Source organism: Aeromonas sp. s10 (genome assembly GCF_040907975.1).
Taxonomy (GTDB): Bacteria; Pseudomonadota; Gammaproteobacteria; order Enterobacterales; family Aeromonadaceae; genus Aeromonas; species Aeromonas caviae.
Map to the genome: position 1 here is coordinate 170,197 of NZ_JBFOCV010000006.1, position 115,343 is coordinate 285,539.

The window sequence follows — 115,343 nt, forward strand, 5'->3', positions numbered from 1 at the left end:
CACAACGACGTGGAGAGCATCGAGAAGTGCGCCGCCGATCTTGCCGAGCTGGTGCCGGAGGCGCGCATCGGCATCGCCCACGGGCAGATGCGCGAGCGGGAGCTCGAGCGGGTGATGTCGGACTTCTACCACCAGCGCTTCAACCTGCTGGTCTGCACCACCATCATCGAGACCGGCATCGACGTGCCGAGCGCCAACACCATCATCATGGACCGGGCGGATCACCTTGGCCTGGCCCAGCTGCACCAGCTGCGGGGCCGGGTCGGGCGCTCCCACCACCAGGCCTATGCCTACCTGCTCACCCCCCATCCCAAGCTGATGACCAAGGATGCGGCCAAGCGGCTGGAGGCCATCGCGTCCCTCGAAGATCTCGGTGCCGGCTTTGCGCTCGCCACCCACGATCTGGAGATCCGGGGCGCCGGCGAGCTCTTGGGGGATGATCAGAGCGGCCAGATCGAATCGGTGGGCTTTACCCTCTACATGGAGATGCTGGAGCAAGCGGTGGAGGCGCTCAAACATGGCAAGGAACCGTCGCTGGAGCAGCTCATGAGCCAGCATACCGAGGTGGAGCTGCGCCTGCCCGCCTTGCTCCCGGACGACTACATCCCGGACGTCAACATGCGCCTCTCCATGTACAAGCGCATCGCCAGTGCCGCCGACGAACAGGAGCTGCGGGAGCTCAAAGTGGAGCTCATCGATCGCTTCGGCCTCTTGCCGGAGCCGACCAAGACGCTGATGGAGCTGGCCGCCTTCCGCCAGCGCGCCACGGCGCTGGGCATTCGCCGGGTGGAGATGAGCGAGCGCGGCGGCTATCTGGACTTTACCCAGGAAACCCGCGTCAACCCGGCCTATCTGGTCAAGCTGCTCTCGGAGCAGCCGCGCATCTACAAGATGGACGGGCCGACCCGGCTGCGCTTCCAGGTACCGACCCAGGACAGGGCCATGCGCCTCAAACTGGTGGACGGCCTGCTGGCGGATCTCGCCCGCCATGCCACCCCCTGAGGGGAAGCATGACGTCAGCAGGGCGCGACCTGCCGCCTACAACAACGGGAGCCCCAGGGCTCCCGTTTCGTTGCTGGCAAGGGGCGGCATCTCGCCCCCGGCCCGCCTTCTTGCCTCCCGATGCCTCGGTTCGCCCTCCTGGCAGCACCATTTTGCCGCCGAATCCATCTGTTTATACGATGCATTGAGTCATAACCCATCTGAAAAACAGATGGATGTGGGGATGATCGTGGGCAAAAAACGGGTTCAACGCGCCTCGATAGCCCCGCAGATGGCCCGTGCCGTATTTATCCCGCCCAGGTATCCAGACCAGGTATCCCGGCCAGGGGCCACCAGCCATTGCACCGCGACCGCCGAGGCGCCGCGTCGGTCCGTCAGTCCGTCAGTCCGTCAGTCCGTCAGTCCGTCAGTCCGTCAGTCCGTCAGCATATCAACCTGGCTACATCCGCCTGCACGCCAATAAAAACGGGAGCCTTGACGGCTCCCGTGACGAAGGGACGCTGGCCCGGGCTTAGCCCTGGTTGGCCGGATCCTCGTGGGCGGAGAACTCCCGCATGAAGGCCTCGGCCCGCTCCACCATCCTGGTGGACCCGACGAAGTAGGGAGTGCGCTGGTGCAGAGCGGTAGGTTGGATGTCCATGATGCGGCCAAAGCCATCGGACGCCTTGCCACCGGCCTGCTCCACCAGGAAGGCCATGGGGTTGCACTCATAGAGCAGGCGCAGCTTGCCGTTCGGGGAGTTGGTGCCGGACGGGTAGATGTAGATGCCCCCCTTGAGCAGGTTGCGGTGGAAATCCGACACCAGGGAGCCGATGTAGCGGGAGGTATAGGGCCTGTGAGTCGCCTCGTCACGCTCCTGGCAGTATTTCAGGTACTTTTTCACCCCGTCCGGGAACTTGATGTAGTTGCCCTCGTTGATGGAGTAGATCTTGCCCTCCTCCGGAATGCGGATGTTCTCGTGGGAGAGGCAGAAGCAGCCGATGGAGGGGTCATAGGTGAAGCCGTTGACCCCAAAGCCGGTGGTGTAGACCAGCATGGTGGAGGAGCCGTAGACCACGTAGCCCGCCGCGACCTGACGGTGACCCGGCTGCAGGAAGTCCTCCAGAGTGACCCCGGCGCCCGGTTTGCTGACCCGGCGGTAGATGGAGAAGATGGTCCCGACCGAGACGTTGACGTCGATGTTGGAGGAGCCGTCGAGGGGGTCTATCAGCACCACGTACTTGGAGTGACGAGAGAGCTCGGAATCGAAGGAGACGAAGTCCTCCTCCTCCTCAGAGGCCATGCCGCACACCTCGCCACGGGCCTCCAGCGCCGCCTTGAAGCGCTCGTTGGCATAGACGTCCAGCTTCTGCTGCACCTCGCCCTGCACGTTTTCGGCACCGATGGAGCCGATGATGTCCGCCAGACCCGCCTTGTTGATCTCCCGGTTCACCACCTTGGCGGCCAGGCGGATGGAGCTGAGCAAGGAGGTCAGCTCGCCGGTCGCGGTCGGGTAGTCCGCCTGCTTTTTGACGATGAACTCGCCCATGGTGATCATGTTTCGCATTCTTGTTCCTTTAAGATCGTTTCCGTTGGCCGTTGAAAACGTTTGCAAGTGTCGGCAAAAAAAGTGCCGATCCCCGGCAGCGTTGTTTTGTAACCCAATGTAACGCCTGTTTTTTGTTTTTGCAGCGAATTAAGCCGTTCTTTAAATCGCCAGAAAACCGCGCCACCACGGGCTTTCGCCGTGAAACAAGGGTGCCATCCGGCATCTTTTGGGGGGTTAATTCGTGACAAGAATGCATCCGGGCCGACGCAGCTGCCCGCCCTGCTCCCCCTGGCGCCCGGCAATGTTGCGCCAGAGGCGTCCCTCTTGAGATCTGCCCCCCAATCCCGCACACTGGCTGCGCTTTGGAAGCAAAAAAACATAAGGATATTCAATGAAAAAGTCGCTTATCGCCGGGGCGGTTGCCGCTCTGCTCACCCTCCCCGTCCTCGCCGCCCAGGTGCCTGAAGGCACCCAGCTTCTGCCAGCCGCCCAGCAAGTGTTCGTGCGCAACATCGGCACCGAGCCTGCCTCCATCGATCCCCAGATGGTGGAAGAGAGCGCGGGCAGCGACGTCGTCAACGATCTGTTCGAGGGGCTCTATACCCTGGATGGCAACGGCAAGCTGCAGGCGGCGGGCGCCCTTGGCTACGAGCTCGATGCCACGGGCACCGTCTACACCTTCAAGCTCAGACCCGATGCCAAATGGTCCAACGGCGAGCCGGTGACGGCGGCGGACTACGTCTATGGCTGGCAGCGGGCGGCGGACCCCAAGAACGCCTCCAACTACGCCTGGTTCATCGAGCTGACCGGCGTCGCCAATGCCAGCGACGTGGTGCAGGGCAAGCAGAGCCCGGATGCCCTGGGGATCAAGGCGCTCGATGACTACACCCTGCAGATCACCCTGAAAAACCCGGTCCCCTTCTTCCTCAAGACCCTCTCCCACTACACCACCTTCCCGGCGCCCAAGGCCACCATCGAGAAGTTCGGTCATGAGTGGGTCAAACCGGCCAACATCGTCTCCAACGGCGCCTTCGCCCTCAAGGAGTGGACCCCGAACGAGCGCCTCATCGCCGAGCGCAACCCCCACTACTGGGACAACGAGCACACCGTGCTGAACAAGGTGATCTATCTGGAGATCGTCTCCGATACCGCGGCCTACAACCGCTATCGTGCGAGCGAGCTGCACTACACCACCTATCCCCTGGAGCAGTATCAGCAGATCAAGCGCCAGAGCCCGGAGGAGCTGGTGAGCGCCCCCATGCTCGCCACCTACTACTACGTGTTCAACACCCAGCGCAAACCCTTTGACGACGTCAGGGTGCGCAAGGCACTCTCTCTTGCCATCGACCGGGACACCATCACGGAGAAGATCCTGGGACAGGGGCAGCTCTCCGCCTTCAGCCTGACCCCGCCGAGCGTGGACGGCTTCGAGCTCAAACGCCCCGCCAGCGAGCTGATGAGCAAGGAAGAGCGCATCAAGCAGGCCAAGGCGCTGCTTGGCGAGGCGGGTTACGGCCCTGACAAGCCGCTGACGGTGGACATCCTCTACAACACCAACGAGGGGCACAAGAAGATAGCGCTCGCCATCTCCTCCATGTGGAAGCACAACCTGGGGGTCAAGGCGGAGCTCAACAACATGGAGTGGAAGACCATGGTGTCGGCCCTGAACGAGGGTGACTTCGGGGTGAGCCGCTACTCCTGGAACGGAGACTACAACGATGCCTCCACCTTCCTCGACATCATGACCTCCAGCAGCAGCGCCAACAGCGGCAAGTGGTTCAACAAGGAGTACGACGCCCTCCTGGCCAAGGCCCATGACGCCAAGGACCCCGCCGAGCGCAACCGCCTCTATCAGCAGGCCGAGGTGCTGATCGACGAGGAGGCCCCCATCGCGCCTGTCTACTTCTACGTGAAATCACGGCTGCTCAAACCCAGCGTCAAGGGCTACCCCTACCAGAACCCGCAAGACCTGGTCTATGCCAAGGATCTCTATCTGACGGCGCAGTGACGCTGGGCACCGAACCAAAAAGACCGCCTCGAGGGCGGTCTTTTTTTATCCTACTTTTCCTGACAGCCCGCCACTGCGAGCCGGGCGCGTCTTCGCACCGTCACGGGCCTGACCAGCAACTGCGCCAGCAGCACCCCCATCAGGGTCATGCCGCCACCGATGAGGTGATAGCTGGTGAGCCGCTCCCCGAGCCAGCTGATGGCAAGGGCGGCCGTCATGACCGGCAACAGATTCATGAAGATGGCGGTGCGGCTAGCCCCGAGCAGGGCAATACCCTGCATCCAGAGCCAGGGCGAGAGGGCCGAGGTCGGGATCCCCGCATAGAGGATGAGCCAGAGGGCGCTGCCATCGGGCCAGTGCCCGTCCACCAGCAGATAGAAGGGGGTGAGGAACAGGAGGCTGCACAGCACCTGACCGTAGAGCATGGACCAGTTGTCCAGCCCCAGATCCCAGCGCTTGAGCAGCACGCTGTAGAGCGCATAGGTGGCCGCCGAGAGCAGCATGTAGACGGAACCGATATGGATGCCCTGGGTCAGCAGCCGGGCCGGATCCCCCTGCCCCAACAAAATCGCCAGCCCCAGAATGGAGATGGCGCCTCCCAGCAGCGCCCCCCAGGTGGGCCGCTCGCGCAGCAACCAGATGCTGAGCAGCACCGTCATCAAGGGGGTCAGTCCCATCATCAGGCCAATCTCGGTGGCCCCCAGGGTCTGGGCCGCGTAATAGCCAAAGGTCTGGTTCAAGACCATCCCGAGCAGGGCCAGCACCGCCAGCTTCGAGAAACCGGCCCGCAGCTTGCGGCGCTCGCGCCAGGCCCGGTGAGCCAGAAACGGGGTCAGCACCAGGGCCGCCACCATCCAGCGCGACCAGGCGAGCGCCGCAGGAGACAACACCCCGACCGCCAGCTTGCTGACGATGCCATTGCCAGCCCAGATGGCCATGCAGGAGAAGGGAAACAGGAAGGCAAGGGGCATTGCGATATCCAGAATAAAAAGGCGGGTATTGCGCGCGAGTATAGAGAGGCAATCAGGATAAGCAAGCCTGCCAACGCAGGAAGAAGCGCCATGACGCGAACGGTTGGCGCCGCGCCCAGGCGCCATCAACAATCATGCCCGCACAGGGGCGGGCATGAGGGGGACCAGGGTCAGCCTGAGGCGCCTCAGGCGGCATCCATGTGGAGCCTTGAAATCAGTTCATTGACCTCGAGCACCGTCTGGCGATGGGGAATGTCGGCTTGCAATGGCATCATCAGCAAGCCCGACTGGAAATCGAAGCGCCCCCTGCCGTGGATGTAAATCCGCCCCTTGAAGAAGGTTTTGACATGTTTTGCCACCATCAGTGGCAGGTACTTCTTGAACACTCTCATCGTTTGCAACCTCTTGAAGTTGTATCCGTATGACAGCAGCTTATGCGAAATAATTCCGTTAAATTTATATAAAAAACCGGAAAATTCGACTCTCTCTTCCCCAAAAAACCAAACTGTAACTTATTATTAACTTTTACCGTATTGTATGCGGTCCTTCCAGCCAGAGCAAGACTCCTTTGCCATCTTGCCATTCGATGCAGGCCAGCCCGGACGTCGCGAACATGGGGGCCCCTGCCGCCGGGCAGAGACTCTGGACCAGATACCCCACCAGCGGCAGGTGGCTGACCATCAGGATGTTGTCATGCTCCGCCGCCAGCGCAGTGAGGTAGCTCGCCACGAAAGCCGGATCCCCGTAGGGGGTGATGTCGCCGCTCTCCTCGACCTTGAGGGCCTTGGGCAACACGGGGGCGATGGCCTGCCAGGTCTGTCTGGCTCGCAGGTAGTTGCTGTGGATCACCAGGTTCAGGGAGCCTGCCAATTGGGGAGCCAGCCAGCCCGCCATGTGGATGGACTCTTCGATGCCTTGCTCGGTCAGTGGACGCTGTTCATCAGTCTTTGCGTTCATGCCAGCCTGGCCATGACGCATGATGTAGATTTTCATTACAACCTCGCCCAGGGGGCCTGTTTAAATAGCGGGGGAATCTTACCCCGCCATGCCGGGGGAAACAATTGCGCCACCTCTCAGAAAAGGGTTTGCCTCGCAAGATAGCGGGGTCGATAATCATGTTTAAATTCAAATAAATTCATCGCGAGCCCCTCCCCAATGAGCCCATATGCCAGTCCCAATGACCATCGGCGGTATCACTATCTGGAGCTGGCAAACCGGCTCAGGGTCTTGCTGATCTGTGATCCCGAGACCGACAAATCCGCCGCCTCCCTGGCGGTGAATACCGGCCACTTCGACGATCCTGCGGATCGCCAGGGCATGGCTCATTTCCTCGAGCATATGCTGTTTCTCGGTACCCGCACCTACCCCAAACCCGGTGAATACCAGCAATTCATGAGCCGTCACGGGGGCAGCAACAACGCCTGGACCGGTACCGAGTTCACCAACTTCTTCTTCGACATCGACAACGGCTTCTTCGAGGCGGGGCTCGACCGGTTCTCCCAGTTCTTCATCTGCCCCACCTTTGCACCGGAGTGGGTCGACAAGGAGCGCAACGCGGTGGACTCCGAGTACCGCCTCAAGCTGCAGGACGACGTGCGCCGCAGCTACCAGGTGCACAAGGAGACGGTCAATCCGGACCACCCCTTCTCCAAATTCTCGGTGGGCAACCTCGACACCTTGGCAGATCTCCCCGGCCGGGATCTGCGCTCGGACCTCATTGCGTTCTACGAAACCCACTACAGTGCGGATCGCATGGCGCTGGTCATGCTTTCACCGGCACCCATCGAGACCCAGCTGGCCTGGTGTGATCGCTTCTTTGGTGCCATTCCGGATCGCCGCCTCGGCCCGCCGGTCCTGAACCATCCTCTCTACCGGCTCGATGATCTCGGCATTCGCATCCAGCTGACCCCGGTCAAGGAGACCCGCAAGCTGGCGCTGACCTTCCCGCTGCCGTGCGTGGATGAGTATTACGACAAAAAACCCCTCACCTTCCTGAGCCACCTCATCGGCTATGAGGGGGAAGGCAGCCTGCTCTCCCTGCTCAAGGGGCGGGGCTGGGTCAATCAGCTCGCCGCCGGCGGCGGCATCAGCGGCGCCAACTTCAAGGACTTTGGCGTGAGCTTTGGCCTCACCCCCCTTGGGCTTGAGCATGTGGACGAGATCATCGCCGCCCTGTTTGGCTATCTGAAGCTCATCGAGCGGGGTGGGGTGCAGGCCTGGCGCTATGAGGAGAAGCGCAGCGTGCTAGAATCCGCCTTCCGCTTCCAGGAGCGGGGACGGGCCCTCGACACCGTCTCCGGCCTCGTGCTCAACCTGTTCAGCTACGGGCCGGACGATCTGCTCTACGGCGACTACATGATGCGCGAGTTCGATGAGCCGCTGATCCGGCGCTTCCTCGCCAAGCTGACCCCCCACAATCTGCGGGTGACCATCCAGGCCCCGGAAGCGAGTACGGATCGCCTCGCCCGCTGGTACCAGACACCCTACAGCGTCCAGAGCATCAGCGAGGCCGAGAAGATCCGCTGGCAGCAGAGTGAACCGGATCCCGCCCTGCACCTGCCGGCGCCCAACCCCTTCATCAGCACCCGCCTCGACGCCCGTCTGCCGGCGCTGCCCGCCGACATGCCGTCCTGCCTCATCGACAGGCCCGGTTTCCGGCTCTGGCACCTGCACGAGCATCAGTTCAGCGTGCCCAAGGGCAGCCTTTACATCTCCGTCGACAGCGAACATGCGGTCAAGAGCCCGCGTCACATCGCCATGGCGCGTCTGGCCGTGGAACTGCTCACGGATCACCTCAACGCCCTCACCTACCCGGCGGAGCTCGCAGGCCTTGGCTACCAGATTTATGCCCATCAGGGGGGCTTTACCATCAACCTCAGCGGCTTTGCCGACAAGCAACCGCTGCTGCTCGACATGATCCTCGGCAACCGCACCCTGGGGTATCCGGATCCGGCACGCTTTAGCGAGATCAAGGAGCAGCTTATCCGCAACTGGGAGAACCAGTCCAAGACCCGCCCCATCTCCCAGTTGTTCAACCAGCTCACCAGTTTGCTGCAACCCAACAACCCGCCCTTCGAGCAGCTGTTGCGCCACCTGCGCACCGTCGAACTCGGGGAGATGCCCGGCTTCGTCTCCGAGCTCTTTGCCAGGGTGCATCTGGAGGCCCTGGTACACGGAGACTGGACGGCCGCCGAGGCCCTCGAACTCGCGGCCCTGCTGGAGCGCCACCTCGGTGCCAACAGCCAGCCCAGCGCCGAGACCCGCCGCCCCCTCATCTCCATCCAGGACAGAGGCACCCTCATTCGGGAGCAGGGGTGCGATCACGAGGACTCGGCGCTGCTGGTCTACTACCAGTCGCGCACCACCCGGGCGCGGGATCTCGCCTGCTTCACCCTGGCCAACCACATCATGTCATCCACCTTCTTCCACGAGCTGCGCACACGCCAGCAGCTCGGTTACGTTGTGGGAGCCGGCAACCTGCCCCTCAACCGCCATCCCGGTCTCATCTTCTATATCCAGTCGCCGGTAGCGGGGCCGCAGATCCTGCTGGATGCGGTGGAGGAGTTCATCGATCTCTTCCCGCTGGCCATGCTGGAGTTCACCGAGCAGCAGTGGCAGGAGAGCAAGGCGGGGTTGCAGGCCCAGCTCAGCGAGCGGGATGCCAACCTGCGCAGCCGCGGCCAGCGGCTCTGGGTCAGCATCGGCAACAAGGATCTGGGTTTTGATCAGCGCGAACGGGTACGCGAGGAGGTGGGCAGGCTCAGCCGTGCCGATCTGGTGCGCTTCATCACCCAGCTGAGATCCCGCACCTCGGATCGCCTCATCCTCTGCAGTTATGGCCTGGGCCACGAGCACGACGAGCGGATCACCGGCCAGTTTGTCGACGATCCCAGGGCATTTCGGCTCAACGCCGCCACCTTCGAAGGCTGACCTCCCCTGTTGGCAACGCGCAGGCAATAAAAAGCCGACCCCGTGGGGTCGGCTGGAAAAACCATAATCAATTGCGACCAGAGCCGCCAAAAGTGAACATGAGCGTGAAAATCAGACACTGGGTTGATGTTCGACCGGCGTTCAAACCAGAGCTCATCGGTCGGCACCAGCAGTGATTGAGAAACAGCCTCATCTTAGGCATTTCCCTGATTTTCCACGTTGATCTATGTCAAAGGAGGTAAAACAAGCGCCACTTCCATCCTTGGCATCGGCCTCGCGTCCTCTCAACCCCGGCGGATCAGCCGGTAAGCCACCTCATCGAAATAGGAGAGCTGCCCCGAGAGCACCCTGGGGTGATCCAGCTCCGCCCCCCGGCCCAGCACCTCGACACCAAAGTCGCGCTCAAACAGGGTGCGCACCTCCATCTCCCCCACCGAGAACGGCGGCTGTTGCTGCTGCTCGGGCTGATACTCGAGGGTCACCAGCAACACCTGCCCCCCCGCCTCCACCAGGCGGCTCATCAGGGCGGCATACTGGCGGCGCATGGCGCCCGGCAAGGCGATGAGGGCCGCCCTGTCATAGACCAGGCGATAACGCTGACCAAGCTCCGGAGCGGCGAAGAAGTCCCCCTGATAGATGCGCAGATCGGCGTGCCGGTGGCACTGATAGGGACCCACCTCGCTTCTCTCTGCACTCAGGTTGTTCTCGTCAAAAAACTGGGTAATGGCGAGCTCGGAGAGCTCGAAGCCATCCACTGGATGCCCCTGCTCACGCAGCCAGAGCATGTCCCGGGACTTGCCGCAAAGGGGCACCAGCACAGGGTCGCTCCCTTGCTGGGCTGACCACCAGGATTGCAGCCAGCGGTTGAAATCTGCCTGATGAAAGCCAATCCGGTTCTCTTTCCACTTCTGGTGCCAAAATGCCGCTTCCATCATCTTCCTCTCGTCATCTGCAATGGTGCATCACTATCACAACTTCACCGAAGTGGCGCAAGCCCCATGATCCCGCCCCAGTGCACGAGAAGGCCCACGATGGGCAGGCCTCAGGCCACAACCCCAGGCAGGCTTGTCGCCATCGCTGCCAGCCGGGTCAGGATCTGCGCGAAGGTGGGTCGCCGGGAAGGCACCTCAAAGCCGCACTCTCTGGCCAGTCGATGAAGGGGGTCAAGGTCCGCGTCCCTCCCATTACAGCGCGCCAGCAGCTCGGCCAGCAGGCAGCCAAAGGCCCGCACTTCCAGGCGCTCCAGCCGCCCGGCCAGCACCTCATCGGCGCGGTCGTAACAGGAGGCGGCACCAAAGTCACCGAGCAGCACCCGGCCCGGCGCCTCCTGCGACGAGTGAGGCATCGCGGGCTGCAAGGAGTACAGCAGGTTGTGTGCGTAGAGATCGCCGTGGAGGATGCCCCGCTCGTGCAGGTGTCGGGCGGCCGCAGCCACCCCCTGCACCATGGCCATCACCTGGGCCGGGGTGAAGTTCAGATCCTCCCCATAGACATCCCGGGTACAGGAGTCCAGGCTCGGGGGCCCCGCCAGGGTGGCGAAGGCGGGGTCTATCAGGGGCATCACCAGTGCCGGGATGCCGGAGGGATGATCGCTCACCCTGCCCATCACACCGACCTGGTTTGGATGACGACCGGCGGCCAGGGACGCCCCCATCTCGCTCAGGGGCAAGCCGTCGCTGGTGACGGCCCCCTTGAAGAGCTTGACCGCCACCGCCCCGGGCCCTTCGGCACCCGCCCACTCGGCGCGATAGATGACGCCGGATGCCCCCTCCCCGAGCACATCCCCCAGTGAGAGCGCCTGCCAGGGGATCTCGGTAGTGAACTCCGATGTGCCGTTCAGACACGCCTGCTCATCACAGAAAGGGTTGCCCGCAAAGGCCAGCCAGGACAGGCGCGGCATCGAGGGCAACCAACTCGGCAGCGCTGGCAGGCGGTTGGCGGCGATGCGCAAAAGCTCCAAACGGTGACAACCGGCAAGCGTCTCGGGAAGCTCATGTAGCCGGTTGCCAGAGAGCATCAGCTTTTGCAGGTCAATGCAGCGCCCCAATTCTCCGGGCAGTGTCTCTATCTCGTTGTCGGTCAGGATCAACCAGCGCAATCTGGCGGGCAGGGAGGCGGCCGGGACGGTCGCGATGCGGTTGGCCTTGAAGCCCACCATGGTGAGCGCAGGGCAGCGCCCCAGCACCTCGGGCAGTTCGGTGAAGTTGTTCTCGGAGCAGAAGAGGATGCGCAGCTTCCTGCATTCGGCCAACTCGTCAGGCAACTCGCTCAGCTGGTTGCCGGTGAGATCCAGCACCTCCAGGGTCTCCTTGAGGCTCAGGATCTCGGGAGGGAACACCGCGAGGTTTTCAGCAAGTTTGAGGTGGCGGGCGCCGCAGAGTTCGCCTGCGCGAAGCTGTTCCAGGGTATGCATGGGATCGTCTCTATCAACATTCGGGCTTGCGGTGGCTCACTGCGGGCACTCCCCCCAGACCACAAAGGAGGGGCATTATAGGGAATGACGGCCAAAGATGGCCGATTTTCTTCAACGCCTTCTCTTGCAAAGGCCCCCCATCGCCACACTCCCGCTCTCCGTTGCCATGAACCATTCCGGTCGCGCGCTTGGGTGGTTGATCATTTGGTTGGCGCCATATAGTATGGCGCCATACAAAGTCATTCGAGACTCACCATCATGATCACGCTGGAACAGAAACACCTCGCCCTGCTCGAGGATGCAGAGCGCCGCAGACACGCAGACACCCAAAACATGCGCGTCTGCTTTGAGGTGTTGACCCTCGCCGCTGCCATCGATCAGGCGTGCGCGGCGCGCCTGGCTCCCCACCGCCTCTCCGAAGGCAAGTTCGTGCTGCTGTTTTTGCTGCGCGACCTGCCAGAAGGGTTGGCTCCCCACGAGCTTGCCGACAAGGCGGGGGTCACACGGGCCACCATCACCGGCCTGCTTGACGGGCTGCAACGGGACGGCCTGTTGGCTCGCCACAGCGACAGCCAGGACAGGCGAAAGATCTCGGTGCGCCTGACAGAGCAGGGCCAGGCCCTGGCGCAGCACCTGCTCGATGAGCACAGCCAGTGGATAGGCTCCCTGTTTGCCGGGTTCGATCAGGCAGAGCGAGAGACCCTGAGCGCCCTGCTCAAGCGGGCCTGGCTCAATGTCTTCTCATCCCGGGCAGGCTGCACTGAGGCCGCCACAGAGGAGCACCCATGACACGCAGCCGCATCACGGATATCGCCCCCTCCCGCCTCGCCCAGCTCAACCGGGGAGAGGCTGAGGCAAGCAACCTGACCGAATGTCTGGCGGTGGATTTTGCCGCCCTGATGCAGTGTACCCTGCCTTCGCTCGGGCCCCAGGCGCTGGCGTCGATGCACGCCGCATCCGGGGAGGGCATTACCCGGCGCATGGCCCTGGCCGCCAGGCTGCTCCTGACCGAGAGCGGCACGAGGGATCTTGCGGCGCTCAGCCGTCATCCCTCCGATACCGTGCGGGGCTGGGCCTGTTTCATGGTGGGCGCGAGCGAGGGGCTGTCGCTCAGCGACCGCCTGGCCCTCATTCGCCCCCTCGCCGATGACCCTCACTTTGGGGTACGCGAGTGGGCCTGGCTCGCAATGCGAACGACCATTGCTGCGCAGCTCGAGGTGGCCATTGCCGCCCTGGTGCCCTGGACGGCGGAGCCGTCCGAGCGGCTGCGACGCTTTGCCAGCGAAGCGACCCGGCCCCGCGGCGTCTGGTGTACCCATCTTGCGTCCCTGCGACAAGCGCCGGAGCAGGCCCTGATGCTGCTTGAGCCCCTCAAGGCCGATCCCGCCCCCTATGTGCAGGACTCCGTAGCCAACTGGCTGAACGATGCGAGCAAAGACAGGCCACAGTGGGTCACTGACCTCTGCGCGCGCTGGTCTCGCGAAAGCCCCTGCCCCGCGACAACCCGGATTTGTCAACGCGCCTTGCGCACCTTGCGCAAGGGCCAACTCCCGAAGGAACCCCTATGACCCACTATCTGGCAGAGCTCTACACCCCCACTCCCGCCTGGCTGGCACTGAGCCAGACGGCTCGTCAGCAGTTCTTCGAGGCCATTGGCACAGGCATGGCCAACCTCGCCGCCCTCGGGGTGGAGCCCATCGCCCTGGGCGAGACCGATGCTACCACCCTCCATGGTGCGCCCCACCCCTTCTTCGCCATCTGGCGCGGGCCGGATGCCGCAGCCATCGAGGCCCTCGTCCAGGGAATAGCCGCATCGGGCTGGCACGACTACTTCGAGACGGTCAACGCCACCGGCGCCGGGGTCTCCCTGGGCGAGCACCTTGCACAGTTGGCCGCCCTGCCCTGCGCCGCCACATCCAGCCCCGCCCTGGCCTGATAACCCCTAAAAGAGCGTTATCCCACCAGGCCTTGCGTCAGTGCCGCCGACACCGGTGGCACTGTTTTCCATGCCCTGCCCTTGCAAACCCAGGTCACCACCACCTGGGAAAGCGGCGCCACAGCCCCGCTCCCTTCCCACTCCCTTCATAAAACGCGGATATCTCCTGATGCCGTGATGAGCCATCGCCGATTGCACAAGTGAGCAAGATCCGGGTCGTCGTGACAAAGGTTCGCCGCCATAGTGCTTTCAAACCAACTGTGCTTTCGACCCCCAAGGGGTTGAACCAAAAGAGGTTTGAACCAGGAGGGGGTTGAACCCATCCACTTGTCTGCCAACCCTGCATGAGCGTCGCCACCTGGCGCCATGCACATCTCGCGAGGGAACTGCCATGTCATTACTGTCCAACAAGGTCGCCATCATCACCGGCGCCAGCTCCGGTATCGGTCGCGCCAGCGCCATCCTGTTTGCAAGGGAGGGGGCCAGCGTCGTCCTGGGTGCCCGCCGCCAGCCCGAGCTGGATCTGCTGGTGGAGGAGATCAGGGAATTAGGGGGCCAGGCGGTGAGCCTTGCAGGGGATGTGAAAAGCGAAACCTATGCCCGCGCCCTGGTGGATCTCGCGCTGACCCGTTTCGGCGGACTCGATATCGCCTTCAACAACGCCGGCACCACGGGGACACCGGGCAGCGTGCCGGGGCTTGAACTGGCGCAGTGGCAGGAGACCCTGGATACCAACCTCACCAGCGCCTTTATGGGGGCCAAGTACCAGATCCCCGCCATGCAGGCACGCGGCGGCGGCTCGCTGATCTTTACCTCCACCTTCGTCGGCCATACTCTGGGGCTGCCCGGTATGGCGGCCTATGCCGCGAGCAAAGCAGGCCTCATCGGCCTGACCCAGGTGCTCGCCGCCGAATATGGGGCACAAGGGGTGCGGGTCAACGCCCTGCTGCCGGGGGGCACCGACACCCCCATGGGACGGGCCTTTACCGATACGCCGGAGAGCCTCGCCTTTGTGCAGCGTATGCATGCCCTCAAACGGCTGGCCCAACCGGAAGAGATTGCCCGCTCGGCCCTTTATCTGGCGTCCGATGCATCCAGCTTTACCACCGGCATTGCTCTGCTGGCCGATGGTGGGGTATCTATTTGTCGCACATGACCTTGTCGCACCCAAGATCCTGCAGCTGCAAACCTATCGTGAGAGCGTCCTATGTCTGATTACGCCCGCATCGCCGATGCCATCCGTTTTATCGCAAGCCAGGTGGCGCGCCAGCCCACCCTGGACGAGATAGCGGCGCACGTTCACTTAAGCCCCTTTCACTTCCAGCGGCTGTTCAGCCGCTGGGCCGGGGTGACGCCCAAACGCTATCTACAAGTGCTGACCCTGGAGCGGGCCAAGGCGCTGTTGCAGGAGTCGCGCCCGCTGCTGGAGGTGGCCGATACCCTGGGCCTGAGCAGCGGCTCGCGGCTCTACGATCACTTCGTGCAGCTCGAAGCGGTGACGCCGGGTGAATACAAGCAGCGCGGGGCCGGGCTGGTGATCGATCACGGGGTGCACGACACCCCCTTCGGCCAGGCGTTCGTCGCCCTGACCCCGCGGGGAGTGTGCAACTTCTCGTTTCTCGATGACCAGGCCCCACAGACGCCGCTGAGTGCCCTCGCCCAGCGTTGGCCTGAGGCAGAACTGCGAGAAGCACCCTCACGCACCCAAAGCGTCATCCACACCATGTTCGATGGCAGCAAGGCGCCGGATCGCCCCCTCTCCTTGCACGTGAGCGGCACCAACTTTCAGATCAGCGTTTGGCGGGCGCTGCTGCAGATCCCGCCCGCCAAAGTGGTGAGCTACGCCCAGGTGGCAAGCGCCGTCGGCAACCCCAAAGCTGCCCGCGCCGTGGGGCTGGCGGTGGGGGCCAACCCCGTCGCCTTGATGATCCCCTGCCACAGAGTCATCCAGCAAAACGGCAAACTCGGCGGCTATCACTGGGGTGAAACCCGCAAACAGGCGATACATGCCTGGGAAGCGGCGAGGTATGAATGAGGTAGGGCCGTGATGCTCGGTCTGATGGGAGAAAATAGGGCTAACCTAGCCGTGAGACAATAGACAATCAGATATCGCCAGACACTCGTCCGACGATATCTAAAGGGGGTTCATTAGAAGTATCAGGGGCAAAGCTTGCCCCTTTTGTGGCTTTGGTGACTGGGAATAATGGTCAACTACGCGACAGCCCAATCCCAAAGAACAATAAGCGCAGCGGATTGCATCTTATAATGCTTACTATAGGGCCGCAACAGAGTGACCGCGTCATAGAAGAGCCAATCACTTTAACCGTAAACACCCCAATTTTTATTAGCTAAATAGTGCATTAGGAAAATTTTTCCTAGCTATTGTTAGCTTCTTGCCAGCAAAATGCCCTCTTCTTCCGGCAGCATTAACGTACGCCCGGAAACTTGCACCAGATTGCATTGTAATGAGTATTGCATAGCTAGACTCGTCAGACTTTGCTGAACTCTTTCTGTACTCTATTAGCTGGTGAAATTGCTCTATGCTGAGACAGCAAATCTCTCCATCTTCAACACAAACAAGCGAGAAATATACTTTTCCGTATTGGCCAGAAATATTACATATATTTTCCATATGCTCTTCATTGAATGTAAATACATACTCACCAATACTATTTGGTTCCGATGAATATTTACAGAGCACAGCAGTGTCATGGTTCACAAGAAATGCGTTAGAAATACTTTTTCCGTGAACCTTAAGGGAATTGATCGCCGTAAACTGTTCATGCTCAGCAATCTGCATTACAGCGGCACCTATATTTTGCTGTTCTAGTCTTATTTTCATATTGCATTCCCTTTTAAATATATAGCGCTACAAACACTAGTTAAGAGGTGAGCTTTAGCTCGACCCAGAGATCGGAGTGAGTAATTTGAACAAGGTTTTACTCACTACGGATTATCTTCGGCCCATTATTTTGTTTGAGCTATAAGCTCATGTAAGGTGATATGCGATTTTTGCTAAGCTTACATAATAAGAACTTCCCGATATTTTCTGCACAAGGTGAACAGTATTTCTGTTTACCCTTATGGAATGCAAATGTGTTGCCAGTACAGTAGATTATGATTTTCAAGTCGAAGTATTTTTAATTATGCCTTTGCTATATGCCTGCAATATTATATCTGCTAGCAAGGTTTCATATACAGAAGTGTAATCAATCGCTTGCGTCCGTATCCGTATGAGTGCAGCTTGTTCTAAGATGGAGATTAGTAGCGCCAGTCCAATTTTGTATAACTACCTAGCTCCATATAAAATTTCATATAATGCCTTCTGTAGATCCTGATTTTTTACATGGGCGAAGTCAGTTACTGAAATTTAGTCTGGAGTTTAAATTTCATTAAAAGCGAAGCTTAAAATAGCATCAACAATATCTCACCCGAACATTATTTTAATTTGTATCCGTGAAATTAATTCTGTTTGCTGTATAGCTCTCGACTATTACAAGCCTAGTTTCAGTGTCTTGTGCTTTATTTTATAGAACTAAGAAGTTTTGCCATTATTTCTTTTTGTATGTCAGGGTGGAATTCTTCATACATTGTATTAGAGCGTACATTGTTTTTCTCTTGAGGCCTTGGGATTGTAAATTTCTCTGTATTTATCCAGTTTATTCTACGCCCAGCACTTACGATATTACCAGTATCCTTGATTTCTGTTAAAAGTTTACTGTTTGCAATGAAGCCTATAGCTTTTACATGAATGTCTTTGCTACTTGGGGGACATGACTTGAGATATACAATGTCACCTACTTTTAGTGAAGCTACATATTGAAATAGCTCTGGCGCGCTAAATTCATCCCAGCCTGGACCTGCAATAGAATTTTCTATAAACTTTTGACTCATGTCTTCATCGTAATATGCACCAATTCCAAAGATTGCCATTCGCCCCCCTAGCTTAATTAAATACATAAAAGTTATTAGATGGACGGTAGTACTAATCAGATAGCAGAACTTTCCATACAACGCCGCTATATCTTCATAGCAACCACAAAAACCAATGTTAAATTATAATATTATCAACCAATTTCTAGCAGCCGAGCGTATTGGTCTCAACTCCTCTTTTCCCTCTATAACCTGAGCAGTACGAAACACAGAGAAAATCAGCCATAGAAAGCGCAACCAAACCTCACTAGGGTGAACAAATCTGGACTGTGGCCTACTTGCATCACTACTGCATCCGTACAGAAAAGTCCTGTTAGAACTGGATCCACAATTTCATGTCCTTCCATGTATTACGACTCCCACTGGCATTCGGTCCGCCCATGCCATTGCTAAATTACACCCAAGCTACCGCACAACAGCCTCCAGTTTGCTGCCAGTGACCAAGCTGTGTATCTGGCCTGGTTCATCGGTGACTCCAAAGAGGCCATATCCAGACGACTATCCTAGCGAGCGAGAGAGACAAGAAAAAGAGAAAGGTGGGCGTTTCCCAAGCCAGATCAAGAAATTACTCCATCTTGGGGGGCAGCAGCGGCTCGCGTTACCCTCTTGCATCAAGATGGGGCATCGAAACGGCGGGTATCCGGCTCCATTGCACGTATCGTTCCTGACGAACAGGGTATGCTCCCCCTCCCCTGCCCGGAGAAACCACAGCCTGCGGCCCTATGTAGACGCGATGGATGGCGTTCTGTCGCTCAACCCAGGCACTCACCACGACAACATTGGCAACAGGGCCTCTATCCCCTTCGCCAGGAGCAAAATTTTCTCGCAAACGATTGGAAAAAGAAAAGGCGCCTCAAGGGCGCCTTTTTGACAGTTTCGCGTGATCGCAGGGAGAGGCGTTAACCGCTTATTCCCATTCGATGGTTGCGGGCGGCTTGCCGGAGACGTCGTACACCACGCGGGAGATGCCGTTGATCTCGTTGATGATGCGATTCGACACGTGGCCGAGGAAGTCGTACGGCAGGTGGGCCCAGTGGGCGGTCATGAAGTCGATGGTCTCGACGGCGCGCAGCGCAATGACCCAGTCGTACTTGCGGCCATCGCCCATCACGCCGACGGAGCGCACCGGCAGGAAGACGGCGAACGCCTGGCTGACCTGGTTGTAGAGGTCGGCCTTGCGCAGCTCTTCGATGAAGATGGCGTCAGCCTTGCGCAGCAGGTCGCAGTACTCTTTCTTCACTTCGCCAAGCACGCGCACGCCCAGGCCCGGACCCGGGAAGGGGTGACGGTAGAGCATGTCGTAGGGCAGGCCGAGTTCGAGGCCGACGCGGCGCACTTCGTCCTTGAACAGCTCGCGCAGCGGCTCCACCAGACCCATCTTCATCTCTTCCGGCAGGCCGCCGACGTTGTGGTGAGACTTGATGACGTGGGCCTTGCCGGTCTTGCTGGCAGCGGATTCGATGACATCCGGGTAGATGGTGCCCTGGGCCAGCCACTTGGCGTTCTTGAGCTTCTTGGACTCGTCGTCGAACACGTCCACGAAGACGCGGCCGATGGTCTTGCGCTTGGCTTCCGGCTCGTCGATCCCCGCGAGGGCGGAGAGGAAGCGCTCTTCGGCATCGACCTTGATGATGTTCAGGCCGAAGTGATCGCCGAACATGTCCATCACCTGCTGGCCTTCATTCAGACGCAGCAGGCCGTTGTCGACGAAGACGCAGGTGAGGCGATCGCCGATGGCGCGGTGCACCAGCATGGCGACCACGGAGGAGTCCACGCCGCCGGAGAGGCCCAGGATCACTTCGTCGTCACCCACCTGCTCGCGGATGCGGGCAACGGCGTCGTCGATGATGGTGGCCGGGGTCCAGAGGCACTCGCAGCCGCAGATGTCCTTGACGAAGTGCTCCAGCATGCGGGCACCCTGACGGGTGTGGGTTACTTCCGGGTGGAACTGCACGCCGTAGAAGCGCTTGGCTTCGTCGGCCATGGCGGCATGGGGGCAGGTCGCGGTCTGGGCGATGGTGGTGAAGCCGGCCGGGATCTCGGTGACCTTGTCGCCGTGGCTCATCCAGACATCCAGCAGGGCATTGCCGTTGTCGGCAATGGCGTCTTCGATGTTGCGCAAGAGAGCGCTGGTCTTGCCGGACTGGCCCAGCACTTCGACCTGGGCATAGCCGAATTCACGCAGGTTGGAGGACTGCACCTTGCCGCCGAGCTGCTCGGACATGGTCTGCATGCCGTAGCAGATACCGAACACCGGCACACCGGCGTTGAACACGTACTCGGGGGCGCGCGGGCTGCCCGCCTCGGTCACGGATTCCGGGCCGCCGGAGAGGATGATGCCGCTCGGGTTGAACTCGCGGATCTGCTCTTCGGTTACGTCCCAGGCCCACAGCTCGCAGTAGACGCCGATTTCACGGACGCGACGGGCGATGAGCTGGGTGTACTGGGAACCGAAATCCAGGATAAGGATACGGTGGGCGTGAATGTCTTTAGTCATTTTATTCCTGCATCAGGCTGATGTTGTCACAAAAAGCACGGGATAAAAAAAGGGTGGAAAAACGGGGCGCAGAGCCCCGTTTCATCAGCCCATCCGGTAGTTGGGGGCTTCTTTGGTAATGGTCACGTCGTGAACGTGGGACTCTTTCATCCCGGCGCCCGAGATGCGCACGAACTCGGCCTTGGTGCGCATGTCGTCGATGGTCGCGCTGCCGGTCAGACCCATGGAGGAGCGCAGGCCGCCCATCTGCTGGTGGATGATCTCTTTGAGGCGGCCCTTGTACGGCACGCGCCCTTCGATCCCTTCCGGCACCAGCTTGTCGGCGGCGTTGTCGGTCTGGAAGTAACGGTCGCTGGAGCCCTTGGACATGGCACCCAGAGAGCCCATGCCGCGGTAGGACTTGAAGGAGCGGCCCTGATAGAGCTCGATCTCGCCCGGCGCCTCTTCGGTACCGGCAAACATGGAGCCCACCATGACGCAGCTTGCGCCCGCGGCGATGGCCTTGGCCACGTCGCCGGAGAAGCGGATGCCGCCATCGGCAATCACCGGCACGCCGGTGCCTTCCAGGGCGTCGACGGCGTCGGAGATGGCGGTGATCTGGGGCACGCCCACGCCGGTCACGATACGGGTAGTACAGATGGAGCCCGGGCCGATACCGACCTTGACGGCGTTGACACCCGCTTCCACCAGCGCCTTGGCGCCAGCGGCGGTGGCGACGTTGCCGCCGATGATTTGCAGGTCAGGATAGGCTTCACGGGTCGCCTTGATGCGATCCAGCACGCCCTGGGAGTGGCCGTGGGAGGAGTCAATCAGCAGCACGTCCACACCGGCTTCCACCAGGGCGGCGACGCGCTCTTCGTTGCCGGCACCGGCACCGACGGCGGCACCGACCCGCAGACGGCCACGCTCGTCTTTACAGGCGTTGGGCTTGCGCTCGGCTTTCTGGAAGTCCTTCACAGTGATCATGCCCTTGAGCTTGAAGTCGCCGTTGACCACCAGCACCTTCTCGATGCGGTGTTTTTGCATCAGGGCCACCACCTCTTCACGAGGGGCCCCTTCACGCACGGTCACCAGACGATCTTTCTGGGTCATGATCTGTTCGACGGTCTGGGAGAGATCGATGACGAAGCGCACGTCACGGCCGGTGATGATGCCCACCAGCTGGTTGCCGTCAGTCACCACGGGGTAACCGGCGAAACCGTTCTTGTGGCTCAGCTCCTTGATCTGGGCGATGGTCATGTCAGGGCGCACGGTAACGGGGTCGCTGACCACGCCGCTCTCGTACTTCTTGACCTTGCGCACTTCGGCAGCCTGCTGCTCGATGGACATGTTCTTGTGAATGAAGCCGATGCCGCCTTCCTGGGCCAGTGCGATAGCCAGACGGGCTTCGGTCACTGTGTCCATGGCAGCGGAGATCATCGGAATATTCAGCGTGATCGCAGACGTGAGCTTGGTACGCAGGTCGGCGGTATTGGGGAGAACAGTGGAGTGGGCTGGAACCAACAGTACATCGTCGAAGGTCAGCGCTTCTTTGGCAATCCTGAGCATGGCAATATCTCACCGTTGAGGAGTGGGGGTGTAAAATATTGCCGACAAATTTTACTCATGCATTGGGCAGTGGTAAAGAAGTTTTTTGAATTTTTTATGGCGTAGCCCGATTTAACGCCACCAACAGGGCAAAAAACCAATAAATTCAGCCGTAACCATGCCGTTTTTCCCGACAAGATGATCTTTTTTGCCGTTGAGCCACTTTCTGCCGCCAGTCTCCCGGAACGGCCTTTTTCCCCTCGCAACGGTCAGCCAGACCGGCGGTCAGTTCCCCTGATAGCGGCCCGGCTTGTGCCAGTTCATCAGCATGGCGTTCATGGCCAGCGCACTCAGGGTTGACCAGAGCAGCAGGGGAAGCGGCAGGGTGAGCAGAGAGAGCGCAAACACCAGCACATCCAGCACCATCTGACTCTTTCCTGCATTGATGCCGGTGCGCCGTTGCAGCCAGAGCGTCACCACGCCGGTGCCCCCCACGGAGGCATTGTGGCGCGCCAGAGACAAGACCCCCATGCCGAGGAAGGTTCCCCCCACCAGGGCGGCAAACAGGGGATGGACATAGCTCACCGTCAGCAGCAGCGGCACCGCCTGGGTGGCCGCCGAGAGGGCGACGTTGACGATCAGCGTCTTGAGGGTGAAGGCGCGCCCCATGGTGACGTAGCAGAACACCATGAAGGGCAGGTTCACCAGGAAGAAGAGCACGCCGATGGGCAGGGTGCTGACATGGGCGATCAGCAGGGCGATGCCCGCGATGCCACCGGTGATCATGCCGGAACACTTGAGCAGATTGAGCCCCACGGCGATAAACATGACCCCGAGCACCATGCCGTAGACATCGTCCTTGAGGGTATGGGCCAGCCCCCTGCCCGCGGCCGCTGGCTGCATGGTCATTTCACCTTCCATATGACTCCTTAGATCCGATTTGATGGTGGCATCCGTTGCCCGACAACCAGGCCGCATTGGGGCTGATGGCGGCGGCCCGTTCACCTTGCCGTCCCCCCCAATCTTGCGTCCCCCGCCCCCTTATGTCGCCATCGTGGGGATGACAAGGCACAGCAAAAAGAGCGCCAATCAAAACAAGAGTCCGCGATACCATAAATAATCGGATTTAAATTCTGATAAATACGCAATGTGTAGATTGAATGCACCACTTCAGTGATCGGTCATCACGGTGGCGCAGCATGTTCACCCGAGTCACCGAGAAAGGCCTCGTGGTATCCCCTTCACAGCCCGGTTTTTCGGCAGATCATGTCGATAGGATGCCGCTTTTCAGCATGGATGATGCCTGTCATGGGGGAAGCCCGAGGGCCATACGGCGTGTTTCTTCGGGGCGGGCTCCAGGGGCGGATGTGGATGGAGCGCACCAATAAAGTGCAATTGCACCAATATAGATCAACCGAGTGGCACAGTTTGCCTTGCACCGCGGCGCAAAGGCGACATGGGCACCGCTTTGCTCACTGCCATGAGCACTGCAATATGCAGAGCATGGAGTGACTCGGGCGGCGGATGCACCACTTCCCTTCCCTCTAGCCCCCTTCCCATGAGCGTGCTGGTCGCGAGGCCACAGGTCTGCCCATCCACCAGCCCCTCCGCAGCCAGAGTCCCATCAGGATGGGGCATCCATTCAGGCATAGGCAGAAGGCAGAAGGCAGAATAAAAAAGTCGGCCCGAAGGCCGACTCGCTGCACCCTGTGACAGGGCTTCCTTACTTGAGGTATTTGCCGTCAGCGCCCACCTTGCCCGGGCCGTTCAGTACCCAGACCCGCGCCGAATAGGCGGGCACTGCAAAGCTCAGGCTGCCGTTGCTGACGCTCTGGCTCGCACCGGTTACCGCGTCCGTGTAGGTGCCGTTCTTCAGGCCACTCAGGTTTATCTGCTGGGCCGAGTTGGCCGCAAGGCCCACGGCAGCGTAGCTCCCTTGGGCGCTCAGATCACGCACGAAGCTGATGCCGCTCCCCCACTCGTTCACCTGGCTCATGGGCGCTTTTTGCAGGGCGGGCACCGCCTTGCGGATCTGGTTCAGGCGCTTGATGTGCTGATAGAGCGGGTGGCTCGGGGTGGCGGGGTTGTCCAGCACCTCCCCGTAGTAGGCACGACCGGTCTGATCCACCGTCATGGTGGCCCCGTCGATGTCCTGGGGCTTGCCCGCCTGGAACATCACCTCCTCCCCGTAGTAGAGGGTCGGGATCCCCCGCGCCGTCCAGAGCAGGTTGTAGGTCATGGCCGCATTCCCCTCTTCCCCGCCGTAGCGGTACTTGAAGTCGTTGTCCGGCCCCACGTCATGGTTCTGGAAGAAGGTGATGAGCTTGGTGGCATCCCCATAGACCCAGTCCATGGCGAAGATTCCCCCTACCCCGCCAAAGTTCCCCCGGGTGACGTTGTCACGGAAGGTGGAGAACAGCGAGAAGTCCAGCACCGAGAGACCCGAATCGCCCCCTGCACGGGGATCGGCCGGGTTCGGCGTGGTGCGGGTGTACCACCAGGGGCGGATCACCGCCGAGGCATTGTCGTTGGCCAGCTCAGAGCCCCAGCCGGTGCCCTTGACCAGGTTTTCGCCAAAGACGAACAGCCCCGGCTTGTGGGCCTGCCAGTCATGGACATAGGTCAGCAGTTCGTCCCGCTCGATGTGTTTCAAGGTATCGATGCGAATCGCATCCACCCCCATGTCGAGGTACTGACGAATGGCGCCGTTGAGGTAGTCCTTGACGTTCTGGTTACCGGTGGCCAAGTCGATGCAGTCCCCCGCCATGTGCTTGCGCTGCAGGGCGAGCGGGCTCTCCCAGTCACCACCGGACATGAAACCGTCCAGGTGATACCAGGCGGGATCCAGGGTCTGGGCGTCGATGCCGAAGAAGCGGTTGGGGTTGTAGCCTGCGCTCGGCACGGTGGCGCCGGTCTTGGGATCTACCAGGGGCTGGGTGCCCGCCGGATCGGACTGGCAGCGGGCCTTGTACCAGTCGGGAGCCGCCGGGTTGTCGTCGTCACAGCGGTTCGCGCTGGCGTAATCCCCTAGGTTGCCCTGATAGGGGCCATTGTTGATGAGCCCCTGGCTCGACCCCGCCGGCACGTAGTACTTGACGGGCAGGCGATCGATCCAGGTCTTGCCGCGCAGGCCGTACTGGCTTGAGTGGTTGAGCACCACGTCCTGGATCACCTTGAGCCCCTTGGCGTGAGCCGCCTGGATGAACTCCCGGTAACCCGCCCCCGGCGACTCCAGACGGGGATCGACCCGGTAGAAGTCGTAGGCATGGTAGCCGTGGTAGTCGAGGCCGGAGCGGTTCTCCACCGGCGGCGTCACCCAGATGGCGGTGAAGCCGAGATCCTTGATGTAGTCGAGCTTGGCGATCAAACCCTTGAAGTCGCCACGCCACTGGGGATCCCCCGCCTTGTAGCGATCCCGGTTGTAGTAGTTGTTGCTGGCATCGCCATCATAGAAGCGGGCAGTCAGCAGGAAGTAGATGCTCTCGGCACGAAAATCGCCGCTCGCCACCCCCTGCTCGCCGATGCGGTACTCGAAGCGCTGCTCGCGCTGATTACCGCTGGCGTCGATGGCAAGGGTGCGGATCACCAGATCGGTGCCACTCCCCTTGTCACTCGCCACCAGGGGCTGACCTGCATAGCGGGCCGATGCCGTGGTGGGCTGGCTGCCGTCCGTCGTGAAATGCACGGCGGGGGCGCTGTCCTGATCGTCGCTCACTCCCAAGGTGATGGACTGACTGTCCACATAACTCCCCGGGGACGGGGTGGCCGTCACCGTGGGGGCCTGCAGATCGGCCCCGGCCAGCGTCTCCACCTCGATGGCCTTGCGCAAGCTGTCAAAGCAGATGCGATAACTGGTGTTGGCGCTGACCAGGTAATCCTGGGCCGGATACGCCTCGGTCCAGTCCCCCTTGTGGTCAATCTTGAAGCGGGGGTTGTTGCTGCCAAAGGCCTGCTCGGTGCAGAAGGTGGTGCCATCCTCGCTGGTCATGGGGGTGAGCCCCCAGTTGTTGGCCGTGCCCCGGAAGTACCAGCTGTCGCTGCTCTGTCCTGCCCCGACCACCACGCTCACGCTGCTGCTGCCCTTGGCGCCCTGATCGTCGGTGACCGTGAGGCCATAGGTGAAGGTGCCGGTCTGGGTGGTGTTGACAACGATGCTCTCCGTGGTCTCGCCGCTGCTCCACAGATAGCTCGCGATCTGGCCGTCGGGATCCGTGGAGTCGCTGCCGCTCAAGGTGAGCGACGCCCCCTGGGTCACGTTCACCGTCCCCCCCGGGGTGATGACCGCGAGCGGCGGCTGGTTGTCATCCCCAAGAGGGGTGATGCTGTAGGCCAGGGTCTGGTCGTTGACCTGGATGCGCACCGTGCCCACGGCGCTCCAGAAGATGTCGCCGCCACTTTTCTCCAGCACGCCGTCGCCGTTGCTGTCGCCAAAGTTGACGGCCCAGTCGCCAGCCTGATCAAACTTGAGGCGCTGGCTCGCCTTGCCATCCAGGTAGGCGTCCACCTGCCACAGATGATCCCCTACCAGGGTCATGGGGAGGCTGGCCCAGCCGTTGAAGGTGCCGCGCACGTTGAGCTGCGGCAAGGTGCTGGCAAACCCCGAGGCCTCGCAACTGGCCACCGCCGTCGCGCTCACCGCCTGGGTGCTCGCGTTGATGCGGATCTGGTACGCCGTGTTGGCATTGACCCCGTAGTCGGCCGCCGGGTAGCTCTGCTGCCAGTTGCCGTACCTGTCTATCTTGAAGCGCGGGCCGCCGCTGGCATCCCCGCTCACGAAGCGCTGGCAGGTATCAAAATTGACGCCGTCCGTCGACGTCATGGCGGTCGCCGCCCATCCATTCGCGGTGCCCCGGAAGAACCACTCCGCCGCCGTGCTCGGCGCCGTGATCAGGGTTCCCAACAATCCGGCCGCGAGTATCCATCTAGCCATTGATAGTCCTTTATTTTCATTGTTTGTGTGTGATGCCGGTGTGTCCCGGCATTCCCCCATCCGCAACGTCCCGCCTTCAGATGAGCCCGACCAGTCTAGAGTCCCCCATGGCCAATTCATGGCCAACACGCGCAAAATGTGACCACTGTCGACCTCATCATGGGCTGTATGTGATTGATAGCGCTTTCATTTCCTGGCGCAGAAGTGAGGGGCGCCCTCATCGGGGAGAGCAAGATGGCCGCCCTCCGCGACCACCTCGGGCACAGGGTCAGCCCCTGCCTCCTGCACGGCGCCGTTGCCATCGGGGACACTTGCCCCCATGATGCAATCCCCCTTGCCATCTCGGGCAACAGGGCGGTTCATTCAGGGAGAAACGATGAGACCATCGGATTACGGGAGATTGCTCGCGCTGGCAGCCATCTGGGGTGCCAGCTTCTTGTTCATGCGCATCGCGGCGCCGGCGTTCGGCTCGGTCAACACCACCTTCCTGCGGGTCTTCTTCGCCCTCGTCGGGCTCGCCGCCATGCTCCTGCTGCTGCGCACCCCCATGCAGTTTCAGGGCAAGCTCAAATCCATCATGGTGCTTGGCATCATCAACTCCGGCGTCCCCTTCCTGATGTATGCCGTGGCGGCCCTCTGGCTGCCCGCAGGGTATTCCGCCATCCTCAACGCCACCACGCCCCTGATGGGCGCCCTCATCGGCTTCTCCTTCTTTCACGAGACGCTGACCTTGCGAAAGTGGGCCGGGGTCATGCTGGGGCTGGTGGGCATCGGGCTCATCACCACCACCGGGGAGGTCGACCTGAGCGGCCAACTGGCCATCGGGGTGCTGGCCTGCCTCATCGCCACCGCCTGCTATGGCTGCGCCGGCTTCCTGACGAGGCGCTGGGTCACCGAGCGGGGAGGCCTGGACGCCAAACTGGTGGCCTTTGGCAGCCAGATAGGGGCCGTCCTCTTCCTGCTTCCCTTCTTCGGCTACACCCTGGCGACCGGCCCCGCCGTCGACTGGGCCCAGCCTGGGGTCTGGGCCAGCGTGCTGGCGGTCGGCTTCCTCTGCACCGCCTTCGCCTATCTGCTCTATTTCAGGCTGATCGCCGACATCGGCCCCCTGCGAAGTCTCACTGTCACCTTCCTCATTCCGCCCTTCGGCATCCTGTGGGGCTATCTGGTGCTGGGGGAAACCCTCACCGGCGGCTTCGTGTTCGGCGGCGCCGTGGTCTGCCTCGCGGTCTGGCTGGTGACCAGCCCCGCCAAAGCCGTCAAGCCGGCCAAGGCACAAGCCTAGGCTCCGCGTCATCTGCCGGACCCATGGCTCGGCAGATGGGCGCAACTGGGGTAAGATGACCCCCATCGTTTCTCCCGCCCCGGCGGACACCACAGCAGGGCCAGCCTTGAATCACCTCGAACCCGCCAGTCAGAGCAGACAACAGCAGATCTTCACCGTCACCCGTCTCAACAGCGCCGTGCGCATGATCCTGGAGCAGGATCTGGGGCTGGTGTGGCTCACCGGCGAGCTCTCGAACCTCGCGATGCCAAGTTCCGGCCACTGGTATTTCTCCCTCAAGGACATGTCGGCCCAGGTGCGCTGCGCCATGTTCAAGGGCAACAACCGCCGGGTGCCGTTCCGTCCCCAGGATGGCATGCAGGTGCTGGTGCAGGCGCGAGTCTCCCTCTATGAACCCCGGGGCGACTACCAGCTCATCATCGAGTCCATGCAGCCCGCCGGGGATGGCATGCTGGCCCTGCGCTTCGAGGAGCTCAAGCGCCGCCTCGGGGCCGAAGGGCTCTTTGACGAAGGGCGCAAGCGCCCCTTGCCCCGGGAACCCCGCGCCGTCGGGCTGGTCACCTCCGCCACCGGCGCCGCCCTGCACGACATGCTGACGGTGCTTGAACGCCGCGCCCCGGACTTGCCCGTTTTCATCTACCCGACCCAGGTGCAGGGGAGCGCCGCCACCGCCCAGATCGTCTCGGCCATCATGCTTGCCAACCGCCGCGCCGAGGTGGATGTGCTCATCGTCGGACGCGGCGGCGGCTCCCTTGAAGATCTCTGGTGCTTCAACGAAGAGGCGGTGGCACGGGCCATCGCAGGCTCCGCCATCCCCGTGGTGAGTGCCGTAGGACACGAGGTGGACGTCACCATCAGCGACTTTGCCGCCGACCTTCGTGCCCCCACCCCCTCTGCCGCCGCCGAGTTGGTGGCGCCGGACAGGCGCACCCGCGCCCAGCGCCTCGTGCACCTGCGCCAGCGGCTCACCCAGGCCATGAGTCGCCACCAGGTCGCCGCCCGCCATGGCTTCGTCCTGCTGCAGAAGCGGCTCGATCATCAGGATCCCAAGCGACGGCTGGAGCAGCAGTCCCAGCGCCTCGACGAGCTCGACCGCCGCTTGCAGCAGCACCTGCGTGATCGCCTGCACCAGGGGGAGCGGCGCCTCGCGGGCCTCGTCATGCGCCTGCAGGCCAGAAGCCCCGAAAAGCGGCTGGCCATCGGCAAACGTCGTCACCAGCTTGCCGAGGAGCGCCTCCATGCCCTCATCGCAAAACGCCAGGATCTCGCCCGCCACCGCCTCGCCATGCTGGGAGCCCGCCTCGACGGCATCAGCCCGCTGGCCACCCTGGGGCGCGGTTACGCCATCGTGCGCACCCCCTCCGGGGAGGTGATCCGCCGCGCATCCCAGGTCAATGCAGGCCAGACCCTGATCACCACCCTCGCAGAGGGATTGCTGCGGGTACGGGTGGACGAGGTCGACAACCGCTGACAAAAAGCGGGGGCCCGCACCAGTCCCCCGCCTCCTTTCTGTGCTCCGATAGCCCGTTATACCAGGGCATGATCGGCCATCTTGCCCGGGTGGCCGGATGGTTTCGCGCCCTCCTTGCTCCCCCCCGGTGGATTGCACCTCAGATACTCGAACAACCCGGCCTGCAAATTCACGTTCCAGAAACGCCCCGCCAGGGTGAGGGCGAGACGCTCGGCCGAAAGCCGTGCCAGCCCGTGTCGCAGCCAGGCCTCAAAGAGCGGCATCAGGTGGGAGACCAGCCCCTGTGGCAATTGCGACAACGCCAGCCATCCGGTATCGAGCCCCCCTCGCAGCAGCCCGTCGAGACGGGCATCGGGATTGGGCCTCATCACCATGCCGGGAGCACGCACGCCCTTCGCCTGCGCCTCATGCCAGGGCGCCAGATCCCGGCCATACATGAGGCCGTGGCCGTGAATGTTGCCCCCCGCCCCTGCGCCGAAGGGCAGGATCTCGGCGCCCCACTTGGCCATCTGGTTGTAGCGGCTCTGCTCGGCATCGATGCGCCGCCAGTGGCTGCAGGAGAGCCGCTCCCAGCCCCCCGCCTCCAGCGTCCGTGCCCCGTCGGCATACATGACTGCCCGCTGCTGGCCATCGGCGGCCCAGCCCAGGGAGCCTTTCTCGTCGGCGCGCGCCAGGTTGGTGCCCGCCATGGAGATGAGTTGATAGAGATCCACCCCGTGCACCCCGCTCGCCATCACATCCGCGATATCCTGGCGCCACACGGCCTCATCCTGCCCCGGCAGACCGAAGATGAGATCCGCCACGATCACCGCCTCGTTGTGGCGGGTCAGCGCCGCCAGCCGGGACAGCAAGGTCTCCCTGTCATCGAAGCGGGCCGCCTGCTGGCGCACGCGGGTATCAAAACTCTGCACGCCGAACGAGAAGCGGTTGAAACCGCCCGCCAGGGCCGTCTGCCACTTCTCGTCATCAAAGCCGTTGAGCCGCCCCTCCAGGGTCAGCTCCGCATCCACGGTCAGGGGAAAACGGCGGATGGCGCTGGCCAGGCGGGCGAGATCGCCCGCCGCCATGTCGGTTGGCGTGCCGCCCCCCACATAGACCGCCGAGAAAGGCCGGCTCTGGACGAGCGGCGTCTCGGCTGCCTGGTGCAGCGACCCGCAGAGTGCCTCCATGTAGCGGCTCATGCGCGCCGGATTGGCGCCGTTTTCGAAGAAGTTGCAAAAACTGCAGCGCTTGCGGCAAAACGGGATATGGATATAGAGCGCTCGGGCCTTGGCCTCGCTCTCCTGCTGCCACCAGGCTTGCCAGCCGGCATCGTCCAGCATCAGGGGGGCGGCCCCTCCCCGGCTGGCATGGGCCGACGTCTTGGCGGTGAAGGCGAATTTGAGGGGATCCGGGGTGCAAAGCCCCGTCATGGTCGAAGAAAGCTGGAGAGTCGTCACTGGGGTTACCCTGCGTAAATAACACAAATGATAACGAATATCAGTTGCAGGTATTTGTGCTGGATCAAGCCGGGAAGGATTGAGCCGTCACTCTGTCCCCATCAGGGCAGCGCGCGTCAGGCAAGAAAAGCGTGAAACAACAAGGGAAGAGAGCCACTCTCCCACTGGAGAGTGGTGGCACACACAGGATCAGGCGGTTGATTCAAGGCTCCTGACGGGAGCGCCGCGCCGATACCAGCTGACGGGGGTCAGCCATTGCCGATGATGATGGCAACCCGGCGATTTTCCGCTCGCCCGGCAGCGGTCGCGTTGTCGGCGATGGGCGCCTCTTCTCCGCGGCCGCGGATATCCAGGTTCCCCTGGGGCATACCCACCGACACCAGGACATCGGCCACCGACCGTGCCCGCTTGAGGGAGAGTTGCTGGTTGTAGGCCTCATCACCGTTGGAGTCGGTATGACCGTCCACCCGGGCCCGGTTCAGTCCTACCTCAATCAGGGCCTTGCCGAGTTTCTCCACCACCTGGCGGGTCTCGGGGTTGAGGGCCCCCACATTGTTGGCGAACAGCACCTTGTTGGAGATATCCAGGGTCCATCCCTCGTCGGTCAGGTGAAATCCCTGCTCCTTCAAGGCGGCGATCTGCTCCGCCGTGAGCCCCTGGGGAGGGCTCTGGCACGCCGCCAGCACACTCAGCAACAGTGCCACCAGGCCCGCTTTGATCGGGTTCAACATGCGCATTCTTATCATCCTTTCACTATTTCCGGTTCAACTTCACGTGCTCGTTTTTCGTGTTTCTCTCTCCTCCCTGCGTTGTCGTTTGGCTTGATACATGGCGTCGTCTGCCCATTGCAGCAGGGCATCCGCCGTCTTCCCCTGCTCAGGATAGCGGGCAGAGCCGATGCTGATCCCCACCCCGAGATGGCGACCGTCACTCAATACCACGGGGGTGTTCATGGCCTGCTGCACTCGCCCTATCACCTCGCGTACCTCGTCCTCCCCCTGGATCGGGGTCAGGAGGATGACGAACTCATCTCCCCCCAGCCGGCAGACCAGATCCAGGGGCCTGAGCTGATGCTGCACCCGCCGCGCCACTGCGATCAGCACTTCGTCGCCGATGCCGTGGCCCAGGTTGTCATTGATCTGCTTGAAACGATCGCAATCCAGATAGAGCAGGGCAAAACCTTCATGCCCCTTGTTGCCTGCCAGGATGGCCTGCTCCATGCGAGCCTCGAACAGAGCGCGGTTGGGCAGACCAGTCAGGGGATCATGGGTTGCCTGATGCAGCAGGCTGGCGTTCTCCCGCTTCTGGTGGGCCTGCCAGGCTTCCAGCTCATCGAGCAGCGAATTGAAATCCTCACCCAGCTCGTGCAGCTCGGCGATATTGGCCGCCGGCACCCGCTCCTTGAGGGCCCGCTGGCGGCTGACGTTGTAAGCCACCTCGGTCAGGGCCTTGAGGGGTGCCGTGATGGAGCGCTGCATCCGGCGCGCCACATGGAGTGCCCCGAGAATACTGATGAGCAGGCACACCAGGGTAGCCAGCAAGGTCTGCAACAGGAATCGCAGCAGGTACTGGCCGTGACCGACCAGATGCACCCTGGCTATCTCCTTGTGCTCGCGCACCATGGGGAGCGCCACGGGCCCCGGCAGGATCAGGCGGGCCAGGTGCTGCTCCAGGGTGGTCCAGGGGGTAGTGATGTCCCGGCGCCAGCTCGCCAGCACCTGGCCGTCCGGCAGTACTATGCTGGCGCTGGCTATGTCTTCCCGGGAGGTGATGGTCTCCAGGGCATCCAGTGCCGCCTCCTTGTCATGGAAGACCACGGCCGCCTCAGTGGTGTAGCTGATGGCCCGCGCCACCAGCTTGAGGTTGTGATCCGCATAAAGGCGCAGCGCCAGCAGCGCCGTGACGGTCAGAAACAGCCCGGCCATGCAGACGGCAGTCAGGGAGATCATCATGTGGGTGCGCCCCAGACTCTGTCGCAGGGTAAGCCGGGGAGTGGCGTGATGGACCGTCATCGCTCCTCCTCATCGGCTCGCGCGAGCTTGAGCACGGCCGGGTGCACTCGCACGCCGCTGCGGGCCAGCGCATCCAGATTGACCCGAAAACGCACCCTCTCCTCCCCGGCCTGCAGACAGAAGACCGCATCGGCGATGCATTCGCGGCTCTGCTCACTGATGCTGAGGATGGCGTGACCGCGCAGGCGCTCGAACAGGGAGAGGCGCTGTGCCGGTGCCAGCACCCCCAGATAGATGACATCGCAGCGCTGGATCAGCGCCTCATCGTCCATGTCGTAGCGATGGACCTCCACCGGTCGGCCATTGGCCTGCCGTTCGATGGTCAGAAGGGATGACGCATATTCCGTGGGCGCCGTGATGCAGAGCCGAAGTCTGGCGGGCTCGCTGGGCCAGCGGGTGTAACTGAGGATATCGAGCACGGTCTGGCGCACCATGTCGCTGCGCGCCTCGGCGGAGGTCGCCGCCATGGCCTGGTTTGCCAGCATCAGCATGCAGCACAGTGGCGCCAGCCACATCAGTAACCGGAGGTAACAAAACATCTGCATGGTGCCCGCGAGAGTGTCCAGGTCGGCGCCGGGGTAACCCGACGCCCATGATGAGAGTGCCTGCATGGCACCGCACCGAGCTTACCAGCCGGGTGGCCAGCCCCCAGAGGCAAGTGGCACGGTTGCGTCACCGGATGTCGCAGCCATGCTTGCAAGGCGCTCAATGCCCCAGGCAGACACCGTCCATCGACACTACTTCTTGCCAATCCCATATTCGCGCAGCTTGTTGGCGATGGCGGTATGGGAGACACCGAGCCGCTTGGCCAGTTGGCGGGTAGAGGGGAACGCCGGGTAGAGCCGCTCCAGCAGGCGGCTCTCGAAACGCTTCACCGCCTCGTCAAGCCCCCCTTCGAACCACTCGTCGATGAGCGGCATGGCATCGGCCGCCACCGGCAAGTCCACGTGCTCGGGTCCGATCTCGTCCCCTTCCAGCAGGGTCATGGCCCGATAGAGGCAGTTGCGCAACTGGCGCACGTTGCCGGGCCAGCGGTAGGCGGTGAGGTACTCGGCCATGTTGCGGGTAAAGCGCGGACGCGGGCGCTGCAGTTCGCTCGCAAAGCGCGACACGAACTGCTGGGCCAGGGCCATGATGTCCGCCTTGCGCTCGCGCAGCGGCGGCAGATTGAGGCTAAGCACATTGAGGCGGTAGTAGAGATCTTCGCGAAACTTCCCTTCATGGACCAGATCCAGCAACTGCTTCTGGGTGGTGCAGATGAAGCGCACGTTGACCCTCACTTCCTGCTCGTCACCGACCCGGCGAAACACGCCATCTTGCAGCACCCGCAGGAACTTGGTCTGCAGATGGGGGGACATGTCGCCGATCTCGTCCAGCATCAGGGTGCCGCCGCTGGCCAGCTCCAGCACCCCGCGCTTGCCCTCGGTGTTGTTGCCAAAGGCGCCGGGGGCATAGCCGAACAGCTCGCTCTCGGCCACGTTGTCCGGCATGGCCGCGCAGTTGAGCGCCATGAAGGGGTGGCTGGAGCGCAGGCTGGCGCCGTGGCAGGCCCGGGCCAGCAATTCTTTGCCGGTGCCGGTCTCTCCCACGATGAGCAAGGGGGCGTCCTGCATCGCGAGCTTGGCAGCCTGGGCCAGCACCTCTTTCATCTTCTGGCTCTCGGCCTGGAGGTGCTCAAAGCCCCCCACTTCCACCGCGTGCAGGGCACTGAAGTGCATGCCGACCCGGCGGGCGGATTTGAGCACCACCACGGCGCCGGCCAGAGCCTGCTTGCCCTTCTCTTCGGCCACGAACAGCGGCATCAGATCGCCCAGGTACTCTTCGCCACCGAGGCTCAGCTTGCAGGTCTGGGGCTTGATCTCCCCCGACTCCAGCCAGCGGCCAAACGAGAAGCCCTTGACCAGGGAGGCGATCGCCACGCCGCGCACCTCGTCCGGTGGCAACGCCAGGGTGGTGAGGGCGGCCTGGTTGGCCTGGGTCACCCGCCCCTTGCTGTCGAGGGAGAAGACCAGGTCCGGCAGCGCCTTGAGCAGGGCCTCTATCTCGTGGTGCTCCCGCTCGGAGGGCATGTAGGGGATGGTCTTGACGTCATAGACGCCGGGAATGCGGCGAATTTCCGGCATCAGATGCTGAAAGTCACGGAACTCCAGCTCGGGGAAATTGAGATAGATGATGCCTGAGGTATCGATTTCGATGCCGCGCAGATCGATGTTGTGCTCCACCAGTCGGTCGAGCAATTCCCGGGTCAGGCCCAGACGGTCTTCACAGCTGACTTCAAGACGCATTCGGCACACACTTCCTAGCTAACATTCTGAATAACGGGATAATACAGACTCGATCCCGCCAGTGCGAGCGCTCCCCCACAAAAATGCGGGCCTGCCCCGCTTTCACCGGGCAGGCCCTGTCTGCGTTGGCGCCAGGCGGCGGTTACTTCATCAGCCCGTCGGTGCGGGCTGCCATGATGAAGTCGTTGCGATGCAAGCCGCCTATCTTGTGGGTCCACCAGCTCACGGTCACCTTGCCCCATTCGAGCAAGATCGCCGGATGATGGAACTCCGCCTCCGCCAGTTCCCCGAGGCGGTTGGTGAACGCCAGCCCCTCCTTGAAGTTGCGAAACACAAATTCACGACGCAGTTGCAGCTCGCCGTTGACCACCAGGGGCTGCCAGTCGGGGATGAGGTGCATCAGCTCCCCCAGCTCCTGATCGCTCACCCTGGGGGCATCGGCGCGGCACGCCTCGCATCTTTGACTCGCCAGTTCAGTCATTCGGGACTCCTTTCATGAAACATCGTGGGAATGAATTCGGGTCAGCTCGCCTGCTTGCCGGCAACGGGGGCAAAGCGGGGTGGACGCAGGCCAAGACGACGGGCCTCGGCCACGGCCGCCATGATCCCCGGCCCCTCCAGACCATAGAGGGTATCGAGACGAGGCAGCACGAAATAGGTCGGCTGCATGATGTCGATGCGATAGGGGGTACGCAGGATCTCCAGCAGATCGAAGGGTTGCAGCTCAGGCTTGCCCGAGAGGGCATAAGCGGTCTCGCCGATGGAGGAGAGAATGCCGCCGCCGTAGATGCGCAGCCCCTCCCCCCCCTGCAGGAGACCGAACTCCACCGTGAACCAGTAGAGCCTCGCCAGATAGACCCGCTCCTCCTTGCTCGCCTGGAGTCCGAGCCGACCATACAGGTGGGTGAAGTGGGCAAAGGCCGGGTTGGTCAGCATGGCGCAGTGGCCGAAGATCTCGTGGAAGATGTCGGGCTCTTGCAGGTAGTCGAGCTCGTCCCGGCGGCGAATGAAGGTGGCGACGGGAAAACGGCGATCAGCGAGCAGCGCGAAGAAGTGATCAAAGGAGATGAGGGCCGGCACCGCCGCCACCGACCAGCCGGTGGCGGGCATCAGGGCGGCGTTGATCTCGCCCAGCTGGGGGATGCGGTCCAGAGGCAGGTCGAGGCGTGCCAACCCGGCCTGGTATTCGTCGCAGGCCTTGCCATCGAGCGCCGCAAGCTGGCGTGCAATCAGGATCCGCCAGGTGCCGTGCTCCTCGTCCGTGTAGTGGATCCTGCCCTGCCCATCCGGTTGGCGGGCCGTGTAGAGACTTGCCATGAATGCTCCCATCCTTCGGGTGCCAGCCGCCATCCGGGCGGTCACTGGCCGTTGAGTCATGGGATCACTGTAACGGTTTGCCCCTCAAAAAAGCAGCCGACCCCGGGGTCGGCTGCTTTTGACAATTGTAAATAATTTGTGACATCCATGTCGGGTGCCAGCCACCTCACGACTTGTTGAGATAACCCGCCAACTGGCCGATCAGCCGCTTGCGCAGCTCGCCCAGTTTCGGCTTCTCGTCGGCACACCAGGGGAGCGGACGACAGGCTTCCATGGTACGCATCCCGAGGCGCGCGGTGAGCAACCCGGCCCCGACCCCTTGGGCGGCGCGGGCGGAGAGCTTGGCGGTCAGCTCGGCGCCCAGCAGATCCATCCCTACCTCGGTCACCAGCTCGGTGGCCCCCGCATAGAGCATGTTGCGAAACACCTGACGAATGAGGCGGATGCGGCTCCAGTAGCCGAGCTCGATGGCGTAGACATCGGCGATGTCCTCGATCATCCGCAGGTTGCGCCAGAGCATCAGCATCATGTCGACGGTGGCGAGCGGGCTCAGGGCCACCAGCACGGCGGCCTCCCCCGACCATTTGGCGACGCGGGCCTGGGCCAGCTTGTCCCGCTCGGTGAGCACCAGCTGGCTGTAGAGGGTCAGCACTTCCCGATCGCTGTGGCTCTCGTCAAGCTGGGATAACCAGGTGCGATACCCTTCCCGCCCCTTGTCACCGCTCTTCTCGGCCAGGGCCTCGCAGAAGGCCTGCCCCTGACCGACCCCCTGATGGGCCAGCAGATCCTCGGCTCTTGAGCGCACATCCTGGCGCCGCTTCAAGGTGCGCAGCCGCAGCCATTCGCGCCCCGCCACCCCGGCGGTGCCCACCGCCACCAGGCCGGAGGCGAGCAGCCAGGCCCCGCCCCAGAAGGGGGAGGCGGCAAACTGATCCACCAGAAAAGCGCCAAACTGGCCAAGCGACAGCAGCCCCACCCCGCCCAGCCCCCAGGCCAGCAGACGATGACGGCGCCGAGGCCTGACGTGAAGCGCGGGTTCCACCTCGGTGAGCTCGTCCAGCGCGTCCAGAGGCTCGAAGCTCTCCTCTTCCAGCCGCCGGGCCGGGGCCGGTGGCTGCGCTTCGCTTGCCACCGAGGGCGCGGGCTCCAGCGTCACCTTGCCTTGCAGGGGAGCGGCGTCATCGGTGCGCCATCTTGTCTGATCGTTCATCGCATTCTCTCCTGTGGGCGCCCCTCGAGCACAGCGGGCCACCCACCCGTTATTCGAGGTGATCCCCGAGCAGGAATTCCAGCGCCGCATCGAGCCGGATATGGGGGAGCGCCTGATGGGCGCTCATGGGCAGCGGGCGAAAGGCCTGAAAATCAAACCCTTGAGTTTTCCACCACTGCGCAGGCGGGATCTGGGCAGGCACCTCCCCCGGGAAGAGCAGCAAGGGCTCGCCCGAGAGGGTAGTGCCACGAATGGCGGGAAATTCCCGTCCGTCTGCCACCCCCTTGCCCACCTCCGTGGCCTTGATGGCGGCCAGCGCCAGGCATTCGGTCTCTATCCCCTCAAAGCGGGCCTGACCCCGGCCACGGCTCACTAGGTGCTGCAGGAGCGACACCAGAGGCCCGTGCTGCTCCGGCGTGACGTGATCGGCCTTGCTCGCCACAAACAGCAGCTTGTCGATGCGCGGGGCGAACAGACGGCGCCACCAGTTGCTCTTGCCGTAGGCGAAGCTTTCCATGATGCGGGCGATGGCCTGCTGCATGTCACCAAAGCTCGCGGCACCGGCATTGAGGGGCGCCAGGCAGTCCACCAGCACGATCTGGCGATCAAAGCCTGCAAAGTGCTGCTCATAGAAGCCCTGTACCAGATGCTGCTTGTACTGCTCGAAGCGCTGCTTGAAGGTGGCGTAGAGAGTGCCGTCTTCGGGGGTGTGCGTGGGCATCTCCCACACCCAGGGCACGAATTGCAACAGCGGCGCACCGGCATACTCGCCGGGCAACACGAAACGCCCGGGCTGGATGAGGTGAAGCCCGAGCGCCTGCTTGCAGGCGTGCAGATATTCGGTGTAGCGGGCGGCCAGTTCGCTGGCGGCACGCTCCTCGAAGGCTTGATCTGCCTGCCAGAGCGGCGTCAGCCAGCCTGCCGCCAGGGCTTGCAGCTCGGGGCGGCACAGTTGCTCCCGCACCTGCTCGCTCCACTGCTCGTAGTTCAGATCCAGCAGCGGCAAATCCAGCAGCCACTCCCCGGGATAATCCACCAGATCCACATAGAGGGTGGAGATCTCCCCCAGGTGCCGACGCAGCGGATGGCGGGTGCGATAGCGGATCTCGAGGCGTACCTCGGCCACCCCCCGGGTCGGCGCGGGCCAGGCGGGCGGATCGCCAAACAGGGCATCGAGGCCCCGTTCGTAGGGAAAGGTGGGAATGTGGGCGTTTTGCTGGGGCACTCGGCGAGCACCGAGGATGCGTCCCTGGCGCTGGGCGTCCCAGAGCGGCAGACGACCATCGATGGCCGCGTGCTCCAGTTGATTGACCAGCGCCGTGATAAAGGCGGTCTTGCCACTGCGAGAGAGGCCGGTGACCGCCAGCCGGATGTGGCGATCCCGGGCCCGGTTCACCGCGTCAACGGCCTTGTGCTGGAGCACAGACCAGGAGTGTTCGAGTTTGTTGCGTATCAAGGCGGGTCTTCTTCTCCTTGTGATCACATCAGAGAGACGGCCGCGAGGCAGTATCCTCGCGGCCCGGCACGATTAGAGCTTGCTGAACTCCCGTTGCAGGGTGAACTCCTTGGAGGTCACCAGCTTCTCGATGCGCTGCACCCTGGGCTCCAGTGCATCCAGCTCCTGGCCGATGCGGGCAAGGGCCTGATGAGGTGTGACGCCTGCCTGCCAGCTGCGCGCCTTCATCCGCACCTCGGCGAACTCGGCATCTTCCTGGGAGTAGAGGGTGACCGGCTTCTTGTCGAGCAAGAACCAGGCGGCAATATAGGCGGTGAAGGTGATGAAACCGGCAAAGATGAGACCACTGATGGCCAGCAGCCGCACGATCCAGGTCTCCACCCCGAAGTACTCTGCCAGACCGGCACAGACCCCGGCAATCTTGCCCCGCTGGGGATCCCGGTACAAGTTGCGCCCTTCACGACTGACACTGTTCATACCTTGTTTCTCCAACCAGGAACCTCGGCATCCAGAATCGACTCCAGGGCGCCGACCCGTTCCTGCATCTTCTCGGCACGCACCAGCAAGCCCTGCAGCTGTTCACGCTCACCATCGGCAAGGCCGGCGCCAATGCGTCCCTTGGCGCGGTAGTGCAGCACCAGCCAGATGGGGGCCACCACCACCATGAAGACCACCATGGGAACCATCAATACACCCAGCAGATCTTCCATCTGTTACTCTCCCTGTTTCGGTGCCGGATTGTGCTGGCCCAGCTTCTGGCGCATGGCTTCCAGCTCGCGGCTGATCTGGTCGTCCGCTTCCAGCTCGGCAAACTGCTGGGCGAGCGCCTTGTCGGACTGCCCCAGATCGGCGCGGGCTTCCATCTCGTCGATGCGGCGCTCCATGCGCTCGAACTTGCTCACCACGGCCTGGCTGTCGCCACGGGCCACCTGGCTTTGCACGTTGAGACGGCTGCTGGCGGCTTCGCTGCGAATGGCCATCGCCTTCTGGCGGGCACGGGCGTCTTCCAGCTTGGCTTCCAGCTGACGGATCTCCTCCCCCAGCTTCTCGATGCCGCTGTCCACCGCCTGCTGTTCACGAGACAGGGCGTCGGCAAGCTCCGCCTGCTTGCTCTTCTCGATGAGGGCAGCCCGGGCCAGATCTTCGCGCCCCTTGGTCAGGGCCAGCTCGGCCTTGCCCTGCCACTCGGCGACCCGCTCCTGATGGCGGCTCACCTGACGGCCGATCTCTTTTTGATTCGCGAGGAAGCGGGCCAGATTGGAGCGCTCCTTCACCAGTTCATCTTCCATCTCCTGGATGATCAGACGCACCATCTTCTGGGGATCTTCCGCCTTGTCGAGCAGGGCCGTCAGATTGGAATTGATGATGTCGGCCAGGCGAGAAAAAATGCTCATGATTGTACTCCTGTGATAGGCATCGGGTTGTGTCTCCATTGACAATGGCAACTTGTGTGCCAATCTGGAACAATATTTAACTTGTTGATTTATATGGGCACTCAGAATGCAGTTCAAGTCCCGGGGAAACAAGTGATGATTAAAATAACCAACTTTTGGTAAGATTAACCAGATTTTTCAACTCACAGGGGCAGGGATGACCACGGCCACGGAAAGTCTGTTGGGTGAATCCAACGCATTTCTAGAAATCATCGAGCAGGCATCGCGCCTCGCGCCGCTGCGCAAGCCCGTGCTCATCATCGGCGAGCGTGGGACCGGCAAGGAGCTCATCGCCCACCGCCTACATTATCTCTCGGATCGCTGGGATCAAAGCTTTGTCACCATCAACTGCGCCACCTTGAGCGAGAGCCTGCTGGAGACCGAGCTGTTCGGCCACGAGGCGGGCTCTTTCACTGGCGCCGCCAAGCGTCATCAGGGGCGCTTCGAGCGGGCCGACGGCGGCACCCTGTTCCTCGACGAACTGGCCACCACCAGCGCCCGGGTGCAGGAAAAACTGCTGCGGGTCATCGAGTACGGGGAGTTCGAACGGGTGGGCGGTGCCAAGCCCCTCAAGGTGGATGTGCGGCTGGTGTGCGCCACCAACGAGGATCTGCCTGCACTGGCAGAGAAAGGACGGTTTCGTCACGACCTGCTGGACCGGCTCGCCTTCGACGTCATCACCCTGCCCCCCCTGCGGGAGCGGCGCGAGGACATCCTGATGCTGGCGGAGCACTTCGCCCACGGCATGACCCGGGAGCTGGGGTATCCGCTCTTTGCCGGCTTCTCGCGCAAGGCGACCCAGCTGCTGCAAGATTACCCCTGGCCGGGCAACGTGCGGGAGCTCAAGAACGTGGTGGAGCGCAGTCTCTATCGCCAGGGCAACCCCCAGTTGCCGCTGGCGGATCTGGTGCTCAATCCCTTTGACTCCCCCTGGCGCCCCCATGCCCGAGGTGACGCCGCCCCTTCCTCCGACGCGCCGACCTCGGCAGAGACGGCCCCGACCCCGACCCTGCCGCTGGATCTCAAAGGGGCGGTGGCGGAGTACGAGATTAATTTACTCAAGCAAGCGATGCAGCAATCCCAGTATAATCAGCGCAAAGCAGCCCAGTTGCTGGCCCTGAGCTATCACCAGTTCCGGGGGATGCTGCGCAAATATCAATTGCTGGACGGGGATGACAACAGTGGCAACCAGGAGGCGGGCTGATGCCTGGCACCGGGTCTGTGCGCGCGGATAACGCGGCGCACGTCACCCCCGACGGGAGCGCCTGCCCGGCCGCCCCCCGCAACGCGCCCGCCCCCTGGCGGGCAACTCTGTCTGAAAACATGGTTCCAACATGAGAATGCTCACCCCCCTGCTGCTTGGTCTCCTGGTCCTGGTCAGCGGCTGTCAGAAACGCGATGAAGCCTCCAAAACCGGGCTCATCTATTGTGCCGAAGGGGCACCCCGAACCTTCAACCCGCAGCTTGCCAATTCGGATGCGACCCTGGATGCCAGTGCCCGTCCCATTTACGATCGCCTGCTCGAGGTCAATGCCAACACCCTCGGCATCGAAGGGGGGCTCGCCACCCGCTGGCAAAGCAGCGAGGACGGCCTCTCCTATACCCTGACCCTGCGCAAGGGAGTGACCTTCCACCGTACCCCCTGGTTCAGTCCGACCCGTCACTTCAATGCCGACGACGTCCTGTTCACCTGGCAGCGTCTGCTGGACGAACACCACCCCTTCCACGCCGTCTCCGGCGGCGAGTACCCCTATTTTTACAGCCTGGGGCTCGGCAACCTCATCAAGCGGGTCTACAAGAAGGGGCCCTATGAGGTGGTGTTCGAGCTGAACCGCCCCGATGCCTCCTTCCTCGCCACCCTGGCCAGCGACTACGCCATCGTGCTCTCCGCCGAGTACGGGGAGCAGATGCTAAAGGCCGGCACCCCGGCGCTGCTGGACAGCCGCCCCATCGGCACCGGCCCCTTCAGCTTCAAGGAGTATCGCCACAACGAGTTCGTGCGATACCTGCGCCACCCCGGCTACTGGGGCGGCGAGGCCAGAATGGAGCAGCTCATCTACGACATCACCCCCAAGTCTTCCAAGCGCTTGGCCAAGCTGCTGACCGGTGAGTGCGACGTGATGAGCACTCCCTCTGCCAGCCAGCTGTCGGTGATAGACAAGGACTCCCACCTGGATCTGTCGGTGCAGTCGGGGATGAACGTCGCCTTCCTCGCCCTCAATACCCGCAAGGCCCCGTTCAACAAGGTGCAGGTGCGCCAGGCCCTCGCCAGCGCCATCAATGTGCAGAATCTGCTGCAGGCGGTCTATTTCGAGACCGGCCAGAGTGCCGCCAGCCTGCTGCCGCCCCTCTCATGGGGCTACAACCCCTCCCTGCCCCAGCGCAAGCCGGATCTCAAGCTCGCTCGCCAGTTGCTCAAGGACGCGGGCTACCCCAACGGCTTCGAGATGCAGGTGCTGGTGCAACCCGGCGCCCGTCCCTACAACCCGGACGGCCTCAAAACGGCGCAACTGATGCGCAGCGATTTCGCCAAGATTGGGGTGAGCCTCAAGATAGTGCAGCAGGCCTGGCCGGTCATCGAAACCCGGCTCGCCCATGGACAATATGACAGCCTGCTCTCGGGCTGGATCGCCGACAACGCGGATCCGGACAACTTCTTCCGCCAGTTGCTGAGCTGCGCCGCCGTCGAGCGGGGCAACAACTACAGCCGCTGGTGCAGCCCGGCGTTTGATCAGCTGCTGGACGATGCGGTGACCACCCCGCAGCTCGCCTTCCGCCTGCGCAACTATTACTATGCCCAGTCCCTGCTCAACGAGCAGTTGCCGCTCATTCCTCTGGCCCATGCCCTGAGAACCCAGGTGAGTCGCAGCGACATTCAGGGGCTGACCCTGATGCCCTTTGGCGGCACCACCTTCAACCAGGCCCATCGGGAGTGACCATGACAGATAACCACTCCATCGTCGGGCCATCGGCGCACCGCCCCCAGGAGGCATAAGCATGTTTTTCTATATCCTGCGCCGCATCACCCTGCTGGTGATCACCCTCCTGGTGCTGACTCTGGGGGCCTACCTCCTGGAGTTTCGCCTCATCACCCAGGTGCTGGATTTCTGGCACGGCTATCCTGACTTCCTCCAGCGCATCGCCGCCGGGGATTTCGGGCTCTCCAGCGTCTCCGGCCAGCCGGTCCTCGACGAGATCCGTCACTACTTCCCGGCGACCCTGACCCTCTGCCTCGCCGCCTTCGCCATCTCGCTGCTGGTGGGTATCCCCCTGGGCACCCTCGCGGCCCTCTATCAGGGGCGCAGCCCGGACCTCTCCATCATGGCCGCCGGCCTCGTCGGCTATGCCATCCCGGTCTTCTGGCTGGGGCTGCTGATGGTGATGTTCTTCTCCCTGGATCTTGGCTGGCTCCCCTCATCTGGCCAGATCAGCCTGCTCTACGACGTGCCCTCCATCACCGGGATCGCCATCGTCGATGTGCTGATGAGCCAGGAGCCCTGGCGGGAAGCGGCCCTGCACGACGCCCTGCGCCATCTGGTACTGCCTTCCCTGGTGCTGGCCGTGGTGCCCACCACCGAGGTGATCCGCCACGTGCGCAGCTCCCTCATCGACGTGATGAAACAGAACTACATCAAGGCCGCCGCCAGCCGCGGACTCTCCCGCCGCCAGATCGTCTGGCGTCACGGGCTCAAGAACGCCCTGCCCCCGGTGTTGCCGCTGCTGGGGCTGCAACTTGGCAGCGTGCTCACCTCCGCCATGATCACCGAGGTGGTGTTCGACTGGCCCGGCATCGGCCGCTGGCTGGTGAGCAGCATCGCGCTGCAGGACTATGCCGCCATCCGCGGCGCCTTCCTGGTGGTGGCGAGCTTCGTCATCTTCATCAGCGTCAGCACCGATCTGCTGACCACCATCATGTATCCGGCACGGCGTAAAGAACTCTATGCAAGACAAGATTGATTGCGGTCTGTGGATGAACCACGGCGGCCCATGGGCCACCGGCGCACAGGCGTGCCCATCCCCTTGCGACCAGCACGGGAGCCTGCATCATGCACGATAAATCGAACATCTATCCGGAGCTCAAGATCCTCTCCCCCCTGGAGCAGACCTGGGCCTCCTACCGGCGCAACCCGCTGGCCATGGCGGGGCTCTGGTGCTTCGGGCTGCTGCTGCTGGTGACCCTCATCGGCCCCCTGGTGATCCCCTACGGCATCGACGATCAGCACAGCAACCACCTGCTGCTCGCCCCCTCCTGGGCCAACAGCGGCAACATCGATTACTTCCTGGGGACCGACGATCTGGGGCGCGACATCCTCTCCCGTCTGGTGGCCGGGGCCAGGCTCACCTTCGGCAACGCCCTGCTGGTGGTGCTCATCGCGCTGGTCATCGGCTCGGCCATCGGCATCCTCGGCGGCATGAGCAAGGGGGTGAAGTCGAGCGTGCTCCATCACCTGCTCGATACCCTGCTCTCCATCCCGTCCCTGCTGCTGGCCATCATCGTCGTGGCCATCCTGGGGCCGGGTCTGTTCAACACCCTGATCGCCATCACGCTCGCGTTGATACCGCCTTTCATCCGGGCCACCTACAACGCGGTCCACGCCGAGATGCAGAAGGAGTACATCATCGCAAGCCGCCTCGACGGCTCTCCGCCCCAGCGGATCATGCGTCTGGCCATCTTGCCAAACATCGTCGAGACCCTGGTGACCCAGACCACCCGCACCCTCTCCGCCGCCATCCTGGACATCTCGGCGGTGGGCTTCCTCGGTCTCGGGGCCCAGTCTCCCCAGCCGGAGTGGGGTGCCATGCTGGCCGATTCGAGCGATCTTATCTATCTGGCCCCCTGGACGGTGACCCTGCCCGGGATGGCCATCCTGTTCAGCGTGCTGGTGACCAACCTGGTGGGCGAAGGCATTCGCGAAGCACTCAAAGAGGGGAACGACTGATGTTGCCAGCCTTGTTATCTATCCCCGCCCCCGGACGCCCTGAGCGACCCGACTGCGCCCTGAACGGGAGACATTGCTGATGCCCCTGCTCGACATACGCAACCTCACCATCGAAATCGACACCCCCCAGGGCAAGGTCAAGGCGGTGGACAGAGTCAGCCTGACCCTGAACGAGGGGGAGATCCGCGGGCTGGTGGGGGAATCCGGCTCGGGCAAGAGCCTGGTGGCCAAGGTGATCGTCGGCATCCAGAAGGACAACTGGACGGTGCGCGCCGACCGGATGCGCTTCAACGACATGGACCTGCTGACCATGGCGCCCAAGGAACGGCGCCGCATCATGGGGCGGGAGATAGCGATGATCTTCCAGGACCCCATCAGCTGCCTCGACCCCTCGGAGGAGATAGGCACCCAGCTCGAAGAGGCCATCCCCACCAGCGCCTTCACCGGCAAGTTCTGGCAGCGCTTCCAGTGGCGCAAGAAGCGGGCCATCGCCCTGCTGCACCGGGTCGGGGTCAAGGATCACCGCAAGGTCATGCGGGCCTATCCCCACGAGCTGTCAGACGGCATGTGCCAGAAGGTGATGATCGCCATGGCCATCGCCAACCAGCCGCGCCTGCTGGTGGCGGACGAACCCACCAGCGCCATGGAGTCCACCACCCACTCCCAGATCCTGCGGTTGCTGGACAAGATGAACAAGCTGGGCAATACCACCATCCTCATCATCAGCAACGACATCGCCGCCATCGCGAACCTGACCGACACCCTCAACATCATGTATTGCGGCCAGATGGTTGAAGTAGGGACCCGGGACCAGATCCTGGAATCCCCTCACCACCCCTATACGGATGCCCTGCTCAAGTCCATCCCGGACTTTGACAAACTGGTGCGCCACAAGTCCCGGCTCGAGACCCTGCCCGGGGTGATACCGCCGCTGCAGCATCTGCCCATCGGCTGCCGCCTCGGCCCACGCTGCCCCTACGCCCAGAAGCAGTGCGTGCAGACACCGCTGATGAGCAAGGTCAAGGGGCATCAGTTCAGTTGCCACTTCCCGCTCAACATGGAAGAACCGAAGAAATGAACCGGCACCAGACCCTGATCCGGGGCAACTGCCCGCCCCGTCAGCCCCTCTATCCGGCGAGCGCACCCAAGGAGACCACGTCGTGACCGAACCTTCCCTGTTGCAGGTCAGGGGCCTGTGCAAGACCTACCAGAACCGCACCGGCCTGTTCAGGCGCCGCGCGGTGGAGGCGATAAAGCCCCTCTCGTTCGATCTCGAGGTGGGCCAGACCCTGGCCATCGTCGGGGAGGCGGGCTCGGGCAAGAGCACCCTGGCCCGCATTCTGGCGGGCATGATTGAACCGAGCGGCGGGGAGATCGCCATCGAGGGGCAACCCATGGTCCACGGCGATTACCAGACCCGCTGCAAGCTGCTGCGGATGATCTTCCAGGACCCCAACACCTCCCTTAACCGGAAAATCCGGGTCGGCCAGATCCTGGAGACCCCCCTTCGCCTCAACACGGCCCTGAGCGAGGAGGAGCGCCGGGAGAAGGTGATCCAGACCCTGCGCATGGTGGGCATGCTGCCCGACCACGCCCTCTTCTATCCCCAGATGCTCTCCGCCGGCCAGCAGCAGCGAGTGGGGCTGGCACGGGCGCTCATCCTCAATCCCAAGATAGTGGTGGCGGACGAGGCGCTCTCGACCCTGGATATTTCGGTACGCTCCCAGATCATCAACCTGCTGCTGGAGATGCAGGAGACCATGGGGCTGAGCTATGTGCTGGTGGCCAACGATCTGGGGATCGTCAGCCACATCAGCGACGAGGTGCTGGTGATGCACGAAGGCCGTGTGGTGGAGCGCGGCAAGACCTTGCGGGTCTTCGCCGATCCCCAGCACGACGTCACCCGCCGCCTCATTCAGAACTACAACAACGAATACCGCCGCTGATCCCGCGGCGCGTTTCCCCTTGCGCCAGACATAAAAAAACCCGGCCTGATGTCTCATCAGTCGCCGGGGGATTGCGCTCAAAAAAGTGATTGCGTCGCTCGTAGTAGGAACAGGGGAATGGTAGGCAGCCCCCGTCACCTCAACAACTGTCAGATCTGACAGGCAGTCCGCTATGGAACCGGAATTGCGGATCCGGCGAACAGATGAGCTCGGCCTCCAGGCGACCGAAGAAGGCCACCCGCTCGCTGATGTCTTCGTCTGCGAACGTCTGTGCCAGGGCCAGGTAGTCCTGATAGTGACGCGCCTCCGAGCGCAGCAGGGAGACATAGAAGCGGCCAAGCTCCTCGTCCAGATGAGGGGCCAGCCTGGCAAAACGCTCGCAGGATCGCGCTTCGATATAGGCACCGATGATCATCTTGTCCACCACGGCCGCCGGCTCGTAGGTGCGCACATGGGTCAGCAGGCTGCAGGCATAGCGGGAGGCGGTGACGGGACCATAGGGGATGCCCCGTGCGGCCATGATCTCCAGCACCTGCTCGAAGTGGTGCAGCTCCTCCTGGATGAGGCGCACCATGGGGAACAGCAGGGGATTGCGCTCCAGCTCGGCAAACACGCTCCTGTCTGATTCGCCCATGGTGCGCTTGCCGAGGATCTCCGCCTTCTCCGGCAAGGCATCGAGCTCCCGGTAGAAGGTCAGCTTGGGCAGCAGGTGACGCTTCTCCTTGGGCAGGCAGTAGCGGCGCACCAGGCTGTGGGCGGTGAGTGCCGCCTTGTTCTCGCAGTTGGCGTGATCGATAAGCAGGGTCGGCAACTGGGCGGGATCCCGCGCCATTTCCACCCACTCATCCGGGGTCTCGCAATGCAGGAACTGGCGAACGGGGGCTAACAGGTCATCCATCTGAACTCTCATCTGTTGATACGACACGCGGCGCCTGGCGCCGGGGGGCCTATGCTAACGGATCCCGCCCGGCCTGCCCACCGCCATCATGGCTCAGCCCGTCAGACGCCTGAGGGAGTCGCGGCGGATCAGGGTGCCGCTGAAGGCGGGCAGTGCGTCCCGGCTCCCCTCCTCCACCATGGTGATCAGGCGGTTGATGGTCTCCTGGATCATCCCGTTCACCGGCATCTTGACGCTCGACAGCGCGGGAATGACGTAAGGGGCCAGGGGAATGTCGTCAAACCCCACCACCGAAACCTCGTCAGGCACCATCACACCGGCTTCGTGCAGCCGTTTGATGGCCCCGATCGCCATGTCATCGTTGCTGGCCACCAGGGCGCTGAAGCGAGCGCCTCGCGCCAGCAGGGTCGAGACGGCGGCCGCGCCACAGGCGGGGGTCCATTTGCCGGGGGCGATCAAGGTCTCCTGCACCGGGATGCCGTGCCGGATCAGCGCCTGCCGGTAGCCGGCCAGGCGCTCGGCGCCGGTGGGGGAATCCGCAGAGCCTGCGATGAAGGCGATCTCCCTGTGCCCCATGGCCACCAGCTTGTCCACCACCGCCTCCGCCGCCGCCTGCTGATCCGCATAGACGCAGTGGGCCGGATGGCGGCTCAGACGCCGGTTGAGCACCATGATGGGCTGCTCATGCTGCTCGATGATCTCGTCCATCTCCTCCACCCCAAGAAAACGTGGATAGATGATGACGCCATCGCAACGGGAATCGAGCAGATACTGGATGGCCTGGCGCTCCTCGTCGGCGCTGTGCTTGCCGTCCGCCAGTATGAGCTGGCGCCCCCGATCCTCGGTCATCCGCGCCACCTGGGAGAGCAGCTCGCCGAAGTAGACGCCGTGGTAGAGGGTGTTGGTGACCACCAGTCCCAGGGTCCGGGTGTGCCTGGTCGCCAGCTGCCTCGCCACCAGGTTGGGGCGATAACCGCACTCCTCGATGGCCTGCTGCACCCGGTCCCGGGTCTCCTGGCTGGTGTAACCATTGCCCGACAACACCCGGGAGACCGTCGCCTTCGACACCCCTGCCCGCCTTGCCACCTCCAGCATCGTCGTCATTGTGTTCTCCCTTGCTCGTAACGGGGCGCAGTGTACTGCACCGCCCCCGGCTTGTCGTCGCACGAATGGTGTGCTGGCCCGGGTTCAGTGATCCCATTCACGGATCCGGACGCTCGCTGCACAAGGTGCTTGTCTCCCGCACTCAGGCCGCGCACTCTATGTGGAACCGGTTCCACATTCAGTTTCATGCGCGTTCCCGCCCTTCGCGGCGGCGGGGGCGAGCAGGCCCACTTGGTGAAAAGGATCTACCTCGATGTCAAAAAACTATGCGGCTCTGGCCGGTACCGTCATCACCGCACTCGGCGGCGCCGACAACGTCGTCGCCGTGACCCACTGCATGACGCGGCTGCGCTTTGTGCTCAGCGATCCCGCCCGGGTCAATGGCCCTGCCCTCAAGGCGATCACGGGCGTGCTCGGGGTGGTGCAGGCGGACAACCAGTGTCAGGTGATCATCGGCAACACCGTCTCCCACGCCTATCGCGAAGTGCTGGCCCTGCTGCCCCAGGGCGGCGGGCAGACTCCGCTTGCGGAGGCTTCCGCTGGCTGGAGCCTGCGCCGCATGGGCGCCGCCATCCTCGACGCCCTGATCGGCACCATGTCCCCCCTCATCCCGGCCATCATCGGCGGCTCCATGCTCAAGCTGCTGGCCATGGTGCTGGAGATGACCGGCGTGCTGGAGAAAGGCTCCTCGACCCTCACCATCCTCACGGTGGCCGGGGATGGGGCCTTCTTCTTCCTGCCCCTGATGGTGGCCGCCTCCGCCGCCGTCAAGTTCAAGACCAACATGTCCCTGGCCATCGCCATTGCCGGGGTGCTGGTACACCCCAGCTTCATCGAGCTGATGGCCAGAGCCGCCGAAGGGGAGCAGGTGACCTTCGCCCTGGTCCCGGTGACCGCGGTCAAATACACCTACACCGTCATTCCGGCGCTGGTGATGACCTGGTGCCTCTCCTACATCGAGGGCTGGGTCGACCGCATCACCCCGGCGGTCACCAAGAACTTCCTCAAACCCATGCTGATCGTGCTGATCGCGGCGCCGCTGGCCATCCTCTTCATCGGCCCCGTCGGCATCTGGATTGGCACCGCCATCTCCGGCCTGGTCTACACGGTCCACGACTACCTGGGCTGGCTGTCGGTGGCCATCATGGGGGCGCTCTGGCCCCTGCTGGTGATGACCGGCATGCACCGCGTTTTCACCCCGACCATCATCCAGACCATCGCCGAGACCGGCAAGGAAGGCATGGTGATGCCCTCCGAAATCGGCGCCAATCTCTCTCTTGGCGGCTCGTCCCTGGCAGTGGCCTGGCGCACCCGAAACCCGGAACTGCGCCAGACGGCGCTCGCGGCGGCCGCCTCCGCCATCATGGCGGGGATCTCCGAACCCGCGCTCTACGGTGTGGCCCTGCGCCTCAAGCGTCCGCTCATCGCGAGCCTCATCAGCGGCTTTGTCTGCGGCGCCGTCGCCGGCATGGCGGGGCTCGCCAGCCACTCCATGGCCGCCCCCGGGCTCTTTACCAGCGTGCAGTTCTTCGATCCGGCCAACCCCATGACCATCGCCTGGGTGTTCGGCGTGATGGCCCTCTCGGTGGTGCTCTCCTTCGTGCTGACCCTGGTGATGGGGTTCGAGGACATCCCGGTCGAGAGCCCGGCCCCCCGCGCCGAGCCCGTGCAACCCGTCGCCACCAGCAAGGCGCAGGCCGGGCTGTGACACCCCATTCAGACATGACAAGAGGTAACAGATGTCGTTAACAAGATTTCCCGAGGGCTTTCTCTGGGGCGGTGCCCTGGCCGCCAATCAGGCGGAGGGCGGCTATCTCGAGGGGGGCAAGGGGCTGACCACGGTGGACATGATCCCCCATGGCCCGCGCCGCATGGCGGTCAAACTCGGCCAGGAGAAGCGCATCACCCTGCAAGATGACGAGTTCTACCCAAGCCACGGGGCTATCGATTTCTATCACCGCTATCGGGAGGACATCGCCCTGATGGCCGAGATGGGCTTCACCGTGTTTCGCACCTCCATCGCCTGGGCCCGTCTCTACCCCAGGGGGGACGAGCGCGAGCCCAGTGCCGAGGGCATCGCCTTCTACCGGGCAGTGTTCGAGGAGTGCAGAAAGTACAACATCGAGCCCCTGGTGACCCTGTGCCACTTCGATGTGCCCATGCACCTGGTGACCGAGTACGGCTCCTGGCGCAACCGCCAGATGGTGGAGTTTTTCACCCGCTACGCCCGCACCTGCTTCGAGCAGTTCGACGGCCTGGTGAAGTACTGGCTCACCTTCAACGAGATCAACATCCTGCTGCACAGCCCCTTCTCCGGGGCGGGGCTGGTGTTCGAGGAAGGGGAGCACCAGGATCAGGTGAAGTATCAGGCCGCCCACCACGAGCTGGTGGCCAGCGCCCTGGCGACCCGGATCGCCCACGAGGTGAACCCGGCCAACCAGGTGGGCTGCATGCTGGCGGGGGGCAACTTCTACCCCTACTCCTGCAAGCCCGCCGACGTCTGGACCGCCCTCCAGAAAGATCGGGAGAACCTCCTCTTCATCGACGTACAGGCCAGGGGCGCCTATCCGGCCTATGCGCAGAGGGTGTTTCGTGACAAGGGGGTCACCCTGGTGAAGGGGCCGGAAGATGACGAGATCCTCAGGCACACCGTGGATTTCGTCTCCTTCAGCTACTACGCCTCCCGCTGCGCCGCCGCCGACATGAATGCGGGCAACACCAGCGAGGCCAACGTGGTCAAGTCCCTGCGCAATCCCCACATCGAGGTGAGCGAGTGGGGCTGGGGCATCGACCCCCTTGGCCTTCGCATCACCCTCAACACCTTGCACGATCGCTACCAGAAGCCGCTCTTCCTGGTGGAAAACGGCCTGGGGGCAGTGGACGAAGTGAACGAGCAAGGGGAGATAGAGGACAACTACCGCATCGACTACCTGCGCGCCCACATCGAGGCCATGGGGGACGCCATCGAGGACGGCGTGCCCCTGATGGGGTACACCAGCTGGGGCTGCATCGATCTCGTCTCCGCCTCCACCGGCGAGATGAGCAAGCGCTACGGCTTCGTCCATGTGGACAGGGACGACGCCGGCCATGGCACCCTGGCCCGCCGGCGCAAGAAGTCGTTCTGGTGGTACAAGAAGGTGATCGCGAGCAACGGGGAGGATCTGGCCTGAGCCCCCCTCAGTTTCGCCGCAAGGCGCATCCATGCAACAGGGGGGCCGAGGCCCCCCTGTTGTTCATCACGCTGGCAATCTGAAAACGTTTAACTGCCTTCGTTGAAGATCTCGAGGTTGCTGGTCCCTTCCTGCCACTCGCGCACGGCCTTGTTGTCGTCGCTGCGCAGGGCATTGAGGTGGTCCAGATAACCCTGATCCACGTCGGAGGTCACATAGTGACCGTTGAAGACCGAGGTCTCGAAGTGGCGCAGCTCGGGGTTGATCTCCCGCACCGCCTCTTCCAGATCTTCCAGATCCTGGAAGATGAGGCCGTCGGCACCGATAAGCTTGCACACCTCTTCCACTTCACGGCCATGGGCAATGAGCTCGTTGGCGGTGGGCATGTCGATGCCGTAGACGTTGGGGAAGCGAATTTCCGGCGCGGCCGAGGCGAAGTAGACCTTGGCGGCCCCCGCTTCACGGGCCATCTGGATGATCTGCTCGGAGGTGGTGCCCCGCACGATGGAGTCGTCCACCAGCAACACCTTCTTGCCCTTGAATTCGGAGCTGATGGCGTTGAGCTTGCGGCGCACCGACTTCTTGCGCTGGGTCTGGCCCGGCATGATGAAGGTACGGCCGATGTAGCGGTTCTTCACGAAGCCCTGACGGTACGGCAGGCCCAGGGTGTGGGCGATTTCCAGCGCCACGTCGCAGGAGGTCTCGGGGATGGGGATGACCACGTCCACGTCGAGATCGTCCCACTCCCGTGCGATCTTCTGGCCCAGCTTGCGACCCATGTTGAGGCGGGCGGCATAAACGGAGACCTTGTCGATGAAGGAGTCGGGACGGGCGAAGTAGACGTATTCGAAGATGCAGGGGTTCATCTGCGGGCTTTCCGCACACTGCTCGGAGAAGAGCTGGCCCTGCTCGGTGATGTAGATGGCCTCGCCCGGGGCGACGTCACGCACCGTCTCGAAGCCGATGGCGTCGAGGGCCACGCTCTCGGAGGCGAGCATGTACTCCACCTGCCCCTGCTCGTCGACCCGGCGACCCAGGATCAGCGGGCGAATGCCGTTCGGGTCACGGAACCCGATGAGGCCGTGGCCGATCACCAGAGAGACCACGGCATAGGCGCCGCGGATCTGCTGGTGCACCTTGCGCACCGCCGAGAAGATATCTTCCGGGCGCAGCGCCATCTTGTCGCACAAGTCCAACTCGTGGGCCAGCACGTTCAACAGCACTTCGGAGTCCGAGGTGGTGTTGATGTGGCGGCGGGCCACCTTGAACTGCTGCTCCTTGAGCTCCTTGGCGTTGGTGAGGTTGCCGTTGTGGGCCAGCACCATGCCGTAGGGGGAGTTCACGTAAAACGGCTGCGCCTCTGCCGCACTGGAGCTGCCTGCGGTGGGATAACGGACGTGTCCGATGCCGATATTCCCTTTCAGGCGCTGCATGTGGCGCACTTCAAACACATCCTTCACCAGACCGTTGGCCTTGCGTTGCCGGAAGTTTCCACTGTCAATGGTCACGATCCCGGCGGCATCCTGTCCCCTGTGCTGCAACACCGTCAAGGCGTCGTAGAGGGCCTGATTGACGGGGGTGGTGCCAACTATACCGACAATACCGCACATGTCTTTGCTACCTCGAAGTCACTGTACCTGTTGAAGAAAACTGGACGAGTTCATCATGAACCCGAAAAACCACTGGATCACCGGCTTGAACTCCGGCACCAGCCTGGACGCCACCCACCAGTCGCTCTGGGAGAGGCTGGTGAAGGTATCCATGAAAAACAGCAGGGCGCTGACGATCAGCACCCCGCGAATGGCGCCAAAACAGACCCCGAGCACCCTGTCGGTGCCGGAAAGCCCGGTCTTTTCCACCAGCAGGCCCACCACGTAGTTCACCACGCTGCCGAGGATCAGGGTCGCCACGAACAGGGCGGCGATGGCCAGACCGTTGCGAACCATGGCATCGGAGAAAGAGGTGAAATAGACGGCGAGATCAGGATAGAAATGGCTGGCAATGAAAAAGGCGACGAACCAGGTGACCAGAGACATGGCCTCCTTGAGAAAGCCGCGCACCAGGCTGATGAGGGCGGAGAAACCGACGATGCCAATGATGGCGTAATCAATCCAGACCATAGAAAAAGATGTCCTGCGAAATTGCGGCGCAGTCTAACAAAAACGATTGCGCAATGCTTGATAAAATTGTGTTACAGGCCCGAAGGGAGCTATCCCTTCCCCTTGCGGCGGGTTTCCCGGGCCCAGAATGCACAACGCCATGGCATGCCATGGCGTTGTCGTCTGCAACGAGCGCTTACCCGATGTGGGTCAGGCCGCCCATGTAGGATTGCAGCGCAGCCGGGATGGCGATGCGGCCATCTGCCTGCTGGTAGTTCTCGAGCACGGCCACCAGGGTACGACCCACCGCCAGACCGGAACCATTCAGGGTGTGAATGAGCTGCGGCTTGCCGTCGATACGCACGCGAGCCTGCATGCGGCGCGCCTGGAAGTCGGTGCAGTTGGAAACGGAGGAGATCTCGCGATAGGTGTTCTGGGCCGGCAGCCACACTTCCAGATCGTAGGTCTTGGCGGCGCAGAAGCCCATGTCACCGGTGGAAAGCGCCATCACGCGATACGGCAGCTCCAGCAGTTGCAGCACCTTCTCGGCGTGACCCACCATCTCTTCCAGGGCATCCCAGGATTTTTCCGGGTGCACCAGTTGCACCATCTCGACCTTGTCGAACTGGTGCATGCGGATGAGGCCACGGGTATCACGACCGTAGGAGCCCGCTTCGGAGCGGAAGCAGGGGCTGTGGGCGGTCATCTTGATGGGCAGCTCCTGCTCGTCGAAGATCTCGTCACGGGCCATGTTGGTGAGCGGCACTTCGGAGGTCGGGATGAGGGAGAACTTGCGCACCTTGCCTTCGTCTTCCCCTTCCCCTTCGATACCGGTATTGAAGAGATCCTGGGAGAACTTGGGCAGCTGGCCGGTGCCGTACAGGCTGTCCGGGTTGACCAGATAGGGCACGTAGCACTCGGTGTAGCCGTGCTGCAGGGTGTGCAGGTCCAGCATGAACTGGGCCAGGGCGCGGTGCAGACGGGCAATCTGGCCCTTCATCACCACGAAACGGGCGCCGGAGAGCTTGACGCCGTTCTTGAAGTCGATCCCCTTGGCCGCCTCACCCAGATCGATGTGATCGCGTACCGGGAAATCGAACTCACGCGGGGTACCCCAGCGGCGGACCTCCACGTTGTCGTTCTCGTCACGGCCCACCGGGGTGGTCTCGCTCGGCAGGTTGGGGATGGCGTCGGCGATCCCCTTGAGCTGGGCCAGCAGGGCCTCCAGCTCGACCTTGCTGGTCTCGAGCTCGTCGTTGATCTTGGTCACCTCGGCCTTGAGGGGGGCAACATCTTCACCACGACGGGCAGCCTCACCGATGGACTTGGAGCGGGCGTTGCGCTCGGCCTGCAGCTCCTGGGTGCGGGACTGCAGATCCTTGCGTTTCTCTTCCAGAACATTGACCGCCGCTACGTCCAGAACGTAGCCACGTGTCGCCAGACGAGCGGCAGCTTCGGTGATGTCGCTGCGCAGATATTTGGGATCCAGCATGGTTTACCTACTTTTTTTAATGGGATCTGGGCCCGGGTCATCGTGACCGGGTTGGGAAACAGATCCGGAAGTTAACATCGGTTGGCGCACCCCTTTGCCTTCGGAATCGGGCCTTCGAAATCAAGAAGATGGTGCAAGGCCAAGACAACCGGGGTCAGACGGGCAGTGTAGCAGACCGCCCCCCCGCCCGAACAGGGACTATTGCGCCCGTTTTTGCCGGAAACCCCCTCCCCTGATGCCCTTGCCGTGCGCTTTCCCGGCAAGGGGCCTGAAGGACTTTCCTATCGCTTGCGCGGGCTCTGCTTGTCCAGCTCGTGCAGATAGTCGAGCTTCTGGGCTATCTGCTTCTCAAGCCCCCGCTCGGTGGGCTGATAGTACTGCTTGCCGGCAAGCTCCGGGGGGAAGTACTGCTCGCCGGCCGCATAGGCCCCCGGCTCGTCGTGGGCGTAGCGATACTCGGCGCCGTAGCCCAGCTCGCTCATCAGCTTGGTCGGTGCATTGCGAAGGTGCGGCGGCACCTCGAAGTCCGGCAGGTTCTTGGCGTCGTGAAGCGCCGCCTTCCAGGCGGTGTAGACCGCATTGCTCTTGGGGGCGCAGGCGAGGTAGACAATGGCCTGGGCGATGGCCCGCTCCCCTTCCGCCGGACCGATGCGATGGAAGCAGTCCCAGGCCGAGAGCGCCACCTGCATGGCACGGGGATCGGCGTTGCCCACATCTTCCGAGGCAATGGCCAGCAAGCGGCGGGCGATGTAGAGGGGATCGCAGCCGGCGCTCACCATACGGGCATACCAGTAGAGGGCTGCATCCGGTGCCGAGCCGCGAATGGACTTGTGCACCGCCGAGATGAGGTCGTAGAAGTGATCGCCGCCCTTGTCGAAACGGGCCACGTGCTCCCCCACCACGGCGGCGAGCAGGGTACTGTCGATCACCCGCGCCCCTGAGCTGTCGGCCTCGGCCATGTCGGCCAGGAGCTCCAGATAGTTCAGAGACTTGCGCCCGTCCCCGTCCACGGCTTTCGCCAGCGCCTCCTTGGCCCCGGGGGCAAAGCACAGGCTAGGGTCATTGAGCCCGCGAGCATCCTGCATCGCCTGATCGATCATGGCGAGGATGTCCTGCTCCTCCAGCCTCTTGAGCAGATAGACCCGGGCCCGGGAGAGCAGCGCGTTGTTGAGCTCGAACGAGGGGTTCTCGGTGGTGGCGCCGATGAAGGTGATGGTGCCGTCTTCGATGTGGGGCAGGAAGACATCCTGCTGGCTCTTGTTGAAGCGGTGGACTTCATCCACGAACAGGATGGTGCGCACCCCGCGCCAGCCGTTCTCCTTCGCCTTGTCGAGGGCCGCGCGGATCTCCTTGATGCCGGAGGTGACCGCCGAGAGCCGCTCCACCTCCGCCTGGCAGTAGTGGGCAACCAGTTCTGCCAGCGTGGTCTTGCCGGTGCCGGGGGGCCCCCAGAGGATCATGGAGTGGCAGTGCCCCGCCAGGATCGCTTTTCGCAGGGGCTTGTCCGGCCCCAGGATATGCTGCTGGCCGATGTACTGCTCGAGGGTTTGCGGCCGCATCCGGGCCGCCAGCGGACGAAAGTCCGAGGAGAAATCCAGGGATAAATTGCTCATCTGCATTGACCTTTCATCTGACCGGTCGTCCATGACGCCCGGTCAGACGATAGCACCGGTAACGGCTGGCTCATCAGCGCTGGTCGTCCAGCTCGACCCCCTTCGGGATCTTGAAGACAAATTCGTTGCCCTTGAGCACCGGCTTGCGGTTGAAGCTGCTCAGAGTGAACTCGCTCCACTGGCCCTGGGCTTCTTTCACATCGAAGCGACTGATGTTGTTCTGACGGTCGAAGGTGATGCGAAAGGAGGCGATCAACTCGTCCTTGTTGCGGCTGGTGACGGTGTAGACATCCCCTTCCTGGGTCACGTCATAGTTCTTCCAGAGGCTGTTGTCGTTGCCCGCGATGAGCACGAAGGGGGTGTTGAGCACCGCATCCTTCATCTTGAGGGCGGTGACCTGCTCGACGAAGGGATCGTACACCCACACATCCTTGCCATCGGCCACGATCAAACTCTCGTCCGGGGAGGTAGTGTGCCAGTTGAAGCGGTTGGGTCGCTGCACCAGCAGGGAGCCGCTCGCCTTTTGCAGCTCCTTGCCCTTGCTGTCATAGACGGTCTGGGCAAACGTCGCGGAGAAGACATTGACGGAGGAGAGCTTCTCCTTGAGATCGCTGGCCGCATCGGCCCACACCTGGCTGCTGGCAACCAGCAGAATGGAACCCATCAACAGTTGTTTTTTCATCAGGCTCTTCATAGGGAGGTTCTCGATAAAAGGCCACGCCCGCAGAGGGCATGGCCAGAATGATACAGGAGTTAGGCTTAGTCACGAACCGGCGGCGGTGCCAGCACGTCGCGCTGGCCGTTGCCGCCCGGGGCGCTGACGATGCCCTGGTTTTCCATCTGCTCGATGAGACGGGCCGCCCGGTTGTAACCAATCTTGAACTTGCGCTGGACGCTGGAGGTGGAGCCACGGCGGGATTCCACCACGAAGGCCACCGCCTCGTCGAACAGGGGATCGAGCTCTTCATCGCCGCCCCCGCCGAAGTCGCCACCGCCGCCCTCGCCGTCCGACTCGCCGGAGAGGATCTCGTCGATGTAATCCGGCTCACCACGCAGTTTCCAGTCCGCCACCACCTTGTGTACCTCGTGGTCATCGACGAAGGCACCGTGGACACGGGTGGGGTTGGAGGTGCCGGCAGGCATGTAGAGCATGTCACCCATGCCGAGCAGGGATTCGGCGCCCCCCTGGTCCAGGATGGTGCGCGAATCGATCTTGCTCGACACCTGGAAGGAAATACGGGTCGGGATGTTGGCCTTGATGAGGCCGGTAATGACATCCACCGACGGACGCTGGGTCGCGAGGATAAGGTGAATACCGGCCGCCCGCGCCTTCTGGGCGATACGGGCGATAAGCTCCTCCACCTTCTTGCCGACGATCATCATCATGTCGGCGAACTCGTCCACCACCACCACGATGTGGGGCAGTTTTTCCAGCTCCGGCGGCATCTGATCCATGGAGTCGCCCGGACGCCACAGGGGGTCGACCAGGGGATCCCCCGCCTCGATGGCGGCCAGCACCTTGTCGTTGTACCCCTTGAGGTTGCGCACCCCGACCGCGGACATCAGCTTGTAACGACGCTCCATCTCGCCTACGCACCAGCGCAGGGCGTTGGCGGCATCCTTCATGTCGGTGACCACCTCGGTCAGCAGATGCGGAATGCCTTCATAGACCGAGAGCTCCAGCATCTTGGGGTCGATCATGATGAAGCGCAGATCCTCGGGGGAGGATTTGTAGAGCATGGAGATGATCATGGTGTTCACCCCCACCGACTTGCCCGAGCCCGTGGTACCAGCCACCAGCAGGTGGGGCATCTTGGCGAGGTTCACCACCACGGGTTCCCCCGCGATGTCCTGACCCAGCCCCATGGTGAGCGGATTGCGGCTGGCCGCGAACGCCTCGCAGTCGAGGGTTTCCCGCAGGTAGACGGTCTGGCGTACCCGGTTGGGCAGCTCGATCCCGACGAACGTCTTGCCCGGGATCACTTCCACCACCCGCACGCTGCTGGCAGAGAGAGAACGGGCGAGATCCCGGGAAAGATTGGTGATCTTGCTCGCCTTCATGCCCGGCGCCAGGTCCAGTTCGAAGCGGGTAATGACGGGACCGGGATAGACGCCCACCACCTTGGCCTGCACGTTGTAATCGGCGAGCTTCGCCTCCACCAGCCGGCCCATGCGCTCCAGCTCGTCCTTGCTCATCATCTGGGTCTTGGCGGGCGGTCTGTCCAGCAGATCGATACTCGGCAAAGGGGCCAGACCGGGCTGGGGACGGCGCTTGGCTTTCACCGGCGCAGCGGCAACGGGAGCGTCGGGTTCGTCATCCCCCTCCGCCCAGGGCAAGTCGAGGTCATCTTCTTCCTGGCGCACGGCGGGACGCGGACGGCCATTGGCCACACGCTTGCCCTTGGCGGCAGGCGCCGGAGCCTCGTCCTCTTCGTCGTCAAACTGCGGATCAAACTGGAAGGTGTCTTCGTCAAGCTCCGGCAGCCATTCGTCAGCTTTTGTCTTTTGAGCGCGATTCTTCGCCTTGGGGTTGCGTGTCCAGCTGCCATGGGGGTCTTCGTCATCCTCTTCCTGATCGAAGCTGCCCACGCCCCCTTCCAGCAGGGGATCCGGCCCCTCATAGCGGGGCTGGCGCCAGCCACCGGTGAGCCAGCGGCCCAGGGTGGTGGGGAAATGGTAGATGGCGCTGACTGAGCCGGTGCAGGCGGCACCGATGCGCTCGACAATGGTGAGCCAGGACCAGCCGGTAAAGAGGGTGATGCCGGTCGCCACGAAGCAGAGCAGCATCAGGTTTGCCCCCACGCCGCCAAACAGCGGCACCACGGCTGAGGCGATCACATCCCCCACCAGGCCGCCGGCGGAAAAGTTCTGCAAGTCGTTGAAGTTCATGCTGGCGATGGCGGACATGCCAAGCACCGTCAGCACGAAGCCGATGATCCGTACCGACAGGGTGAGGTAGTCCACTTCCAGCAGCTTGCTCGGGCGCCAGAACAGGCTCCAGCCAAGCAGCACCACCAGGGGGGGCACCAGATAGGAGAAGGCCCCGAAGGTAAACATGGTGATGTCGGCGAGCCAGGCACCTGCGCTGCCCGCGAGGTTCTTCACCTCCCCTTGCCAGGAGGTTTGCGACCAGCCGGGATCGGCGGGATGGTAGGTCAGCAGGGCAAGCAAAAGATAGGCAGCCATCAGGGTGATGGCGATCAAGACGGCCTCGAAGATCCGTTGTGTACCTGATAAAGGAGTAAACAGCTTTTTATCGGCCAAACTCCGGCTCCTTTGTGAAAACATGAATGCGGGGATAGGGGGCCTAGTATCCCTGAAAAGCCCACCGATTGTCAGCCAGTGCCTGAGGGCGGGCCTGAAACTCTCTATAAGAAGAAACGAGCGGACCGGCCGCTCGTTTCTGACTATCGTGACTCGTCATGGAACTTGCAAGTCACAGCACAACCCCGCTTATCGGGTGCTGATCACCAGACGACTGCTCTGTTTGACCTCTTCCATCACCACGTAGGTGCGGGTGTCGTTGACGCCCGGCAGACGCAGCAGGGTTTCACCCAGCAGGCGGCGGTAAGCGGACATGTCGCTGACGCGGGTCTTGAGCAGATAGTCGAAATCACCGGACACCAGATGGCACTCCTGGATCTCTTCGAGCACCTGAACAGCCTTGTTGAACTGCTCGAACACATCGGGGGCGCCACGATTGAGGGTAATTTCCACGAACACCAGCAGAGACGCGTCCAGATAATGAGGGTTCAGAATGGCGGCATATCCTTCGATATACCCTTGTCGCTCCAGGCGACGAACCCGTTCCAGACACGGTGTGGGACTCAGGCCAACTCGTTTGGACAACTCAACGTTCGAAATCCTGCCATCCTTTTGCAGTTCATTCAGAATGTTGCGGTCAATCCTGTCCAAATCCTTTAGCCGACTCTTAGCTTCCATCATTTAATTCCATCCTTTGGCTATTTTTTGGTAAGAATCACCAGTCATTTTATAATAATGGTCACAAATCCTGTCAATACCTGAATATACTAGGCGCAAATGTCGCTTAACATCTAGGCAACATAAACCACCAATCGATAGACGAGGGATAGCATGATTATCGGTGTACCTAAGGAAATAAAAAACCATGAATATCGCGTAGGCATGGTTCCGGCCAGTGTACGTGAACTGACAGCACGAAACCATACTGTTTTCGTCCAAAGCGGCGCAGGAAATGGCATTGGGTTCAGTGACGCAGATTATCTGGCTGCCGGAGCCGAGATCCTAGCCTCCGCTGCCGAAGTTTTCGCCAAGGCGGAGATGATCGTCAAGGTCAAGGAACCCCAGGCAGTGGAACGGGCCATGCTGCGTCCCGGCCAGACCCTCTTTACCTATCTGCATCTGGCGCCGGACCTGGCCCAGACCCAGGATCTCATCGACAGTGGTGCCGTCTGCATCGCCTATGAAACCGTCACAGACGGTCGTGGCGGTCTGCCCCTGCTGGCCCCCATGTCGGAAGTGGCCGGACGCATGTCTATTCAGGCCGGAGCCCAGGCACTGGAGAAATCCCGTGGCGGCAGCGGCGTGCTGCTCGGCGGTGTGCCCGGTGTGGAACCGGCCAAGGTGGTGATCATCGGTGGTGGTGTGGTGGGCTCCAACGCAGCCCGCATGGCCGTCGGCCTGCGTGCCGACGTCACCATCCTCGACAACAACGTCGATACCCTGCGCCGTCTCGACAGCGAGTTCCAAGGGGCTGCCAAGGTGGTCTACTCCAACCGCGAGACCCTGGAGCGCCATCTGCTGGCGGCGGACCTGGTCATCGGCGGCGTGCTGGTGCCTGGCGCCACTGCGCCAAAACTTGTCAGCCGTGACCACATTGCTCGCATGAAACCCGGTGCAGCCATCGTGGACGTGGCCATCGACCAGGGCGGCTGTGTCGAGACCTCCCATGCCACCACCCATGAAGATCCCACCTTCATCGTCGACGAAGTGGTGCACTACTGCGTGGCCAACATGCCGGGTGCCGTGGCGCGGACCTCCACCGTGGCCCTGAACAACGCCACCCTCCCCTTCATCATCAAGCTGGCCGAACAGGGCTATCGCAACGCACTGCTCGCCGATCCCCACCTGTTGCACGGTCTGAACGTGATGGCGGGCAAAATCACCTGCAAGGAGGTTGCCGTGGCCCACAACCTGGCTTACACGGATCCCCTGACCCTGCTGAACTGATCGCGTCCCTGCAAAGGGAGGTAGATGAGTGAAAATCCGCCCGCGATGGGCGGTTTTTTTATGCCTGCCATCCCCGGCTCACCCCTCTTGTTGGCGATTGCCCCAATCGATGCGCTGGCCTTTGACCACGGATCACGAATTACCTACAATCGCGCAAACTCATCACGTCTCGGAAATCACATCATGAGCCAAGTCACTCACAGCAAACTGCTGATCCTGGGATCCGGTCCGGCAGGTTACACTGCGGCCGTCTATGCCGCTCGCGCCAACCTCAATCCCCTGCTCATCACCGGCATGCAGCAAGGTGGTCAGCTGACCACCACCACCGAAGTGGAAAACTGGCCAGGGGACGCGGAAGGGCTGACCGGCCCGGCCCTGATGGAGCGCATGAAAGAGCATGCAGAGAAGTTCGATACCCGCATCCTCTTTGATCACATCAATGAAGTGACGCTGACCGAGCGTCCCTTCCGCCTCAAGGGTGACAACGGGGAATACACCTGCGATGCGCTGATCCTCGCCACCGGCGCCTCCGCCAAATACCTGGGTCTGCCCTCCGAAGAGGCCTTCAAGGGCCGCGGCGTCTCCGCCTGCGCCACCTGTGACGGCTTCTTCTACCGCAACCAGGAAGTGGCCGTGGTCGGCGGTGGCAACACCGCCGTGGAAGAGGCACTCTATCTGGCCAACATCGCCAAGAAGGTGCACCTCATTCATCGCCGCGACGAGTTCCGCGCCGAGAAGATCCTGATCAAGCGCCTCAACGACAAGGTCGAGAGCGGCAATATCGTCCTGCACACCCATCAGACCCTGGACGAAGTACTGGGTGACGACATGGGCGTCACCGGCGTGCGCCTGCGCAGCACCCGGGATGACACCACCTCCGAGCTGCCGCTGATGGGGGTCTTCATCGCCATCGGTCACCAGCCCAACACCCAGATCTTCGAAGGGCAGCTGGCCATGGAAAACGGCTATCTGAAAGTGCGTGGCGGACTGGAAGGGTTCGCAACCCAGACCAGCATCCCGGGCGTGTTCGCCGCCGGCGACGTGGCCGATCACGTCTACCGCCAGGCGATCACCTCCGCAGGAACCGGCTGCATGGCCGCCCTCGATGCAGAGCGATATCTGGACGCACAATAATCGGAAGGATATAAAGGGCATGCCAGTTGGCATGCCCTTTTTTATTGCAAGGAGCAGGATGAAACGAAAAATAATGATAGTGGAAGACAGCCTGACGGTACGCCGCATGCTGACCCAGGCCATTGCGCAGCAGACCGGGCTGGAAATCGACGCCTTCGATACCCTTGAAGGGGCTCGCGATTGCCATGGGGAAGATTATGTGGTCGCCCTGGTGGATCTCACCCTGCCGGACGCCCCCGGCGGAGAAGCTGTCAATGTGCTGAGGGAGCGTGGGTTGCCGGTGGTGATCCTGACGGCCGACATCAGCGAAGAGAAGCGGGAAGCCTGGCTGGAAGCCGGGGTGCTGGACTATGTGATGAAGGATTCACGTCACTCCCTGCAATATGCCGTCGGTCTGGTGCACCGCCTCTACCTCAACCAGGCCATCGAAGTCTTGGTGGTCGACGATTCACGCACCTCCCGTCACCGCACCGCGGCCCAGTTGCGCAAGCAGTTGTTGCAGGTGCACGAGGCCAATTCAGCCCGCGATGCGCTGGCGCAGCTCGAGCAGCACCCCGCCATTCGCCTGATGCTGGTAGACTACTACATGCCGGAGATCGACGGCATCAGCCTGGTGCGAATGCTGCGCGAGCGCTACAGCAAGCAGCAGCTCGCCATTATCGGCATCTCGGTATCGGACAAACATGGCCTCTCGGCACGCTACCTCAAGCAAGGGGCGAATGATTTTCTCAATCAGCCCTTTGAACCCGAGGAGCTGCAGTGCCGGGTCAGCCACAACCTGGAGGCCCTTGAGCAGTTCAACAACATCCAGGAATCGGCCAACCGAGACTACCTGACCGGGCTTTACAACAGACGCTACTGGTTCAACGAGGGTCAAAAGTGGTTCGAGGAGCATCAGCGCCATCAGGCGCAGCTCTCCCTGTGCGTGCTCGACGTGGATCACTTCAAGCAGGTCAATGATCACTGGGGGCACGCCATCGGCGATCAGCTGCTCTGTCATCTGGCCAGGCTGCTCACCCAGTTCTTCCCGGATGCCATGATAGCCCGATTCGGTGGTGAAGAATTTGCCCTGATGGTGCCACACTGCCCCGTTCCCGTGCTGCTCAAGCGACTGGAAGGGCTTCGTCTGCAAATGCGTCAGCAACCGCTGTCGCGGGAGATATCGCTCTTTGTACGCGCCAGTTTCGGCGTCATCAATGTCGGGCGGCTCTCCATGGACGAGGCGCTGAGCGAGGCAGATCGCCAGTTGTATCAGGCAAAGAATACCGGGCGAGACAAGATAGTCTGTCAGGACGTCTGAGCAAGCATCAGCAGAGGCACTCCGTGTAGTACCGCCCGGCGCCCCTTGTGTGGCGGCCGCCGGGTCAATCCCTTCTTCACCGTTCAATAGGTTTTGTCGACCCGCACCCCATCGCTGAAATAGAGGATGCGCACCTTGTCGCCCTGCGCAAAGACCATGGCCGGATCGTAATCCTGGATCACGTTGATGAGCCCGTTCTGCTCGTTGCGGATCAGCAGCTCCACCAACTTGTTCTCCACCACGCTGCCCCCTGACTGAAACTGCTGCACCGCCGCCGCTCCCGCCAGCGCTCCGACCGCTGTGGCAATCTCCCGCCCGTGCCCACCGCCAAACTGGTTGCCGAGCAGCCCGCCAAGCACGGCCCCTCCCAGAGTTTTCCAGCCGGAATGCTCTGATTCCACCATCTGGCGCTGGGTGATGTTGCGCACCGCATCCACCTGGCCGAAGACCACCTGCTCCACCGGACGCGCCGTGTTGCGTTCATACACCGCACTCCAGGCCGGCGCCGTGACAAAGCCAAGTAAGCTGGATACTATCAGGATAATGGCCTTCATCTATGAACCTCTGCCTTATGTCTCGCTATCTTACCGAACTGGATGATGAGCTGTGCTGGTTTCCCTCCCCCAGCCATGCGCTGGAAGAGCCCAACGGGCTGCTCGCGATTGGGGGAGATCTCTCCCCCGCTCGATTGCTGGCAGCTTACCACAGCGGGATCTTTCCGTGGAATGAACCCCATCAGCCACTGCTGTGGTGGTCACCGGACCCCAGGGGAGTCATCGTGCCCGAGGAACTCCACATCGGCCGCAGCCTGCAGAAGTGTTTGCGCCGCACACCCTTCGAGATTTACATCAATCGCGCCTTTGATGACGTCATTGCAGCCTGCGCCGCCCCCCGTCGCACCGCCAGCGGCACCTGGATAAGTGCCCCCATGATCGACGCCTATCGGTGCCTTCATCGCCTCGGTCATGCCCACTCCATCGAAATCTGGCAGGATGATCAGCTGCAGGCAGGCCTCTATGGCCTCTCCCTGGGCCGACTATTTTGTGGTGAATCCATGTTCAGCCGCATCGACAATGGCGCCAAACTGGCCATGGTGGCCCTCTGTCGCCACTTTGCAGGGCACGGCGGGGCCCTCATCGACTGCCAGATGCAAAACGACTTTCTGGCCACGCTGGGTGTCCAGGAGTGGCCAAGGCAGCGCTTTCTGACCACCCTGGCCACCCTGACCCGGCAATCGTTGCAAGATGGATGCTGGCAACCGAGGAGAATCAGCCTGTGAGTGAAGAAGTGATCCTCAAGGTCGGGCTGACCCCCAGGCACCCGTGCAGCTACCTCGGTCACGAGCAGGAGCAGTTGCTGGTCCTGATGGACCATGAACTGCTCAACGCCGCCGGGTACGAACGGCTGCTGACGGCAGGATTCCGGCGCAGTGGCAACGACATCTATCGTCCTCACTGTCCCGCCTGCAGCGCCTGCCAATCCTTGCGCATACACAGTGAACGCTTCATCCCGAGCCGTGGGCAGAAGCGCATCCGCCAGTTGAACCGGGATCTCGAGCTCGTGCTGAGCTATGACGACAAGCCCGAGTATTACCAGCTCTATGAACGCTATATCCGTGAGCGCCATAGGGATGGCAGCATGTATCCACCGAGCCGGACCCAATACAAGGGGTTCCTGCACTGTGACTGGATGCCCCCCCTCTATCTGGAGATGCGCAAGGAGGGACGCCTCATCGGCGTGGCCACCACGGATCTGCTTCCCCACTCTCTGAGCGCAATGTACACCTTCTTCGACCCCGACTATGCCGACCGGTCGCTCGGCACCTTCGCCATCCTGAGCCAGTTGGAACTGGCCAGACGGACCGGTCGTCAGTGGCTCTATCTGGGGTATCTGGTGGAGGAGTGCCGCAAGATGAATTACAAGCGCCAATACCTGCCCCATGAGCTGCTGGTACAGGGCGAATGGAAAAAAATCGACACCAAGCCCGAGTAAACTTTACACATAGCCTTAAATCCGGCATGATCCAGCGGTTTTTTGTTGTGGCTTATCAAGAGGATTCAATGGCTAAAGAAGACAGTATTGAGATGCAGGGTACCATTCTCGAAACCTTGCCCAATACCATGTTCCGTGTGGAACTGGAAAATGGTCACGTGGTTATCGCTCATATTTCCGGCAAGATGCGCAAAAACTACATCCGTATCCTGACTGGGGACAAAGTAACGGTGGCTCTGACTCCGTACGATCTCTCCAAGGGACGTATTGTTTTCCGCTCTCGCTAAGCCAGGAATTCAGCAAAAAACCCCAGCCTCTCGGTTGGGGTTTTTTGTCATTTCCGGCCTTGCTCACAGTCAGTGAGAGACAGCTTCAACGTTGACCTGAAAATCAAAGCTGAGGCTGTTGTTCACCAGCTCGACCTTCACAATGCCGCCATCGACCAGGGAACCGAACAGGATCTCGTTGGCCAGGGGCTTCTTGAGGTGCTCCTGAATGACCCGGCCCATGGGTCTTGCCCCCATTGCCCTGTCATACCCTTTCTCTGCCAACCAGTGGCGCGCCTCTTCAGACACCTCCAGTGAAACGCCCTTGGCATCCAGCTGAACCTGCAGCTCGACGATGAACTTGTCAACCACCTGATGGATCACTCCCATGTCGAGATGGTTGAACCAGATGGTGTGATCGAGCCGGTTGCGGAACTCCGGACTGAACGTCTTGTTGATCACCGCCATGGCATCGTGGCTCATGTCCTGCTGCTGGAAGCCGATGGACTTGCGCTGGGTTTCCTGAACCCCTGCGTTGGTGGTCATCACCAGGATCACATTGCGAAAATCTGCCTTGCGCCCGTTGTTGTCCGTCAGGGTACCGTTGTCCATCACCTGCAGCAGCAGGTTGAAGACATCCGGGTGCGCCTTCTCGATCTCGTCAAGCAGCACGACGGAGTGCGGATGCTTGAGGACGGAGTCGGTCAACAGCCCTCCCTGCTCGAATCCCACGTAACCGGGAGGAGCCCCGATCAACCGGGACACGGTATGGCGTTCCATGTATTCCGACATGTCAAATCGCAATACCTCGACCCCGAGCGCCTTGCCAAGTTGCTGGGTCACTTCGGTCTTGCCCACCCCGGTCGGGCCGGCAAACAGGAAGCTGCCCACAGGTCGGCGTTCGTTGCCAAGCCCTGAACGTGACAACCGAATGGCATCGGTCAGCACCTCGATGGCCTTGTCCTGCCCGAACACCACCATCTTGAGATTACGCTCCAGGTTCTTCAGCACCTCCTTGTCGGAGGAGGAGACAGATTTCTCGGGAATACGGGCAATCTTGGCAACAATGGCCTCGATTTCCGGCACATTGATCACTTTCTTGCGCTTGCTGACGGGCAAGAGGCGTTGCCCTGCACCCGCTTCGTCGATGACGTCGATGGCCTTGTCAGGCAGATGGCGATCATTGATGTACTTGGCGGAGAGCTCCACCGCCGCCCGGATCGCCTTGACGGTGTAACGCACGCCATGGTGAGACTCATAACGGCTCTTGAGTCCCATCAGAATGCGAGTGGTGTCGTCTACTGTGGGTTCGACGATGTCGATCTTCTGGAAGCGGCGAGCAAGGGCCCTGTCCTTCTCGAAGATCTGGGCATATTCCTGGTAGGTGGTGGAGCCCACGCAGCGCAGCAAACCATTGGAGAGCAGCGGCTTGATGAGGTTGGCCGCATCCAGCTGCCCACCGGAAGCCGCACCAGCGCCAATGATGGTGTGGATCTCGTCGATGAAGAGGATGGCCCCCTCCTGACGTTCGATCTGCTTGAGCAGCACCTTGAGGCGCTTCTCGAAGTCACCACGATACTTGGTGCCCGCCAGCAGGGAGCCCATGTCCAGGGAGTAGATGGTGCTACCCGCAATCACCTCGGGCACATCCCCCTTGACGATACGGTAGGCAAGCCCTTCGGCGATGGCGGTCTTGCCCACGCCGGCTTCCCCGACCAGCAAGGGGTTGTTCTTGCGGCGGCGGCACAATACCTGAATGGTGCGATTGAGCTCCTGATCACGGCCGATGAGCGGATCGATGCGCCCCTCCAGCACCAGCTGGTTGAGGTTGGTGGCAAAGCTTTCTATCTGGGCAGAGGATACCTCGTCATCAGATTCCGCATTGTTGCCACCACTCTCGGGCTTGTTGTCCTTGCGCACCCCGTGGGACAGGAAGTTCACCACATCCAGGCGGCTTATTTCGGCTTTTTTCAGGAAATAGGCGGCCTGGGACTCTTGTTCGCTGAAGATGGCAACCAGGACATTGGCACCGCTCACCTCGGTATTGCCGGACGACTGGACATGGAAGACGGCACGTTGCAGCACGCGCTGGAAGCCCAGCGTCGGCTGGGTTTCCCTGTCTTCGTCGTCACGGGGGATGAGCGGGGTCGTTTGATTGATGAAGGCGCGGATCTCTTTGCGCATCTGTTCCACATCCGCACCACATGAACTCAGCGCCTCATGGGCTGAGCTGTTATCCAGCAGGGCCAACAACAGGTGCTCGACGGTCATGAATTCGTGGCGCTCGTCACGGGCCAGTTTGAAAGCCTCGTTCAGCGTCTTTTCTAGATCTTTGTTCAACATAGGCACCTCCCCTCAGTACAGCAACAATGCGGTGTCGTTATCGCCATCAAGTCATCAGATTCAAGCCTTTTCCATGGTACATAGCAGTGGATGTTCGTTGTTACGTGAATAGGTGTTGACCTGGACCACTTTGGTCTCGGCAATCTCAGCGGTAAATGTGCCGCAGACTCCCTTACCACTATAATGCACGCTCAGCATCACCTGAGTGGCCTTCTCCAGATCCATACCAAAGAACCTTTGCAGCACCTCCACCACGAACTCCATCGGTGTGTAGTCGTCGTTGTTCAGGACGACCTTGTACATGGGTGGCGGTTGCAGCTTCGTTTTCTCTGCTTCTGCAATCTCTTCATTAGCAAAGAGTTCTTTCTGCTTGCTCATAGTTGCGCTTTGGTACCTCTAGATTACTACCGTGTCGCTCAAGATTGTCAATAGACTTGTTAACCAGATCACATCGGTTGTTAACAACTTCTTGACTCGCTTAAAAGTTGGACTAGATTGGTTACTTGCTAATCGGCGCCCGTCTGCTACGGGGTCATGCCCTAGTTATATAAGGCTGGCGCAGGTTACTCAACGACTTCAGGGTAATCAATAAAAGGATGTAGATGTATGGCAACCGGAACAGTCAAGTGGTTCAACAACGCAAAAGGATTTGGGTTTATCTGTCCGGAAGGCGGTGGTGAAGACATCTTCGCTCACTACTCCACGATTCAAATGGAAGGTTACAAGACCTTGAAAGCAGGTCAGGCAGTCAACTTTGAACTGCAGCAGGGGCCGAAAGGAAATCATGCCTCTGTCATCGTGCCAAACGAAGCACAGAACATCTAAGAGTCAAACTGGATAAATTAAAAAGCGGCATCCCAAGGGATGCCGCTTTTTTATGGACAGACACGAAGAGGGGAACAAGAAAGGCAAGGCCTTCCCTGTTCCCTGCTGCCGCTACCTCAGCGGGCCAGCAGGATGTTGAGCATGCGGCGCAGCGGCTCGGCGGCGCCCCACAGCAGTTGGTCACCCACGGTAAAGGCGGCCAGGTACTCCGGGCCCATGTTGAGCTTGCGCAGACGACCGACCGGGATGCTGAGGGTGCCGGTAACGGCAGCCGGGGTCAGCTCGCGGGCGGTGATGTCGCGATCGTTGGGGATCACCTTGACCCAGTCGTTGTGGGCGGCCAGCAGGGCTTCGATTTCGGCCAGCGGCACGTCTTTTTTCAGCTTGATGGTGAAGGCCTGGCTGTGGCAGCGCAGGGCGCCGATGCGCACGCACAGACCATCCACCGGAATGGCGGCGTTTTCGATACCGAGGATCTTGTTGGTCTCGGCCTGGCCTTTCCACTCTTCACGGCTCTGGCCGTTGTCGAGCTTGGTGTCGATCCAGGGGATGAGGCCACCGGCCAGCGGCACACCGAAGTTGTCCACCGGCAGGGTGCCGGAGCGGGTCTTCTCGGTGATCTTGCGCTCGATGTCGAGGATGGCGGAGGCGGGATCCGCCAGCTCCACCGCCACTTCATCCCGCAGCATGCCCATCTGGGTGACCAGCTCGCGCATGTGGCGGGCACCACCACCGGAGGCCGCCTGATAGGTGGCCACGCTCACCCACTCCACCAGATCGGCCTTGAACAGGCCACCCAGGGCCAGCAGCATCAGGCTGACGGTGCAGTTGCCGCCAACGAAGGTCTTGATGCCGTTGTTCAGGGCATCCTCGATGACGTCGCCGTTGACCGGATCCAGGATGATGACAGCGTCCTTCTCCATGCGCAGGGAGGAGGCGGCGTCAATCCAGTAGCCCTGCCAGCCGGCGGCTTTCAGACGCGGATAAACATCCTTGGTGTAGTCGCCGCCCTGGGCGGTGATGATGACGTCCTGTGCGGCCAGCGCCTCGAGATCGAAGGCGTCCTGCAAGGTGCCGGCATCGACACCAAAATTGGGGGCGGCCTCACCGGCCTGGGAGGTGGTGAAGAAGGTGGGTTGAATGCGGGCAAAATCCTTCTCTTCCTGCATCCGGCTCATCAAGACCGAACCCACCATGCCACGCCAACCGACCAAACCTACTTTTTTCATAATGTCCTACCCTGGATAGCTGCTTATAGAAATCGTGTGTGGTACCCGTGACCCCTGCCTTGGCGCCAGCCGTTTACAAGGGATTCACAATATATGAGTTGCAAAAAATGCGTCTGTCCACATTACGGATTGTGACGGCGGGCGCAAGTCGAATTGCGCAATATTCTGTGCCATTCGCTGCAATATCCGTCGGCCTGGCCGACCTGCGGGCAGCCGGTTGGCATCCTGCCTCCAGTTGGGGCATCATTGAGACCGACCGGCAGCCCCGCTGCCCCTCGGGGACGGCCCCGAGGCCTCCTGATACGCAGGGACGACCCTGCTTCCTGCGGAATCTGCTTTATGTCCTGGTTGCTCCTGCTGTTGGCCGGCCTGTTCGAGGTCGCCTGGGCCATCGGCCTCAAATACACCGACGGTTTCAGCCGTCCCCTGCCCACCCTGCTGACCCTGATCGCCATGGGGGTGAGCGTGCTGCTGCTCGCCATGGCGGTCAAACAGTTGCCCCTTGGTACCGCCTACGCGGTCTGGACCGGTATCGGCGCGGTCGGCACCGTGCTGATGGGGATCTGGCTGTTCAACGAACCGGCCACCCTCGCCCGGGTGCTCTGCCTGCTGCTGATCATCGGCGGGATCCAGGGTCTGAAATTCATCGGTTAGGCGCGCTGAAAGGGCCGGGTACACCGGCCCCGACGTGGCAAGCTCCAGGGGGCGATGTCAGCCCGGCGTGTTGCTGTGTTCCTCTGCTTGCTGATGTGTTCGCAGGCGGTGGGTAAAGGCGGGTGGCACAGACGTGGCATGGCGAGCAAGATCCGCCCCATGACCGCCCGGGCGAGCATGGGGTGCCTCCTTTTATCTTTTCGTCTGCTCCTTCAATCACTCCACCAACGTCTGCTCGATGCGAGCCCCAGGCATCATCTGCGTGAGACCGGCAATCAGCCTGTCGCCGGCCTCCCACAAGGCCGTGCGCGGCATCGGCGGCAGACACTCCAGAATGAACCACATCCGGGGGGAAGAGAGGCTCAGGCGAGTGCGGATCCCCTGGCGCCAGTTCCAGCGGCGACAGGTGACGCCGAGATCGTCCCGCCACACCACCTCTCCGGGAGCTGGTGCCTCCTGGATTGGCAGCCCTTCTTTGAGGGTGTCAAAGCATTCGCTGCCATCGGCAATCACCAGGCGCGGCGTCCCCACATAGGCCGCCAGATCCTCCCCGCCCACGGGAATGGCATACTCGATGCTGATGGCGTTGTAGAGATCCACCACGGGATCGATGGCGGGCAAGACGCCATCGCGCAGCACCCGCTTGCGCAGTGCCTGGGCCGAGCAGGGCGTGCGGGCAGGCTTGGCGCCAAACCCCTTGAACACCTGATCCCAGGCGGCCAGATGTTCAAGGGCCCAGGGGGCCTCGTCGGTGCCAAGGGCCGCACATGCCCGGGCCAGGGCCCGCTCCCCCACCAGAGTGTCAATCACGGGGGCGGCTTCCACCACGATGCTGAGGGCACAAAAACCCGGCGCCAACCTGGCTATCTCGGGGTCTATACGGGGGATCATCGGGAACATTCAGCACTCCTGGTCAAGGCTCATCAAGACGGGGGGGCGGAACGGGCACGGGCGTTCCCCTCTTTTCCTTCCCCCGCCAACGGTTGACGCCATGATGAAGGGCACAGGGTCATAATAAAATTTACTTTATCTTAATTATGTTAAGTAAAACTGATGACCCAACCCTCTTTCCCATGAAAAATCGCCGCCCCGCAGCGCACCGCCCAGCCCCACTACCACACCCCGCCCATCCAATGCAGCCCTGGGCAAGCCCACACCATTGCCCTGGCCGCTTTCCCCGTCACTCATGCTATTATCTGCGTCCAAACATGAGCCCATAAAATCAGGATATTGTGATGACCGACCACACTTTTATTCCCGGCAAGGACGCAGCGCTGGAAGATTCCATCGAACGCTTCCAGACCAAGCTGCAAGCCCTGGGGTTTGATATCGAAGAGGCCTCCTGGCTCAACCCCGTGCCCAACGTATGGTCCGTGCACATCCGGGACAAGGAGTGCGCTCTCTGCTTCACCAACGGCAAGGGTGCCAGCAAGAAGGCGGCGCTCGCCTCCGCCCTTGGCGAATATTTCGAGCGTCTCTCCACCAACTACTTCTTCGCCGACTTCTACTTGGGCGAGCAGGTAGCCAATGGCGACTTCGTCCACTACCCGAACGAGAAGTGGTTCCCCATCGAGGGGGATCAGCTTCCCACTGGTCTGCTCGACTCCTTCACCCGCAAGTTCTACAACCCGGACGGTGAAGTGACCGCCGACATGCTGGTGGACCTGCAATCCGGCAACGAGGAACGCGGCATCGTCGCCCTGCCCTTCGAGCGCCAGTCTGATCACCAGACCGTCTACATCCCGATGAACATCGTCGGCAACCTGTATGTTTCCAACGGCATGAGCGCCGGCAACACCCGCACCGAAGCCCGCACCCAGGGGCTGTCGGAGGTGTTCGAGCGCCACGTGAAGAACAAGATCATCGCCGAGGCCATCAGCCTGCCCCAGATCCCGGGCGAGGTCATCGCCCGTTACCCCGGCATCAAGGCGTCCATCGATGCACTGGAGGCCGAAGGCTTCCCCATCTACAGCTTCGATGCCTCCCTCGGCGGCCGTTATCCGGTCATCTGCGTGGTGCTGCTCAACCCGAGCAACGGCACCTGCTTTGCCTCCTTCGGCGCCCACCCGCGCTTCGAGGTCGCCTTCGAGCGCACCGTCACCGAACTGCTGCAAGGGCGCAGCCTCAAGGATCTGGACGTCTTCGTGCCGCCGTCGTTCGACAACGAGCAGGTGGCGGATCACCACAACCTGGAGACCCACTTCATCGACTCCTCCGGCCTCATCAGCTGGGATCTGTTCAAGGAAGAGTCCGACTTCGAGTTTGCCGACTGGGACTTCCGTGGCACCTCGCAAGAGGAGTTCGACCACCTGATCGGCATCTTCCACGAGCTGGAGCAGCCGGTCTACATCGCCGACTACGAGCACCTGGGGGTCTACGCCTGCCGTATTCTGGTGCCCGGCATGTCCGACATCTATCCGGTGGAAGATCTGCTACTGGCCAACAACACCATGGGGGCCCACCTGCGGGAGACCATCCTGGCGCTGCCGGCGCTCGAGTGGGACGCAGAGCAGTACATGGCCCTGTTCGACCAGCTGGATGAAGAGGGTCACGACGAGCGGACCCGGGTGCGCGAGCTGCTCGGCATCGCCGCCGCCAAGGGCACTGCCCTGCACACCCTGCGCGTCGGTGAGCTCAAAGCCATGCTGGCGCTGGCCGCAGGCGACCTGGAGAGCGCCCTCGACCTCATCGACTGGACCATGGAGTTCAACCAGTCGGTGTTCCCGGCGGATCGGGCCGCTTACTACCGCGCCCTGCGCGCCTGCGTCGAGCTCTTCCTGGACGAGGAACGCGACCCCGAGCAGTACCGCCCGGTGTTCGCCCGCATGTTCGGGGAAGAGACCCTGGCACAGGCGTGGGCCAACGCCCGCGGCGAGGCGCGCTTCCACGGGTTGGAAGCCGCCGATCTCTCCCTCTCCCAGTTCCCGCTGCACCAGAAACTGCTGGCCGCTTACGAGAAATTGCAAAAAGCCAAACGAATCCACACCTGGAACTGATATGCTGATATGACGAAGGGGCCCTGAGGGCCCCTTCTGTTTTATGGTCTACGCTTTGGCTGGCCGTGCCACAAAGATGAAATAAAAGACAAAAAATACCTCTTAGGGGGTTGTTAATTTGGCACTCATGGTGCAGTGCGGCCGCAAAGGTGCCTGGCCGGTACTTTTTTAAGGGTGTCCTTTATAAGTTCTTAAAAATCATAAAATTAATAACAGACTCATTTCTGTTTCACCTGAAACCTGGTGTAAAGAAACGCTTCCGGATGGCGAAAAATCCTGTAGTAAAATTACATTCACAATCTGTAATTCTTGATCGGAGTCAATTTTGGGGATCAGCCCCTTTGTTATGATTTCCACAGGCAAAATATGCAGGTACTGAGAATTGAAAGCAGAATCTCCCTTTGATTGTCTGAAGCCCGAAGCCATCGCCGCCCTGGCCGAAGACATTACCTATGCCAAGGCCACCAAGCCCGCATACAAGGTCATTCCCCTGGCCATCACCGCTGGCGCCTTCATCGCCATCGCCTTCGTCTTCTATATCACCGTCACCACGGGCTCAAGCGGCATGGCCTGGGGCATGTCCAAGCTGGTGGGCGGCATCTGCTTCTCCCTCGGTCTCATCCTCTGCGTCCTGCTCGGCGCCGAACTGTTCACCTCCACTACCCTCACCCTGGTAGCCAAGGCGGCGAATCGCATCAGCTGGGCCCAGTTGCTCAAGAACTGGGGACTGGTCTACTTCGGCAACCTCATCGGCGGTCTCATCATCGTCGGCCTCATCATCATGTCGGCGGAATACACGGCAGCGGATGGCCAGTGGGGGCTGAACGCCATGAAAGTGGCCCAGCACAAGATACATCACACCTTCTTCGAGGCCGTGGCCCTTGGCATCCTCTGCAACCTCATGGTGTGTCTCGCCGTGTGGATGGCCTTCGGCGCCCGCAGCGCCACCGACAAGGTGATGGTGATGCTGCTCCCCGTCGCCATGTTCGTGGCCTCCGGTTTTGAGCACAGCATCGCAAACATGTTTATGATCCCGGTCGGTATCGCCATCCACAGCGTCGCGAGCCCGGAATTCTGGCAGGCCATCGGCCAGGATCCGGCAACCTTTGCCGACCTGACCGTGTCCAACTTCGTCCTGCACAACCTCATCCCTGTCACCATCGGTAATATCATTGGTGGTGGCGTCATGGTTGGGCTGACTTACTGGTTTATCTTCCGTCGCCATCATTAAGGATGGCGGCAGACACATAAATACCTTGAGAGGTAATGAAAATGGCAGAACTTAACGAACAGTTCCAAAAAGCATGGGAAGGCTTCGCAGCCGGTGAATGGCAGACCTCTGTCAACACCCGTGACTTCATCCAGAAGAACTACACCCCGTATGAAGGTGACGAGTCCTTCCTGGCTGGCGCGACCGAAGCCACCACCAAGCTGTGGGACAAGGTCATGGAAGGCATCAAGATCGAGAACCGCACTCACGCGCCGGTCGATTTTGATACCGACCTGCCCTCCACCATTACCGCTCACGATGCCGGCTATATCGACCAGAGCCTGGAGCAAATCGTTGGTCTGCAGACCGACAAGCCGCTCAAGCGCGCCATCATCGCCAACGGCGGTATCAAGATGGTCAAGACCTCTTGCGAAGTGTACGGTCGCCAGCTTGACCCCATGGTCGAGAAGATCTTCACCGAGTACCGCAAGACTCACAACCAGGGCGTGTTCGACGTCTACACCAAAGACATCCTGAACTGCCGCAAGTCCGGCGTCATCACCGGTCTGCCGGATGCCTACGGCCGTGGCCGTATCATCGGTGACTACCGTCGTGTTGCCCTGTACGGTATCGACTTCCTGATGGCCGACAAACTGGCTCAGTTCAAGTCCCTGCAGGCTGACCTGGAAAACGGTGTCAACCTGGAAGCCACCATCCGTCTGCGCGAAGAGATCTCCGAGCAGCACCGTGCCCTGGCCCAGATGAAGGTGATGGCTGCCAAATATGGCTGCGACATCTCCGTACCGGCCAAGACCGCCAAAGAAGCCGTACAGTGGACCTACTTCGCCTACCTGGCGGCGGTCAAGTCCCAGAACGGCGCGGCCATGTCCTTCGGTCGTACCTCCAGCTTCCTGGACATCTACATCGAGCGTGACCTGCAGAAAGGCCTGATCACTGAGCAAGAAGCCCAGGAGCTGATGGACCACATGGTCATGAAGCTGCGTATGGTTCGCTTCCTGCGTACCCCGGAATACGATTCACTGTTCTCCGGCGACCCGATGTGGGCGACCGAGACCCTGGCCGGTATGGGCGTTGACGGCCGTACCCTGGTCACCAAGAACAGCTTCCGTATGCTGAACACCCTGTACACCATGGGCCCGTCCCCTGAGCCGAACCTGACCATCCTGTGGTCCGAGAAGCTGCCGGTCGGTTTCAAGAAGTACTGCGCCAAGGTATCCATCGAGACCTCTTCCGTTCAGTACGAGAACGACGACCTGATGCGTCCGGACTTCAACAACGATGACTACGCCATCGCTTGCTGTGTGTCCCCGATGATCGTCGGCAAACAGATGCAGTTCTTCGGTGCCCGTGCCAACCTGGCCAAGACCATGCTGTATGCAATCAACGGCGGTATGGACGAGAAGCTCAAGATCCAGGTCGGTCCGAAGACCGAAATGGTCACCTCCGAGTACCTCGACTACAACGACGTGATGGACAGACTGGATCACTTCATGGACTGGCTGGCCAAGCAGTACGTGGCCGCGCTGAACATCATCCACTACATGCACGACAAGTACAGCTACGAAGCCTCCCTGATGGCGCTGCACGACCGTGACGTCTATCGCACCATGGCCTGTGGTATCGCCGGTCTGTCCGTAGCCGCTGACTCCCTGTCTGCCATCAAGTACGCCAAGGTCAAGCCGGTACGTGATGCCGATGGCGTCTCCATCGACTTCGAAATCGAAGGCGAGTACCCGCAGTTCGGCAACAACGACGCTCGCGTCGATGACATCGCCTGCGACCTGGTCGAGCGCTTCATGAAGAAGATTCAGAAGCTGAACACCTACCGTGGTGCCGTGGCTACCCAGTCCGTGCTGACCATCACCTCCAACGTGGTGTACGGCAAGAAGACCGGTAACACCCCGGATGGTCGTCGCGCCGGTGCGCCGTTCGGCCCGGGTGCCAACCCGATGCACGGTCGTGATCAGAAGGGTGCCGTTGCTTCCCTGACGTCCGTTGCCAAGCTGCCGTTCGCCTACGCCAAAGATGGTATCTCCTATACCTTCTCCATCGTGCCGAATGCCCTGGGCAAAGACATGGAAGCCCAGAAAGCCAACCTGGCCGGCCTGATGGATGGTTACTTCCACCACGAAGCCAACCTGGAAGGTGGTCAGCACCTGAACGTCAACGTGATGAACCGTGAAATGCTGCTGGACGCCATGGAAAACCCGGAGAAATATCCGCAGTTGACCATCCGCGTATCCGGTTATGCCGTTCGCTTCAACTCCTTGACCAAGGAGCAACAGCAAGACGTCATCACCCGTACCTTCACCGCCTCTCTGTAATAGAGTCTCGGAGAACAAAAACCGGCGCCCAGGCGCCGGTTTTTTTATGCCTGATAGTCAGGGAGCATCGGCCTGAACCTGCCGGCAAGGCCGGCTCTCCCCTCCTCTCATCCCGCCTTGTTCAGGGCCGCTCTCCTGCCGCCAGACGGCGGTTGATATCGGCGATAACCGGGGCGATGTCGGCCAAGGTATCAATCACATAGTGCGCCCCCGCCGCCCGCAGTTTGGCATCGGCCGGTGCGCGCCGGACGGCGGTCTCCGCCTCGCTCATGGCGGCAAACTCGTCCCAGGTGGCGCCAAACTCGTTGCCGGAGACCGACAATCCCACCGTCCACATGCCCGCGTTCAACCCTTCGCTGATACCCGGCACGGCGTCATCCACCTTGATGCAGCGATGCACCGCGCTCATTCCCAGCTCAATCACGTTGGCCAGCGCCATCCAGGGGCCGGGGCGACCGCCAGCCTTGAAATCGTCGGTGGCGACCCAGTGATCCGGGCGATAGCCGTGATCGGCCGCCGCAGGCACCAGCGCCTCCATCACCGGACGGGGGTAACCGGAACAGGAGCCGATGCGCAGCCCCTGGCCCCGCAGTGCCTCCAGCACCGGTAGCACACCGGGGATGGGGGCGGCAAAGCGGGTCACCGCGGCAATCTGCAGTGGCATAAAGGTGTGATAAATGTGGTCCACCTCGGCGTGGCTCATGGGGTGGCCAAAGCGGGTCTGCCAACGGGCATCCACCGAGGGCAGACGGCCCAGCGCCGCGATATGATCCCACTTGCCCAGCCCCATGGGCTGGCGCGCCTCATCCAGGGTCACAGCAAAGTCATAGGCGCGGGCGAAGGCCTCGACGAAGATGGAGGTGGGGGCGAAGGAGCCGAAATCGACGACGGTGCCGGCCCAGTCGAGGATCAGCGCCTCTACGTCGGTGGTCGGGTCTACAACAATCTGCAAGTCAGTCATGGTGGTGTTCCTGTTTCGGTGAAAGTGCGATCTCGCCAAGGGCGTGATCGAGAATGGTGATGGCGCGTACCAGATCGGCGCGAGCGATATTGAGCGGGGGCGAGAGCTGGATGACGTTGCCCTGAGAGACCTTGAAGCTGAGCCCCAGTTCCAGACAGCGGTAGAGCAGCCGCTCGGCGGCCTGGCTATTGCGGGTGCGACTCTGGTGATCGACCACCAGATCGAGCGCCCAGAGCAAACCGATGCCGCGCACCTGCCCAATGAGCGGGTGGCGCTCGGCAAGCGCCGCGAGCTCTACCGCCATAAAACGGCCATCCTCCCGCACTTTGGCCAGCAACCCCTCTTCACGGATGGTACTGATGGTGGCGAGGGCCGCCGCGCAGCCGATGGGACTCTTCTCGTGGGTGTAGTGACCGAGCGAAATAGCTGCGGCCTGATTGAAACGGTCGCGGGTGATGAGCGCGGCAAACGGCACCACCCCGCCCCCCAACCCCTTGCCCAGACAGATGATGTCGGGCTCGATGCCGAACTCCTCAAAGCTGAACCAATGGCCGGTGCGCCCCAGGGCGTTGGGGATCTCGTCGACGATCAGAAGCACCTTGTGGCGATCGCAGATCTCCCGCACCCGCTGCCAGTAGGCCTTCGAGGGCACCTGTACATCGGTATTGCGGATGGGCTCGGCGATAAAGGCGCCGATCCCTCCCTCCTTCTCGATGACGTACTCCAGATAATTGGCGTAGTGCAGGTCATCCCCCTCCCCGCGATACCAGACACCGCGATAACGGGTGGGGGGAGGAATGCGCTCCACACCGGCCATCAAGGGGCCCATGCCGGCGCGAAAACAGGCTTCACCGCCGACCGAGATGGCATCGAGGGAGGCGCCGTGAAAGGCATCCCACAGGGACACCACCTTGCTGTTGCCAGTAATGAAACGGGCGAGCTTCAGGGCAATCCCCACTACCTCGCTGCCGCCGGGGGCGAACAGCACCCGGTTGAGATCGCCGGGGGCCAGTTCGGCCAGGGTGCGGGCACAGTCGATGGCAACCTGATGGGTGTAGCGGCGGGGTGCAAACGGCAGATCGGCGAGTTGCTGCTGCACCGCGGCCACCACCCTGGGATCACCGTGGCCCAGCTGATGGACGCTGTTGCCGTGAAAATCGAGGTAACGTTTGCCCGATACGCTGGTCAGCCAGCTCCCCTGCGCACGCTCAAGCAGATCGAGACAGGGGGTGGAGAGGGCCTGATGGAGAAAGTAGCGGCTATCCTCCGCCAATCCGGCCCGTACCTCTTCGCTCTGGCCCGCCCACCAGCCCGCCCGCCCCTCGCCGAGATTGATATCCCCTTCGCTGTCGGCGCGGCCACTGCCGTGCAGCTTATGGTCGTGCTGATCGCAACCGTGAGGCGCCATGCTGGTCATCACGCAGCCCCCTGCCAGTAGCAGGCGCTGGCCATGGCGGCGAGCAGATCGCGCACCCGCTCAGGGGTCACATCACCGATATTGCCGATACGGAAGCAATCGGCTTGCGAGACTTTGCCTGGATAGATGACAAAGCCCTGCGCCTTGAGCCGCTGGTAGAAGTCGGCGAAGCGGTAGTCCGGGTGGGTCGGAGAGTAGAAGGCGGTGATGATGGGAGACTGCCACTGTTCTGGCAGCAGCGGCGCAAAGCCAAGGGCGGCCATACCTTCCACCAGCGTGCGCTGATTCTCGCTGTAGCGCTGATGACGGGCTTCAATGCCCCCCTCCTCGTCCAGCTCGCGCAGGGCCTGGGCAAAGGCAAGCACGGTATGGGTGGGCGAGGTAAAGCGCCACTTGCCCCCCTGCTGCTCCATGGTCTGCCACTGGGCGTGCAGGTCGAGGGAGACCGAGCGAGCACGACCGGCGCAGGCCGTGAGCGCCACGCGGCGAGCGATGACAAAGCCAAAACCCGGTACCCCCTGAATGCACTTGTTGGCCGAGCTGATGAGAAACTCGATGCCAAGGCGCCCCATGTCGATGGGGATACCGCCAAAGCTGCTCATGGCATCAACGATCAGGCGGATGCCGCGGCGCAGGCAGAGCGCAGCCACCTCATCGAGCGGATTGAGCATGCCGGTGGTGGTCTCGCAGTGCACCATGGCCAAGTGGGTGATCTCGGGGTGGCGCGCCAGCATCGCCTCAATGGCGGCAGGTTCCGGGCGGGTTGTCTCGCCGCAGTCGAGCTCATGGTGGCGCAGGCCAAGGCAGCGGGCCATCTCCCCCATGCGGGCACCGTAGGCGCCGTTGTTGATGATCAGCAGACACTCATCGACACCTATCGCCGAGCCCAGCACGCTCTCCACCACATAGCTGCCGCTCCCCTGCAGCAGCACGGCGCTGTAGTCGTTTTGATATTCCGGGCCGGCGGCGAGGCGCACCAGCTCGCGGCGGATGGGCTCCACCACACCCTGGTTGTAGTCCGCATCCCAAGTGCAGCTGTCTTGCAGCATGGCGGCGCGCACCGTCGCGGTGGTCGAGAGGGGGCCCGGGGTCAGCAGTAGGTAATCGACGGCGGCAGGGGCCGCAGGAATATGGGTCATGACTTCGCTCCTTTTTGGTATATACCAGAATGAGCGCATTGTGGGTAACTGCCCCGCCAAGGTCAAAGGGGTCGCGCTACGTGCAACAAAAAATTCATTTTCAGCGCCGGGATCGCGATAATCTAGAAAGCCTGAACCACAGACCTAACACTGGTATCTACCAACACATCTTGATGTCGCCGTTTAACCACCGGGCAGATGACCAGCCCTGTCCCAACTCATTGCACAACTTATTGCGAAACCAGGGATTTTCATGAGCAAACCCCAATACCTGCAGATCAAGGATGCCCTCGCCAACCAGATCCTGGCGGGGGGCCTGGCCCCCAACGACAAGCTCCCCTCCGAGCGGCTGCTGGGGGAACTCTATGGCACCACAAGGGTTACCATCCGCGAGGCGCTGGTGCAGTTGGAGGCGAACGGCCTTATCTATCGGGAGGATCGCCGCGGCTGGTTCGTCACCCCGCCGCGTTTCAGTCTCAACCCCAGACGCACCTCCAACTTTCACCAGATAGTGCGGGAGCAAGGGGGCGAGCCGCGCACCGAGCTGCTGGAAAAAAGCCGCCAGGCGGTGCCGCCCGCGTTGATGGCGCAGTTGCAACTCAAGCCGTTTGACAGCCTCTTTTTGCTCAAGCGACTGCGCTACGCCAACGGGCGCGCCATCTGCTACTGCGAGAACCACTGCCTGCCAGAGCGGGTGCCCGGCCTGCTGGAGCTGGATCTCAACGGCAGCCTGACCGAGATCTACCAGGCCCATTACGATCTCCACTACGCCCGCATGCAGGTGCGCTTCTTCCCCACCGCCCTGCCGGACGAAGTGGCCAAGGCGCTCGGGGCCACCGCCGGTCTGCCCGCCCTGCGCCTCGAGCGACTCAACTTCGATCAGCACGGCCGGGTGCTCGATTTCGATCTGGAGTACTGGCGCCACGACAGTCTGGAGATCGAGGTGGATACCCAGGATTAGTCACGGACAAATCAGGGACGGCAAAACGTCACGGGGCTGTCACGGTCACGTCATAAAGATCCCCTAGCCTCTCTCTCGACCAATCTGGTTTATACCAAACTAATTTAACTGGAGAAGAGGATGAAACAGGGAACCCATCTGCTGGCCGCCGCCGTACTGGCTGCCATGACCGCCCCGGCACTGGCCGCGACCGATCTCACCGTCTACACCGCCTTCGAACCGGAGCAGCTCAACGAGCTGAAAACCGCGTTCGAGCGCCAGCATCCGGATATCAACATCAAGTGGGTGCGTGACTCCACCGGCGTGGTCACCGCCCGCTTGCTGGCAGAAAAAGCCCAGCCCAAAGCGGATGTGGTATGGGGACTGGCGGCGACCAGCCTGATGCAGCTCGATCAGCAGCAGATGCTCAATGCCTATGCACCGAAAGGGCTGGACAAGCTCGACAGCCGCTTTCGCGACAGCAAGGCCGAGCCGCACTGGATCGGTCTGGACGCCTTCTTCAGCGCCATCTGCTTCAACAAGGTAGAGGCGGAAAAGCAGGGGATCCCGGCGCCCACCAGCTGGGCCGACCTTACCAAGCCCATCTACAAGGGCAAGGTGATCATGCCCAACCCCAGCTCCTCCGGCACCGGTTACCTGAGCGTCGCTGGCTGGCTGCAGACCATGGGTGAGAAGCAGGGCTGGCAATTCATGAACGGCCTGCACCAGAACATCGACCGTTACACCCACTCGGGCTCCGCCCCCTGCAAGCTGGCCGCCAGCGGCGAGACGGTGATCGGCATCTCCTTCGACTTCCCGGCCACCAGCCTCAAGGCCAAGGGGGCCCCCATTGAGGTGGTGTTCCCGAAAGAGGGGTCGGGCTGGGATATGGAAGCCGCCGCCATCATCAAGGGCACCCCCAAGCTGGAAGCCGCCAAACAGCTGCTCGACTTTGCCGCCACCGAACAGGCCAACGCCCTCTACAACAAGTCGTTCGCAGTGGTCGCCATCCCCGATGTAGCCCAACCGAGAGCGGGCTATCCGGCTGATATCAAAGGCCAGATGATCGACAACGACTTTAGCTGGGCAGCCCGCGAGCGTAACGCCATCCTGGCCCAGTGGAGTGCCAACTTCGACGGCAAGACCGAAGCCAAGCAGTAAGCGTGAAGGGCGGCGGTTTGTTCACGCCCCACACACAGCCACCAATAAACTGCCAGTCGAAGGCCAACAGCTGTTGGCCTTCGCTTTTTGGTTTTCACTTCCCGAGTGTGTATTGCCTTCAATTAGCGACGCTTCGCCCATCCACACAGGGCCCAACTACTTGCTGGCGACCGGATGTCATTTGACTGTCATCAAGCTGTCATCCCCCGATCACCTGACCGTCACACTTCACTCGCAAACTGGTATATACCAAATCAGTAGCGAGTCGAACCATGACCCAGCCCTATCTGGACATTCAACATCTCAACAAGCAGTTCGGTGCTTTTCAGGCCCTTAAAGGGATCTCTCTGACCATTGAGCCGGGGGAGTTTATCTGCTTTCTCGGCCCCTCCGGCTGTGGCAAGACCACCCTGCTCAGAGCCATCGCCGGGCTGGATCTGCCGGACAGCGGCGAGATCTGGCAAGGGGGGCGCAATATCTCCCGCCTGCCGCCCCAGCAGCGCGACTTTGGCATCGTGTTTCAATCCTACGCCCTCTTCCCCAACCTGACGGTGGCCCAGAACATCGCCTTCGGCCTTGAGAATCAGGGGCTGGCACGGGATCTCATCAAGGAGCGGGTCGATCACTGGCTGGGGTTGGTGGATCTCACTGCCCAATCCCACAAATACCCGAGCCAGATCTCCGGCGGCCAGCAGCAGCGGGTGGCGCTGGCCCGGGCACTGGCCCTCTCCCCCGGCCTGTTGCTGCTGGACGAACCGCTCAGCGCGCTGGATGCGCTGGTTCGCACCCACCTTCGCAGCGAGATCCGCGCCCTGCAGCAGCGCCTTGGCATTACCACCATCATGGTGACCCACGATCAGGAAGAGGCGCTGACCATGGCCGATCGCATCGTGGTGATGGAGGGCGGCCGCATCGTGCAGGTGGGCACCCCGCAGGCGATCTACCACCAGCCTGCCAGCCGTTTCGTGGCAAGCTTTGTCGGCACCATGAACTTTCTCGATGCCCTGGTGCTCGGCCCCAATCAGGTGCGCCTCAACGAGCAGCCGCTGCAACTCACCAACCGGGCCGCCGCCGGCAGCAAATTGCAGGTGGCGATCCGCCCCGAGGCGATCACCCTGAGTGCGCCGAGCGAACCGTATCTTGGCCATCATGGCGTTGAAGCAACCATCGATCAGGTGGAGTTTCTCGGCGCCGCCCAGCGCCTTATCTGCACCGCCGACACCTATCTGGGCCCGCAGCAGATCCTGGTGGAGCGCCCGACCCATGAGCTGCCCCGCCACGAACAGGGGGGCTGGTGCAGCGGCATGCGCTGCTCCCTGCACTGGCCCGCCGGGGCGATGCAGCTGTTTGAAGGAGAGCGTCCATGACAGCCCCCCTTGCGACCTCCTCCCTGTTGCCGCCCGCGACAGCCCGGCAAGACGGCCGCTGGCAGCGGCTCTGTCGCGGCTGGAGCCGGGATCAGCTGCTGCAGCTGACCCTGCTGGTGCTCGGTATCGCCCTGCTGGTGGGGGGCCTCTTGCTGCCGCTGCTCACCATGCTGCAAAAGAGTCTGCAGGATGAGAACGGCCTCTGGGTGGGGCTTGCCAACTTCAGCGCCTACTTCGACTCCCCTCATCTGGGGCGCACCATTGGCAACACCCTCTGGCTCGGGGTGCTGATCACCGCGCTGGTGGTGACCATCGCCTTCGGCTACGCCTACGCCCTCACCCGTACCTGCATGCCGGGCAAGGGGCTGTTTCGCCTCATCGGTTTGATCCCGCTCCTGATGCCCTCCCTGTTGCCCGCCATCAGTCTGGTCTACTGGTTTGGCAATCAGGGGGTCGCCAAGGGGCTGCTCGGCGGCGAGAGCATCTACGGCCCCATCGGCATCGTCATCGGTCTGGGCTTCTGGTGTTTTCCCCACGCTCTGATGATCCTGATCACGGCGCTCGGTCAGAGCGATGCCCGCCTCTATGAAGCCTCCCGGGTGCTGGGCAGCAGCGGCTGGCGCACCTTTGTCACCGTCACCCTGCCTACCGCCCGTTATGGCCTGCTGAGCGCAGCCATCGCGGTCTTCACCCTCACCATCTGCGACTTCGGGGTGGCCAAGGTGATTGGCGGCCAGTACAGCGTGCTGGCTACCGACATCTACCGGCAGGTGATCGGGATGCAGAACTTCTCACTGGGCGCCGTTGCCAGCGTCACCCTGCTGCTGCCGGCACTGTTGAGCTTTGCCCTGGAGCACAGAGTGCGCAGCAAGATGCAGGAGCAGAGCAGCACCAAGGCGGTGCCCTATCAACCCAAGCCCCATCGGCTGCGGGATCTGCTGGCGCTCGGCTGGTGTACCCTCTGGGCCCTGCTGTTTCTGGCGCTGGTGGGGATGGCCGTTTACGGCTCGCTGGTACAATTCTGGCCCTATAACCTCGGGCTGACGCTGGATCACTACGCCTTTGACAGCAACAGCGTCTATGGCTGGCAGCCCTTTACCAACACCTTGCAGCTGGGCCTCTATACCGCGCTTATCGGCACCGTGCTGGTGATGGTGCTGGCCTGGGCGCAGGAGAAGGGGCGCCACTTTGCGCCGCTGCGCCAATTGCTACATCTGCTTGCCATGCTGTCGCTGGCGGTGCCCGGCATGGTGCTGGGGCTGGGTTATATCTTCTTTTTCAACGGCAATCCGCTGTTTGGCACTCTCTATGGCACCCTGCCGCTGATGGTGCTCTCCTGCGTCATCCACTACTACACCGTGGGCCATATGACGGCGCTGACCAGCCTCAAGCAGTTGCCCAAGGAGCTGGAGCTGGTGGCCATCTCATTGCGCATTCCGCTCTGGAAGGCGTTCTGGCGAGTCACCCTGCCCGCCTCCCTGCCGGCACTGCTGGAGATCTTCATTTACCTGTTCGTCAACGCCATGACCACCACCTCGGCGGTGATCTTCCTCTACTCGAGCGACAGCGTGCTCACCTCCATCGCCGTACTCAATATGGAGGATTCCGGCGATACCTCCGCGGCTGCCGCCATGGCCACCCTGATCCTGCTGGCCGCCGCCACCGTCAAGCTGCTCCAGCTCTTTTTGAGCCGCGCCTTGCTGGATCGCACCCAGCGCTGGCGCCACCCATAACCTTATCGAGGAGTCATCATGTCCACTCTCCCCTTCTGGCTGGCCGAGGCGCTCGCCGCCGAACAGCCCGCGCCCCCCAACCCCCTGGTCGGCCACCACGAGGCCGATGTCTGCATCGTCGGTGGCGGCTTTACCGGGCTGTGGAGCGCCATCGCCCTTAAACAGGCCGAGCCACACTTGCGCATCATGGTGCTGGAAAAAGATCGCTGCGGCAGCGGCGCCTCCGGGCGCAACGGCGGCTGCCTGCTCACCTGGTCGGCCAAGTATTTGACGTTAAAGCGCCTCTTTGGCGAAGAGCAGGCCGCCTGGCTGGTACAAAGATCCGAGCAGGCGGTGCACGAGATCGCCCGCTTCTGCGAAACACACAACATAGAAGCGGAGCTGAGGGTCGAGGGCACCTGCTACACCGCCACCAGCGAGGCCCAGCGTGGCCTGATGGAGCCGGTATTGCGGGAGCTACAGCGAGCCGACCTTAACCAGTGGCAGGCGATTGCAGAGGTTGAACTGGCGAGCCAGAGCGGCTCCCACGTCCATCTGGAGGGGCTCTACAGCCCCCACGCGGGCTCGGTGCAACCGGCACTGCTGGTGCGCGGCCTGCTGCGGGTGGCGCGGGAACTGGGGGTCGAAGTCTATGAACACTCCCCCATGCAGCGCCTTGAGGCGGGCCAGCCGGCGCGGGTGCAGACGCCGCAGGGTGAGGTGCGTGCCCGCAAGGTGGTGCTGGCCCTCAACAGCGCCATGACGGCGCACTTTCGCGAGTTTCGCCGCAGCATAGTGTTGGTCTCCTCCGACATGGTGATCACCGACCCGGCGCCACAGGCGCTTGCCGCCCAGCAACTTGCACACGGGCGCACCGTGGTGGATGGCCGCACCTTCGTGCACTACTACCGATCCACTCCGCAAGGACGGCTGATGCTGGGCAAGGGGGGCAACACCTTCGCCTTTGCCAACCGCCATCTGGCCCTGTTCGATGCGCCGAGCCGCTATCTTGCCCCCCTCACCCGCACCCTGCGCCGCTTCTTTCCGGCCCTCAAGGAGGTGCCCATCGCTGCCAGCTGGTGCGGCGCCTCCGACCGCTCGGTGGATGGCCTCCCCTTCTTCGGCCACTGGCGAGGGCAGCCCAACGTTGTCTATGGCCTCGGCTATTCGGGCAACGGGGTGGCCCAGAGCTGGATGGGTGGCCAAATCCTGGCGGCCTTGGTGCGCGATGAAGTGCGCGAGGAGGAGAAGCCGTGGCGCGACTGCGCACTGGTCAGCGGCCCGCGCGGCAACTTTCCGCCCGAGCCGTTTCGCTGGCTGGGCGCCATGGCGGTGCGCAATGCCATCCGGCGCAAAGAGCAGGCGGAAGATGAGAACCGCCCGTTGGCCTGGTATGACAAACAGCTGGCCAAACTTGCCGATGCGGCGGGCAAGGCAGACAAATAGGCGCCTTCGTCCAGCGCTTCGGAAAGCACCAAAAAACCGAAGGGGCAGGAGAGTGATGACTCCCCTGCCCCTTCGCAGTTGGTACGGCTCTCGGCTGGCCCGAAAGACAGCCCTGGCGTTAGCTGGCCCAGGTGATGATATGGTCGGCCCAATCGCCGGCATGTACCTCATGGATCACCTTGCCGCGCACCGACTGGCCGGCCTGGTGCATGGCGCTGCGGCTGCCGGTGATAAGGGGATGCCACTCTGGCAAACTCTGCCCCTCCGCCAGCAGGCGATAGGCGCAGGTGGAGGGTAGCCAGTTGAACTCGGCAATCTTGTCGTGGGTGATCTGCAGGCAGTCCGGCTCTTTCTTAAAGCGGTTGCCGTAATCGGAGCACTGGCAAGTCTTGGTATTGAGCAGATTGCAGGCCACGTTGGTGAACACCAGCTCCTCGGTGTCCTCGTCAATGAGCTTGTTCAGGCAGCACTTGCCGCAGCCATCGCACAGGGACTCCCACTCGGCCGTGGTCATCTGTTGCAGGCTCTTCACCTGCCAAAAGGGGGCGGTCTGCACGGGTTCACTCTGCTGCATAAAAATGGGCTCACTCAATACACTGACAAGCGCGTGGTTATACGCCCTATGGCCCGATTTTTCAAGGTTGGCGACAGAGCCAAAGAGACGCTACATGATCCTGTTCTTGATGATATCTAACCAATTAACCGGCCCATTAAAACTGCTATTCACATCAACATGGTCACCACAACCGAGGTTGCAGGCTTTGCTTCCTCCGCAGTAACGAGGGCGCCCCCTTCCTCCCCATGCATTGTCCTCCAGAAACGACAAAAGATGCCAAGGCGACCAAAAACTAGAAGGGCCAAAAACGATGAGGCTCTGAAGATATCAGGCCATACCAACACTGGCACGGTAGCGATTCAACCGGTAGATGCAGAAGTGTCGTATGGCTGATGCATTGCGATAAATTCACGCCATTCAGGTTCAAGCTCCAAGGCAGACTGCCTCTCTTGGCTTAAGGACAACCAAAATGGTAACCACAAATACGTCCACCAGTATTCCATGTCTCCCTGTAGTGAGCCCAACCCTTCGGGGTCAATCCATGGGAATGAGTCTGCAGGAAGAGGTGGATCTAATCTCGTCTTCTGGAGAGTTTCAAGCACATCAAGGTCATTACAGGCAAACGAGACTGTCGTTCCAGCAAAAGAAGGGTGCAAGAAAAGCATGACTTTCTTGCTCACTGGATCCCCTGAACGACTTAATACCTGTGTGTTCAAATCAGGGCTCACTACATAGCCTGTTTGGGCAAGAGCTTGGAAAAATATCGCCAGACTATCCTCTGAAACAAGGAAACGAATAAGATAAGCCTCAATTGAAGTCTCTGGTGGTAGTGGCGTTGGGTACCTGCTGTACGCACTTTCTGGCACTTTGAGGCATCCAGTCCCCCTGAAAATATCTTTCATGTCAGGAGGTGATGCTTCCTTTTTTCTTCCAAACAAGTGATTCAGCATGTACATAATTTCCATAAGGGAGACCCACTATCTATTCGGAGTCATATTGTCTGGCAGAGGCAATGAAAATGTCACTAATCAATCCTGTAACAATTCCCTCTGGGCCAACATCTCTCCCTAGAGTGTTTTATAAAATGTCACCTTCCACAATTTATAACAAGATCGTATGTCAATACTTGCCTCGTGAGAGGCTTATCAAAACAGGTAAAAAAATAGGTCGAGGTCAAAGGGTAGCCGCTCCAGATTGCGTGCACCACACTCCTCCAAGGTGCTCCTCTCCCGAGTTTCCCCCGGTAATATTGACAGGTGACGGGCCTCGAATGAGTTGATATCCTAGGCGCTTTGCTCTCTGTCATGGATATTTAGCCTCAGAGAGGCCGTTGCATGGCATCATTGACTTGGTAAAAGATATGAACTTTAAAGTAATGGCAGTAATAATCGGAGTCAGTGCATCAAGCCCCGCTTTTGCTGGGTTGTTCGATGTAAAAGAAGAGTCAGCACCATTTAAATGCGGAAGAGAGGATGCTGTGTCTGCTCTTGTGCAGACACTTCGCGATGATGCATCTCCAATGCTGAAGTCTAGGTATGCAAAGACCGCCAGTACCGAGCAACTTAGCCAATTTCAGGCAACCCTTGATGCTATTAATGTTCAAGCATCAGAGGTCACAACAGTTGACAAGACAGATGCCTCACTGAACTGTATCGCGACTATCACAATGACAATACCTATGGAGCTTAAAGACGTTGCGGATAAGGTTCCCGCTGTTTACAACGAATTCCTGAACCATAGTGATGCGACAAGCAGAAATAACTCCTTAATATGGAAAGACAGAACTTACAGTCTACGTCTGGCAGATAATGGCACAGACATCTCCGTCAGAGGGACGAACTTCTATTCTCCAATGTTGACTCTGGTAAACGCTGCCTCTATCGCAACCAGAAAAGATGAGATCCTCAAGGAGAACGATCCTTCAATGGTACCGGCGGCCAAGGAACTCTATATGGCCGAGGATAAAGAGCTGAATCGTATCTGGGGAGCAATTCCCAAGTCATTCCGTTCATCAATGATGGATTCACAAAGGCAGTGGGTCATTGCCAAAGCCAATACTTGCGGTTCTCTAAGTAGAGCCAATTCCCCAGATGAAGCAGTCAAAGACAGGGTTGAAATCTTCAAGTGCCAAGCAGACTTCACCAAAGAGCGAATTCAATTCTTGACTGCAGGTCAGAAATAATAGGCTGGCATATAGCAGTCATCGAGAAAATTCTTATCTCAGAATACTAGCAATAAAAATGCCGCCCTCGGGCGGCATTTTCAATTAGAGATAACAGGCTAAAGAACTTACCAGCCGGTTACTTCACGCAGGGCTTTGCCGATATCGGCCAAGGAGCGCACGGTTTTCACGCCGGCATCTTCCAGGGCGGCAAATTTCTCTGCGGCAGTGCCTTTACCACCGGCGATGATGGCGCCCGCATGACCCATGCGCTTGCCAGCCGGGGCGGTGACACCCGCGATGTAGGAGACCACCGGCTTGGTGACGTGGGCCTTGATGTAGGCTGCCGCGTCTTCCTCGGCGTTGCCGCCGATCTCGCCGATCATCACGATCGCTTCGGTCTGCGGGTCATTCTGGAACATCTCGAGGATGTCGATGAAGTTGGAACCCGGGATGGGGTCGCCACCGATGCCGACGCAGGTGGACTGGCCGAAGCCCTCATCCGTGGTCTGCTTGACCGCTTCATAGGTCAGGGTGCCGGAGCGGGAGACGATGCCCACCTTGCCCGGCTTGTGAATGTGGCCCGGCATGATGCCAATCTTGCATTCACCCGGGGTGATGACGCCCGGGCAGTTGGGGCCGATCATGCGTACGCCGGTTTCCTGCAGCTTCACCTTGACGTCCAGCATGTCCAGAGTCGGGATGCCTTCGGTGATGGTGACGATGAGCTTGATGCCGGCATCGATGGCTTCCAGGATGGCGTCCTTGCAGAACGGGGCCGGTACATAGATGACGGAGGCAGTGGCGCCGGTGGCTTCCACGGCGTCACGGACGGTGTTGAACACCGGCAGGCCCAGGTGAGTGGTGCCACCCTTGCCCGGGGAGACGCCGCCGACCATCTGGGTACCGTAGGCAATCGCCTGTTCGGAGTGGAAAGTGCCCTGACCGCCGGTAAAGCCCTGGCAGATCACCTTGGTGTCTTTGTTGATCAGAACGCTCATTATTTGGCCTCCGCTGCTTTTACCACTTGCTGAGCTGCGTCAGTCAGACTCGTTGCGGCGATGATATTGAGGCCGCTGTCGGCCAGTTTACGGGCACCCAGTTCGGCGTTGTTGCCTTCCAGACGCACCACCACGGGCACTTTCACCCCCACTTCCTTCACGGCGCCGATGATGCCTTCCGCGATCATGTCGCAGCGCACGATGCCACCGAAGATGTTGACCAGCACGGCTTGTACCTTGCTGTCGGAGAGGATGATCTTGAACGCCTCGGTCACCCGCTCCTTGGTGGCGCCGCCGCCGACGTCCAGGAAGTTGGCCGGGGAACCGCCGTGCAGGTTGACGATGTCCATGGTGCCCATGGCCAGGCCCGCGCCGTTGACCATGCAGCCGATGTTGCCATCGAGCGCCACATAGTTCAGCTCCCACTGGGCGGCGTGCGCTTCGCGGGGGTCATCCTGGGACGGATCGTGCATCTCGCGCAGCTTGGGCTGACGGTACAGGGCGTTGGCGTCGATGTTGATCTTGCCGTCGAGGCAGTGCAGGTTGCCCTTGTCGGTGATGACCAGGGGGTTGATCTCCAGCAGGGCGAAGTCGCAGTCCAGGAACATCTGGCCCAAGCCCATGAAGATCTTGGTGAACTGCTTGATCTGATCGCCGACCAGACCCAGCTTGAAGGCCAGCTCGCGGGCCTGATAAGGCTGCGGGCCTACCAGGGGATCGATGGCCGCCTTGTGAATGAGTTCCGGGGTTTCGTGGGCGACTTTCTCAATCTCCACGCCACCTTCGGTGGAAGCCATGAAGACCACGCGGCGAGAGCCACGGTCGACCACGGCGCCCAGGTACAGTTCCTTGGCGATGTCGGTGCAGGACTCCACCAGGATCTTGGTAACCGGCTGACCATTGGCGTCAGTCTGATAGGTCACCAGGTTCTTGCCGAGCCAGTTCTGGGCAAAGGCGCGGATCTCGTCCTTGCTCTTGGCCAGCTTGACGCCGCCCGCTTTACCGCGGCCACCGGCGTGGACCTGGCATTTGACGACCCAGGTGTTGCCGCCAATCTTGTCGGCCGCTTCGGCCGCTTCCTGCGGGGTAGCACAGGCATAACCTTCGGAGACCGGCAGGCCATACTCGGCAAACAGCTGTTTTGCCTGATATTCATGCAGATTCATAGATGCTCTATCCGTGTTGTAGGTATTTCCGTCCGGGGCTCGTGTTTCTCAATCCCCTGTGAATGGGGGCCTGGGCGGCCCCTCGTTATCTTTCAGTCACGCTTGCTCAGACATCCAGCAGCAGACGGGTCGGGTCTTCCAGCAGCTCCTTGATGGAGACCAGGAAGCCCACGGACTCGCGGCCGTCGATGATGCGGTGATCGTAGGAGAGCGCCAGGTACATCATCGGCAGGATCTCGACCTTGCCGTCGACGGCCATGGGGCGGTCCTGGATCTTGTGCATGCCCAGAATGGCGCTCTGGGGCGGGTTGATGATGGGGGTGGACATCAGGGAGCCGAACACGCCACCGTTGGTGATGGTGAAGTTGCCGCCAGTCAGTTCATCCACGGTCAGCTTGCCGTCACGGCCCTTGCCGGCCAGGTCTTTGATGGCCTTCTCGATGTCCGCCAGGCTCATGTTGTCGCAGTCGCGCAGCACCGGGGTCACCAGACCACGGGGGGTGGAGACGGCGATGCTGACGTCGAAGTAGTTGTGGTAGACGATGTCGTCACCGTCCAGCGCCGCGTTCACTTCCGGGTAGCGCTTGAGGGATTCGACCACGGCCTTCACATAGAAGGACATGAAGCCGAGCTTGATGCCGTGCTTCTTCTCGAAGATCTCGCCGTACTGCTTGCGCAGCTTCATGATGGGCGCCATGTTGATCTCGTTGAAAGTGGTCAGCATGGCGGTGGTGTTCTTGGCCTCCAGCAGACGCTCGGCGATGCGCTTGCGCAGACGGGTCATGGGCACGCGCTTCTCGGTGCGACCGGCCAGCGGCGCGACCGGTGCGGCAGCCACGGGAGCGGCAGCAGTCGGCGCAGCCACCGGAGCCTTGCCCAGATTCTTGATGAAGGCTTCCACGTCTTCCTTGGTGACACGACCACCCTTGCCGGTGCCGGTCAGCTTGGCGACGTCGATGTCGTGCTCGGCCACCATGCGGCGCACGGAAGGGCTCAGGCCATCGGCAGCGTCATCGGCCACGGCTTCCACCGGCTTTTCGCTGGTCGCTTCACCGGCAACGGGGGCCGGCTTGAGCATGGCGATCAGCTGGCGGGAGAGCACGGTGGCCCCTTCGCTCTGCAGGATGTCGCCCAGTACGCCGGCTTCCGGTGCGGGCACTTCCAGCACGACTTTATCGGTTTCGATGTCAACCAGCACTTCGTCACGGGCAACCAGATCACCCGGTTTCTTGTGCCAGGTCGCGATGGTGGCATCTGCCACTGATTCCGGCAGGTCCGGTACCTTGATCTCGATAGTCATGTAATCAGTTCCTTGTTACTTCTTGGCCAGCAGGCTTGTTCCAGGTCAGAGAGGGTCCCGACACGGGCCCTCTCATCCACAACTCGTTATTCCAGGGTAAGGGCGTCTTCCACCAGGGCTTTTTGCTGCTTGGCGTGGACGGACATGTAACCGACGGCCGGTGAGGCCGACGCCGGGCGACCGGCATAACGCAGACGGGCATGGCTTGGCAGCACGCTGTCGTAGTGATGACGGGTGCTGTACCAGGCGCCCTGGTTCTGCGGCTCTTCCTGACACCAGACGAAGTCGGTGACGTGGGCATAGTCGGCCAGGATGGCGCGCACTTCCTCTTCCGGGAAGGGGTAGAGCTGCTCGATCCGTACCAGGGCCACGTCCTGCTGCTCCGCCTTGCGACGGGCATCGAGCAGGTCGTAGTAGACCTTGCCGGAGCAGAAGACCACGCGCTTGACGCCTTTGGGATCCAGCGCATCGATCTCGCCAATGGCGTTCTGGAAGGTGCCCTCCGCCAGCTCTTCGAGCTTGCTCACCGCCAGCGGGTGGCGCAGCAGGGATTTGGGCGTCATCACGATGAGCGGACGGCGCATGGGGCGTACCACCTGGCGACGCAGCATGTGGAACACCTGCGCCGGGGTGGAGGGCACGCACACCTGCATGTTGTGCTGGGCGCACATCTGCAGGTAACGCTCCAGACGGGCGGAGGAGTGCTCCGGGCCCTGGCCCTCGTAACCGTGGGGCAGCAGCATGGTCAGGCCGCACATCCGGCCCCACTTCTGCTCGCCGGAGGAGAGGAACTGATCCACCACCACCTGGGCGCAGTTGGCGAAGTCACCGAACTGGGCTTCCCAAATGGTGAGACCGGCCGGTTCCGCGCTGGCGTAGCCATATTCAAACGCCAATACCGCGTTCTCGGTCAGCACGGAGTCATAGACTTCAAACGGGCCCTGCTCGTCGTGCAGGTTGCACAGCGGGGTGTAGGTGCTGGCATCGGTCTGGCTGTGCAGCACGGCGTGGCGATGGAAGAAGGTACCGCGGCCGGAGTCTTCCCCGGTGAAGCGGATGCGGGATCCCTTGTCCACCAGGGTGGCGTAGGCCAGGGTCTCGGCAAAGCCCCAGTCCACCAGCTTCTCACCGGCGGCCATCAGGCGACGGTCTTCGTAGATCTTCTCGACCTGACGTTGCAGCACATGGGTCGCCGGATACTGGCTGATGCGCTCGCCGAGGGCCTTCAGGTGATCCATCGGCACAGTGCTGTCATAGGCCATGGCCCAGTCGTGACCCAGATAAGGGGTCCAGTCCACGGAATGCAGCTCCATGGGGCGCCATTCCTTGCTCACCCGCTCGCCCCGATCCAGGGTATCGCGATAGTCGTTGACCAGGGTGGTAGCCAGCTCCGGTGCGATGGCTCCTTCGGCGATCAGCTGATCGGCGTAGATCTTGCGCGGGGTCGGGTGCTGCTTGATCTTCTGATACATCAGGGGCTGGGTCGCGCTCGGCTCGTCAGCCTCATTGTGACCGTGACGACGGTAGCAGACCAGCTCGATCACCACATCGCGCTTGAAGGTGTTGCGGTAATCCAGGGCAATTTGGGTCACCAGCACCACGGCTTCCGGGTCATCCCCGTTGACGTGCAGCACAGGGGCCTGCACCGCCTTGGCGATGTCGGTGCAATATTCGGTGGAGCGCAGGTCACGGATATAGGAGGTGGTGAAGCCCACCTGGTTGTTGATGACGATGCGCACCGTGCCGCCCACGCCATAGGCACGGGTCTGGGACATGTTGAAGGTCTCGGCAACGACCCCCTGCCCCGCGATGGCGGAGTCACCGTGGATGGTGATGGGCAGGACGCTGGAGCCGTCCTTGTCACCGCGGCGGTCCATACGGGCACGCACGGAGCCGATGACCACGGGGTTGACGATCTCGAGGTGCGACGGGTTGAAGGCGAGCGCCAGGTGGACGTTGCCGCCCGGGGTGGCGAAGTCGGAGGAGAAGCCCATGTGGTACTTCACGTCCCCTGTGCCCCAGGATTCGCCGTGCTTGCCGGCGAACTCGTCGAACAGGTCCTGAGCGCGCTTGCCCAGTACGTTGATGAGCACGTTGAGGCGACCGCGGTGGGCCATACCGATGACGGCTTCCTTGCAACCCTGCTCACCGGCGCGGCGAATAAGCTCTTTGAGCATGGGCACCATGGCATCGCCCCCTTCCAGGGAGAAACGCTTGGCCCCCGGGAACTTGGCACCCAGGTATTTTTCCAGCCCTTCGGCGGCGGTCAGGCTCTCGAGGAAGCGGGTCTTCTCTTCGAGGGTATAGTTGCCCGTCCCTTCGATGGATTCCAGCCTGTCTTGCAGCCAGCGCTTCTCCTCGGTGGAGGTGAGGTGCATGTAGTCGGCGCCGATGCTGCCGCAATAGGTTTTCTTCAGCGAGGCATACAGATCGGATAGCACCATGGTCTCGCGACCGATGGCGTAGGAGCCCACATTGAAGGTGGCCTCCATGTCTGCACCTTGCAGATTGTGGAAGGCCGGGTCCAGCTCGGCGACCGGCTCGCGCTGCCACAGACCCAGGGGGTCCAGGTTGGCGTTCTGGTGACCGCGGAAGCGGAAGGCGTTGATCAGTTGCAGTACGCGAACCTGTTTGGCATCCACCTGGGGATCGGAGACGGGAGCGCTGTAACGGGAGGAGTCCTTGGCCAGGCGGCGGAAATAGTCGCGAACCTGGGAGTGGGGTTGTTCTACTGCATGTCCGTTGACCTGGGGCAGCGACTGGAACAGGCTGCGCCATTCGTCGGCAACGGAGTCGGGGTTTTCCAGGAAGGATTCGTACAAATCCTCAATGTAGCTTGCATTCGCACCAGCCAGGTGAGATGACTCCAACCAGGCCTTCATCACGCCGTTATGCATTTCTATCCCTTGTACATCTTGTTCGCTGCACTGCAGCTTGTAGGGTCATAGCCATCCCGGGGCGGGATGGCTATCCAGAGGTCGGGCCCGGCGCAAGGCGCCCTGGCCCCGATACTACACGGCCCGGTTGAGCAACATCGACTTGATCTGACCGATGGCCTTGGTCGGGTTCAAGCCCTTGGGACAGACGTTCACGCAGTTCATGATGCCGTGGCAGCGGAACACGCTGAAGGCGTCATCCAGGTTGCCCAGTCGCTCACTGGCCGCAGTGTCGCGGCTGTCCGCCAGCCAGCGATAGGCGGCGAGCAGGCCGGCCGGACCGATGAACTTGTCCGGGTTCCACCAGAAGGAGGGGCACGAGGTGGAGCAGCAGGCACAGAGTATGCACTCGTACAGGCCATCCAGCTTGGCGCGCTCTTCGGGGGATTGCAGGTGCTCACGCACGGGCGGCAGTTTTTCGTCGTTGATGAGGAAGGGTTTGACCTTCTCCCACTGGGTGTAGAACTGGGTCATGTCGATCACCAGATCCCGGATCACCGGCAGACCGGGCAAGGGCCGAATGACGACCTTGCTGCCCTTCTTCAAGAGATCCGAGAGCGGCGTGATGCAGGCCAGACCGTTCTTGCCATTCATGTTGAGACCGTCAGATCCACAGACCCCTTCGCGGCAGGAGCGGCGGAAGGCGAGGGTGGGATCCAGCTCCTTGAGCTGGATCAGTGCGTCGAGCACCATCATGTCGGAACCTTCAGGAATATCAAGACGATAATCCTTCATATACGGGACGTTATCAACGTCCGGATTGTATCTGTAGACAGAGAATGTGACGTTCATTGTGCTTGGCTCCGCAATCAGTAAGTCCGGACCTTGGGCGGGAACGCCTCACGGGTCTTGGGTGACATGTTGACAGCGCGACGGGTCATGGACTCGGTGTCCGGATGATAGAGGCTGTGGCACAGCCAGCTCTCATCGTCACGCTCCGGGAAGTCGAAGCGGCTGTGGGCGCCACGACTCTCGGTACGGAAGTTCGCCGCCACCGCGGTGGCATAGGCGGTCTCCATCAGGTTGTCCAGCTCCAGGCACTCGATGCGCTGGGTATTGAACTCCTTGGAGGTATCGTCCAGACGGGCGTTCTTGAGACGCTCGCGGATGAGTTTCAGCTCGGCCAGCCCTTCTGCCATGGCATCCCCTTCCCGGAACACGGAGAAGTTGTTCTGCATGCAGCGCTGCAGGTCCTTGCGGATCTGGGCCGGGTCTTCCCCGTCACGGTTGTTTTCCCAGCGGTTGAAGCGCTCCAGTGCCTTGGCGATGTCGGCGTCGGTGGCTTCCACGCCGTGCTCCATCGAGCCAAGGGTCTCCACCAGGTGCATGCCGGCAGCACGACCGAACACCACCAGATCCAGCAGGGAGTTGCCGCCCAGACGGTTGGCACCGTGCACGGAGACGCAGGCGATCTCGCCCACCGCGAACAGACCGACCACCGGCACGTCATTGCCATCCTTGTCCTGGGTCAGGCACTGGCCGTTCACGCTGGTCGGCACGCCGCCCATCATGTAGTGGCAGGTCGGGATGATGGGGATGGGCTCTTTGACCGGATCCACGTGGGCGAAGGTGCGAGAGAGCTCGCAGATGCCCGGCAGGCGGGATTCCAGCACCTCTTTGCCCAGATGATCCAGCTTGAGCTTGATGTGCGGGCCCCAGGGACCGTCACAGCCACGGCCTTCGCGGATCTCGATCATGATGGAACGGGCCACCACGTCGCGACCGGCCAGATCCTTGGCGTTTGGCGCATAACGCTCCATGAAGCGCTCGCCGTCCTTGTTCAGCAGGTAGCCGCCTTCACCACGGCAACCCTCAGTCACCAGTACCCCTGCCCCGGCAATACCGGTGGGGTGGAACTGCCAGAACTCCATGTCCTGCACGCCGACCCCGGCGCGCAGCGCCATGCCGACGCCGTCACCGGTGTTGATGTGGGCGTTGGTGGTGGACTGATAGATGCGACCAGCGCCGCCGGTGGCGAGCACGGTGGCCTTGGCCTTGAAGTAGACGACTTCGCCGCTCTCCATGTCGATGGCGGTACAGCCGACGATATGGCCATCCTGGTTCTTCACCAGATCCAGGGCATACCACTCGGAGAAGACGGTGGTCTTGTTCTTGACGTTTTGTTGATACAGGGTGTGCAGCAGGGCGTGACCGGTACGGTCGGCTGCCGCCGCAGTGCGGGCAGCCTGCTCGCCGCCGAAGTTCTTGGACTGACCGCCGAACGGACGCTGGTAGACGGTACCGTTGTCAAAGCGGGAGAAAGGCAAGCCCATGTTCTCCAGCTCATAGATGGCCTCGGGGCCGGTCTTGCACATGTATTCGATGGCTTCCTGATCACCGATATAATCGGAGCCCTTGACGGTGTCATACATGTGCCACTGCCAGTTGTCGTCGTGGGCATTGCCCAGGGCGACCGTGATCCCGCCCTGGGCGGAGACCGTGTGGGAACGGGTCGGGAAAACCTTGGATAACAGGGCGCAGCTCTTGCCGGACTGGGCAATCTGCAGCGCGGCGCGCATACCGGCGCCACCGGCACCGATCACGACCGCATCAAATTCACGAGTTGGAATAGTCACCTTACACACCCCACAGCACGACGAAACCAGTCATCACATAGACAAACAGCACCACCACCAGCACAAACTGCAGCGCACCGCGCAGTCCGACCGGCTTGATATAGTCGGTCAGCACCTGCCACAGACCGATCCAGGCGTGGATCAAGACGCATACGAGCGTCAGCAGGGTGAAGACCTTGGTGAAGGTGTTGGAGAAGAAGCCGGTCCACACCTCGTAGGTGATGTCGTTGAACGCGACAAAGCCAACCAGATAGAGGACGTAGCACGTCATGATGAGGGCGGTGGCGCGGATCAGGATGTAATCATGAACACCGCTGCGCCCGAAAGTTGCAGAATTGGTTACCATACCAGTACCCCCGCCAATACCGCCAAAACCGCGGTGATCACGAAGGCCACACGGGCACTCTGATTACCGGATTCCAGCTCTTCCCAATAGCCCATGTCCATGACCAGGTGCCGCAGACCGCCCACGATGTGGTAAGCCAGCGCGGTCAGGATCCCCCACAGCACGAACTTGACCAGGAAGTTGTCCATGATGGCAACGACCGATTCAAATCCTTCGGGAGAGGCGAGTGAAGTACCAAGCATCCACAGCAAGATGGCCAGTGCCACAAAGGTGATGACCCCTGAGACACGATGCAAGATGGAAGCGATGGCGGTGACAGGAAAGCTGATCGTCTGTAGGTCGAGGTTTACAGGTCTCTGTTTGTTTTTCACGGCTTTGCCCACTCAGCTCCATTGAGCACGTTAGTTATTGTTTTCACACGCTTTGAGGGCGAGGAGTGGCATTTGTTAGGTTTTTGTTACCAAAACAACTCAGGAAAGCCAAAAATAACATTTTCGATATCACATCTGGCTTTGCGAAAGCGTTTCAAACACCGACGACCATCACCCACGTGGCGCAGTATATCGGCGGCCTTAACCAATGACAATCAAATAGCTACACAGAAAATCCAAAACCGTAAACCAGATCTCACAACAGCTTTAACAAGTCATTAATGATCATCCAGCAAAATTGACAAAGACATGGTTCTCTGGTTCAAATAAGGCGCTCCAGCCGCCGTGGTACGGGTAAGAACCTTTGCCAGCGTCATAACAGTCGTAATAAAGTAGGGCTGGAACCAAATTATAAAAGAGCAAAGGAGACGTGCTATGGCTGATAAGATAGCCACCCTACATCTGCCCGGAAAAGAGCCGGTTGAACTGCCGATCCTCTCCGGTACCGTTGGACCCGATGTGATCGATGTCAGAAAGCTGGGCACGCAAGGATATTTCACCTTCGACCCCGGCTTCATGGCCACCGGTTCTTGCAAATCTTCCATCACCTACATCGATGGCGACCAGGGTGTCTTGCTGCACCGCGGTTACCCCATCGCCCAGTTGGCCACCCAGGCCAGCTACCTCGAAGTCTGCTACATCCTGCTGTACGGCGAGGCCCCCACCAAGACCCAATATGCGGAATTTGAACGTCTGGTCACCCGCCACACCATGGTGCACGAGCAGATCGCCTTCTTCTTCCGCGGCTTCCGCCGCGACGCCCACCCCATGGCCGTCATGTGCGGCGTGGTCAGCGCGCTGTCCGCCTTCTATCACGACGCCCTCGACATCAACAACGAGGAGCATCGCGAGATCTGTGCCTTCCGTCTGCTCTCCAAGATGCCGACCCTGGCCGCCATGTGTTACAAGTACTCCATCGGCCAGCCCTTCATGCAGCCGCGCAACGCCCTCTCCTATGCAGGCAACTTCCTGCACATGATGTTTGGCGTGCCGACCGAAGAGTACAAGGTCAACCCCATCGTCGAGCGCGCCATGGACCGCATCTTCACCCTGCATGCGGATCATGAGCAAAACGCCTCCACCTCCACCGTGCGTCTGGCCGGTTCTTCCGGTGCCAACCCGTTTGCCTGTATCGCTGCGGGGATCGCCTCCCTGTGGGGCCCGGCCCACGGTGGTGCCAACGAAGCCTGCCTCAAGATGCTCGAAGAGATTGGCTCCGTGGATCGCATCCCCGAGTACATCGGCCGCGCCAAGGACAAGAACGATCCGTTCCGTCTGATGGGCTTCGGTCACCGGGTCTACAAGAACCACGATCCCCGTGCCACCGTGATGCGTGAAACCTGCCACGAGGTGCTTACCGAGCTGCAGATCAAGGATCCGCTGCTGGACGTGGCCATGGAGCTGGAACGCATCGCGCTGTCCGACCCCTACTTCATCGAGAAGAAGCTCTACCCGAACGTGGACTTCTACTCCGGCATCATCATGAAGGCCATCGGTATCCCCATGTCCATGTTCACCGTGATCTTCGCCATCTCCCGTACCATCGGCTGGATTGCCCACTGGAACGAGATGCACTCAGACCCGGATCAGAAGATCGGCCGTCCCCGTCAGCTCTACACCGGTCAGCCCCTGCGCGAGTTCGTGCCCCTCGACCAGCGCTGAGCCCGATCTGTCATGGTTTGTTACAAAGGCGGTCATTGACCGCCTTTTCTTTTGCAGGTTTAATCGCGCCCTTTTACGCCAAGGACACTCATCATGAAATCTCCCCTGCTCCTCAGCTCCGCCCTCCTGCTCAGCGCCTGCCAGAGCGCCCCGACCACCGAAACCCTCTATATCCAGGACAAGCTGGCAGACTGCGTCGGTGTCGCCCCCATGAAGTGCATGCAGGTACGCAGTCAGCCGGGCGAGAGCTGGAGCCTCTTCTATCAGCAGATCGAAGGCTTCACCTTTGAACCGGGCTTTCGCTATCAACTCGAAGTGAGCAAGGAGCAACTTGCCGATGTGCCGGCCGATGCCCCTTCCTTGCGCTACCAGCTGATCAAGGTCGTGAGCAAGGAACCGGTTCGCTGACGAGTCGCTGGCAGGTGACCCGGTTTCGTTTGTGTGCTCTCTGGGGTATGCTGTCACCCCTTTTTGCCACGGTTTGAGTACGGACTCGACCCGCATCATGATCACCATCCGCACCATCCGCACGCCAGACTGGCCCGCCATCATGGCCATCCAGCACGAGTGTTATCACCAGTTCGAACCCGAGCCCCTCGAGGTGATGCAGAACAAAACCGAGCTGGCCCCCGCCTGCTGCTGGGTGGCCGAGCGTCAGGGCAAGGTGCTGGGTTACCTGCTCTGCCACCCCTGGCGTGCCCACCAGCCCCCGCCCCTCTCGGTGCAGATGAAGGCGCTGGCCGGTCACGACGAGTTCTATCTGCACGATCTCGCTGTCTCGAGCAAGGCACGCGGCCTGGGTGTCGGACAGCGACTGCTGGCAAGGGCGCTCGCTTTCGCGAGCCATGCAGGATATCGCCATGCAGGCCTGGTGGCGGTTCAGGATGCCCCCGCCTTCTGGCGCAAGCAGGGGTTTGTGCCCGCCGACACCGGCAAATCGCTGGTGGAGTATGGTGACGGGGCTGTCTATATGCGGTTGCCCCTGGCAGACAGCGGTCCAGAACCGGGAACCATCAGCAGAGTTCAATAAAAAGAGTTCAATAAAAAAGGCGCCTTTCGGCGCCTTTTTCTATTTCGCGTTGCGCTCCCCACAGGGAGATCAAGCCTTGAACTTGCTGAACACCAGAGAGGCGTTGGTACCGCCGAAGCCGAAGCTGTTGGACATGACGGTATTGAGATCCGCGGTTTCGTACTCGCGTACGATGGGCAGGCCCACGGCCTTCTCGTCCAGGTTCTCGATGTTGATGCTGGGGGCGATGAAGCCGTGTTCCATCATCAGCAGGGAGTAGACGGCCTCGTGCACGCCGGCGGCGCCCAGGGCATGACCGGTCATCGCCTTGGTGGCGGAGAGCTTGGGTGCATTGCTGCCAAACAGGGTCTGAATGGCTTCCAGCTCCTTGGTGTCACCAACCGGAGTAGAGGTACCGTGAGTGTTGATGTAGTCCACCTTGCCGACACCCTGCATCGCCATCTTCATGCAACGCACGGCGCCTTCACCGCTCGGGGCCACCATGTCGTAGCCGTCGGAGGTCGCACCGTAACCGGTGATTTCGGCGTAGATGTGGGCACCACGGGCCAGGGCGTGTTCCAGCTCCTCGACCACCAGGATGCCGCCGCCACCGGAGATGACGAAGCCGTCGCGGTCCGCATCATAGGTGCGGGACGCTTTTTCCGGGTTGTCGTTGTACTTGGTGGAGAGCGCGCCCATGGCGTCGAACTGGATGGTGGAAGACCAGTCCAGCTCCTCGCCGCCACCGGCAAAGATGATGTCCTGCTTGCCAAGCTGGATCAGTTCCAGGGCGTGACCGATGCAGTGAGCAGAGGTCGCACAGGCGGAGCTGATGGTGTAGTTGACACCCTTGATCTTGAATGGGGTGGCAAGACAGGCGGAGGTGGTGGAGGACATGGTACGCGGCACCATGTAGGGACCCACCCGCTTGACGCCCTTTTCACGGGCGATATCGGCAGATTCGGAGGTGTTCTTGCCGGAGGCGCCGCCGGAACCGGTCACGATGCCGGTACGCTCGTTGGAGACCATCTCTTCCGGCAGGCCGGCATCTTCGATGGCCTGCTGCATGGAGAGGTAGGCGTAGGCCGCGGCATCACCCATGAAACGCATGACTTTACGGTCGATCAGTTCAGACGGATCGAGTTTGATGTTACCCCAGACACGGCTGCGCAGGTTGTACTGCTCGAACTGCTCGGAATAGGTGATGCCGGATTTGCCTGCTTTCAGGGAGGCCAGCACCTCTTCCTTGTTGTTGCCGATACTGGAGATGACGCCGATACCGGTGATCACTGCTCTTCTCATTAATTCATCTCGTCTGGAAAAACTGGCACCGAGTCTACCCGCTTTCGGCTGCCAAACTGGTCTGCTTTCACGTAGAATGCCCGCGATTTTGTGACGCGAGCCGAGGAAAACGTGAGTCAAACATCCTTACATCATGCCCGATTGGACTGGAACGAAGCGGGAACTCCAGTCTCCAGTGAGTTCGGGGATGTGTACTTTTCCAATGATAACGGTCTAAGTGAAACCCGCTACGTCTTTTTGCAGCAAAATCGACTGCCAGAGCGATTTTCGCACCACGATAGTGACAGTTTCGTGATTGGTGAAACAGGTTTCGGTACAGGACTTAACTTTCTGGCCACAATGGCCGCCTTTCTGGAACAGGCCCCCCTGTCCGGCAACGGATCCCGGCTGCACTTCATCAGCGTCGAGAAATACCCTCTTACCCAGGCCGATCTGCGCAAGGCCCTGGCCGCCTGGCCCGAGCTTGCCCCCTTGAGCCAGCCTCTCATCGACCAGTGGCCATTGCCGGTCTCCGGCTGCCATCGCCTGCTCTTTGCCGATGGCCGCATCCGCCTCGATCTCTGGTTTGGCGACATCAAGGAGATGCTGCCCCAGGTGCCCCATCCGGCAACCGGTCTGGTGGACGCCTGGTATCTGGACGGTTTCTCCCCTGCCAAGAACCCAGAGATGTGGACCCAGGATCTCTTCGACGATCTCGCTCGCCTCGCCCGACCCGATGCCACCCTCTCGACCTTTACCTGCGCCGGTTTCGTGCGACGAGGGCTGATTGCCGCCGGCTTTGCCATGAAGAAGGTGAAGGGCCACGGCAGCAAGCGGGAGATGCTGGCGGGTGTTCGGGAAGGCAAAGTGCCGCAGCAGAGCATCGCCCCCTGGTATGCCCGCCCCGCAGGGCGGGAGGGAGAGGTGCTCATCATCGGTGGCGGCATCGCTTCCGCCATGACGGCGCTCTCTCTGGTGGAGCGGGGTCGGCACGTCACCTTGCTGTGCGAAGATGGCGAACCGGCCAGCGGCGCTTCCGGCAATCGACAAGGAGCCCTCTACCCCCTGCTCAACGGCGAGCACGATGCCCTGTCGCGCTTCTATTCGCTGGCCTTCGGCTTTGCCAGAAACCGGCTGCTGGCCCTGGCAAAGCGCCACCCCGTCGCCTTCTCTCTGTGTGGTGTCACCCAACTCGGCTACGACGACAAATCCGCCGCCAAGCTTGCCAAGATGGGTCAGGGACCCTTCCCCCCCGAGCTGATGCACCCACTCTCGGCAGCGGAGGTTGAGCAGGTGGTCGGCCTGCCCTGCGATGCGGATGGCGTGAGCTATCCCCTGGGGGGCTGGCTCTGTCCGGCGGATCTCACCCGCGCCGCCATCAGGGAGGCGCAGGCCAGCGGGCGGCTGGAAGTGGTGTTCAATGCCGCTGTGACCCGCATTGCCGAGGAGGACGATGGCTGGCGGGTGGAGAGCCAGGATGGCCGAGCCTGGCAGGCGCCAAACCTGGTGGTGGCCGCCGGTCACAAGCTGCCCGCCCTGCTCCCCTTCGCGGAGCTGCCGCTCTATCCCGTGCGCGGTCAGGTGAGCCATGTGCCAACCACGGCTGGCTTGAGCCAGCTCAAGACCGTGCTCTGCTACGACGGCTACCTCACCCCGGCCCACAACGGCGCGCACTGCATCGGGGCCAGCTATGGCCGCAACCAGACCGACCTTGCCTACCGCGCCGACGAGCAGGAGCAGAACAGGGCGCGGCTGCAAGCCTGCCTGCCGGATCAAACCTGGCCGGCCGAGGTGGATGTGAGCGGCAACCAGGCGCGGGTGGGGGTGCGCTGCGCTAGCCGGGATCACCTGCCGGTCGCCGGGCCCGTCGCCCGGTTGGCGGCGCTGGCGGATCATGACGTCAACGCCCCCGCGGATCAGCAGAGCGCGCTGCCCCTGCACGCCGGCCTCTACGTGCTGGGGGCGCTCGGCTCCCGGGGGCTCTGCTCGGCGCCCCTGTGCGGCGAGCTGGTCGCCAGCGAGATCTGCGGCGATCCCCTGCCGCTGGCCGCCGCTCTGCTGGAGGCGCTCCACCCCGCCCGCTACTGGGTGCGAAGACTGCGCAGGGGCAAGCCACTGCGCGACTAGCCACCCAGGAGCCGGGGCTGCCCGCCTCCACCCCATTGGCGCACCAACAAAAAAACGGGCTCAATCAGCCCGTTTTTTTATGTTTCCCATGAGTGGCCATGGGCCTGTACACGTGTTATCAGCCAGCCCTGGGCCAGACGACCCCCAGCTTGCGCCCCTGATCGGTCTGGCTGGCCAGGGTGTCGAACCGCGCCCGGGTTGCCTCCAGCACCGCCTGCCCTGCCTGCCAGCCCTGATGCTCCAGGGTTGGGCAATCCCGGGTCACCGGCAACTGGGCGAGGCGCGTGCCAAGCTGGCTCACGCTCTCCAGCAGAATATCCTTGTGACGGCTCTCGTAGTCAAACATGGCGGCCACCAGCTTGTCCCACTTCTGGCGCTCCTTCGCGGGCGCACGGGCCTTGTCCATCCAGTTGGGCACCCTGACCTGGATGCGGGCACGAACGCTGGCCTGCTCCAGCTCGCAGCGTGTCGCCGTCGCCTTCGTCTGCAACTGCCAGGAGAGCTGATAGCTGGCCTTGCCGATGTGCCCGTCCGCCTGGGTGGGCGACAAGGCGGTGATCTGGCGCATCACGGCCCCCACATCGGCTCCGGAGACCCGATAGAACTGGAAGTCGACCTTGATATCGGGGGCGACCTTCACACCGGCATAGTGGGAAGGTACAGCACCGATTGAGGCGGCATAAATGAGGGCCACCGTCACCCCTGTCTTGCTGAAGAGTCCCATCTGTCCGCGGCTTTGCTCCTTGTGAGTCCCGGCTTAATTTCAATTAATAATCAATGAATTAATAACCCGATTGGGAGATTACCCCTGATCCAGCCTCCTGTCATCCGCTCTTGGCACCCGGTCGCTGCAAACGTGCGAGTCATCACCCCGGCTCAGGCGGGGATTTGCAGTCGAGATCACAAGCTGCCATCGAACGGATGGTGAAATACTCCTTAGTGGGTAATATCCGCAGTGTTTTTGTTGGCCGATGCCGGATAGTCCAGCGCAACCCTCTGGTGAGCCCTGGCAGGCCACCCCCTCACTTCAACTCTTGGGAAGGTTTTATGATAGAACTCCTGATCGGCACCCTGGTCACCCTGGCCGTGGGTCGCTACATCTTCAAGGGCTACTCCGCCACCGGGGTACTGCTCAGCGGCGGCCTGCTGCTGCTGGCGATCACCGCCCTGATGGGCAAGGCGGTGCTGCCGGCGAGCGTCCCCTCCACCGGCCACATGGCCACCGACATCTTCGAATACGTGCGCTTCCTGCTGGTCGACAGGGGGGGTGGCCTCGGCATGCTCATCATGGTGCTGTGCGGCTTTGCCGGCTACATGAGCCACATCGGCGCCAACACCATACTGGTGAAGCTCGCGAGCAAGCCCCTCGGTGTCATCAAGTCCCCCTACATCCTGCTGGTGGCCGCCTATCTGGTCGCCTGCGCCATGTCGCTGGCGGTGAGCTCCGCGACCGGCCTCGGGGTTCTGCTGATGGCCACCCTCTTCCCGCTGATGGTCAACATGGGGATCTCCCGTGGCGCGGCGGCGGCGGTGTGCGCCTCGCCGGCCGCCATCATCCTCTCCCCCACCTCGGGGGACGTGGTGATGGCAGCCCAGGCCGCGAACATGGAGCTCATCGAGTTTGCCTTCAAGCTGACCCTGCCCATTTCCCTGGTGGCCATCGCCGCCATGGCGGTGACCCACTTCTTCTGGCAGCGTTATATGGATCAGAAGGCCGGGGAGCACAACGCCGCGGTCGCCCCGAGCGATCTCGTCACCGACGCCCCCGGCTTCTACGCCATCCTGCCCTTCACCCCCATCATCGGTGTGCTGCTGTTTGACGGCAAACTGGGGCCCAAGCTCGACATCGTCACCATCATCGTCATCTGCCTGGTGCTGGCCGCCCTGCTGGAGCTGGTGCGCAAGCGCAACGGCCGCGAGCTGCTGGACGGGCTGCAGGTGTGCTGGCGCAACATGGCCGACGCCTTCGCCGGCGTGGTGATGCTGCTGGTGGGTGCCGGGGTCTTTGCCCAGGGTCTGATGGGGCTTGGTTTCATCGCCAACCTCCTGGATCTGGCCCAGAGCTTCGGTACCGGCGGCATCGTCATCATGCTGGTGCTGGTGGTCATCACCACCCTGGCGGCCTTCACCACGGGTTCCGGCAACGCCCCCTTCTACGCCTTCGTGGAGCTCATCCCCCATTTGGCCACCAGCCTCGGCGTCAACCCAGCCTATCTGGTGATCCCCATGCTGCAGGCATCCAACCTCGGCCGCACCATCTCGCCGGTCTCCGGGGTGGTGGTCGCCTGTGCGGGGATGGGCAATCTCTCTCCGTTCGAGGTGGTCAAACGTACCTCGCTGCCGGTGGCCGTCGGCCTGCTGGTAGTGATCCTCGCCACCCAGATCATGGTTCCCGCCTGACTCTTTACCGGCCCGGCAGCCGCCGGGCTGGTATCCCCCCCACCCCATGCAGTAGACTCGGTGCTCTTTTTTCCTAAGGAGGACCGAGCCTTGAGTATGACGGTTCAACTTGCCCACTTCAGCGACTGCCACTCCCATTTCGATGGCGCCCCCATGCGCTTCTCCCCCGATGGCGAGTCCGAATGGCGCACCCAGTGCGGCGGCTATGGCCGCATCCTGACCCGGCTCACCGCCCTGCGCCAACAGGCCGAGGCAGCCGGCCAGACCTGCCTGCTGCTGCATGGCGGCGATACCTTCCAGGGGTCACTTTACTTCAACCGCTTCAAAGGGCGGGCCAATGCGGACCTGCTGGCCCTCTTGCGACCGGATGCCATGGTGATCGGCAACCACGAATTCGATCTGGGCAACGGGCCGCTGGTGGAATTTTTGCGCCAGCTCGATTTCCCGGTGCTCGCCGCCAACATCGACAACCGTCAGGAGCCCGCCGATGCCCCGCTGCGGCTGCAGGGGCTGCCGCAGCTGTTTGACGCGAGCCGCCCCTGGCACAAGCGCGTCATCGACGACGTGCCCTTCGCCCTGCTTGGCATCACGCTGCCGCAAATGGCCGCCATCGCGAGCCCCGATCCCCACACCCGTTTCCACGGTATCGAAGAGACCTTGAGCCGTGCCCTCGAAGAGATCAAGGCCGCCGGCATCCAGCACATCATCCTGCTCAGCCACCTGGGTCTGGCGCAGGACAAGCGACTGGCGACCCGCTTCCCTGAGCTCAGCCTCATCGTCGGCGGGCACACCCACAGCCTGCTGGGGTATCTGGCGCCGCTCGGGCTCGACTGCGAAGGCAACTATCCCCTCATGGTGAACGGAGTGGCCATCCTGCACGCCGCCCACAGTGCCCTCTGTCTCGGGGTGTGCGAACTCACCTTCGACGAGCAGGGACGCGTGTGCCAAAGCCGCGGCCAGCTGGAGTGGTTACCCTGGGATCCCTGGCCCTTTGCTTCCCCGCCTCCTGCGGGGCTGCACTTCTGCGAACCGGCCCCCGAGCTCGAGCTGCATCTGGCCCGGCGTTATCGCCCCGAGCTCGAGACCATGACCCGCCGCATCGTGACCCGCCTCGTCGGGCCACTGCACCATCAGCGGCTGCCCGATGCCACCCTGCCCGCCGGCAGCCAGGTCGCCCCCCTGGTGGCGAGCGCCATGCTGGCCAGTGCCCGCGAACAGGTGGGTCAGGTGGACTTTGCCCTGCACAATGCCGGGGGCGTGCGCTGCTCCCTCGAGCCCGGCCCCCTGACCGAAGCAGACGTTGCCGGACGCCTGCTGCCCTTTGCCATTCCCCTTACCCTCTACCGGGTGCACGGCCATGAACTGGCCGAGGCACTGGAGGGGGCCATCGACAACGCCACCAACAACGGGGTGACGGGCAATGGCAGCGGCAGCTTCCCCTACACCGCCGGGGTGCGCTTCTGCTATCAGGCCGACAGGCCCAAAGGGGAGAGGATCACTCGCCTGGAATGGGAAGCCAGCCCGGGTCAGTGGCTGCACGTCGAGCCGGATGCCATCTATCGCGGGGTCTCCAGTGCCTATACCGCCTCCGGCAAGGAGGGCTACACGGCCCTTGCCCGCACCCTGACCCAGCACAATCAGGAGCTCGGCATCACCCTGGCGGATGCCTTCCTGCGCTGGGCACGCCACCTGCCGGAGCTCAGCACCCTGCCGGCCCTGGTGGAGTATCACGGCCAGTGAATCTGGCACCGGCCCATCCCGGGTCGGTGCCGCCTTTTCGCCGCATAGGGGAATCCTGGTCCGCTCCCAGGCGCAGGCCCCCTACCATGCAACCTCAGGCTGTGACGCCCGACTGCGCCTGCCCTGTCTTGTGATGGGGCCTGCCAATGCAGCCAGAGGCGTGAAAACGATACTTTTACGAATTATTTCAGGTGCCTACACTTCTTCCATTGCATCGTGCAGCCCGGCTCGGCAAGATAAGCCCGCTTTTTCAGTCTTTCCCGCAGGAACAGGTCACCCATGAATCACGCCATCCGCTTTACCCCGCACCGCCACAATCCCGGGATCAGGCCGTCGGTCATCTTGCTCACCGCACTGATGGCTCTGCTGTTCTGTCTGCGCAATCCGCTGTTCCACGGCATGGCCCCGGGATTTGATGCCTCCCTGTTTGCGGTAATGGGCAAGATGTGGAGCGAGGGGGGCGTACTCTATCGGGACATGATCGACATCAAGGGTCCCATGATCTTCGCCCTCGATGCACTGGGCTATGGCCTTGGTGGCTTCTTCGGGATCTGGCTGCTGGAGTGGGTGCTCTGCTGGCTGGGCCTCATGGCGAGCTGGCAGGCTTTTTCGCAGCTCGGGCTCTCGGTGCGGGCGCGACTTGGCAGCATGCTGGCCCTGCTGGCGCTCTACAGCACTCGCTACTACTACGGCAACATGACAGAGGACTGGACATTCCATCTGGCCCTCATCGCCCAGTGGGCTTTCATCACCTTGCTGCTGGACAAGCGATTCAGCTGGGGACCGGCCCTGGTCGCCGCACTCACCTTCGCCATCGTGGCCTGGATGCGCACCAACAACGGCGCCTTCTGGGGGGCCTGGTATCTGGTGCTCTTCTGTCACTGGTGCCTGCGCGAGCAGTGGCGCTGCGCCTTTGCCTTGCTCTTTTCCAGCCTGCTTGGACTGGCCCTCGTCGGCGGCCCGCTCTGTGCCTACTTCCAGCACCACGACGTGCTGGCCGAGTTCAAATACTACGCCTTCGGCATCTTCTTTGAAGGGAGCTACGGCAACGGCTTCTCTCCTGAGGTGGGCGCCGTCGGTCTGCTGCGCACCGGCCTCATCATGCTGCTGCCCGCCTTCCTCGTGCTGATGCTCGGGCGCCGCCAGGAGTGGTATCTGCCCGCGCTGTGCGCCACCCTGCTGGGGGTGCTGTTCACTCTGATCGCCAACTCGGTCTCCGGCCATGTGTTCGATCACTATGACGTGCTCTATCTGCAGCTTGGCCTGCTGCCGCTCGCCTGCCTGCTGGATAGAAGCGAGCAGCGATCCGATGCCCTGGGGCTGCTCTGCATCTCCCTGGTGGTGCTGACCGCCAGCTGGCTGCTAGCCCAGCAGCTCGGTTACGGCTGGAGTACCAAGGAGTGGTCTCTGGAGCGGGTGCGCGAGGTGCTCGGCAACAGCCTGCTGTGGGCCTTGCCCGTGCTCATTCTGGTCCCGCTCTGGCGCGCCTGGGACGTGCGAAGCGCCACCCCCTGGCTCGCCTCGCTGGCCATGCTGGCGCTGCTGGTCAACAACGCCTGGGAAGGCAACCTCAAGGGCAGGCCGTTCAATCCCCCCGCCCAGGTCAGGGTCGACCGTATCCTCGCCGAGACGACCCCCACCGACAAGATCTGGGTCGATGGCATCCAACCGCAATACTACCTCTGGACCGATCGCCAGCCGGCCTCCGCCTATCTGTTCTTTGCCAACGTCAACCCGCCCTACGATGTGCGCGAGCGGGTGCTGGCTGACATCCAGCGCCAACACCCCAAATTCATCATCGCCAAACCGGAGCGGGTGGCACAGGAGCTCAAGACTCCGACCTCCCCCTCCCACCTTGCCTTCTACCAGTATCTGGCAGGTCAGTATGAAGAGGTGGACCCGGGCCTGTACCGGCGCCGCTAATCAGGCACACAGAAGGGGCCATCCTGGTGATGGCCCCTTTTCGTTGCCGTCATAAAGAGGGGGGCCGACCATGTTCAAGGGGCCCCATCCTGACTACAATGGCGCTCTTTTTCGCGGCAGAGGGAAGAATCATGGCGGAGCTGACTTATCTGGGGGGCTATCCGGAGCCACTCAAGGCTCAGGTGCAGCAGTTGATTGCGGCGGGCAAACTCGGCGAGATGCTGGCCAAGCGCTACCCCCAAACCCACCTCGTCCAGAGCGATAAGGCGCTGCTCGCCTATACTATGGAGCTGAAGAACCGCTACCTGAAAAGCTCGGCGCCGCTTTCCAAGGTGATCTTCGACGGCAAGATCAACGTGATCAAGGATGCCCTGGGACTGCACACCTATGTCAGCCGGGTGCAAGGCAGCAAGCTCAAGGCCAAGAACGAGATCCGCATCGCCGCCCTGTTCAAGGAGGCCCATCCCGCCTTTCTGAAGATGATAGTGGTGCATGAGCTGGCCCACCTGAAGGAGAAGGATCACAACAAGGCTTTCTACCAGCTCTGCCAGCACATGGAACCGGACTATCATCAACTGGAGTTCGATCTCAGGCTCTGGCTCACCTGGCGTGACATCGAGCGTACCGCCCGCTGATCCCCTTGCAAGGAGGCAAGATGCGCCCATGGCACACACCTGTCCAGCCCGTTCGCCATGGGCACTGGTTGCTCCCGGGGCTGATGCTCTGGCTCTTCTCCCTGCCGCTGTCGGCCACCGAACGCTGGCAGCGTGATGACTACCTTGTCCAGAGCTTCATGGAAATCGCCATGAAACGGGAGTATGGCCATGAACAACAGGAGCACTTCTCCCGCTGGCCGGGCCCCGTGCGTCTCAAGCTCGTCAACGAATTCGGCGACAAGCCGCTGCAGGCCGAGGTCGTCAAGGTACAGACCCGTCACCTGAGCAGGATCACCGGTCACCCCATCGAGATTGTCAACGACAACCCCAATCTCACCCTCATCATGACCAGGCACAAACAGATGGCGAGCTGGGCTGCACGCACCATGCGCCAGGACGAGTCGGTGCGCATCGCCCTCAAGGAGGGGATCTGCCTGGCCAATTTCGCCACCAACGCTCGCTACGAGATCACCCGTGCCACCATCATCATTCCGGTGGATTACAGCCGGGCAAAAGGCCGTTTTCTGGATTGCGTAGTGGAAGAGCTGAGCCAGGTGATGGGGCTGCCCAACGACTCGG

The 115,343-nt window shown here is 61.7% G+C and carries 98 protein-coding genes (2 of these 98 only partly in view); 44 read left to right on the top strand and 54 right to left on the bottom strand.

The features are described from left to right. Positions 1–1,002 carry the final stretch of a transcription-repair coupling factor gene (mfd, locus tag AB5Y59_RS01350; protein WP_368211334.1) on the top strand. It extends 2,463 nt beyond the left edge of the window, so the window shows 1,002 of its 3,465 coding nt (coding positions 2,464–3,465); its start codon lies beyond the left edge, outside the window; the stop codon is at positions 1,000–1,002. A gap of 511 nt (positions 1,003–1,513) precedes the next feature. Here mfd and fbp read toward each other — a convergent pair. Together fbp and AB5Y59_RS01360 are read right to left on the bottom strand one after the other, a co-directional pair. Continuing rightward, complete coding sequence (gene fbp, locus AB5Y59_RS01355) at positions 1,514–2,548, bottom strand: class 1 fructose-bisphosphatase (RefSeq protein ID WP_029314452.1); 1,035 nt, start codon at positions 2,546–2,548, stop codon at positions 1,514–1,516. Continuing rightward, positions 2,536–2,778 carry a hypothetical protein gene (locus tag AB5Y59_RS01360; protein WP_125117245.1) on the bottom strand — a complete coding sequence of 81 codons (243 nt, stop codon included), beginning with the start codon at positions 2,776–2,778 and terminating at the stop codon, positions 2,536–2,538. The genes fbp and AB5Y59_RS01360 overlap by 13 nt, the downstream gene beginning before the upstream one ends. A gap of 143 nt (positions 2,779–2,921) precedes the next feature. Here AB5Y59_RS01360 and AB5Y59_RS01365 point away from each other — a divergent pair, with 143 nt between their 5' ends. Continuing rightward, positions 2,922–4,538, top strand: coding sequence for a peptide ABC transporter substrate-binding protein (locus AB5Y59_RS01365; RefSeq protein ID WP_368211336.1), 1,617 nt, complete (start codon positions 2,922–2,924; stop codon positions 4,536–4,538). A 50-nt stretch (positions 4,539–4,588) separates the two neighbouring features. Here the strand turns inward: AB5Y59_RS01365 and AB5Y59_RS01370 are convergent, their stop codons facing one another. The 3 genes from AB5Y59_RS01370 to sixA form a co-directional block, all read right to left on the bottom strand. Continuing rightward, positions 4,589–5,509: a DMT family transporter gene (locus AB5Y59_RS01370; RefSeq protein WP_039039040.1), complete on the bottom strand. Its 921-nt coding sequence runs from the start codon at positions 5,507–5,509 to the stop codon at positions 4,589–4,591. A gap of 185 nt (positions 5,510–5,694) precedes the next feature. Beyond that, the gene (locus AB5Y59_RS01375) at positions 5,695–5,901 is read right to left on the bottom strand and encodes a DUF1107 domain-containing protein (protein WP_005324080.1); all 207 of its coding nucleotides are present in this window, start codon (positions 5,899–5,901) and stop codon (positions 5,695–5,697) included. A 133-nt stretch (positions 5,902–6,034) separates the two neighbouring features. After that, positions 6,035–6,502 (bottom strand): phosphohistidine phosphatase SixA, encoded by a 468-nt coding sequence (sixA, locus tag AB5Y59_RS01380; RefSeq protein WP_041215262.1) that lies wholly within the window; start codon positions 6,500–6,502, stop codon positions 6,035–6,037. Between the two features lie 162 nt (positions 6,503–6,664). Here sixA and AB5Y59_RS01385 point away from each other — a divergent pair, with 162 nt between their 5' ends. Next, positions 6,665–9,439, top strand: coding sequence for an insulinase family protein (locus AB5Y59_RS01385; RefSeq protein ID WP_368211337.1), 2,775 nt, complete (start codon positions 6,665–6,667; stop codon positions 9,437–9,439). Between the two features lie 284 nt (positions 9,440–9,723). Here AB5Y59_RS01385 and AB5Y59_RS01390 read toward each other — a convergent pair whose 3' ends face one another. Continuing rightward, positions 9,724–10,371 carry a thiopurine S-methyltransferase gene (locus tag AB5Y59_RS01390; protein WP_041215264.1) on the bottom strand — a complete coding sequence of 216 codons (648 nt, stop codon included), beginning with the start codon at positions 10,369–10,371 and terminating at the stop codon, positions 9,724–9,726. A 110-nt stretch (positions 10,372–10,481) separates the two neighbouring features. Further along, on the bottom strand, positions 10,482–11,852 hold the full coding sequence (locus AB5Y59_RS01395) for a leucine-rich repeat-containing protein kinase family protein (protein WP_368211339.1): 1,371 nt from the start codon (positions 11,850–11,852) through the stop codon (positions 10,482–10,484). 258 nt (positions 11,853–12,110) lie between these two features. On the opposite strand from AB5Y59_RS01395, the gene AB5Y59_RS01400 reads away from it, so the two are divergent. The 5 genes from AB5Y59_RS01400 to AB5Y59_RS01420 all read left to right on the top strand — a co-directional run bounded on the left by AB5Y59_RS01400 (position 12,111) and on the right by AB5Y59_RS01420 (position 15,823). Beyond that, positions 12,111–12,641: a MarR family winged helix-turn-helix transcriptional regulator gene (locus AB5Y59_RS01400; RefSeq protein ID WP_139736852.1), complete on the top strand. Its 531-nt coding sequence runs from the start codon at positions 12,111–12,113 to the stop codon at positions 12,639–12,641. Continuing rightward, on the top strand, positions 12,638–13,420 hold the full coding sequence (locus tag AB5Y59_RS01405; RefSeq protein ID WP_202042539.1) for a HEAT repeat domain-containing protein: 783 nt from the start codon (positions 12,638–12,640) through the stop codon (positions 13,418–13,420). The genes AB5Y59_RS01400 and AB5Y59_RS01405 overlap by 4 nt, the downstream gene beginning before the upstream one ends. Next, positions 13,417–13,788, top strand: coding sequence for a DUF6616 family protein (locus AB5Y59_RS01410; RefSeq protein WP_139736850.1), 372 nt, complete (start codon positions 13,417–13,419; stop codon positions 13,786–13,788). The genes AB5Y59_RS01405 and AB5Y59_RS01410 overlap by 4 nt, the downstream gene beginning before the upstream one ends. Positions 13,789–14,179: 391 nt before the next feature. Further along, positions 14,180–14,944, top strand: coding sequence for an SDR family oxidoreductase (locus tag AB5Y59_RS01415; RefSeq protein ID WP_368211341.1), 765 nt, complete (start codon positions 14,180–14,182; stop codon positions 14,942–14,944). Positions 14,945–14,995: 51 nt separating this feature from the next. Beyond that, a complete protein-coding gene (locus tag AB5Y59_RS01420; protein WP_139736848.1) occupies positions 14,996–15,823 on the top strand; it encodes a bifunctional transcriptional activator/DNA repair enzyme AdaA in 828 nt (275 codons plus the stop codon). A 309-nt stretch (positions 15,824–16,132) separates the two neighbouring features. On the opposite strand, the gene AB5Y59_RS01425 is transcribed toward AB5Y59_RS01420, so the two are convergent. From AB5Y59_RS01425 to AB5Y59_RS01450, 6 genes are all read right to left on the bottom strand, one after another. Then, entirely contained in the window at positions 16,133–16,630 is a 498-nt protein-coding gene (locus AB5Y59_RS01425; RefSeq protein ID WP_139736847.1) for a hypothetical protein, read from the bottom strand. 680 nt (positions 16,631–17,310) lie between these two features. Continuing rightward, positions 17,311–17,721, bottom strand: coding sequence for a hypothetical protein (locus tag AB5Y59_RS01430; protein ID WP_139736846.1), 411 nt, complete (start codon positions 17,719–17,721; stop codon positions 17,311–17,313). 907 nt (positions 17,722–18,628) lie between these two features. After that, positions 18,629–20,218 carry a glutamine-hydrolyzing GMP synthase gene (gene guaA / locus AB5Y59_RS01435; RefSeq protein ID WP_042863789.1) on the bottom strand — a complete coding sequence of 530 codons (1,590 nt, stop codon included), beginning with the start codon at positions 20,216–20,218 and terminating at the stop codon, positions 18,629–18,631. A gap of 84 nt (positions 20,219–20,302) precedes the next feature. After that, entirely contained in the window at positions 20,303–21,766 is a 1,464-nt protein-coding gene (gene guaB / locus AB5Y59_RS01440) for an IMP dehydrogenase (protein ID WP_010674549.1), read from the bottom strand. Positions 21,767–22,030: 264 nt separating this feature from the next. Continuing rightward, entirely contained in the window at positions 22,031–22,666 is a 636-nt protein-coding gene (locus AB5Y59_RS01445; RefSeq protein ID WP_010674548.1) for a YitT family protein, read from the bottom strand. Positions 22,667–23,468: 802 nt separating this feature from the next. Further along, positions 23,469–26,675, bottom strand: a complete 3,207-nt coding sequence (locus AB5Y59_RS01450) for an alpha-amylase family glycosyl hydrolase (protein WP_288212294.1) — start codon at positions 26,673–26,675, stop codon at positions 23,469–23,471. A 376-nt stretch (positions 26,676–27,051) separates the two neighbouring features. Between AB5Y59_RS01450 and AB5Y59_RS01455 the strand changes: the two genes are divergently transcribed. Together AB5Y59_RS01455 and xseA are read left to right on the top strand one after the other, a co-directional pair. Further along, positions 27,052–27,960, top strand: coding sequence for a DMT family transporter (locus AB5Y59_RS01455; RefSeq protein WP_139737731.1), 909 nt, complete (start codon positions 27,052–27,054; stop codon positions 27,958–27,960). A gap of 106 nt (positions 27,961–28,066) precedes the next feature. Beyond that, entirely contained in the window at positions 28,067–29,431 is a 1,365-nt protein-coding gene (xseA, locus tag AB5Y59_RS01460; protein WP_288212292.1) for an exodeoxyribonuclease VII large subunit, read from the top strand. A gap of 56 nt (positions 29,432–29,487) precedes the next feature. Here the strand turns inward: xseA and hutW are convergent, their stop codons facing one another. The 12 genes from hutW to pspA all read right to left on the bottom strand — a co-directional run bounded on the left by hutW (position 29,488) and on the right by pspA (position 40,544). After that, positions 29,488–30,843 carry a heme anaerobic degradation radical SAM methyltransferase ChuW/HutW gene (gene hutW / locus AB5Y59_RS01465; protein ID WP_368211448.1) on the bottom strand — a complete coding sequence of 452 codons (1,356 nt, stop codon included), beginning with the start codon at positions 30,841–30,843 and terminating at the stop codon, positions 29,488–29,490. Between the two features lie 275 nt (positions 30,844–31,118). Next, positions 31,119–31,607 (bottom strand): OmpA family protein, encoded by a 489-nt coding sequence (locus AB5Y59_RS01470; protein ID WP_010674543.1) that lies wholly within the window; start codon positions 31,605–31,607, stop codon positions 31,119–31,121. A gap of 33 nt (positions 31,608–31,640) precedes the next feature. Next, positions 31,641–32,882 carry a diguanylate cyclase gene (locus AB5Y59_RS01475; RefSeq protein ID WP_202043745.1) on the bottom strand — a complete coding sequence of 414 codons (1,242 nt, stop codon included), beginning with the start codon at positions 32,880–32,882 and terminating at the stop codon, positions 31,641–31,643. Continuing rightward, positions 32,879–33,397: a YfiR family protein gene (locus AB5Y59_RS01480; protein WP_368211345.1), complete on the bottom strand. Its 519-nt coding sequence runs from the start codon at positions 33,395–33,397 to the stop codon at positions 32,879–32,881. Before AB5Y59_RS01480 ends, AB5Y59_RS01475 begins: the two co-directional genes overlap by 4 nt. A gap of 222 nt (positions 33,398–33,619) precedes the next feature. Continuing rightward, entirely contained in the window at positions 33,620–35,167 is a 1,548-nt protein-coding gene (gene tyrR, locus AB5Y59_RS01485) for a transcriptional regulator TyrR (protein ID WP_010674540.1), read from the bottom strand. A 142-nt stretch (positions 35,168–35,309) separates the two neighbouring features. Beyond that, complete coding sequence (locus AB5Y59_RS01490; RefSeq protein ID WP_010674539.1) at positions 35,310–35,648, bottom strand: 4a-hydroxytetrahydrobiopterin dehydratase; 339 nt, start codon at positions 35,646–35,648, stop codon at positions 35,310–35,312. A 41-nt stretch (positions 35,649–35,689) separates the two neighbouring features. After that, a complete protein-coding gene (phhA, locus tag AB5Y59_RS01495) occupies positions 35,690–36,484 on the bottom strand; it encodes a phenylalanine 4-monooxygenase (protein ID WP_288212291.1) in 795 nt (264 codons plus the stop codon). A 166-nt stretch (positions 36,485–36,650) separates the two neighbouring features. Continuing rightward, positions 36,651–37,694: a YcjF family protein gene (locus tag AB5Y59_RS01500; protein ID WP_045524753.1), complete on the bottom strand. Its 1,044-nt coding sequence runs from the start codon at positions 37,692–37,694 to the stop codon at positions 36,651–36,653. A gap of 49 nt (positions 37,695–37,743) precedes the next feature. Continuing rightward, a complete protein-coding gene (locus tag AB5Y59_RS01505; RefSeq protein WP_045524752.1) occupies positions 37,744–39,150 on the bottom strand; it encodes a YcjX family protein in 1,407 nt (468 codons plus the stop codon). Between the two features lie 72 nt (positions 39,151–39,222). After that, positions 39,223–39,627, bottom strand: coding sequence for an envelope stress response membrane protein PspC (pspC, locus tag AB5Y59_RS01510; protein ID WP_010674535.1), 405 nt, complete (start codon positions 39,625–39,627; stop codon positions 39,223–39,225). Next, the gene (pspB, locus tag AB5Y59_RS01515; RefSeq protein WP_005300084.1) at positions 39,624–39,860 is read right to left on the bottom strand and encodes an envelope stress response membrane protein PspB; all 237 of its coding nucleotides are present in this window, start codon (positions 39,858–39,860) and stop codon (positions 39,624–39,626) included. Before pspB ends, pspC begins: the two co-directional genes overlap by 4 nt. A gap of 3 nt (positions 39,861–39,863) precedes the next feature. Further along, entirely contained in the window at positions 39,864–40,544 is a 681-nt protein-coding gene (gene pspA / locus AB5Y59_RS01520) for a phage shock protein PspA (RefSeq protein ID WP_010674534.1), read from the bottom strand. Between the two features lie 196 nt (positions 40,545–40,740). Between pspA and pspF the strand changes: the two genes are divergently transcribed. The 6 genes from pspF (at position 40,741) to AB5Y59_RS01550 (ending at position 47,469) form a co-directional block, all read left to right on the top strand. Beyond that, the gene (pspF, locus tag AB5Y59_RS01525) at positions 40,741–41,787 is read left to right on the top strand and encodes a phage shock protein operon transcriptional activator (RefSeq protein ID WP_368211346.1); all 1,047 of its coding nucleotides are present in this window, start codon (positions 40,741–40,743) and stop codon (positions 41,785–41,787) included. Positions 41,788–41,923: 136 nt separating this feature from the next. Then, positions 41,924–43,519: an ABC transporter substrate-binding protein SapA gene (sapA, locus tag AB5Y59_RS01530; RefSeq protein ID WP_010674532.1), complete on the top strand. Its 1,596-nt coding sequence runs from the start codon at positions 41,924–41,926 to the stop codon at positions 43,517–43,519. A 61-nt stretch (positions 43,520–43,580) separates the two neighbouring features. Further along, positions 43,581–44,540: an ABC transporter permease subunit gene (locus AB5Y59_RS01535; protein WP_010674531.1), complete on the top strand. Its 960-nt coding sequence runs from the start codon at positions 43,581–43,583 to the stop codon at positions 44,538–44,540. A gap of 89 nt (positions 44,541–44,629) precedes the next feature. After that, positions 44,630–45,523, top strand: a complete 894-nt coding sequence (locus AB5Y59_RS01540) for an ABC transporter permease subunit (RefSeq protein ID WP_010674530.1) — start codon at positions 44,630–44,632, stop codon at positions 45,521–45,523. A 79-nt stretch (positions 45,524–45,602) separates the two neighbouring features. Further along, complete coding sequence (locus tag AB5Y59_RS01545; RefSeq protein ID WP_010674529.1) at positions 45,603–46,601, top strand: oligopeptide/dipeptide ABC transporter ATP-binding protein; 999 nt, start codon at positions 45,603–45,605, stop codon at positions 46,599–46,601. A gap of 82 nt (positions 46,602–46,683) precedes the next feature. Continuing rightward, positions 46,684–47,469, top strand: a complete 786-nt coding sequence (locus AB5Y59_RS01550) for an ABC transporter ATP-binding protein (protein WP_039039015.1) — start codon at positions 46,684–46,686, stop codon at positions 47,467–47,469. 139 nt (positions 47,470–47,608) lie between these two features. On the opposite strand, the gene AB5Y59_RS01555 is transcribed toward AB5Y59_RS01550, so the two are convergent. Both AB5Y59_RS01555 and AB5Y59_RS01560 read right to left on the bottom strand, forming a co-directional pair. Further along, positions 47,609–48,367 (bottom strand): tRNA-(ms[2]io[6]A)-hydroxylase, encoded by a 759-nt coding sequence (locus tag AB5Y59_RS01555; protein ID WP_368211348.1) that lies wholly within the window; start codon positions 48,365–48,367, stop codon positions 47,609–47,611. Between the two features lie 93 nt (positions 48,368–48,460). Further along, complete coding sequence (locus AB5Y59_RS01560) at positions 48,461–49,471, bottom strand: LacI family DNA-binding transcriptional regulator (protein WP_042863778.1); 1,011 nt, start codon at positions 49,469–49,471, stop codon at positions 48,461–48,463. Between the two features lie 253 nt (positions 49,472–49,724). On the opposite strand from AB5Y59_RS01560, the gene ascF reads away from it, so the two are divergent. Both ascF and AB5Y59_RS01570 read left to right on the top strand, forming a co-directional pair. Next, positions 49,725–51,179: a PTS cellobiose/arbutin/salicin transporter subunit IIBC gene (gene ascF, locus AB5Y59_RS01565; RefSeq protein ID WP_268452893.1), complete on the top strand. Its 1,455-nt coding sequence runs from the start codon at positions 49,725–49,727 to the stop codon at positions 51,177–51,179. 31 nt (positions 51,180–51,210) lie between these two features. Further along, on the top strand, positions 51,211–52,641 hold the full coding sequence (locus AB5Y59_RS01570; RefSeq protein ID WP_268452895.1) for a 6-phospho-beta-glucosidase: 1,431 nt from the start codon (positions 51,211–51,213) through the stop codon (positions 52,639–52,641). An 89-nt stretch (positions 52,642–52,730) separates the two neighbouring features. Here the strand turns inward: AB5Y59_RS01570 and purF are convergent, their stop codons facing one another. The 7 genes from purF to lrp form a co-directional block, all read right to left on the bottom strand. Then, positions 52,731–54,251: an amidophosphoribosyltransferase gene (purF, locus tag AB5Y59_RS01575; protein ID WP_041215287.1), complete on the bottom strand. Its 1,521-nt coding sequence runs from the start codon at positions 54,249–54,251 to the stop codon at positions 52,731–52,733. 18 nt (positions 54,252–54,269) lie between these two features. Then, positions 54,270–54,761, bottom strand: a complete 492-nt coding sequence (locus tag AB5Y59_RS01580) for a CvpA family protein (RefSeq protein ID WP_010674522.1) — start codon at positions 54,759–54,761, stop codon at positions 54,270–54,272. A 175-nt stretch (positions 54,762–54,936) separates the two neighbouring features. Beyond that, a complete protein-coding gene (gene serS / locus AB5Y59_RS01585) occupies positions 54,937–56,232 on the bottom strand; it encodes a serine--tRNA ligase (RefSeq protein ID WP_368211351.1) in 1,296 nt (431 codons plus the stop codon). Positions 56,233–56,513: 281 nt separating this feature from the next. Next, complete coding sequence (locus AB5Y59_RS01590; RefSeq protein ID WP_167825495.1) at positions 56,514–57,851, bottom strand: replication-associated recombination protein A; 1,338 nt, start codon at positions 57,849–57,851, stop codon at positions 56,514–56,516. 67 nt (positions 57,852–57,918) lie between these two features. Next, positions 57,919–58,527 (bottom strand): outer membrane lipoprotein chaperone LolA, encoded by a 609-nt coding sequence (gene lolA / locus AB5Y59_RS01595; protein WP_039039163.1) that lies wholly within the window; start codon positions 58,525–58,527, stop codon positions 57,919–57,921. Between the two features lie 77 nt (positions 58,528–58,604). Continuing rightward, positions 58,605–61,109, bottom strand: coding sequence for a DNA translocase FtsK (locus tag AB5Y59_RS01600; protein ID WP_041211364.1), 2,505 nt, complete (start codon positions 61,107–61,109; stop codon positions 58,605–58,607). Positions 61,110–61,298: 189 nt separating this feature from the next. Then, complete coding sequence (gene lrp / locus AB5Y59_RS01605) at positions 61,299–61,790, bottom strand: leucine-responsive transcriptional regulator Lrp (protein ID WP_005300047.1); 492 nt, start codon at positions 61,788–61,790, stop codon at positions 61,299–61,301. Positions 61,791–61,940: 150 nt separating this feature from the next. Between lrp and ald the strand changes: the two genes are divergently transcribed. From ald to AB5Y59_RS01620, 3 genes are all read left to right on the top strand, one after another. Continuing rightward, the gene (ald, locus tag AB5Y59_RS01610; protein ID WP_010674517.1) at positions 61,941–63,056 is read left to right on the top strand and encodes an alanine dehydrogenase; all 1,116 of its coding nucleotides are present in this window, start codon (positions 61,941–61,943) and stop codon (positions 63,054–63,056) included. Between the two features lie 183 nt (positions 63,057–63,239). Next, on the top strand, positions 63,240–64,190 hold the full coding sequence (gene trxB / locus AB5Y59_RS01615) for a thioredoxin-disulfide reductase (protein WP_010674516.1): 951 nt from the start codon (positions 63,240–63,242) through the stop codon (positions 64,188–64,190). Positions 64,191–64,248: 58 nt separating this feature from the next. Beyond that, the gene (locus AB5Y59_RS01620; RefSeq protein ID WP_029314438.1) at positions 64,249–65,490 is read left to right on the top strand and encodes a diguanylate cyclase; all 1,242 of its coding nucleotides are present in this window, start codon (positions 64,249–64,251) and stop codon (positions 65,488–65,490) included. Positions 65,491–65,573: 83 nt separating this feature from the next. Here the strand turns inward: AB5Y59_RS01620 and AB5Y59_RS01625 are convergent, their stop codons facing one another. Then, positions 65,574–66,044, bottom strand: coding sequence for a glycine zipper 2TM domain-containing protein (locus tag AB5Y59_RS01625; protein ID WP_041211363.1), 471 nt, complete (start codon positions 66,042–66,044; stop codon positions 65,574–65,576). A gap of 17 nt (positions 66,045–66,061) precedes the next feature. Between AB5Y59_RS01625 and aat the strand changes: the two genes are divergently transcribed. The 3 genes from aat to infA all read left to right on the top strand — a co-directional run bounded on the left by aat (position 66,062) and on the right by infA (position 67,769). Further along, on the top strand, positions 66,062–66,769 hold the full coding sequence (aat, locus tag AB5Y59_RS01630) for a leucyl/phenylalanyl-tRNA--protein transferase (protein WP_045524929.1): 708 nt from the start codon (positions 66,062–66,064) through the stop codon (positions 66,767–66,769). Then, positions 66,766–67,482, top strand: a complete 717-nt coding sequence (locus AB5Y59_RS01635; protein ID WP_045524744.1) for an arginyltransferase — start codon at positions 66,766–66,768, stop codon at positions 67,480–67,482. Before aat ends, AB5Y59_RS01635 begins: the two co-directional genes overlap by 4 nt. Positions 67,483–67,550: 68 nt before the next feature. After that, on the top strand, positions 67,551–67,769 hold the full coding sequence (infA, locus tag AB5Y59_RS01640) for a translation initiation factor IF-1 (RefSeq protein ID WP_005300033.1): 219 nt from the start codon (positions 67,551–67,553) through the stop codon (positions 67,767–67,769). A gap of 69 nt (positions 67,770–67,838) precedes the next feature. On the opposite strand, the gene clpA is transcribed toward infA, so the two are convergent. Continuing rightward, on the bottom strand, positions 67,839–70,091 hold the full coding sequence (gene clpA / locus AB5Y59_RS01645; protein ID WP_268452898.1) for an ATP-dependent Clp protease ATP-binding subunit ClpA: 2,253 nt from the start codon (positions 70,089–70,091) through the stop codon (positions 67,839–67,841). Between the two features lie 60 nt (positions 70,092–70,151). After that, positions 70,152–70,469 (bottom strand): ATP-dependent Clp protease adapter ClpS, encoded by a 318-nt coding sequence (gene clpS, locus AB5Y59_RS01650; protein WP_005325410.1) that lies wholly within the window; start codon positions 70,467–70,469, stop codon positions 70,152–70,154. A 228-nt stretch (positions 70,470–70,697) separates the two neighbouring features. Between clpS and cspD the strand changes: the two genes are divergently transcribed. Next, positions 70,698–70,916 (top strand): cold shock-like protein CspD, encoded by a 219-nt coding sequence (cspD, locus tag AB5Y59_RS01655; protein WP_010674510.1) that lies wholly within the window; start codon positions 70,698–70,700, stop codon positions 70,914–70,916. A 116-nt stretch (positions 70,917–71,032) separates the two neighbouring features. Here the strand turns inward: cspD and asd are convergent, their stop codons facing one another. Next, positions 71,033–72,145: an aspartate-semialdehyde dehydrogenase gene (gene asd, locus AB5Y59_RS01660; protein ID WP_042016283.1), complete on the bottom strand. Its 1,113-nt coding sequence runs from the start codon at positions 72,143–72,145 to the stop codon at positions 71,033–71,035. A gap of 339 nt (positions 72,146–72,484) precedes the next feature. Here asd and sugE point away from each other — a divergent pair, with 339 nt between their 5' ends. Next, positions 72,485–72,799, top strand: a complete 315-nt coding sequence (gene sugE, locus AB5Y59_RS01665) for a quaternary ammonium compound efflux SMR transporter SugE (RefSeq protein ID WP_368211353.1) — start codon at positions 72,485–72,487, stop codon at positions 72,797–72,799. A 216-nt stretch (positions 72,800–73,015) separates the two neighbouring features. Here sugE and AB5Y59_RS01670 read toward each other — a convergent pair whose 3' ends face one another. Next, positions 73,016–73,699, bottom strand: coding sequence for a B3/4 domain-containing protein (locus tag AB5Y59_RS01670; protein ID WP_045524741.1), 684 nt, complete (start codon positions 73,697–73,699; stop codon positions 73,016–73,018). Between the two features lie 335 nt (positions 73,700–74,034). Here AB5Y59_RS01670 and ycaO point away from each other — a divergent pair, with 335 nt between their 5' ends. The 3 genes from ycaO (at position 74,035) to pflB (ending at position 79,350) form a co-directional block, all read left to right on the top strand. Beyond that, complete coding sequence (gene ycaO / locus AB5Y59_RS01675) at positions 74,035–75,795, top strand: 30S ribosomal protein S12 methylthiotransferase accessory factor YcaO (RefSeq protein WP_048207529.1); 1,761 nt, start codon at positions 74,035–74,037, stop codon at positions 75,793–75,795. A 382-nt stretch (positions 75,796–76,177) separates the two neighbouring features. Next, positions 76,178–77,026 (top strand): formate transporter FocA, encoded by an 849-nt coding sequence (gene focA / locus AB5Y59_RS01680; protein ID WP_010674505.1) that lies wholly within the window; start codon positions 76,178–76,180, stop codon positions 77,024–77,026. Between the two features lie 41 nt (positions 77,027–77,067). Beyond that, on the top strand, positions 77,068–79,350 hold the full coding sequence (pflB, locus tag AB5Y59_RS01685; protein ID WP_010674504.1) for a formate C-acetyltransferase: 2,283 nt from the start codon (positions 77,068–77,070) through the stop codon (positions 79,348–79,350). A 121-nt stretch (positions 79,351–79,471) separates the two neighbouring features. Here the strand turns inward: pflB and phnX are convergent, their stop codons facing one another. From phnX to phnW, 3 genes are read right to left on the bottom strand one after another with little or no spacing between them, the layout of a single operon-like run. Beyond that, a complete protein-coding gene (gene phnX, locus AB5Y59_RS01690; RefSeq protein WP_268452901.1) occupies positions 79,472–80,311 on the bottom strand; it encodes a phosphonoacetaldehyde hydrolase in 840 nt (279 codons plus the stop codon). Continuing rightward, positions 80,304–81,728 carry an aspartate aminotransferase family protein gene (locus AB5Y59_RS01695; protein WP_368211449.1) on the bottom strand — a complete coding sequence of 475 codons (1,425 nt, stop codon included), beginning with the start codon at positions 81,726–81,728 and terminating at the stop codon, positions 80,304–80,306. Before AB5Y59_RS01695 ends, phnX begins: the two co-directional genes overlap by 8 nt. Beyond that, positions 81,728–82,867, bottom strand: coding sequence for a 2-aminoethylphosphonate--pyruvate transaminase (gene phnW, locus AB5Y59_RS01700; protein WP_268452903.1), 1,140 nt, complete (start codon positions 82,865–82,867; stop codon positions 81,728–81,730). The genes AB5Y59_RS01695 and phnW overlap by 1 nt, the downstream gene beginning before the upstream one ends. Before the next feature lie 253 nt (positions 82,868–83,120). Here phnW and phnR point away from each other — a divergent pair, with 253 nt between their 5' ends. From phnR to AB5Y59_RS01725, 5 genes are all read left to right on the top strand, one after another. Beyond that, on the top strand, positions 83,121–83,828 hold the full coding sequence (phnR, locus tag AB5Y59_RS01705) for a phosphonate utilization transcriptional regulator PhnR (protein WP_029303195.1): 708 nt from the start codon (positions 83,121–83,123) through the stop codon (positions 83,826–83,828). Positions 83,829–83,948: 120 nt separating this feature from the next. Beyond that, on the top strand, positions 83,949–84,968 hold the full coding sequence (locus AB5Y59_RS01710) for a putative 2-aminoethylphosphonate ABC transporter substrate-binding protein (RefSeq protein WP_368211355.1): 1,020 nt from the start codon (positions 83,949–83,951) through the stop codon (positions 84,966–84,968). 272 nt (positions 84,969–85,240) lie between these two features. Next, entirely contained in the window at positions 85,241–86,335 is a 1,095-nt protein-coding gene (locus AB5Y59_RS01715; RefSeq protein WP_368211357.1) for a putative 2-aminoethylphosphonate ABC transporter ATP-binding protein, read from the top strand. Beyond that, entirely contained in the window at positions 86,332–88,068 is a 1,737-nt protein-coding gene (locus tag AB5Y59_RS01720; protein ID WP_368211358.1) for a putative 2-aminoethylphosphonate ABC transporter permease subunit, read from the top strand. The genes AB5Y59_RS01715 and AB5Y59_RS01720 overlap by 4 nt, the downstream gene beginning before the upstream one ends. An 18-nt stretch (positions 88,069–88,086) precedes the next feature. Next, the gene (locus tag AB5Y59_RS01725) at positions 88,087–89,493 is read left to right on the top strand and encodes an FAD-dependent oxidoreductase (RefSeq protein WP_368211359.1); all 1,407 of its coding nucleotides are present in this window, start codon (positions 88,087–88,089) and stop codon (positions 89,491–89,493) included. 118 nt (positions 89,494–89,611) lie between these two features. On the opposite strand, the gene AB5Y59_RS01730 is transcribed toward AB5Y59_RS01725, so the two are convergent. Next, complete coding sequence (locus tag AB5Y59_RS01730) at positions 89,612–90,067, bottom strand: YcgN family cysteine cluster protein (RefSeq protein WP_042879920.1); 456 nt, start codon at positions 90,065–90,067, stop codon at positions 89,612–89,614. 341 nt (positions 90,068–90,408) lie between these two features. Continuing rightward, positions 90,409–90,999: a hypothetical protein gene (locus tag AB5Y59_RS01735; RefSeq protein WP_187171354.1), complete on the bottom strand. Its 591-nt coding sequence runs from the start codon at positions 90,997–90,999 to the stop codon at positions 90,409–90,411. Positions 91,000–91,409: 410 nt separating this feature from the next. Here AB5Y59_RS01735 and AB5Y59_RS01740 point away from each other — a divergent pair, with 410 nt between their 5' ends. Then, positions 91,410–92,231 carry a lysozyme inhibitor LprI family protein gene (locus AB5Y59_RS01740; RefSeq protein ID WP_141227099.1) on the top strand — a complete coding sequence of 274 codons (822 nt, stop codon included), beginning with the start codon at positions 91,410–91,412 and terminating at the stop codon, positions 92,229–92,231. Between the two features lie 107 nt (positions 92,232–92,338). Here AB5Y59_RS01740 and sucD read toward each other — a convergent pair whose 3' ends face one another. From sucD to sdhC, 8 genes are all read right to left on the bottom strand, one after another. Next, a complete protein-coding gene (gene sucD / locus AB5Y59_RS01745) occupies positions 92,339–93,211 on the bottom strand; it encodes a succinate--CoA ligase subunit alpha (protein ID WP_005300222.1) in 873 nt (290 codons plus the stop codon). Then, complete coding sequence (sucC, locus tag AB5Y59_RS01750) at positions 93,211–94,377, bottom strand: ADP-forming succinate--CoA ligase subunit beta (protein ID WP_005300220.1); 1,167 nt, start codon at positions 94,375–94,377, stop codon at positions 93,211–93,213. Before sucC ends, sucD begins: the two co-directional genes overlap by 1 nt. Before the next feature lie 106 nt (positions 94,378–94,483). After that, positions 94,484–95,677, bottom strand: coding sequence for a 2-oxoglutarate dehydrogenase complex dihydrolipoyllysine-residue succinyltransferase (gene odhB, locus AB5Y59_RS01755; protein WP_042863770.1), 1,194 nt, complete (start codon positions 95,675–95,677; stop codon positions 94,484–94,486). Positions 95,678–95,763: 86 nt separating this feature from the next. After that, the gene (gene sucA, locus AB5Y59_RS01760; RefSeq protein ID WP_045524727.1) at positions 95,764–98,574 is read right to left on the bottom strand and encodes a 2-oxoglutarate dehydrogenase E1 component; all 2,811 of its coding nucleotides are present in this window, start codon (positions 98,572–98,574) and stop codon (positions 95,764–95,766) included. Between the two features lie 114 nt (positions 98,575–98,688). Continuing rightward, positions 98,689–99,405, bottom strand: coding sequence for a succinate dehydrogenase iron-sulfur subunit (locus tag AB5Y59_RS01765; protein WP_010674497.1), 717 nt, complete (start codon positions 99,403–99,405; stop codon positions 98,689–98,691). 17 nt (positions 99,406–99,422) lie between these two features. Beyond that, positions 99,423–101,189 (bottom strand): succinate dehydrogenase flavoprotein subunit, encoded by a 1,767-nt coding sequence (gene sdhA, locus AB5Y59_RS01770; protein WP_029314421.1) that lies wholly within the window; start codon positions 101,187–101,189, stop codon positions 99,423–99,425. Position 101,190: 1 nt separating this feature from the next. Beyond that, on the bottom strand, positions 101,191–101,535 hold the full coding sequence (sdhD, locus tag AB5Y59_RS01775) for a succinate dehydrogenase, hydrophobic membrane anchor protein (RefSeq protein ID WP_010674495.1): 345 nt from the start codon (positions 101,533–101,535) through the stop codon (positions 101,191–101,193). After that, positions 101,529–101,918, bottom strand: coding sequence for a succinate dehydrogenase cytochrome b556 subunit (gene sdhC / locus AB5Y59_RS01780; RefSeq protein WP_029314418.1), 390 nt, complete (start codon positions 101,916–101,918; stop codon positions 101,529–101,531). Before sdhC ends, sdhD begins: the two co-directional genes overlap by 7 nt. A gap of 423 nt (positions 101,919–102,341) precedes the next feature. Between sdhC and AB5Y59_RS01785 the strand changes: the two genes are divergently transcribed. From AB5Y59_RS01785 to AB5Y59_RS01795, 3 genes are all read left to right on the top strand, one after another. Next, a complete protein-coding gene (locus AB5Y59_RS01785) occupies positions 102,342–103,628 on the top strand; it encodes a citrate synthase (protein ID WP_010674492.1) in 1,287 nt (428 codons plus the stop codon). Positions 103,629–103,721: 93 nt separating this feature from the next. After that, a complete protein-coding gene (locus AB5Y59_RS01790; RefSeq protein ID WP_041215298.1) occupies positions 103,722–104,036 on the top strand; it encodes a DUF4377 domain-containing protein in 315 nt (104 codons plus the stop codon). Between the two features lie 97 nt (positions 104,037–104,133). After that, a complete protein-coding gene (locus AB5Y59_RS01795) occupies positions 104,134–104,658 on the top strand; it encodes a GNAT family N-acetyltransferase (protein WP_128313702.1) in 525 nt (174 codons plus the stop codon). A 69-nt stretch (positions 104,659–104,727) separates the two neighbouring features. Here the strand turns inward: AB5Y59_RS01795 and fabB are convergent, their stop codons facing one another. Further along, positions 104,728–105,939, bottom strand: a complete 1,212-nt coding sequence (gene fabB, locus AB5Y59_RS01800) for a beta-ketoacyl-ACP synthase I (protein WP_151027721.1) — start codon at positions 105,937–105,939, stop codon at positions 104,728–104,730. A 90-nt stretch (positions 105,940–106,029) separates the two neighbouring features. Here fabB and mnmC point away from each other — a divergent pair, with 90 nt between their 5' ends. After that, on the top strand, positions 106,030–108,045 hold the full coding sequence (mnmC, locus tag AB5Y59_RS01805; protein ID WP_368211361.1) for a bifunctional tRNA (5-methylaminomethyl-2-thiouridine)(34)-methyltransferase MnmD/FAD-dependent 5-carboxymethylaminomethyl-2-thiouridine(34) oxidoreductase MnmC: 2,016 nt from the start codon (positions 106,030–106,032) through the stop codon (positions 108,043–108,045). A 118-nt stretch (positions 108,046–108,163) separates the two neighbouring features. Here mnmC and AB5Y59_RS01810 read toward each other — a convergent pair whose 3' ends face one another. Continuing rightward, positions 108,164–108,769: a DUF922 domain-containing protein gene (locus tag AB5Y59_RS01810; RefSeq protein WP_045524720.1), complete on the bottom strand. Its 606-nt coding sequence runs from the start codon at positions 108,767–108,769 to the stop codon at positions 108,164–108,166. 323 nt (positions 108,770–109,092) lie between these two features. Here AB5Y59_RS01810 and dcuC point away from each other — a divergent pair, with 323 nt between their 5' ends. The 5 genes from dcuC to AB5Y59_RS01835 all read left to right on the top strand — a co-directional run. Beyond that, positions 109,093–110,445, top strand: coding sequence for an anaerobic C4-dicarboxylate transporter DcuC (dcuC, locus tag AB5Y59_RS01815; RefSeq protein ID WP_368211363.1), 1,353 nt, complete (start codon positions 109,093–109,095; stop codon positions 110,443–110,445). Between the two features lie 90 nt (positions 110,446–110,535). After that, complete coding sequence (locus AB5Y59_RS01820; RefSeq protein WP_268451740.1) at positions 110,536–112,185, top strand: bifunctional UDP-sugar hydrolase/5'-nucleotidase; 1,650 nt, start codon at positions 110,536–110,538, stop codon at positions 112,183–112,185. Between the two features lie 279 nt (positions 112,186–112,464). Next, positions 112,465–114,108, top strand: a complete 1,644-nt coding sequence (locus AB5Y59_RS01825) for a hypothetical protein (RefSeq protein ID WP_268451739.1) — start codon at positions 112,465–112,467, stop codon at positions 114,106–114,108. Between the two features lie 131 nt (positions 114,109–114,239). Continuing rightward, entirely contained in the window at positions 114,240–114,743 is a 504-nt protein-coding gene (locus AB5Y59_RS01830; protein ID WP_010674483.1) for a M48 family metallopeptidase, read from the top strand. Positions 114,744–114,763: 20 nt separating this feature from the next. Continuing rightward, positions 114,764–115,343: the 5' portion of a DUF2927 domain-containing protein gene (locus tag AB5Y59_RS01835; protein WP_069784460.1), read on the top strand. It continues 233 nt past the right edge of the window; only the first 580 of its 813 coding nucleotides appear in the window; its start codon is at positions 114,764–114,766; its stop codon lies beyond the right edge, outside the window.

Bases quoted from the DNA above. Each gene is read 5' to 3' on its own strand.
- fbp (WP_029314452.1), bottom strand. From the start codon at position 2,548: ATGCGAAACATGATCACCATGGGCGAGTTCATCGTCAAAAAGCAGGCG.
- AB5Y59_RS01365 (WP_368211336.1), top strand. From the start codon at position 2,922: ATGAAAAAGTCGCTTATCGCCGGGGCGGTTGCCGCTCTGCTCACCCTC.
- AB5Y59_RS01370 (WP_039039040.1), bottom strand. From the start codon at position 5,509: ATGCCCCTTGCCTTCCTGTTTCCCTTCTCCTGCATGGCCATCTGGGCT.
- AB5Y59_RS01375 (WP_005324080.1), bottom strand. From the start codon at position 5,901: ATGAGAGTGTTCAAGAAGTACCTGCCACTGATGGTGGCAAAACATGTC.
- sixA (WP_041215262.1), bottom strand. From the start codon at position 6,502: ATGAAAATCTACATCATGCGTCATGGCCAGGCTGGCATGAACGCAAAG.
- AB5Y59_RS01385 (WP_368211337.1), top strand. From the start codon at position 6,665: ATGAGCCCATATGCCAGTCCCAATGACCATCGGCGGTATCACTATCTG.
- AB5Y59_RS01390 (WP_041215264.1), bottom strand. From the start codon at position 10,371: ATGGAAGCGGCATTTTGGCACCAGAAGTGGAAAGAGAACCGGATTGGC.
- AB5Y59_RS01395 (WP_368211339.1), bottom strand. From the start codon at position 11,852: ATGCATACCCTGGAACAGCTTCGCGCAGGCGAACTCTGCGGCGCCCGC.
- AB5Y59_RS01400 (WP_139736852.1), top strand. From the start codon at position 12,111: ATGATCACGCTGGAACAGAAACACCTCGCCCTGCTCGAGGATGCAGAG.
- AB5Y59_RS01405 (WP_202042539.1), top strand. From the start codon at position 12,638: ATGACACGCAGCCGCATCACGGATATCGCCCCCTCCCGCCTCGCCCAG.
- AB5Y59_RS01410 (WP_139736850.1), top strand. From the start codon at position 13,417: ATGACCCACTATCTGGCAGAGCTCTACACCCCCACTCCCGCCTGGCTG.
- AB5Y59_RS01415 (WP_368211341.1), top strand. From the start codon at position 14,180: ATGTCATTACTGTCCAACAAGGTCGCCATCATCACCGGCGCCAGCTCC.
- AB5Y59_RS01420 (WP_139736848.1), top strand. From the start codon at position 14,996: ATGTCTGATTACGCCCGCATCGCCGATGCCATCCGTTTTATCGCAAGC.
- AB5Y59_RS01425 (WP_139736847.1), bottom strand. From the start codon at position 16,630: ATGAAAATAAGACTAGAACAGCAAAATATAGGTGCCGCTGTAATGCAG.
- AB5Y59_RS01430 (WP_139736846.1), bottom strand. From the start codon at position 17,721: ATGGCAATCTTTGGAATTGGTGCATATTACGATGAAGACATGAGTCAA.
- guaA (WP_042863789.1), bottom strand. From the start codon at position 20,218: ATGACTAAAGACATTCACGCCCACCGTATCCTTATCCTGGATTTCGGT.
- guaB (WP_010674549.1), bottom strand. From the start codon at position 21,766: ATGCTCAGGATTGCCAAAGAAGCGCTGACCTTCGACGATGTACTGTTG.
- AB5Y59_RS01445 (WP_010674548.1), bottom strand. From the start codon at position 22,666: ATGGAAGGTGAAATGACCATGCAGCCAGCGGCCGCGGGCAGGGGGCTG.
- AB5Y59_RS01450 (WP_288212294.1), bottom strand. From the start codon at position 26,675: ATGGCTAGATGGATACTCGCGGCCGGATTGTTGGGAACCCTGATCACG.
- AB5Y59_RS01455 (WP_139737731.1), top strand. From the start codon at position 27,052: ATGAGACCATCGGATTACGGGAGATTGCTCGCGCTGGCAGCCATCTGG.
- hutW (WP_368211448.1), bottom strand. From the start codon at position 30,843: ATGACGGGGCTTTGCACCCCGGATCCCCTCAAATTCGCCTTCACCGCC.
- AB5Y59_RS01470 (WP_010674543.1), bottom strand. From the start codon at position 31,607: ATGCGCATGTTGAACCCGATCAAAGCGGGCCTGGTGGCACTGTTGCTG.
- AB5Y59_RS01475 (WP_202043745.1), bottom strand. From the start codon at position 32,882: ATGACGGTCCATCACGCCACTCCCCGGCTTACCCTGCGACAGAGTCTG.
- AB5Y59_RS01480 (WP_368211345.1), bottom strand. From the start codon at position 33,397: ATGTGGCTGGCGCCACTGTGCTGCATGCTGATGCTGGCAAACCAGGCC.
- tyrR (WP_010674540.1), bottom strand. From the start codon at position 35,167: ATGCGTCTTGAAGTCAGCTGTGAAGACCGTCTGGGCCTGACCCGGGAA.
- AB5Y59_RS01490 (WP_010674539.1), bottom strand. From the start codon at position 35,648: ATGACTGAACTGGCGAGTCAAAGATGCGAGGCGTGCCGCGCCGATGCC.
- phhA (WP_288212291.1), bottom strand. From the start codon at position 36,484: ATGGCAAGTCTCTACACGGCCCGCCAACCGGATGGGCAGGGCAGGATC.
- AB5Y59_RS01500 (WP_045524753.1), bottom strand. From the start codon at position 37,694: ATGAACGATCAGACAAGATGGCGCACCGATGACGCCGCTCCCCTGCAA.
- pspC (WP_010674535.1), bottom strand. From the start codon at position 39,627: ATGAACAGTGTCAGTCGTGAAGGGCGCAACTTGTACCGGGATCCCCAG.
- pspB (WP_005300084.1), bottom strand. From the start codon at position 39,860: ATGGAAGATCTGCTGGGTGTATTGATGGTTCCCATGGTGGTCTTCATG.
- pspA (WP_010674534.1), bottom strand. From the start codon at position 40,544: ATGAGCATTTTTTCTCGCCTGGCCGACATCATCAATTCCAATCTGACG.
- pspF (WP_368211346.1), top strand. From the start codon at position 40,741: ATGACCACGGCCACGGAAAGTCTGTTGGGTGAATCCAACGCATTTCTA.
- sapA (WP_010674532.1), top strand. From the start codon at position 41,924: ATGCTCACCCCCCTGCTGCTTGGTCTCCTGGTCCTGGTCAGCGGCTGT.
- AB5Y59_RS01535 (WP_010674531.1), top strand. From the start codon at position 43,581: ATGTTTTTCTATATCCTGCGCCGCATCACCCTGCTGGTGATCACCCTC.
- AB5Y59_RS01540 (WP_010674530.1), top strand. From the start codon at position 44,630: ATGCACGATAAATCGAACATCTATCCGGAGCTCAAGATCCTCTCCCCC.
- AB5Y59_RS01545 (WP_010674529.1), top strand. From the start codon at position 45,603: ATGCCCCTGCTCGACATACGCAACCTCACCATCGAAATCGACACCCCC.
- AB5Y59_RS01555 (WP_368211348.1), bottom strand. From the start codon at position 48,367: ATGGATGACCTGTTAGCCCCCGTTCGCCAGTTCCTGCATTGCGAGACC.
- AB5Y59_RS01560 (WP_042863778.1), bottom strand. From the start codon at position 49,471: ATGACGACGATGCTGGAGGTGGCAAGGCGGGCAGGGGTGTCGAAGGCG.
- ascF (WP_268452893.1), top strand. From the start codon at position 49,725: ATGTCAAAAAACTATGCGGCTCTGGCCGGTACCGTCATCACCGCACTC.
- AB5Y59_RS01570 (WP_268452895.1), top strand. From the start codon at position 51,211: ATGTCGTTAACAAGATTTCCCGAGGGCTTTCTCTGGGGCGGTGCCCTG.
- purF (WP_041215287.1), bottom strand. From the start codon at position 54,251: ATGTGCGGTATTGTCGGTATAGTTGGCACCACCCCCGTCAATCAGGCC.
- AB5Y59_RS01580 (WP_010674522.1), bottom strand. From the start codon at position 54,761: ATGGTCTGGATTGATTACGCCATCATTGGCATCGTCGGTTTCTCCGCC.
- serS (WP_368211351.1), bottom strand. From the start codon at position 56,232: ATGCTGGATCCCAAATATCTGCGCAGCGACATCACCGAAGCTGCCGCT.
- AB5Y59_RS01590 (WP_167825495.1), bottom strand. From the start codon at position 57,851: ATGCAGATGAGCAATTTATCCCTGGATTTCTCCTCGGACTTTCGTCCG.
- lolA (WP_039039163.1), bottom strand. From the start codon at position 58,527: ATGAAAAAACAACTGTTGATGGGTTCCATTCTGCTGGTTGCCAGCAGC.
- lrp (WP_005300047.1), bottom strand. From the start codon at position 61,790: ATGATGGAAGCTAAGAGTCGGCTAAAGGATTTGGACAGGATTGACCGC.
- ald (WP_010674517.1), top strand. From the start codon at position 61,941: ATGATTATCGGTGTACCTAAGGAAATAAAAAACCATGAATATCGCGTA.
- trxB (WP_010674516.1), top strand. From the start codon at position 63,240: ATGAGCCAAGTCACTCACAGCAAACTGCTGATCCTGGGATCCGGTCCG.
- AB5Y59_RS01620 (WP_029314438.1), top strand. From the start codon at position 64,249: ATGAAACGAAAAATAATGATAGTGGAAGACAGCCTGACGGTACGCCGC.
- AB5Y59_RS01625 (WP_041211363.1), bottom strand. From the start codon at position 66,044: ATGAAGGCCATTATCCTGATAGTATCCAGCTTACTTGGCTTTGTCACG.
- aat (WP_045524929.1), top strand. From the start codon at position 66,062: ATGTCTCGCTATCTTACCGAACTGGATGATGAGCTGTGCTGGTTTCCC.
- infA (WP_005300033.1), top strand. From the start codon at position 67,551: ATGGCTAAAGAAGACAGTATTGAGATGCAGGGTACCATTCTCGAAACC.
- clpA (WP_268452898.1), bottom strand. From the start codon at position 70,091: ATGTTGAACAAAGATCTAGAAAAGACGCTGAACGAGGCTTTCAAACTG.
- clpS (WP_005325410.1), bottom strand. From the start codon at position 70,469: ATGAGCAAGCAGAAAGAACTCTTTGCTAATGAAGAGATTGCAGAAGCA.
- cspD (WP_010674510.1), top strand. From the start codon at position 70,698: ATGGCAACCGGAACAGTCAAGTGGTTCAACAACGCAAAAGGATTTGGG.
- asd (WP_042016283.1), bottom strand. From the start codon at position 72,145: ATGAAAAAAGTAGGTTTGGTCGGTTGGCGTGGCATGGTGGGTTCGGTC.
- sugE (WP_368211353.1), top strand. From the start codon at position 72,485: ATGTCCTGGTTGCTCCTGCTGTTGGCCGGCCTGTTCGAGGTCGCCTGG.
- AB5Y59_RS01670 (WP_045524741.1), bottom strand. From the start codon at position 73,699: ATGTTCCCGATGATCCCCCGTATAGACCCCGAGATAGCCAGGTTGGCG.
- ycaO (WP_048207529.1), top strand. From the start codon at position 74,035: ATGACCGACCACACTTTTATTCCCGGCAAGGACGCAGCGCTGGAAGAT.
- pflB (WP_010674504.1), top strand. From the start codon at position 77,068: ATGGCAGAACTTAACGAACAGTTCCAAAAAGCATGGGAAGGCTTCGCA.
- phnX (WP_268452901.1), bottom strand. From the start codon at position 80,311: ATGACTGACTTGCAGATTGTTGTAGACCCGACCACCGACGTAGAGGCG.
- AB5Y59_RS01695 (WP_368211449.1), bottom strand. From the start codon at position 81,728: ATGACCAGCATGGCGCCTCACGGTTGCGATCAGCACGACCATAAGCTG.
- phnW (WP_268452903.1), bottom strand. From the start codon at position 82,867: ATGACCCATATTCCTGCGGCCCCTGCCGCCGTCGATTACCTACTGCTG.
- phnR (WP_029303195.1), top strand. From the start codon at position 83,121: ATGAGCAAACCCCAATACCTGCAGATCAAGGATGCCCTCGCCAACCAG.
- AB5Y59_RS01710 (WP_368211355.1), top strand. From the start codon at position 83,949: ATGAAACAGGGAACCCATCTGCTGGCCGCCGCCGTACTGGCTGCCATG.
- AB5Y59_RS01715 (WP_368211357.1), top strand. From the start codon at position 85,241: ATGACCCAGCCCTATCTGGACATTCAACATCTCAACAAGCAGTTCGGT.
- AB5Y59_RS01720 (WP_368211358.1), top strand. From the start codon at position 86,332: ATGACAGCCCCCCTTGCGACCTCCTCCCTGTTGCCGCCCGCGACAGCC.
- AB5Y59_RS01725 (WP_368211359.1), top strand. From the start codon at position 88,087: ATGTCCACTCTCCCCTTCTGGCTGGCCGAGGCGCTCGCCGCCGAACAG.
- AB5Y59_RS01730 (WP_042879920.1), bottom strand. From the start codon at position 90,067: ATGCAGCAGAGTGAACCCGTGCAGACCGCCCCCTTTTGGCAGGTGAAG.
- AB5Y59_RS01735 (WP_187171354.1), bottom strand. From the start codon at position 90,999: ATGCTGAATCACTTGTTTGGAAGAAAAAAGGAAGCATCACCTCCTGAC.
- AB5Y59_RS01740 (WP_141227099.1), top strand. From the start codon at position 91,410: ATGAACTTTAAAGTAATGGCAGTAATAATCGGAGTCAGTGCATCAAGC.
- sucD (WP_005300222.1), bottom strand. From the start codon at position 93,211: ATGAGCGTTCTGATCAACAAAGACACCAAGGTGATCTGCCAGGGCTTT.
- sucC (WP_005300220.1), bottom strand. From the start codon at position 94,377: ATGAATCTGCATGAATATCAGGCAAAACAGCTGTTTGCCGAGTATGGC.
- odhB (WP_042863770.1), bottom strand. From the start codon at position 95,677: ATGACTATCGAGATCAAGGTACCGGACCTGCCGGAATCAGTGGCAGAT.
- sucA (WP_045524727.1), bottom strand. From the start codon at position 98,574: ATGCATAACGGCGTGATGAAGGCCTGGTTGGAGTCATCTCACCTGGCT.
- AB5Y59_RS01765 (WP_010674497.1), bottom strand. From the start codon at position 99,405: ATGAACGTCACATTCTCTGTCTACAGATACAATCCGGACGTTGATAAC.
- sdhD (WP_010674495.1), bottom strand. From the start codon at position 101,535: ATGGTAACCAATTCTGCAACTTTCGGGCGCAGCGGTGTTCATGATTAC.
- AB5Y59_RS01785 (WP_010674492.1), top strand. From the start codon at position 102,342: ATGGCTGATAAGATAGCCACCCTACATCTGCCCGGAAAAGAGCCGGTT.
- AB5Y59_RS01790 (WP_041215298.1), top strand. From the start codon at position 103,722: ATGAAATCTCCCCTGCTCCTCAGCTCCGCCCTCCTGCTCAGCGCCTGC.
- AB5Y59_RS01795 (WP_128313702.1), top strand. From the start codon at position 104,134: ATGATCACCATCCGCACCATCCGCACGCCAGACTGGCCCGCCATCATG.
- fabB (WP_151027721.1), bottom strand. From the start codon at position 105,939: ATGAGAAGAGCAGTGATCACCGGTATCGGCGTCATCTCCAGTATCGGC.
- AB5Y59_RS01810 (WP_045524720.1), bottom strand. From the start codon at position 108,769: ATGGGACTCTTCAGCAAGACAGGGGTGACGGTGGCCCTCATTTATGCC.
- dcuC (WP_368211363.1), top strand. From the start codon at position 109,093: ATGATAGAACTCCTGATCGGCACCCTGGTCACCCTGGCCGTGGGTCGC.
- AB5Y59_RS01825 (WP_268451739.1), top strand. From the start codon at position 112,465: ATGAATCACGCCATCCGCTTTACCCCGCACCGCCACAATCCCGGGATC.
- AB5Y59_RS01830 (WP_010674483.1), top strand. From the start codon at position 114,240: ATGGCGGAGCTGACTTATCTGGGGGGCTATCCGGAGCCACTCAAGGCT.